The sequence below is a fragment of the Gammaproteobacteria bacterium genome (assembly GCA_016712635.1).
GTDB lineage: Bacteria > Pseudomonadota > Gammaproteobacteria > SZUA-140 > SZUA-140 > JADJWH01.
Genome location: JADJQS010000002.1, coordinates 343,545 through 457,907, shown reverse-complemented (window position 1 = coordinate 457,907; position 114,363 = coordinate 343,545). Strand labels below are relative to the sequence as shown.

The following is a 114,363-nucleotide window of genomic DNA, read 5'->3' as shown; positions in this document are numbered from 1 at the left end:
TACGCACCGTCTGCGCGGGCAGGGCCCGCTGCGCATCGTCGCAGACCTGCGCGAACGCGCGGTTCCGGCGGAAGTGATCGAGACAGTCGTCGATCCGCGGGACGAGGCGTGGTGTGAACTCGCGCAGGCGGCGCGGTGCAAGCGCTTCGGCAGCGATGTTCCGCAGGGTTTTAACGAACGCGCCCAGCAGGCGCGTTTTTTGCGTTATCGGGGGTTTACCGAGGGGCAGGTCAGAAGTGCGCTCAGGGATGGCGATGATCTGTGATCCGGTAAGGGATGGCAACGTATTCGGCAATGGTAGTTCCTCAGCATGACAAGCAGCGCAGAGCTTCGCAGCAGGTTTCTCGACTATTTCCGGCGTAACGGTCACGAGGTGGTGGCGGGCAGCCCGCTGGTGCCGGCCAACGACCCCACGCTGCTGTTCACCAACGCCGGCATGGTCCAGTTCAAGGACGTCTTCCTCGGCAACGAGCAGCGGCCCTACAGGCGAGCTGCCAGCTCGCAGCGCTGCGTGCGCGCGGGCGGCAAGCACAACGATCTCGAGAACGTCGGCTACACAGCGCGCCACCATACCTTCTTCGAGATGCTCGGCAATTTCAGCTTCGGCGATTATTTCAAGCGCGAGGCGATCCGCTACGGATGGGAGTTCCTCACGCGCGAGCTGGGCATCCCGGCGGACAAGCTGTGGGTCACGGTCTACCAGGACGACGACGAGGCCGCCGACATCTGGCTGAAGGAGATCAAGGTCGCGCCGGAGCGTTTAACGCGCATCGCGGGCGATGACAATTTCTGGTCCATGGGGGATACCGGTCCGTGCGGTCCGTGCACCGAGATCTTCTACGATCACGGCCCGGGAATTGCCGGCGGGCCGCCCGGCACGCCCGAGGCGGACGGCGACCGCTACATCGAGATCTGGAACCTCGTGTTCATGCAATACAACCGCGACGCCCACGGCGCCATGACGCCGCTGCCGAAGCCGTCGGTGGATACCGGCATGGGCCTGGAGCGCCTCGCGGCGGTGATGCAGGGCGTGCACAGCAATTATGACATCGACCTGTTCCGCAGCCTGATCCGTGCCGCCGCCGATGTGTGCGGCACGAAGGAGCTCGAGCAGGCCTCGCTGCGCGTGATCGCCGACCATATCCGTTCGACCGCGTTCCTCATCGTTGACGGCGTGCTGCCGTCCAATGAGGGGCGCGGCTATGTCCTGCGCCGCATCATCCGTCGCGCCATCCGCCACGGTTATGAGCTCGGCATGCGCGATGCGTTTTTCCACAAGCTGGTCGGTCCCCTGAGCGACGAGATGGGGGCGGCCTACCCGGAGCTGGCCAGAGGTCGCGCGCAGGTCGAACGCGTGCTGAAGCAGGAGGAGGAGCGATTCGCGGAGACGCTCGACCAGGGCATGAAGATCCTGAAGGAGAGCATCGCCGCGCTGCCCAAGGGCGACAAGCGCCTGTCCGGCGCGGTGGTGTTCAAGCTCTACGATACCTACGGTTTCCCGGTGGACTTGACCGCCGACTACGCGTTGAAGTACGGAATCACCATAGACATGGAAGGCTACGAGCGCGAGATGGCTGCGCAACGCGACCGCGCCCGCGCCGCCGGGCACTTCCAGGTCGATTACAGCGGTCAGGCCGCGGTCGGCTGCGAGAGCGAATTCACCGGTTATGAGCACCTGCGCGAGCAGGGCCGCATCGCCGGCCTGCTGCGCGACAAGCAAAGCGTCGATGCGCTGGCCGCGGGCGACGAGGGCGCGGTGATCCTGGATAAAACGCCGTTCTACGCCGAGTCCGGCGGCCAGGCCGGTGATCGCGGTGAGCTGATTGCCGGTCAGGCGGTGTTTGCCGTGAGCGACACGCAGAAGTTGCCGGGCGGCGCCTATGCGCACATCGGAAAACTGGTCAAGGGCGCGCTACGCACCGGCGAGACGGTCGAGGCCCGCGTGGACGAGGCGGCGCGCCGCGCCACCACACTCAATCATTCGGCAACCCATCTGCTGCACGCCGCCCTGCGCCAGGTGCTCGGCGAACATGTGACACAGAAGGGCTCGCTGGTGGAGCCCGGTCGTTTGCGCTTTGATTTCTCCCATTTCGAGGCGCTGTCGCGCGCGCAGATCGAGCAGATCGAAACGCTGGTCAACGCGCAGATCCGCGCCAATGCGCCGGTCGTGACCACGGTGATGAGCTACGACGAAGCGCGCACGGTCGGCGCAATGGCCCTGTTCGGAGAGAAGTACGGCGACCGTGTGCGTGTGCTGACGATAGGCGGTTTTTCCAAGGAACTCTGCGGCGGCACACACGCAAGCCGTGCCGGGGATATCGGCTTGATGAAGATCGTTTCCGAGGCGGGAGTGGCCGCCGGGGTGCGCCGTATCGAGGCCCTGACGGGAGAAGGTGCACTGGCCTGGGTGGCGGAAAATGAACAGCAGCTCGACCGGCTGGCGGCGCTGGTCAAGGGCGGGCGTGGCGAGGTAGTCGCGCGCGTCGAGCAGATCCTCGACCGTAGCCGTCATCTCGAGCGCGAACTGGACCGCCTCAAGGGTGTGCTGGCAAGTAGCGCCGGCGACGATCTGGCATCCCAGGCGCAGGAGGTGAACGGATGCAGGGTGCTGGCCGCGCTGCTGGACGATGCCGATCCCAAGTCACTGCGCGATACGGTGGACCAATTGAAGAACAAGCTCGGCTCGGCCGTGGTCGTCCTGGCGACGGTCAAGGACAGCAAGGTGAGCCTGGTGGCCGGGGTGACGCAGGATCAGACCGGCAAGGTGAAGGCCTCCGATCTCGCCAACCACGTCGCCCAGCAGATCGATGGCAAGGGCGGCGGGCGTCCGGATATGGCCCAGGCGGGCGGCAATAATCCCGCCATGCTGGCCGCTGCGCTGAAATCCGTGCCGGACTGGGTGAGAGAGCGGCTGGTGTGAGGGCCAGCGGGCCGGGGGTGGTCCCGACCATGTTAAGATAGACTTCATTTTTCTGCATTATTCTCGGTGGAAGTGCATACATGGCTTTGATCGTACAGAAGTACGGCGGCACCTCGGTTGCCGACCCCAGGCGTATTGAGAACGTGGCGAAGAAGGTCATCGCCACGCGTGACCAGGGCCATCAGGTTGTGGTGGTGGTATCCGCCATGAGCGGAGAGACCAACCGCCTGCTGGCGCTGGCCAGGGAGATATCGCCGCGGGCGAATCCCCGCGAGGTGGATGTGATCCTCGCCACCGGAGAGCAGGTCACCATCGGACTGCTCGCCATCGCGCTCGAGGCGCAGGGCTGTCCCGCGCGATCGTATACCGGGGGACAGGTGCGCATCCTGACCGATAGCGCTTACAACAAGGCGCGCATCGTGGAGATCGACGCAGCACGCCTGCATCGCGACCTCGCCGATGGTAGCGTGATCGTGGTTGCAGGATTTCAGGGCGTGGACGAGCACGGCAACATCACCACGCTTGGGCGCGGCGGATCGGATACGACCGGGGTCGCGCTGGCGGCGGCGCTCAAGGCCGACGAGTGCCAGATCTATACCGACGTCGACGGGGTCTACACCACAGACCCGCGCGTGGTGACGCGCGCACGAAGGCTGGATCGTGTGACCTACGAGGAGATGCTGGAATTGGCGAGCCTGGGTGCGAAGGTACTGCAGATCCGTTCGGTAGAGTTCGCCAGCAAGTACAACGTGCCCCTGCGCGTCCTGTCCTCCTTCGAAGACGGACCCGGAACTTTGATTACAGCCGAGGATGAAAACATGGAACAGGCCCTGATCTCAGGCATTGCATTCAACCGCGACGAGGCGAAGCTCACGGTGCTTGGGGTCCCCGATCAGCCGGGGGTCGCGAGCCGCATCCTCGGCCCGGTGGCGGATGCCAATATCGAAGTGGATATGATCGTACAGAACATTGCCGAGGACTCCACGACGGATTTCACCTTCACCGTCCATCGCAATGATTACGACAAGGCGCTCGATATCCTCCAGCGCATCGCCAGAGGCCTGGGCGCCCGTGAGGTGATCGGCGACAACAAGATCGTGAAGGTATCTCTGGTCGGGGTGGGCATGCGGTCTCATGCCGGCATCGCCAGCAAGATGTTCCGCACCCTGGCCGACGAGGGGATCAATATTCGCATGATCTCAACGTCCGAGATCAAGATTTCGGTGGTCATCGACGAGAAATATCTTGAGTTGAGCGTGCGTGCCCTGCATTCAGCATTTGGTTTGGACGCGGCGTGACACTGTTTTCATAGCGTACAGGAATGATTTTGGTGTGGCGGGAGGTTTAAAAAGCTAAAAGAATCATGTGGATGGTGTGTTTTTTAAGATTCTGGAGGGAAGAGCCGATGAATAAGAAGAACAATCAGGTACGGGAAGTCAGGAACGTAACCACAGAGGGTTATTACTGTAAGGAGACAAAAGATGTTGATCTTGACTCGCCGTGTGGGCGAAACGCTGGTGATCGGAGATGATGTGACGGTAACGGTGCTCAGCGTCAGGGGCAATCAGGTTCGTATCGGCGTCAATGCGCCCAAGAACGTGACTGTCCATCGTGAAGAGATCTACCAGCGTATCCAGCAGGAAAAAGACATTCCTCAGGGGAAGGCTCAGGGTTGAATCGCGGCAATCTCCCGATTAAGGTCGCGTCAAAACCTCTCTACGCCATTATTTTCAATCATAATCCTTGCCACGCCTTATCGGCCACCCCGACAGGGATGGCTGGACCTCATAGCTCGAAAGATGATTAATTTTTTTACCCTGTGGGTCGCGAGATCCCGCAGGGTAGTGTATTATCACGCTCTTTGATTGGCGAATCAGCCGCTTGGACAATGACCGGGGCGACCCGGAGGCGTTGTATCAGGAGAGATGGCCGAGTGGCCGAAGGCGCTCCCCTGCTAAGGGAGTATGGGGTCAAAAGCTCCATCGAGGGTTCGAATCCCTCTCTCTCCGCCATTTCGACCAAACAAATGAAACTGCCGTTGAACTCTTAACTCTCGGCGCTGATGTTGATAAAATACGCCGCCTTGCCGTCTTGCGCGCAAGGCTAGTAAACATCGTCTTGATCTGCTTATCTATACGCGCCCGTAGCTCAGTTGGATAGAGTACCTGGCTACGAACCAGGTGGTCGGGAGTTCGAATCTCTCCGGGCGCGCCATAACTTACAGTTTGAGTAACGTCTCCCTTTTAACGTCCTGACTTCTGCCCGAATCAGATCCTTTGCGATCTGTGCATGCGATGTGGCTCGGTATTCTCAAATATGAAAACTAAGGGTCTAATGCTAGACCCTTAGCCAAGGCGTGCGTCGCGAGGAGTGAGTTAGAAAATATTCCTGAATGCAGACTTCAATTTCTGGAAGAAATTGAAATGCCCGCCTTTCTTCTTGTGACCATGATAGCCATGGCCATTGTGATGCCCCCCGTCATGAGGTTTGTGGGGCGAACCGGTGCCGGCGAGGGATGGGGCGGCTTTCAAAGTCAAGATTACAGGTACTACGTACGCAGTTTTCTTAAGAAAGTCACGTCTGGATTTATTTGTTGAATCGTTCACAACTGCTTACCTCCGTTCTTATATCACGGTGTGATATGGGAACAAAAGCTTGTTTCTATTAACAATCTGCTTGCTTTGCAGACTGAACCAACTGGTTCGGATAAGATTCGCTACCGCTATATGAATCTCGTTCGAACGTGCCAATTATATGACGCCTATCACGCTTTTGTCAATTTATTGTCGCGATATGCCTGATGTGTGCGCAACCGCCTTCTCGGATACTTATTGCAGTAACTATATGAATTGATCTGGCTTATGTCTGCAAATTGATGTGGTGTGAGGTGTTTCGGCGAGAGGAGTGGAAGCCGAATGGGGTTCACCCGCACGTAGCTTCATCGCATATAACCGATTCTGGTTATGCGAGGTATGTGAGGAGTACTGGGTGAGGGAAAACCGCCTAATGACGCCCCGGGCTAAGTGCCCCTGCTATCGCCCATCGTGGGGATCGGTGACGAAGCCTATGCGGGACATGCCGGCCTTGCCCGCCATGGCCATCACCTTGGCCACATTTTCATAGTGGGTGAGGCGGTCCGCGTGTATATGCAGTTCCGGCTGCGGCTGAATGACCGCCGCCGCAGTGAAACGCGGGCTGAGTGAATCCATGTCGACCGCTTCACCGTTCCAGAACAGGGCGCCGTCTTCCTTTACCGCGAGTTCGATATGTTCCGCCTGGCTGAGATTCGGGGTGTTGCTTGCCTTGGGCAGATCGATCTTGATCGAGTGTGTGAGCAAGGGGGCGGTGATGATGAAGATTACCAGCAGTACCAGCATTACATCGACCAGCGGGACGACGTTTATCTCCGTTACCGGGGCGGATTTGGATTTATCGTGCAAGCTGCCCAGAGCCATGATCGTCTCCCGCGTCAGGTCGCCGCGCTGCCGACCGCGCGCAGGAGGCGCGGGGCGGTGCCCTGGCTGGGTTCGAGATCGTCTAACTCGACGGTCATCAGGGTGATGAGGTCATGGGCGAAGGCTTCCAGCTTGGCGAGTCTTAGGCGATTACAGCGCGTGAAGTAGTTGTAAGCGAGCACTGCCGGGATTGCGACGGCCAAACCCAGGGCGGTCATGATGAGCGCCTCCCCGACCGGGCCCGCGACCTTGTCGAGGGTTCCCTGGCCGGCCAGCCCGATGGAGACCAGGGCGTGATATATGCCCCATACCGTCCCGAACAGTCCTATGTAGGGTGAAGCCGAACCGGCCGAGGCAAGCAGTGTCAATCCGTGCTCCGCGCGGGCAGTTTCCTGATCGATGGCGTTACGCAGCACGCGCGTGAGGTACTCGTTGATTCCCCCTGCGGCGGCCAGTTTTTGCTTGCCACGGTGATTTTTCTGCGCTGCGTTGCATGCTTCGCGCGCTAGGCGCGCAAACGCGTTATTGGCGCCGACTTTTTCTTCTATAGAAGTGATTTCTTCCAGCGACTCCGCGTTCCAGAACTGGGCGAGAAAGGCGTCAGCGCGACGTCTGGCCACGAAGTTTTGTACATACTTCGTAATCATCAGATACCAGCTTGCGACGGACAGCAGCAACAACAAGATCAGCACTGTTTTACCGACGGCGTCCGCTTGCGAGAGGAAATGTGAGAATCCGAGCGAATGTTCCATAAGACAGCTCTCTTAGTTGATCACGAAGTTGATGGATTGAAGAGCGACCGCAGACACCGGGCGGCCGTCTTTGGTAGCCGGGCGGCAGCGCCAGCGTTGTACCGCCTGCAGCGCCGCTTCATCAAGGCGCGGCGATCCGGAGGTGCGGTTGATCTCTGTCCGCACGACCCGCCCGGTGTTGTCCAGGAAGACCTGTAAAACTACCTCGCCTTGTTCGCGCATGCGTTTTGACCACACCGGGTATACCGGAGGGCTGCGCTCGGGACAGGCGACGGCGAGTTCTGGCAGTGACACCTGTTCAATGACCGGCGCCGCTTCGATTACGGGTGCCGGTTCCGGCTCCACCGGAACCGGATCGGGCGGAGGCGCGGTGAATTCTGCGACATCCTGCACCGGTTCCTCGGATACGATCTGTTGTGGTTTGGGAAGCGGCGGTTCTATGACCGGCTTCGGTTTAACCGGATCCGGTATGGGCGGTTCTGGCGTCGGCTCTTCCTTCGGCGGGGTCTTCGCAATCAGGGAAACAAACAGCGGGGTGCTTTGCTCGATGGCATATCGGATCTCGGTATTCCACAACCCCCAGACCAGGCCCAGGTGCAGACCGATAACGAGAATCAAAGAAACCCACCGGGCCTTTGTATTTCCTTCCGAAGCCGACTCCAGGGTGTAAATCATCTGTTGGTATGGCCTGCTGGGAGACAGAAACCGCCAGGACGTATATATATGGAAAGTAGGCTGTGTAGCTGGTGCCCGCTAGCGATTATGTTGCGAAATATTAACTAAAATTAATACAACATACAAGCCAGCCTGCATTGACGCACGCATGTTCAGCATAGGGATATTTGGTAATTACTTTAATTAATACAAAAGGCTATACATGTTTACTTCAGTTTTTTCACACGGGTTCACTGCGGTACTTTGCATAATGGGGCATATAAGTACCATGCAGATCCTCGTGGGGAGGTGACACGCTATTTACGGACCTCGGCTTCTATGTGAAGGGCCTCGCCGTTGCTGAAATGCAGCTTGATGCCGACCCGGTCGCCTGCTTGTAAATTTCTCTTTCTTTTCATCAGCATCAGGTGATAACCGCCTGGTTCGAGCTTGAGGCTCGCGGCGGGGCTGATCGCCAGGTGAGGCTCCTTGTGCATGTGGACCATGCCGTCATGTATCTCCGAGGAGTGGATCTCGATCGAACCGAAGTCCGCGCTGCTGGCGGATTCCAGCATGATGGCCGCCTTCGAGTGATTGGTGATGCCGAGATAGCCCGCCATGGCCTTGGCTGTGGGCGGCGCCTCCTGGATCCATGGATCATCGACGGTAATGTCGCCAGCCTGGCTATTGACGCATGCCAGGGTAAACAGGCCAAACATGATTATGCAGATGGTGTTTTTCACGATGCTCCCTCGTAGTGATTGCGCAACTGGTGATAGACGTCAAGCGTCCGTTCAAGTTCGAACGGCGGCAACAGGGTCGCGACCAGGCGGCCCCGTGGATCGACGATCAGCAGACCTGAATAGTGATCGACGATGTAGTGATCGATCGAGGGCTCATGCTGGACATCGCGAATCGGCAGGTTGGTGTCGGGGTCGGCGTATTCGAAGTGAATCCCCAGGCTGTCGTTCAGGCGTTGGAGTTTTCCGGCTTCACCCGTCACACCCAGGAAGTCGGGACGGAAATAGCCGACATATGACGCCAGTTGCTCCGGCGTGTCGCGATAGGGATCGACGCTGATGAACACGAACTGCGGCGCTTGTCCTGCTTCGGGCGATTGGGACAATCGATTGAACAGGCGCGCCATCTCTGCCAGCGTGGTCGGACAGAAATCCGGACAGGAGGTATAGCCGAAGACTGCCAGGGTCCAGCGCCCACGCAGGCGGTGGTTATCGAAGGGCCGGTGGTCATGGTCTGTCAGGTCAAAAGGGGGCAGGTCGTTTGGGGGCGTAAATACAGTGACGCCAGAAATGTCGATCTCCGGTACGGAGATGTTTCTGGCGACGTATATCCAGACGCCTACGCTTAACTCGAGAACCAGGATGGCGAATATGATAATGAGCATCCGACGCCATGTCTGGCGCGATACTGGCGTAATCCGGTTTTCCGCTGCTTCGGTGGCCATGCTGGAGTGTGGGTAATCAATGCTTGCGCGATTATAGGCGAGGAACTGTCCGGCAGGGATGCGACATTTTGCCGCATTTACATTTGTCCGCAGGCGCCCGACAATCAGCGCCGTCCCATGCGGACAGGGGATGCGAGTATCCCTTGTGAGGCAGCCGTTGGTGTGTCTCAGCTGTCTGCATGGTCAACGGTCGTGCATTCCCCCTTGCGATCGCCTCACCGGGCAAAGCGCTTTGCCCGGTTTTTTTTATGCCTGTATCGGGGGCGTTCTGTCATGGATGCGGTGATAACGTTTATCCGGGCACTGTCGCGCCCATCAGTACCGTCACTCCGAGCAGTGCGAAGATCATGGCGGCCACGCCATGTATCCAGGGCAGCGGCAGCCTTTTTGTGACGCGCTCGCCAAGCAGGACGGCGGGAACATTGGCGAGCATCATCCCCAGGGTGGTGCCTGCCACCACAGCGTAGAAGGAAGTGTATTGCGCCGCCAGGGCGACGGTCGCCACCTGTGTCTTGTCGCCCATCTCGGCCAGAAAAAATGCGATGACGGTGGTGCCGAAAACCCCCAGTTTGACCGTGCTCGCGGTTGAGCCGTCGAGACGATCCGGTATCAGCATCCAGAACGCCATAATGATGAACGAGGCCCCGATGATCCAGCGCAGGTTGTCATAGCCGAGATATGCCGTGATCCAGGCGCCCAGTGCTGCGGCGGCGGCATGATTGGCGAGGGTGGCGCAGAGGATGCCCAGGATGATGGCGGCAGGCTGGCGATAGCGTGCGGCGAGCAGGAGGGAAAGCAGCTGGGTCTTGTCGCCCATTTCCGCCAGGGCGACGACACCGGTCGATACCAGAAACGCATCCATTGTTCTCTCCGGCCGGCTTGACATCCAATGACCGCGCCGCCTCCCCGGCCATGCCGGAGGCGATGCAGCCAATGGTCTCGCCAGATCCGGAAACCGTTCGCACCATGCCTGCAGGGCAAGTATGTTGATGCGAACCCCTCGTGCCGAGGGCGGCTACTCCCCAATGACCGGCTGATTCTAACTCAATGTCCGAGTCGCGAAAAGACCGGTGTCATGGTGCCGCGCAGGATTCATGGAGATATAATCGCCTCGACGTCAACTCGCGTGGAGGCAATGCCATGTTTGAACCCGTTGATGTTGTCATCGTGTTGTTGCTGATGTGCGTCCCGGTCAGTTACCTGTTGTACACGATCTTTCTGGGCAGCTGACCGACCAGGCTGCGTGGCGGACGGGGCACTTCCGCCCCGCCAGGTTATGCGCCCGCAGGATCCGGCCTGATCCCGCCGCGACGCGGCGCGGCCCCGCCTTGTCCAGGCTTCTTCCATCTCGCCTCGTGTAAAGGTGATTCCACCGGAGTGCGTGCGCCGTGTGGAATCAGACGCGTGTCTCCCTCATCTGCCTGTCGCCCGGATCACGGGCTGCCTTGACCCACTGGCATGGCTTTTGCCTTGTCATGTGTGGGGAAAAGGATTTCCCGCGATTAATTAACTGGATATGAAACATATGGGTGCCGGAACAGCCGGTTTTCCGCCGGTTTGACTGGCGGGACGCCGGAGTTCCGGCAGATCGAGGGCTGCTATGTACTATGCGTATTTCGGGTTGGATCAACCCCCGTACAGGATAACGCCTGATACACAGCTGTTTTATTCCGGCGGCGCACGCGGGGACATCCTCGCGGCGCTCGTGCACGCCATCGTGTCGGGTGAAGGCATCACGAAGGTCGTGGGCGAAGTCGGCAGCGGCAAGACCATGCTGTGCCGCATGCTGGAACTGAAGCTGCCGCAGTCCGTCGAGATCGTATACCTGCCGAACCCCAGCATCGCCCCCGAACATATCCTGCATGCCATTGCGTTCGAGATGGGGCTCACGGTCGAGGCACGGGATAACCGCTATGAAGTGATGAAGCATCTGCAGGAGCACCTGCTCAAGAAGCACATGAACGACCGCCAGGTCGTCGTCTTCGTCGAGGAGGCGCAGGGCATGCCTCTGGAAACCCTGGAAGAGATCCGCCTGCTGAGCAATCTGGAGACCCAGAAGCACAAACTGCTGCAGGTGGTGCTGTTCGGCCAGCCGGAACTCGACGTCAATCTCGGCGCCGCCCACGTCCGCCAGATCAAGGAACGTATCACCAACGGTTTTTATCTGCCGCCGCTGTCATTGCAGGACGTGCGCGACTATCTCATGTTCCGCCTGCGGCAGGCCGGATACCAGGGCCCGGACCTGTTCTCCGCCGATGCCGTGCGCGCCTTCGCGAAGGCCTCGCGCGGCCTGATGCGCCGTCTCAACATCCTCGCCGACAAGGCGCTGCTGGCGGCATTTTCCGCCGATGAACGCGTGATCACGGCGCGGCATGTGCGAGCTGCGCTCATCGACAGCGAGTTCTCCGCACGTGGCCCCGGCGCGATGTGGGCGGGCGGCATCCTGTCGGGTCTCGCGCTGGCGGCTTCCGCGTGGGCCTCGTCGATCCGCTTCACGCCTGCTGCTGCAGAGGCCGGCCGGGGATCCGCCTGCGAAGATCCCGCCCCGGAACCGGCGCCGGCAGTATGCGGCGCCGCCAGCGAGGAGGCGGTGGGCGAATGCGGACGAATCGCGCACACCGGAATAACAGAATCCCGTCTCGAGGCAACGCAGGCCTGGCTGACAAACGCCGATCCCGATCACTACAGCGTGCAGATCCTCCAGGCCGAGGGCGATGCCGCGCCGCAGATCGACCGGCTGCTCTCCGGGGGCGAGGTGCGCGACCGGCTCGACCACGTCTATATCTATCGCAGCGAGGTCAGGGGAAATCCGATGCTGTCCGTACTGTACGGCAGCTATGACAGTTTCGCCGCTGCCAGCGAGGCCGTGCGCGGTCTGCAATCGGCACTGCCGGGATTCCTGCCATACGTACGCACGGTACGCAAGGTGCGGGACGAGGCCGGCGCCGTGCACATGTGACCGGTCAACTGATAATAATCACGATGATCCAGGGCGGTAACAAACCATGATAAACAGAATCCTATCCGTGGCGGCCTGCGCGCTGTTGCTGATCTCCTGCGGGGCGACCAATCCGCCGAAAATATCCGAAGGACATTTGCAGGTGCCGGCGACGGTTGACGGCGGCATACCCGCGCCGGTCACCCGTGCCCCGGTGCTCACCCGGCCCAAACCCACGGAGAAACTCGAGACCTACACCGTTGTCGTGAGCGAGGTCCCGGTCAAGGACCTGCTGTTCAGCCTGGCTCGCGATGCCAGGCTGAACGTCGATATCCACCCCGGCATCGAGGGCGCCGTAACGCTCAATGCGATGGATCAGACCCTGCCGCAGATCCTCAACCGCATCTCAAAGCAGGTCAGCCTGCGCTACGCGCTCGACGGGCCGAATCTGGTGGTATCGCCCGATGTGCCCTTCTGGCGTACCTACAAGGTCGATTATCTCAACATGGCGCGCGACAGTGTCTCCGAGGTCAGTGTCGCCACCAAGATCTCCACTACCGGGGGATCCGTCGGCGGCGACGGCGGCAGCAGCCAGGAAGAGGGCAATGTGTCCCGTACCACCGTCGTCAACACGACGAAAAACGATTTCTGGGGGCGCATCGAAGGCAACATCCGCAGCATCGTCAGCGGCGCCGCTACGTCAGGGGAAGGTGCGGCCGCGGGCCCCGCTTCGGTGGTGGCCGATCCCAACAGCGGGATCATCAACGTGCAGGCCACGCAGCGCCAGCATGAACAGATCCAGTCCTACATTGACGAGGTGGTGGCGAATGCCGTACGCCAGGTGCTGATCGAGATGTCCATTGTAGAAGTCGAACTCAGCGACGGCTACCAGGCCGGCGTCGACTGGCAGCGGTTGTCCGACGCGCAGGGCGCGGGCAGCAACGGGCCGTCGGTGATCGGCTCGTTCATCGGCGCGAATCTCACCTCGGCGCCGTTCTTCAGCCTTGGCTACACCAGCACTGATGCGGACGGAAGCAGCATCTCGGCCACGGTGCGCATGCTGGAGACCTTCGGCGACGTGAAGGTGTTGTCCAGCCCGAAGATCATGGTATTGAACAATCAGACGGCGGTGCTCAAGGTGGTCGACGAACAGGTGTACTTCACCGTCGAACAGGAGACCACCGACGCCACCGACACGTCCCTTGCGCGCACCACTTACACCAGCACCATCCATACCGTGCCGGTGGGTATGGTCATGAGTGTGACGCCGCAGATCAATGGTTCGGACACCGTCAGCATCAGCGTCCGTCCGACCATATCCCGCATCACCGGCTTCGCCACCGATCCGGTCCCGCGCCTGCTGGGGGCGGACTTCGACAACCTGGTCCCGCAGATACAGGTGCGCGAGCTGGAGTCCCTGCTGCAGGTGGCCAACGGCCAGACCATCGTGATGGGCGGGCTGATGCAGAACAAGATGGACAAGAGCAAGAGCGGCGTGCCGCTGTTCTCGGCGCTGCCCCTGATCGGCAACCTGTTCAGTTACCGCGACGACGTGCTCACCAAGACCGAACTCGTGATCTTCCTGCGCCCGACGGTGATCAAGAGCGCCGGCGTGGGGCTGGACTCCGGCGCGGCCCGCAATCATCTGGTTGACCCGGCCGAAGACGTCATCGGCACGTCGCGGCCTTCACTGACGGAGAGGAACGGCGCCTCATGAGCCTCTTGATGGATGCCCTGCGCCGGGCAGAACAGGCCAAGGAGCATGTCCGTACGGAGCCAGGCGCCGAGCACGCGCCGGGACGGCCCGACGGGCCCGGTCATCTGACGGCTGTGGGATCGGCAGCGAGCGGTGATTCGGCTCCAGTCAAGGGTGCGACCGCCGGCGGCGAGTTGTCACTGTCGATCGACGAGGTGACCACCGCGGCAGTGGAGCCATCCCGCCCGGCGGCCGGCGATGGATCGACTCCGGACCCCCGCTCGATACCACAGGCCCAAAGGGTGAATAGTCCTGCGGCACGCCACGATCAGCCGATGGCGCACGAGCAGGCCCGGCGCATGCTTGCGCTCAAGGCGCAGCAGTCGCGGCGGCGGCGCCTCGGGTACGTTGCCGGCGGTGGTGTCGCGATGTTGATTGTCGTCCTGGCCCTGGTCTACTTCGAAGTCGTCGTTTCGACCAATAAATTGGACGATCCGCAGATTGCGATGCCGATCGCGGTGCAGGAGATCACAGAGCCGGTGCCTGTGGATGAAGCCCTGGGGGCGGGCGATGGCATGCCGGCCGCTACCACGCCGGCAGGGACTGAAACGGCGTCCGCGGGCGGTACCGGCGCGCCGGCGGCAACGCCTGCGCGCCTGAGGCGCGATGCGGAGTCGCCAAGCGTACCGAATTCGTCCCGACGGCAGGAGTCGCCCGTCCGGGATGAGCCAGCCGCTGCGCCTGTGGTGATCGTCCGTACTGAAGTGGAAGACCCGCTGCAGCTTCTGCTAACGCGCGCCTTCGAGGATTACCAGTCCGGCAACGATCTGCAGGCGGAGGCCGGCTACCGCCAGGCGCTCGCCCGCGATGCGAACAACCGCGACGCGCTGCTGGGGCTCGCTGCGGTGGCGCAGCGCGGCGGCCGGGTCGAGGAGGCGCGCCAGTACTACCGCCGCCTGCTCGAACTGAATCCGCTGGACAGCGCGCCGGCGGCAGGATTGATCGGTCTTCAGGGCGGCGCCGACCCGGTGCAGGAGGAAAGCCGGATCAAGCTGCTGCTCCGGCAGGAGCCCGTCGCCGCCCATCTGCATTTCGCGCTCGGCACACTCTATGTCGCGCAGGCGCGCTGGCCGGAGGCGCAGCAGGCGTTCTTCGATGCCTATCGCCACGATGCGGAGAACGCGGACTACGCCTTCAACCTGGCGGTTTGCCTCGACCGGCTCGGGCAGCGGACCGCGGCCATGGATTACTACCGCCGCGCCGTCGATCTGGCGCGCACCGGCGCGGGCGGATTCGACGCCGCCACGGTGCTGCGGCGCATCGAGACGCTGTCTGCGGCCGCGCCGGGAGAACCGGGATGAGCGCGGTAAGAAAGCCGCTGCGCCTCGGCGAACTGCTGATCGAGAAGGGCCTGCTGAGCCAGGACCAGCTCCGCATCGCGCTGACCGAACAGAAGAAGCAGAACGCGCCGCTCGGCAAGATCGTGGTACAGCTCGGATTCCTCACCGAATCCGTGATGCGCGACGTGCTGGGCGAATCGATCGGCCAGGAGAGCATCGACCTAGCCAAGATCGTGCCGTATCCGGACGCGCTTGCGCTGATGCCGAAGGACCTCGCGCGGCGCTACAACATGCTGCCGATCTCCTACGACGCCGCACAGAAGATCCTCACGGTGGCGATGGCGGACACCTTCAACGTGGTGGCCCTTGACCAGACCGCCGCGCTCCTCGGCGGCGACCTCGAACTGAGGCCTCTGCTGGCCGGCGAGGCGGAGATCGAGGCCGCGATCGACCAGTTCTACGGCTTCGAGCTGTCCATCGACGGCATCCTGCACGAGCTCGAGACCGGCGAGGTCGATTACAAGACCTTCCACGGCAAGGAGGAGGAATACAGTCATCCGCTCGTGCGCCTGGTGGACGCGCTGCTGGTCGATGCGGTGAAGCGCGGCGCCTCCGACATACATTTCGAGCCGGAGGCAGGATTCCTGCGCATCCGCTACCGCATCGACGGCGTGCTGCGCCAGGTGCAGACGCTGCACAAGAACTTCTGGTCCGGCATCTCGGTGCGCCTGAAGGTGATGGCGGGCATGAACATCGCGGAAACGCGCGCGCCGCAGGACGGGCGCATTTCGCGCGCCATCGCCGGACGGCCGGTCGATTTCCGTGTCGCTGCACAGCCGACGACCCACGGCGAGAACATCGTGTTGCGCATCCTCGACCGCCAGAAGGGCATCGTGCCGCTCGAGAAGCTCAACCTGACGGATGACGCGCTGTCGCTGCTCAAGCTGATGATGGCGCGCCCCGAAGGCATCATCCTGGTGACCGGGCCGACCGGAAGCGGCAAGACAACCACACTGTATTCCATGCTCAGCTTCCGCAATACCGAGGCGGTGAACATCATGACGCTGGAGGATCCGGTCGAATATCCGATGCAGCTGATCCGCCAGAGCTCGGTCAACGAGGCGGTCAAGCTCGATTTCGCCAACGGCATCCGCTCGATCATGCGCCAGGATCCGGACATCGTGCTGATCGGCGAGATCCGCGACGAGGACACCGCCGAGATGGCGTTCCGCGCCGCCATGACCGGGCACCAGGTCTATTCGACGCTGCATACCAATTCCGCGCTGGGCTCCGTGCCGCGCCTGCTCGACATCGGGGTGCTGCCGGACATCATGGCCGGCAACATCATAGGCGTCGTGGCGCAGCGCCTGGTGCGCCGCCTGTGCCGCCATTGCAAGACGCCCTACGAGCCCGCCGGGGTCGAGCGCCGCCTGCTCGGAGTCACCGAACGCAATGCGACGGTATTCCGCGCGCAGGGCTGCCCCCAGTGCGAGCATCAGGGGTATCGAGGACGGTTCGCCCTGCTGGAGATACTGAGGATCGACCCGGACATGGACGAGATGATCGCGCGCCGCGCGACCGTGCGCGACCTGTACAGGCACGCCCTTTCCATGGGCTTTCAGACACTGGCGGACGACGGGATACGCAGCGTGCTTGCCGGTGAGACAAGCCTGGACGAGGTGTCGCGCGTGGTCGATCTCACGGGCCGCATTGTGTAGGGGGGGCGATGGCGATCTACCGGTACAAGGCGATGAACCGCCGCGGCAGGATGATCCAGGGGCGCCTGGTGGCGGTGAACGCCAGCGAGCTGGAGACGCGGCTCGGCAACATGGAGCTCGATCTGATCACCTGCAGGGAGATCACCACGGGCGCCGGCTACATCGGCGGCCGTCGCGTGACGCGCCAGGACCTGATCAATTTCTGCTTCCACATGGAACAGCTGCTGCGCGCCGGCGTGCCCATACTGGCGGCGCTGGGCGACCTGCGCGACAGCATGGACAACCTGCGCCTGCGCGAGATGATCGTGGCGATGATCGCCTCAATCGAGGGCGGCAAGACCCTGTCCGAGGCGATGGAAGAGTTTCCCCGTATATTCAACACGGTCTTCGTCAACCTCATCCGCGCCGGCGAGCACAGCGGACGCCTGAGCGACGTGCTCGCCAACCTGGCCGAGTCGCTCAAGTGGCAGGATGAGCTGATCTCCCACACCCGTAAGCTGGCGATGTATCCGGCCTTCGTCGGCCTGGTCGTGGTCGCCGTGGTGTTTTTCCTGATGATCTATCTGGTGCCCCAGCTGGTCGGTTTCATCCGCAACATGGGCGGCGAACTGCCGCTGCACACGCGCGCATTGCTCGCTCTCTCCAGTCTGTTCATTCACTACTGGCACGTGATCCTGCTCGCGCCGGTCGCCGTTGTGCTGTTTGTCAGGTATCTCGCCCGGATCAGCCCCGCCGTCAGCTACCGGCTTGACGACCTGAAGCTGCGCCTGTTCATCGTCGGACCGATCCTGCGCAAGATCATCCTGAGCCGCTTCGCCAGCTATTTCTCCCTGCTCTATTCCTCCGGCGTGCCGGTGCTCAGTTGCATGAAGATCAGCGAAGACATCGCCGGCAATCGCGTGGTTGCCGCCGCGCTCGCCAAGGTTACGCGGCTGGCCGCCGAGGGCAAGACCCTGAGCGAGAGCATCGAGAGCGTCGCGCTGTTTCCGCCACTGCTGATGCGCATGCTCAAGGTGGGTGAAAGCACCGGCAGGCTGGACGTCGCGCTGAACAACGTCAGCTATTTCTACAACCGCGACGTCCGCGACTCGATCGAACGTCTGCAGACGATCATCGAGCCCGTCATGACCGTGGTGCTGGGACTGATCCTCGGCTGGGTGATGCTGTCCGTGCTGGGACCGGTGTACGACATGATCAGCAAGATACGGGCCTGATATGACGGTAAAACGCATACTTTACGCCAGCCACAACAGCCTCTGCGTCTCGGTCTACGACGGGCGGGCGTTTCTCGGTGAGCTCGTCTTCGCCGTGGATGAGGCGGGGATGGCCGCATTCCGGGACTATCTCTGTCAGGAGCCGGACATCATTACCCATCTGGTGATGGACATGATCGAGGAGGAGTATCGCAACGAGACGATCCCGCACCTCATCGGGCGCGACCGCAGCAGCGTCGTCGCGCGCAGGCTCGAGCAGGCATTCCGCACCACTCCCTATCGCGCTGCGCAGATCCAGGGACGCATGAAGGAGGGTCGTCGCGACGACCGCGTCCTGCTCACGGCATTGACCAACCCGGACGCGATAGCCGCAATCATCGCGCCGCTGACGGAGCACAAGGTTCCGCTGGCCGGCATCTGTTCGGCGCCGATGCTGGCGGCCCTGCTGCTGCGCAGGATCGACATCACGGCCGACAACACCCTCCTGCTGACGCGCAACAGGCACGGGTTCCTGCGCCAGACCTTCATGCACCGGCACGAGCTCAAGAACAGCCGCCTGTCCCCCCTTGCCGCGGGTGAGTACGGTCCGGAGCTGCTCGCCCAGGAGATCGAAAAGAACCGGCGCTATCTCAACCGGCTGCGCCTGCTCGCGCAAGACGCGCCACTGGACGTCGTTATCGTGGACGAAAGGGAATTTATCGGGCAACTGCGCGCCACGTGGCAGGGTACGGACTCGCTGCGCTATCACCTGGTCGATTTCGAGGCGGCGGCACTGGCCGTCGGAATGGCTGACGGCTCGTCCCCGATGGACTGCGAGCGTCTGTTCGTGCATCTGCTCAGTCTCGACACGCCCGCGGTGAACTATGCCCAGACGGCGGATCGCCGCATACACCGGCTGTACCAGACACGCAAGGCTCTGCTCGCTGGGAGCCTCGGCATGCTGCTGGGCGGGGCCGCCTGGGCCGGGGTGAACGTGATGGACGGGGTCGCGCTCGACAGGGAGGCTGAAGCCGCGCTGAAGACTCTGGAATCCCTGCGCGCCGACTATGACAGCGCCGTCGCGGGGAGGCCGAGCATGGATATCGGGGTCGATGAGATGCGCTGGATGGTGGATGCGGGCGAGTCTGTTGCGCGCTCGAACACACGGCCCTGGCCGATGCTGCGCGCGCTGAGCGCCGGCGTGTCCTCCCATCCCGCCATTCGCATCGACGAGATTGTGTGGACCGCTGCGCACCAGGACGGTGACATCAATCCGGAGGACCTTGGCATGTTTGCATCGCAGGATGCGGCGGCCTCCTCGGGTGAAAGCGCGATCATCAAGGGTCGCCTGGAGGCATTCGACGGCGATCTGCGTGCGGCGTTCAACCGGGTGGACGGCTTCGTGGAGACCCTGCGCCGGGACGGGCGATTCAGCACCGTCGATGCCGTCGAGATGCCGTTGAACGTGGATCCGGACGCAACGGTGGCGGGCATTGCGGGCACGCTGCCGGATGACGCGGCCGCGACGTTCGAGATCAGGGTGATGCTGAGGGCCGGTCATGAAGGCGTCTGATATCGATTGGGCTTACCTCCGCGGTGCATCCCGCTGGCTCCTGGCCGCGGCGCTGTGCTGCGCCGTCATGGTGGGTTTGAGCGGCTATTATCTCCGTGAGCAGCGACTGGAATTCGAGCGTCTCAGCGGCGAGCGCGACGCCGTGCGCGAGGATTATCTCGCTGCGGAGACCCAGGGGCGCGTCACCGATGAATACTACGCGCGCTATCTGATGCTGCGCCAGAGCGGCGTGGTCGGCGCGGAGCGCAGGCTGGACTGGGTCGAGGCGGTACGCGAGAGTGCGCGCCACCTGCGCCTGCCCAAGCTCCAGTATCAGATCATGCCGCGCGAACCGTTCACGCTGGCCAGCCTGCCGGCCTATCCCGGCCTGCAGGTCTACGCCAGCCGCATGAAGCTCGATATGGAGCTCATGCACGAGGGCGACCTGGCCGCGGTATTCGACCGCCTCGGGCGTGCGGCCCCCGGCGCGATGCACATCGACACCTGTGTCTTGCGCCGCCTGCTCGATACCCCGGATACCGGAGCGGTGGCCCCGAACCTGGTGGCCGCCTGCGAATTGCTGTTATTCACCGTCCAGCCAGAGGCTGCGGTGTCGTCCGGTGAGGTGTGACATGAATCGATTCCTGATGTACAGCTTGCGTGCGTGCTCTGCTGCTTTGTGCCTGGGGCTGGCGGGTGCCGCGCCGGCGGATCCAGGCGCGCAGGACCTCGGGCGCCTGTTCACTTCCCGTCTCGAACGCGCCGAGATTGACAGGATGCGCGTGGCGCAGCCGCGCAGACCGGACGAAGCCGCCGCCAGCGGCGGGACGGCCGCGGTGCCGTTTGCGGCGACGCGGCTCGACGGCATGGTCCGGCGCAGTGGCGGCAGGGACGCCCTGTGGCTGAACGGATATCGGACGGAACTGGATGACGGCGCGGATGCGCGGAGCCGTGTGCGCGTAACGCTGCCCGGGACGGGGCGCATCGTCTGGATGAAACCAGGCCAGGTATTCGACCCCGCCACCGGCGCGGTGCGCGAGGCCTACCAGTCGGGCCGCGCCGGTCCCTGACCTTGGCGCAGTGAACGCGGGACGCAGGCATCCATGAACCTGGCAGGTGCAGCGGGGCAGCGGGGCGTAGTTCTGCTGGTGATGGTGGCATTCCTGATGCTGGGTTCAACCTTTCTGATGGTGCAACGGCTGAATCGGGTGAGCGAGGCGGTGGAGCTGGATCAGGCAACGACGCGCGCCCTGGCAGAGGCGAGGAGGCCCTGCTGGGGTGGTCCCTCGGACATCCCGGGAGGCCCGGCATGCTGCCCTATCCCGATCGCAACAATGATGGCAACTACGACGGCAACAGCGACTGTCCTGCGGGGGCCGTCGCCAATAACATGCTTCTCGGACGTCTCGCCTGGCTGGGTCAGACCGCCCCGTGCGTGGCGCCGCTGGCCGGCGTGGGGGCCAACGTGACCGACGGAACGGGTGAACGCCTGTGGTATGCGGTAAGCAGGAATCTGCTTTATCAGCCGGGCGCCGGCGGATACCCGGCGATCAGCCCGGCGCTGCTCAGTACCGGCGCCAACTGGCTGACCGTGCGCGACGAGTTCGGCAACACGATCTCGGACCGGGTCGCTGCGGTGATACTCGCGCCCGGTTCGGCGCTGCGTGGCCAGAACCGCGCCGCCGCCGCCCCGGGCGCCGCCAATTATCTCGATTCCGTCACGCTCGGCGCGACCACCTACAGCAATGCCGATTTCGACGGTGTCTTCATTGCAGCGCGGCGCGGCGACGATTTCAACGACCGGCTCATCTATATCACCGCCGACGAGCTGGTGGCGCTGGCGGAGCGGCGGGTCGTGCGCGAGACGCGTCAATGCCTCGCGACCTACGCGGCCGCCTCGGGCGGGAAACATCCCTGGGCCGCCCGCCTCGACCCGGGCGCCATGCCGGAGTACGGCGGCGACTTCGGCGAGACGTTCGGGCGCATCCCTGCGACCTTGAATGTCGACGCCTCGGCGGGTACTCCGGATGCCGTGATGCAGACGGCATGGCCGGCCGGGTGCTTCACGCCGGGATCGTACTGGGACAACTGGAGGGAGACCGTGTTCTACCAGGTGGCGCCCGCGTTCCAGCCGGGCGGTACGGCGGTCTGCCCGGTATGCGCGGACCTGAACGGCAGCGGCGGAAACCGGGTCATCGCGCTGGGAGCAGGGGCGGAACTGGCCGGTCAGGCGCGCGCGAGCGCGGCGGAGAAGGGCGCGCCCTCCAATTATCTCGAGGGCGACAACGCGACACCGGCGGATCTGTCCTTCGAAGGCCGCACCGGTGACGCCACCTTCAACGACCAGGTCATGTGCCTCGGCACGGCTGCGGCATGTCAATAGAGGCGGTAAATGCATAGACGAGACATGATCACGACTGGCGCGGGGCAGCGCGCGCGCGGATTCACCCTGATCGAGATGGCGGTGGTGCTGGTCATCGTCGGAGTGTTGCTCGGCTCCCTGCTCTTGCCACTGTCGGTGCAGATGGAGAATCAGCGGCGTGCGACCACGGCGACGGCCATCGGCGAGGTTGGCGAGGCCGTGCTGGGTTTCGCCGTCGTCTACCGCCGGCTGCCCTGTCCGGACACCGACGGCGACGGACTCGAGAACGGTCCGGCGTGCGGCAATACGGAGGGCGAGGTGCCCTGGGCGACGCTCGGCGTGGGGCGCACGGACGCCTGGGGACACCGGCTGCGTTACCGCGCGGACGATAATCTTGTCGCCACGATTCCCAACCCCCCCGATACCGCCGGTTCGCTCGCCATCGTCGATGCCGACGACGTCGCACTTACGGCGGCGGATCCGGACGGGCCGGCGGCGATTGTGTTTTCCTGCGCCGGCGATGGTCTGCCAAACCTGGGCAACGACGCCGACGGCGCCGTGAATACCGATTTCACCTGCGTGAATCCCGGCGCACCTGACGGAACCTACGTCCAGGATGTTTATGTCGACGGGCAATACGACGATATTTTGATCTGGGTGTCAAAAAACAGTCTTATCAATCGCCTCGTCGCCGCCGGACGCTGGCCGTGAGCGGGCGCGATGACGGAATTTCGTTGGCACGGGAGTTGCAAAAACCAGCCTGACTGTTTCAGGGGCATCGGACGGGATGATGCCGACGAACGGGGACCGAACCGAATCGGTGACAAGAACGACAGCAGACGGATCCCGGCCGGTAACCGCCGGCGGCGATTCACCACAAGAGCGAGGTTAACGGGTATGAATATGAAACAACGTAATGCAGGGTTCACGCTGATCGAGATCGCCATCGTGCTGGTGATCATCGGACTCTTGCTGGGCGGCGTGCTGAAAGGTCAGGAGATGATCGAGAACGCCAAGATCCAGAGCCTGCGCAACGACATGGACGGCGTGGTCACGGCCTATTATGCCTACCAGAACCGTTACCGCGCGCTGCCCGGGGACGATCCCAAGGGCGATAACGCAGGGCGGGGCTGGGCCAACGGGGTGGCCGGCGGCGGAAACGGCGCCCTCGCGAATGCCAACGCCTTTGATGCCGGCAACAATGAAAACCAGCTGCTCTGGCAGCACCTGCGCTATTCCGGGCTGATTTCCGGCAATCCTGCCGGAACGGCGAACAACACGGGCGGCCGCGCCAATCCTCTCCACGGGTACAACGGCAAGCTCGGCATCTCCAACACCACTGCGGCCTGGGGCCTGGGGCTCACCGGCAATATCCTGTGCGCGGGAAGCGTACCGGGCAAGGCGGCCGAGGCCATCGACGCCGCGCTGGATGACGGCCTTGCCAATACGGGCACGGTCCGTGCGATTGCCGGCACGAATAACGCCGAACCGGCGGGTACGACCGCTGCGACCACGTACGTGGACGATGGCAACACGCTGTATACCGTGTGCAGGAAACTGTAATACGCCTGCATCTGCGCGCGGCGGGACATGAAGTACGGGCGCCAGTGTGGCGTCGAATCTGGTAAATCAGGCACCACGGATCTGCGCGTGCGGCCGCCGGCGAACGCCGGTGCCGCACGAAGCCCCGCGGGTGCTTTCGCAAGCAACCTCCGCTGTGTATCCTATGCGCCGTATATCGGCGCGCCGCACGCCGCCGCCTGAGTCTGGCGGTACCTGAGTCCCTGCGGCACACCATCAGGTATCTTGGCAGAATGAGGTGGTGGTAGCGGCTTCGCGCGGGCCATGTGATGGCGCGCGATCCGTCGAAAAAAGACTTGCGAATCGGGTTTTCGTGAGATAGAGTAGGTCAGAAATTAGACTATGTCTAAATATACCGGGGTAAATCTGTTTGGAGGGTCATGACATGCAACTGAAAGGCAGTAAAACGGAAGAGAACCTCAAGTACGCATTTGCGGGGGAATCGCAGGCCAACCGGCGTTACCTGTACTTCGCATCCAAGGCCGACGTGGAAGGATACAACGACGTTTCGGCCGTGTTCCGCTCCACGGCGGAAGGCGAGACCGGCCATGCGCACGGTCACCTCGAATATCTCGAGGCCTGCGGCGACCCGGCTACCGGATTGCCGATCGGCGATACGGCGAAGAACCTGAAGGCGGCGATCGCCGGCGAGACCCACGAGTACACCGATATGTACCCGGGCATGGCGAAGGCGGCGCGCCAGGAAGGTTTCGACGAGATCGCGGACTGGTTCGAGACGCTGGCGAAGGCCGAGCGTTCTCACGCCAATCGTTTCCAGAAGTCACTGGACACCCTGGGCAAGTAATCGGCCGTACGGGGAACGGGGCCGGTATCGCCGGCCCCTGCTTGCCGTTTTTTCAACGCGCGGAATTCTGCAGCATGTCGACTACGCTGACTGAAGGTCAACGCGAAGGCAGCCTCGAGGCGCCCAAGCGCCATCCCCTGCACTGGGACAAGCCGGAGTTTTATGACGAACCGGCATTGATCCAGGAACTGGAGCGCGTGTTCGACATCTGCCATGGCTGTCGCCGCTGTTTCAGCCTGTGTAATTCCTTTCCCACCCTGTTCGACGCCATCGATGCCTCCGAGACCCTGGAGCTCGACGGCGTCGACAGGAAGGTGTTCTGGGACGTGGTCGATCACTGCTATCTGTGCGACATGTGCTACATGACCAAGTGTCCCTATGTCCCGCCGCATCCGTGGAATCTCGACTTTCCGCACCTGATGCTGCGGGCCAAGGCGGTCAAGTTCAAAAAGGGCGAATTCAGGGCGCGCGACAAGCTGCTGACCTCGACCGATGCGGTGGGCAACCTCGCCGGCATCCCGGTGATCGCCCAGGCGGTCAACGCCGCCAACCGGAACACGACGGTGCGCAGGCTGATGGACAAGGTCATCGGCGTCCATCCGGAGGCGCATCTGCCGGAGTATCACAGCGACAGCCTGCGCAAGCGCGACAAGCGACGGGAGCGGCCCGCATTACAGCCGGTCGCAACCGCCGAGACGAAGGGCAGGGTGGTGTTGTTCACCACCTGCTACGGCAACCGCAACGAACCGCAGATCGGCGAGGATCTGATCGCGATCTTCGAGCACAACGGCATCCCCGTGGTCCTGATGGAGGACGAACGCTGCTGTGGAATGCCCAAGCTGGAGCTGGGCGACCTGGAGGCGGTGCAGCGTGCCAAGGAGTTCAACATCCCGCGTCTCGCACGCTGGGTCGAAGAGGGCTGGGACATCGTCGGCCCGGTGCCCTCCTGCGTGCTCATGCTGAAACAGGAATACCCGCTGCTGTTTCCGGACGATGAGCAGGTGCGCATGGTGAGCCGCGCCACCTATGATCCGTTCGAATACCTGATGCTGCGCCACAAGGAAGGCCGCCTCAAGACTGATTTCAAGCAGCCGCTGGGCAAGGTCGCGTATCACACCGCCTGCCACCTGCGCGTGCAGAATATCGGCTACAAGACACGCGACCTGCTGCAGCTGGTGCCGCAGACCAGCGTCGAGGTGATCGAGCGCTGCTCCGGCCACGACGGCACCTACGGTGTGAAGAGCGAGACCTTCGCCATCGCGGCGAAGATCTGCCGCCCCGTGGTCAACAAGGTGAAGGGTGCCGGCGCGGACCACTATACCAGCGACTGCCCGATCGCCGGCCACCACATCGGCAACGGCCTGCGGGACGGCTCCGATGCCACCCATCCGCTCACATTGCTCCGCACTGCCTACGAGATCTGATGAAGCAATGTACCAGGGGCGCACGCCCGGGAAGTCCGCCATGAAGAAACTGACGCGACAGGACCTGTATTCCCTCGAGACCTACGCCAGGATGCGGGTGGAATTCCGCGCCCGCGTGATGGCGCACAAGAAGGACCGCCAGGTGGCGATCGGGCCGCATGCCACGCTGTATTTCGAGGACAGCCTCACTATGCAGTATCAGGTGCAGGAGATGTTGCGGGTGGAGCGAATCTTCGAAGAGGAGGGAATCCGGCAGGAACTGGCGGCGTACAATCCGCTGATCCCCGACGGCAGCAACCTCAAGGCCACGTTCATGCTGGAGTACGCCGACATCGACGAGCGTCAGCAGGCATTGGCGCGGATGGTCAATATCGAGGACCGCGTCTGGCTCCGCGTCGAGGGTTTCGATGCGGTCTGGGCCGTCGCCGACGAGGATATCGAGCGCGAGACGGCGGACAAGACCTCGTCGGTGCACTTCCTGCGTTTCGAACTCACCCCAGTCATGGTGAGGGCGGCGAAACAGGGCGCCCGCATCGGCATCGGCATCGACCACGCTGCCTACTGCCACGCCATTGAGGCCGTGGCTGACAATGTGCGCCGTTCGCTGGCGGCTGACCTGGACTGATCTTCCGCGATATCGCCATTCCTCTTCGCAGCTCCCTGCGCACGGCGTAATTCCCCCGCGCCGGAACTGCGCCGCGACCGGCTCCGTGTGAGCGCCGCGCGGTGGTTTATATCAAAACCCGTTGTATGCTACAGTGCCCCGGCCTGCCGAAGTACGGTCGCGGATGGGGAGCCCATGCTGTTTGCCTTTGTGCTGGATAACGGGCGGCTGGTGCCGCTGGCGGAGGACGAACCGGAGCGCCGTCTCGGGGACGCCCTGTGGATCGACCTCGTCGATCCCACCGACGACGAGCGTGCGCGCGTCGAGGCGCTGTACCGGCAGGAACTGCCCGAGGCGGAGGAGGTGGAGGAGATCGAGGCCAGCGCCCGTTCCTATGAGGACGAGAGCGGGCTGCACGTCCACGGCCTGTTCCTGCACGAGGTCGACGGACATCCGCGCAACACCTCCGTGGTCTTCACCGTCAGCGGTGACCGCCTGTTCAGCCTGCGTGAGCGCGAGATCCCTGCATTCCGCCTGCTGCGCATGCGCGCCCGGCGCGAGCCCGGCGTGGCGGTGAGCGCGCTGACGATCCTGTTGAACCTGCTCGAGATCAAGATCGAGGACCTAGCGGATACCTTGGAGGAGGTTTATACCGGCCTCGAGCGCGTCAGCACCATGGTGCTCGAGGATAACGATGTCGAGCTGGAGGAGTCCATCGACGAACTGGCGCGCCATGAGGACCTCAACGGCAAGGTCCGCCTGTGCCTGATGGACACCCAGCGCGGACTGACCTTCCTGCTGCGGCGCGGACGCCTGGACGCGGTCAGCACGGAGTGGGTGCGCGAACTGCTGCGCGACATCGATTCCCTGCTGCCGCACAACAGCTTTCTGTTCGAGAAGGTGAACTTCCTGATGGACGCCGCGCAGGGTTTCATCAACATCGAGCAGAACCAGATCATCAAGATCTTTTCCATCGCGGCGGTCGTGTTTCTGCCGCCGACACTGGTGGCAAGCATCTATGGCATGAATTTCGATCACATGCCGGAGCTGCACTGGCTGGCAGGCTACCCATGGGCGCTCGTCCTGATGGTGGCATCGGCGATCGCGCCGTACTGGTATTTCAAGCGCAAGGGCTGGCTGTAGCAGAACGCAGCGGGCAGTAAGGGATACCAACGCAGGGAGGTGACGAACCTTGCTCGATCCGGAATTGTGGGGTTTTTTCTGCGCCTGGCTGCGCGCCCCGGGGCGCGTCGCGGCGGCCGTGCCGAGCGGCCGGCGTCTGTCGCGCCTCATGGCCGCCCAGGCGCGGTCCGGCGAGGACGGCCTGGTGGTGGAGCTCGGCGCGGGCACCGGCGCGATCACCACGGCCCTGCTGGAGCAGGGGATCGCGCCGCACCGGCTCGTCGCGGTTGAAAATTCACCCCAGTTCGCCGCGCTGCTGCGGCGCAAGTTTCCTTCCGTACGGGTCATCTGCGCCGACGCGGGCGACCTGCGCGCGAGCCTGCGCCAGGCGCGCATCGGTCAGCCGGTGCGTACCATCGTTTCGGGCCTGCCGCTGCTCGCCATGGATGCGGCCACGCGCAGGCGTGTCGTCGGCGAATGCTGCGCCCTGCTCGGTGCGGAAGGGAGGCTGGTACAGTTTACCTACGGTCCATTGTCGCCCGTTTCCGTACAACTGCGCCGGCTGTTGGGTCTGCAGGCACGGCGTGTCGGCCAGGTATGGGACAACCTGCCTCCGGCCGCGGTGTGGTGTTACACGCGCGCCGTCGCCGTCTAGCGCGCGTTCCCGTTCACTCCAGGAAACGCGCGCGCATCCCTTCATCGGGTGTCATGCAAGCCTGTTGCCGGCCAAACCAGCGGTAACGGTGGCGTGCGAGGAGGTCATACAGCGCGTCGCGCCAGGTCCGCGGCACGAGCTGCAGCGCGCGCAGCCACGTCCATCCGGCGCCGAGATCGCGCGCGATCTCGATCACCGCGTCCGAGCGCAGGTAGGCCTTTCCGGCCTTGACGAGCAGGAAGGTGCGCACGTCGCTCGGGTCGATGCCGTGACGCTGCAGCAGCGCGGCGCCGGCGGGGGTCTGCAGCGGGGCGAAACGGAAGCGGGCGCGCGCATCGCGCCGGATCACGAAGCGCACCCAGCGCGAACAGAGCGTGCAGACGCCGTCGAACACGATCACGCTTTCAACCGCGGGTGCCTGTCGTTGACCGTCTGTCATGCCGGTTCGCGCACGCGGAGCGTGCCGTGGCGCGGCGCCTCAGTCCTTGCTGCGGAAGGATTCAGGATCGAGCTCGTAGCGGTGCAGCAGCTTGTAGAGCTCGGTGCGGTTGCGCTGCGCCAGGCGTGCGGCCTGGGTGATGTTGCCCTCGGTCATCTTCAGCAGCCGGGTGAGGTATTCGCGTTCGAATTTGCGCCGCGCGGCGGACAGCGAAGGCAGCGCGCCCGTCTTCTGGCGCAGCGCGCGCTGCACCAGGCTGACCGGGATCACCGGAGTCGAACACAGCGTCGCCGTGTGCTCGACCACATTGAGCAGCTGGCGCACGTTGCCCGGCCAGGGGGCGGTCAGCAGGCATTCCATCGCCTCGGCGGAGAATGAGCGGGCGGGCGTGGTGCTGGTGCGCGCGATCCCGCGCAGGAAGTGGTTGACGAGCGGCTGGATGTCCTCCGGGCGTTCACGCAGCGGTGGAATCTCCAGGCGTACCACGTTGAGGCGATAGTACAGATCCTCGCGGAAGCGGCGGTTTTTTACCAGCTCCTCCAGATCCTGATGGCTGGCGGAGATGATGCGCACGTCGACCGCTATGCTGACCGTGGAGCCGACGGGGCGAATCTCCTTTTCCTGCAGCACGCGCAGCAGCTTCGCCTGCAGCGCGAGCGGCATGTCTCCGATCTCGTCCAGGAACAGGGTGCCGCCGTCGGCGGCCTGGAAAAGCCCCTTGTGTTCCTGCGTCGCGCCGGTGAACGCCCCCTTGTTGTGGCCGAACAGTTCCGTTTCCAGCAGCAGCTCCGGTATGGCGCTGCAGTTCACCGCGAGGAACGGCTTGTCACGGCGTGCGCAGGCGCGGTGGATGGCCTGTGCAAGCAGTTCCTTGCCGGTCCCGCTCTCACCCTGGATCAGGATGCCGATGTTGCTGCCCGCGACGCGGTAGGCCTGGCTCAACACCTCTTCCATCGACGCACTGTGACTGATGATCTCCTCGCGCCATGCCTGCACACCACCGGCACCCTCCTCGGCAGTGACGGCGTTGATGCGGTAGGCCTTGTCCACGCAACTGAGCAGTTCCTTGCTGTCGAAGGGCTTGGTCAGGAAGGTGAACACGCCGCGGTTGGTCGCCTCGACGGCCTCCGGGATGGTGCCGTGCGCGGTGAGGATGATCACCGGCAGGGTCGGATGGCTCTCATGAATCGCATCGAACAGCGCCATACCGTCCATGCCATCCATGCGCAGGTCGGTGATGACCACGTGCGGCTGGTGCTTGTCGAGCTGCAGCAGGCCGCGCTCGGCGCTGTCCGCCGTCGCCACATCCCAGCCCGCGGCGTTGAGGCGGATGGAAAGCAGCTTCAGCAGATCGACGTCGTCGTCGACAAGCAGGATTCTGGGCCGGGCGCTCATGGCGCGGGTGTGGGCATGTCGGCCCCGTCGCGATCGCCCAGCTGCTGCTCGATCGCCTTCAGCTGGTTGAGCTTGTGTTTCAATTCGGCGTTCTGCGCCGCCATGCGTCCCCGGTCGTCCAAAAGGCGCGCAAGCACCTGCGCCAGGGGCGCGAGCCCGGCGGAGTCCGTGTCGGCGGGCGGCTGCGCGAGCAGTTCACGCAGCCTGGCGGAGGTATCCGCGTCCGACTGGCGGTTCGGCTCGCTGAGCGACAGCAGCAGCGCGAAGCGCACCAGCGCGAGCGGCGTCTGTTCGATATTGAGCCGGGTTTCGGCGCCCTCGAAGACGTCGTGCTGGATATCCGGAGGCAGGCCGCTGTATTGCGCGGCGTCGCGCAGCAGCTCCAGCGTCCCGGCCTGCGCCGGTGCCGGCGCCTCGGGCGCAATTGCCGGCCGCTCGGGCGATTCCTGCACAGCCTGCACGCCTGCCGTCGCGGGAGCGGCGGGTGACTCGGCCGGGGCGGGCGGCGGGTGTATGGATGCTGCGGGCCGCGCGTCGTCACGCGGCGGCATGGCGGTGCAAGCGGACAGCGCCGCGGCGAGCAGCAGGCACATCCCCAGCAGGCGCTCAGCGCGGCGCATCCTGCGGGTCGTCCCCGGACGCGTCGGGCAGGTTGACGCGGAAGTGCGCCCCGCCGTCACCGTCGATGATCTCGATCGTTCCATGGTGCTGGTGGATGAGTTCCTTGGCGATGGAAAGTCCCAGGCCGCTTCCTTTGACCGGCCCCGAAGCGCGGGCCCGGCCTTGATAAAAGGCCGCGAAGATTTTATCACGTTCATCGGGGGCGATACCGGGTCCGGTATCCGAAACGTCGATGGTGACGCCACCATCGCTGCGCGCCAGGGAGATCTGCACCTGTCCCTTGTCGGGAGTGTACTTTACGGCATTCGAAAGCAGGTTGTCCACGATGGTGCGGAGCTTCTCCCGGTCGCCCGTGACCGAGACAGGTTCGAGTCTGAGGCGCAGCTCGATCGAGCGGGACCGCGTGGCCAGCTTGTGGTTTGAGGCCAGTTCGCGGATCAGCTGATCGAGCGCGACCGGTTCAGAGCGCAGGCGCAGGCTGTCGATCTCCAGCGTGCTGAAACTGAGCAGGTCCTCGATAAGCTTCTGCAGTTTCAGGCTCTGCTGCTTGAGCATGTTGACGATTTCGCTCTGTTCCTCGTTGAGGGAGCCGACCACCTGCTCCTTGAGCAGCTCACTGCCCTCGCGGATGGTGGTGAGCGGGGTTTTTAGTTCATGCGAGACATGGCGCAGGAACGACACCTTCTGGTTCTCCAGCGCGAGGAGGCGCTGCCGCATCCACTCGAGCCTGCTGCCCAGCTCCTTCAGATCGTTGGGGCCGCCGACGGTGATTTCACGGTCGAAATGCCCGTCGCCCAGGCGCCGGATCGACTGGTCGAGCTGCCGCAGCGGCTTGATGATCAGCACGATGAACAGGATGGTGAGCAGCAGGGCGACCGGAATCAGGGTGAGCGCCTGCCACAGCAGCAGGCGGCGGGCGCGCTCCGCGAGGTCCTGGATCTCGCCGACGCTTGCGCCGATAAGCTGGCTGCTTTCGGACAGGATCTCGCGCGCGGAGCCATTGATGGCGGGGAAGGCCTCGATGGCCGCGGTGATCTCCGCCGGTCGTGCCGCCGGATCGGCCAGCCGCCGATAGGCCGCTTCCTCCTGCGCGATGAGGGTATCGACGGTTTCCCGCTGTACCGGCTTGAGGTCGAGCATCCTCAGTTCGCGGACGGTATCCTGCAGCTGCCTGCGCCGCGCCTCGTAGGCCTCGAGCAAGGCGCGGTCGTTCAGCACCTGGAACTGCCGCGCGCTGCGCTCCATGGCGGTCAGATGTTCCGCCAGCATGCGGCTCGACTGGGTTGCGGCGACGGCTTCGAAAACGCTGCGCTTGCTGTGGGTGGTCAGACGGTCGACGTAGACCGCCGCCGTGATCAGGGCGATCACCAGGGGTAGCGCCACGACGACGAAGCCGAGCAGTATCAGCTGGAGTATGGATCGTGTCGGGAGGAGTGCCACGGGCCCTTTAATACGCATCCTTCACCGCGGGGGGGTGAGTACCTGGATCATTGTGCGGAAACCCCCGGGCGGCGTGCGCCGCCCGGGGTGGACCGAAGGATAACACACACTGCGTGCGGGGGAGAGGACGCTTCCGCACGCGCACTGCACGGGCTTGACGGGCTCGCCCGAAACTCTGGAGGGATTGCGAACGTTGGCTGCCGGCCGGTTACTGTCTGTTGCGTGGATCGATTACTCCGTCTCACCCGCGATGGTGTGTGCGGCGTCGCCGGTGGCATCGGCAGCGTCGGATACCGCCTGTTCCGCGGCATCCATGGCCTGCTCGCCGGATTCCTGGATCTGGCCCGCGATCTCTTCCGTCTTCTCGGTCACGGCGGTGGCTGCATCATTGACCTGGGACGCGATCTCCGCCTGGGTCTCCTCGAGAGAGGCGGACTGCTCGGACTTGCTGCAGCCGCCCACCAGCGCGAATGAGCCCGCGGCCAGGACCAGGGCAAGCGTGGAAAGAGTGGTCGATTGTTTCATTATGCTGTCTCCTTGAATGATATATCGTTGGGTGTTTACCCCTTCCCCGTAATAAAACCTGACCGGGAAGGCGCAGATATCGCGCCCGCCCGGCCAGCATGCTCTCAAATGGGGGAAGGAGAGTTTATGAGAGCAAAAATTATCCGCCCTGCCGGTCGTGTGGCTTGACCGCGGCCGCGTACTCGGCCTTGCTCAGCTTGCCGTCTCCATTCTGGTCGGCAGACTCGAAGCGCGTGTTCTCGAGCGCCTTTGCCGCGCTCGCCTCTTCCAAGCTGATTGAGCCGTCCTTGTTGGCATCGACCTGATCGAAGGACGGGGAGGGCGTCATGGCGGTGTGGACCGCTTCGCCCTGTTGCGTGCCTGCCAGTCCGACGCCGGCGGACGCCGCCAGTGTCAATGCCATCAGTGAAGCCGGGATCATCATCGATTTCATGAGACACCTCCTGTGTGATCTGCAGTGACTGTCAACAGATGCTCGCGAGCGTTCATCAGAGGAGGAGCAATCTCCGTACCATGAATTATTAGTCTATATGAATCAATGTCTTGATTCGTTCTGGCGAGATTGCGGCTTGCCTCGGGGAGGGGTTTTCGTCGGGGGATGGCGACAACTAACCAAGGCGGAGATTTAATTACAAGTTAAATCGTGGACTTACGCTGTCGCCGTACGGCGACGCCGCGTTGAGGGCGGTGTCGCGGGCCTTAGCGGCGCCGTCCACCCGGACGGCGATCGGTGTCTTCAAAGCGCACGCGCAGGGATTTGCCCCCGTAGGACTTTCCGTCCAGGCCGGCGATGGCGGCGCGCGCCTCGTGGCCTTCCATTTCGATAAAGCCGAAACCGCGGCATTTCCGCGTGAACACGTCGGTCGCGATCTGGATGGAGCGCACCTTGCCGTATTCGGAGAACAATTCCCCGACCGCCTGTTCGGAGGCATCGGCGGGCAGGTTTCCAACGAACATTTTCTTCATACCATGTGTCTCCTTCCGGGGCGCCCCGACAGGGCGGGCGCGGTGGTGTGTTTTGAACGGGGCGCAATACGCGCTGCGCGTATTGCGCGCTCGAGCCAGGAAACGCCTGTACCAGCCGATGGCTGCTTCGTAACCTGGAGCACCGCACGCCTCTGGACGTGCTGCAGTGCGGCGGGCGGGTGCAGGGACAAGACTATCGATCGACGCGTGGCGACACTGGTTTTCTTGCCGGGTACCACGCAGCAGGTATCGCGACTATAAAGGGCATGGAGGCGTATTGCAAGGCGTTCGTGCACCGTCGCCCGGTCAGCCCGACGTTTCGTCGTTCGCGACGGAGAAGGCATGCGGGTAGATCACCAGATGGCGCTGCGGTTCGCTGCCCACACTTTCCGCCACCATGTGATGGCGGCTCGCCACGCGATGCTGCAGGCGGCGCAGCGACGCCGGCCGCGGCATGAGCGCGACGACCACGCCGTCGCGCAGGGCGCGCCGGATGCCGTCCTCGGTCTCGCGCACGGCGGTCTCGGTCTCCACTTCATCCAGGCCCGGCACGACATTGAAGAGATTACGCAGCAGGTGGCGGATCTGCGCGGTGGAATTCTTCTTCACCGCATGCACGGGCAGGCCGGTGAGCTGGACCAGGCGCTGCAGACGGGAATCCCCGGCGCGCGCGCGCAGGGTTACGATCAGATTGGCGCGTTCCGCCCGGTTGACGACCTGGGCGTCGAGACGCAGGTCGCGGATGACGCGCTCGAGGAGGTCGCGGCTGAATGCGTAAGGATAGATGCGCACAGTCTGTTTCAGGTCGCCGGCCGAGAACGGGGTACGCGGCGAGGCGGAAACCGCGGGCGCGGCTAGCGCCGGCGCGGTTTCCAGCGGCTGTTCCTGTCCCGGCGTGCGGCGCAGCCCGCCGGGCGGCTGGGCGCGCAACAGGCGGTCCACCGCCTGCGCCGTGTCGGGGTGCACGATGACTTCGTCATGGTCGACGATCTCCACCACGGCGGTGAAGGTCGGCGGGGCCTTGCGTTCGCTGACGGTTTTCTGCGAGCCGCGCATGCGCGCCTCCTCATCGCCCAGCGTCACCGTCTGTACGCCGCCGACGAGGTCGGACAGCGTCGGATTCCGGATCAGGTTGTCGAGGGTGTTGCCGTGCGCCGTGCCGATCAGCTGCACGCCGCGCTCGGCGATGGTGCGCGCGGCCAGCGTCTCGGGCACGGTGCCGATCTCGTCGATGATGATGACCTCGGGCATGTGGTTCTCGACCGCCTCGATCATCACGTCGTGCTGGGCCGCGGGCGCGGCGACCTGCATGCGGCGCGCGGCGCCGATGGCGCGGTGCGGTATGTCGCCGTCGCCGGCGATCTCGTTCGAGGTATCGATGACGATCACGCGCTTGTCAAAGTCGTCGGCCAGCACGCGCGCGATCTCGCGCAGCTTTGTCGTCTTGCCGACGCCGGGACGGCCGAGCAGCAGTACGCTGCGTCCGCCCTCGATCAGGTCCCGGATGAGATCGATGGTGCCGAATACCGCGCGGCCGGCGCGCAGCGTCAGCCCGACGATGTCTCCGCGGCGGTTGCGGATGGCGGAGATGCGGTGCAGTGTGCCTTCGATGCCGGCGCGGTTGTCGCCGCCGAAGGCGCCCACGGCGCGGATGACATGCTCGAGATCGGAGCGCGTGACCGCGGTTTCCGTCAGCGCGACCGCGCGTCCGGGCAGGCGCGCCTGCGGCGGCCGGCCGAGGTCGAGCACGATTTCAAGGAGTTCGGCGCCCGGTAATTCGTCGACGGCGCGCTGCAGGGACGGCGGCAGGGTCTGGATGAGCAGCCGGAGATCGTCGGTGTGAGGATGTGCGATCATGTGGTGCCGGAGCCCCGGTATGCGGAAAGCCCCGTCGCCTGATTATATCGGCACAAGGCGCGGGGCGGTCAACCATGTTCGCGCAGAACGGAAGCGCGCGACCCGTTGTACCGGGCTTCAGGGGAACTGGATCTTGCCCCCGCCGCCGCCCGGGAAGCCGCCCTGCCCGGGGTCGGACCCGGGGAGCACCAGCGACGAAGCGGATTCGCGGCGCATCTGGCGCAGCTCGTCGATGGCGCGTTCGGCGGCATCCTGCGCCGCATCGCCGAACTTGCGCACTGCATCCTCCAGCGTGGCGGCCTCGATCTCGAAGCTCAGCGGCAGGGCGCCGACCGGCGTCAGGATCTGGGTCTGTCCGAGGTAGCTCACCGCGCGCCGCTCGTCGGGCGAGCCGTCGGTCTTGACAGGTGTGAGACGCCGGATTGTGCCAACCTGGCGATCGGTGAACGCCTCTTCGCGGTAGAGATCGGCCGCGTCCATGCCCAGGCCGGCGGCCTGGTCGTCGCTGTAGCTCACGTCGGATTCCTCATCATCGTCGGGTGTCTGTACTCTCTGCAGCTTGATAGCCTAGCAGATATCGTCGCCGCCTGGCAGCGCGCCTCGCTGCAGCCGGGCCGACGCAACGGAGTATCCGGCGCCTGTCGATCCGGCCGGGTCGTCCGCACATTCGTCATGCGCGGTACACGCGGCTGTCACATTCGGGAGATATCGTCCGCCATGGCCCCGGCAGCTCCACGATCCTCCGGTCGCGGGCCGGGCCCGTCTGCCGCGGGTAGCCGGTCAATGGGGCCGGGCGGCGAAGGGATGCAGGGGAAAATATCGTGTTCCAGCAGGGATAGACGTCGCATGTCCGGTCGGCAAGACCATGTAATCCTTTTCGAGAAAGAGGACGGCGGGTTCGAATTCTGTCCCATGGCCTCATGGCTCGGCGCCAGCCATCGCCCCGCGCCCGCGGCACCGAATAACGGAGCGGACATGCTCGACGATCTCCGGCGCGCGCTGCGCAATGTGGGCTGGGAGCTCAGACTCGTACTGGGCCGTATCCTGCTTTTCAAGCCCGACGGACGCACAGTGGGCGGCCGCGGCGACGCTGTGATTGAAAGCATCTCCGTGAACGCCGGGTGTCCGGACCCGCGGAAGACTCCGGAGGCGGTGAGGACGGAGGTGGGCATCGAGCGCTACGTCCGCACGGAGCTTCGCCCACGAATCTTCCGCCCCGGGCCTGGGTTGAATACCGTGAGCTGCGGCGGGGAGGCGGCAGGGGAGGATCGCGCCGGCGGGATGCGCAGTTTCGACGTCAGCGCCGAGGACTCGGGCGGCCCGATCGCGGTCATCGAGTTCAAGGTCGGTATTGCGACGTCGCGTGAAATCGCCTGCGTGTTGTCTTACATGGATGCAATCGCCGCGGCGACAGGCAAGCCGGTGCTCGGCGTCCTCATCGCGGGAGGGTTTCATAAAAGGATCGTCCTGGCGACGCGCGCCATGCCGGCGCCGCAGCTGCGCAGGCGGTCCTTTCAGTTTTCCTTTGCAGCGGTCAATTGACGCCGCAGCGCCGGTGCGATCGCTATTGCGTCCTGACGTAGTCGATGTAATCGAACACGTACCTGATCGCGATGCGCAGTTCCTCGCAGCGCCGCAGCATGCTCCTGCAGTTATCGTCGCAGTTGATCTCACCGCGTTCGGCGCGCTTCGCGAAAGCCAGGATCTGCTCCGAGAGCGCGTCGTGATCCGGCCACAGCTCGGCGTAGTGGCCGGTGAACTTCGCGCACATATCCTTGCGCAGCGCCTCCCTGCCGAAGTTGTTCATGTCCACCTCGCAATGCTTGGCGAGTGCATCAAGATTGGCGAGCTCGGCGATCAGGGTAATCAGTTCGGGATAGTAATCCGCCTCCTGCGCCGGCGCGGCCGCGGAGGCGAGGGTCAGGATCGAGGCGAGAACAGCGGCCGGGAGCGGTTTCATCTGGCATCTCTCATGGTATCAGGACGGGGTGGATGGCCTGGGGCCGCGGTCGCCCGGCGTCTGATCCCGGGCCGGCCGGCGTGCTATCATCCGCGGTCGTGGGCCGCCGTCCGCCCTTCGGCAAACAGTTAGGGCGGCATGCCGGCCTGTAGTAAGATGAGCCACGGCGGTGACCGGCGTATCTTGAGGCGCTTATGATAGAGAAAATCCTTTCGGGCGGCCAGACCGGAGTCGACCGGGCGGCGCTCGACGCAGCGATGGAGCTGGGTATCGCCTGTGGCGGCTGGTGTCCGGCCGGCCGGCATGCCGACGACGGGCCGATCCCTGTGCGTTATCCGCTCGTGGAAACGGCGGACATGGACCATACCGTGCGCACCGAACACAATGTGCGCGACTCCGACGGCACCCTGATGTTCTACCGCGGCGAGCTGCAGGGCGGTACCGCCTACGCCGTGCTGATGGCGGAGCAGCTCGGGCGCCCGGTGCTGGCGGTCAATCTGGAGCGCCCGCCGGCGCCCGCCGAGGTGGCGGCCTGGCTGGAGCGGAATGGCGTGCGCCGCGTGCACATCGGCGGCCAGCGCGAGAAGACGAGTCCGGGCATCTACGCCGCATCGGGCCGCCTGATCCGGGACATCCTGCGGCTGTCGCTGCGGCAGGGGGCGTGACATCCATGCGTGAGGAAGCAAACTTGGCGGGGACGGTGCTGAGAATGGTGGTGGCCGTGCTGTTCGGTTTATGCGCAGGGCCGCTTGCGGCGGAGCAGGGCGAGGTGACGGGCGCGTTCGGTTTCGAATTCGGTCAGGTGATCGATCCGGCCGGGCTGAAGGCGCTGGACGGCGACGAGGACGCCGGCCTGAGCTACGCGGTCACCCCCGATAATGCCTACGGCCCGCTCGACGAATATGCCATCACGCTCACGCCCGCCGGCCACCGGGTCTACCGCATCACGGCGCGCGGCAGCTTCAGTTCGATGCAGCGCTGCCGCGATGAGCTGGTCAAGCTGGAACGGGCGCTGGAACGCAAGTATGTCAAGACCAGCGGCAGCAAGTCCTTCGGGTTCGACGACATTCCTGTGATCACCTTCGGGCAGTCGCCGCGCAAGATCCGCGGCAAGTGCACCGGCAGGATCCTGCACAAGACCCTTACGCTGAGCTACATCGACGAAGACCTGGAGCAGGCGGCGCGCGACGAGGCGAATCCGGCAGGCATCCCCGCGCAGGACGCCGGCGCCCCGCGCGACGAATCGGGCCTGTAGTCAGTCCTCGCGCGCGGTCGGCCTGCGCTCGGGGCCGCGCTTGCCCGGGCGCGGCGTCAGCGTGAACCAGTCGGCGCTGGTGATCTCATGGAAGTAATCCGCCTCTTCCTTCAGCATGGCCGACGTGGCCGCCGGCACCGCCGCGATCTCCACCCGCACCCCCTCCGTCTTCAGGTGGCGCACTAGCTCGACGAAGTCGGAATCGCCCGACAGGATTATGATCGTATCCACCTTGCTCGCCAGCTGCATCGCCTTGATGGTCAGCGGGATGTCCGCGCTTTTGTGGCAGGGCTGCACCGAGCCGTGGTAGTGGTAGTGCAGGCGCTCCTGCAGCTTGGACGAGATCTGGCGCCCCTCGCGGAAGTAGAACAGGCGGTTGAGCCCGCGGTTGTCGAGCAGCTTCGGGATCAGGGTATCGAAGTTCAGCATGGTGTGCGGGTCGCCCGTCGCGTCGTGGATCGAGCGTTCCATGTTGTTGCCGTCGACGAGGATCGCGACGGACTGGTTGATCGTGACATTGTCTGGCCTGGGTTCTGGCATGGCGCCGGGTTTCCTCTCTAGGGGTGATATGCAAGAATGATTTTAGCCGCGAAACCGCCGGCACCGAAATCCTCGGCGCGGCGGTTACCGGCACTGTTGCCGGACCGCGCGCGCGGCCCCGGCGGTGATCAATCCATCGGGCGGGCCCGCGTAACACGTCATGACTCTGCTCCAGCAGGCGGCCATCTATCTCGGGGCGGCGATCATCGCCGTGCCGCTGTTCAACCGCCTCGGTTTCGGTTCCATCCTCGGTTACCTGGTCGCGGGCATCGCGATCGGTCCCTGGGTCCTCGGGCTGGTGACCGATGTCGACAACATCTTTCATTTCGCGGAGCTGGGCGTGGTCCTGCTGCTGTTTCTCATCGGCCTCGAGCTGCAACCGAGCCGCCTGTGGGTGCTGCGCCGCTCGATCTTCGGCCTGGGTACCGCGCAGGTGGCGGTCACCGGTGCGGTGCTGGCCGCGGCGGGCTGGTGGTTCCTCGATCTAGCGCCGGCGGCGGCGCTGGTCGCCGGACTGGGCCTGTCGCTGTCGTCGACCGCTTTTGTCGTGCAGTTGCTGGCGGAAAAGAAACAGCTGACCACCATTTCCGGCCGGGCCGCCTTTTCCGTGCTGCTGTTCCAGGACCTGGCCGTGGTGCCGATGCTGGCGCTGATCCCGCTGCTCGGACCGCCGGTCGGCGGCCACGGCACGATCACGCCGAGCGGCGTGCTGGTCGCGCTGGCGGCGTTCGTGATCCTGGTCGCCGTCGGGCGCTACCTGCTGCGCCCGGTGTTCCGCGTGGTGGCGTCTGCGGGTGGCCCCGAGATCTTCGCCGCCGCCGCGCTGCTGGTGGTGATCGGCGCGGCGGTGCTGATGGAGGCGGCGGGATTTTCCATGGCCCTCGGCGCCTTTCTGGCCGGCGTGCTGCTCGCCGATTCCGAATACCGCCACGAGCTGGAGGCGAACATCCAGCCGTTCAAGGGTCTGCTGCTCGGCCTGTTCTTCATCGCGGTCGGGATGTCGGTCAATATCGACGTGATCAGCGAGCGTCCGCTCGTCATCGCTGCGCTGGTGTGCGGGCTGCTGCTGGTCAAGGCGCTGGTGCTGTACGGCGTGGCGCGCCTGTTCCGTATCGACGGCCCTCATGCGCGCAACCTTGCCATCGTCCTGCCGCAGGGCGGCGAATTCGCCTTCGTACTGTTCAGCGTGGCGGTCGAACACCAGGTGCTCGACCGCGGCCTGGTCGACCTGCTCATCGTCGCGGTGACTCTGTCCATGGCGGCCACGCCGCTGCTCTACCTGTTCAACGAGCGCGTGCTGCGGCGCTGGCTGGAGGGCGAGGCGCCACCGGAGTTCGATACGATCAACGAGGACGAGGCCCCGCCCGTGATCATCGCCGGCTTCGGCCGCGTCGGCCAGGTGGTCGGACGCATCCTGCGCATGAGCCAGATTCCCTTCACCGCGCTCGAGATCAGCCAGACACAGGTGGATTTCGTGCGCAAGTTCGGCGGCAAGCTCTACTATGGCGACGCCTCGCGCCTCGACCTGTTGCGCGCGGCCCACGCCGACAAGGCCAGGCTGCTGGTGCTCGCCATCGACGACATCGAGGCCTCGGTGAAGACTGCGCGCACCGTGCGCCAGCATTTCCCCAACCTGGAAATCCTCGCGCGTGTGCGCAACCGCCACCACGCGCACCTGCTGATGGACCTCGGCATCCAGGTGCTGGTCCGCGAGGCCTATTTCTCCAGCCTGGAGCTCACGCGCCGCACGCTGTGCCGGCTCGGATTCTCCGAGGCGCAGTCGCGGCTGACCATCAACACCTTCCGCGAATATGACGAGGAGGCCCTGATCAAGCAGCACGCAATCCATCAGGACGAGAAGATGATGATCCAGAGCGTGAAGGCGGCGGCGCGTGAGCTGGAGGCGCTGTTCGAATCCGACATCAAGTCGCAGGGGCGGCCCGAGGCGAAAAAGGCCGGCGCGTGATCCGGAGCGCGGTAGTGGAGCAGGAGTGATGAATCGTGCGAATGCAATGACGCGGCGCGCGCTGCGCGCGGCCGCCACCCTGTGCGCCGTATGGGCGCTGCAGTCCCCTGCGGCAGCAGGCGGCGCACCCGCCTATCCGCCGCCGGGCTCGCCGGTGCCCGCCGTGCCATGCGCGCGCGCGAACCCGTCCGCAGAAATGGATTTTTTCTGCCGTTTCCTCACGCAGGAACTCTGGCAGCGGGCCGGGAGGCCGGAGTTCATCGAGTCCGGGGGCAAGCGCTGGCAGGCGTGGTTCTACGGCAGGGACGGACTCACCAACCAGATGCTCGTCGAGGGGCGGGACTACCTGCCGGAGCGCGAGGGCTGGTTCGAGGCACTGTTTGATGTCGGCAGCTTCGAGGCGCAGACCTACGAGTATTTCTGGGACCTGTTCCGCTACGCGCCCTGGAGCGTGCAGTTCATGACCGCGGGTGAATGCCGGGGCGGGCAGGCGCTCAATCCCGCGGCACTCGCCTCGGCGCGCTTCCGCCGCATGCACATCCTCGGCCTCGGCTGGCCGGTGCTTGCCGCCGATCCGGCCGATCCGGGCCGCACATTCACGCCGGCGGCGCTGCCGCAGCTGTACGCCCTCGCACAGTTGCGGCATGCGCTGGAACCGCCCCTGCGCGCGCAGATGACCGGGCCGGGCGACCTGCGCGGAGAGGTCAATGCGCTCGCCGCGGGACGCGGAATCCTGTGGCCCGACTACGCGCGCGACGGCGGTGTGTGGGAGGTCGAACGCGACGGAACGACGACCGCGCTGGACGATCTCGACGCCGCCGCAGCCCGCCTCGCCGTGCTTGGGTTGCTGGTGACCAATGACGCCATGCGCTCGTGGGAGGGCGGACGGGGGGTCGCGGCGGGCATCGCGCGCGAGCGGGGCCCGCTGTTGTACGTCTATTTCGCCCAGGACCCCTTCCTGCCGGTCGATCCCGCGGGCGCATATGCGCGACGCCTGGATCATCTGCTCGCGCGGGCCATGCCGGATACCGCCGGCGGGGCGCCGCCCCTGCGCGTTGTCAGCCACGGCCGCAGCGCGGGTGTGGTCGCGCGCGCGTTAGCACAATGGCCCGGCGTTGAGCACGAGTCCTATGCTCCTGCGGCATCCCCGCTTGATGGGGATGCGTACGCCGGTGCGCTGCGGCGGGCGGTGGCCGACGGTCGCATCGATATTGTGGCGCCCGCCTTGTCCATGACGGCGGAGCAGGGTGCTGCGTCCCCGGTGTGTCTCGAGATTAGGTGAGGCGTGAGGCGTTAGGAGTGAGGAGAAAAACGGACCAGGAATTTACTCCACAAAATGCTGGACAGGAAAAGTTAGACCGGCACGCTTTTCTGCCTCACGCCTCACGCCTCACGCCTCACGCCTCACGCCTCACGCCTCACGCCTCACGCCTCACGCCTCACGCCTCACGAGCTCTTGTATCATCCCCTTGATCTCTTTTTCGAACAGCTCGATCTCGGCCGACAGGCGCAGCTGCGTCGTCGCACGCACCAGATTCTGTTCCGGATATTCGATGCGGAAGTATTTGCTGCCTTCCAGATAGTCGGTGAGGAAGCGCACGCCGAGCTCGAACGGGATGAGGCGTATCGCAGCGTAGAGCAGGTCGACGTCGCCCAGGGCGGAGCGGTCATCGAGGGCGGTGAAATATTGCCGCAGCAGGGCGCGGCAGATGTCGAGATCGAAGCGCACGGTTTCGTGCGCCTGCGGCGACTCGCCCGCCCGGTTGCAGCAGGAGCGCACGCAGTCCGCGATGTCGTGATGCAGCAGCCCCGGTTTGACCGTGTCGAGGTCGATCAGACTCACCGCCTTGCCACTGGTTTCGTCGAACAGGAAATTGTTGAGCTTGGGGTCGCCGTGGATCACGCGGGCCGGCACCGCGCCCCTGAGCCTGGCCGCCTCGAGTTCGCCGGCATGGCGGCGGCGCGCGCCGATGAAGGACAGACAGAAACCCATATCCTCAGATTCCGGACGCGGCCCGCCGGCGGCGAAGGCCCGGTCGAAGCGTTCGAGATGGCGTGGTGTGTTGTGGAAATCCGGCCGCGTGTCGTGCAGGCGGGCGGTGTCCAGGTCGCCCACCAGATCGTGAAACCTTCCCAGTGCGAAACCGGTTTCCTCCGCACGTGGCAGACCGTCAGGCCTGTCGAGGCTGCAGGTGTGTTCCAGGTAGCTGAGCGCGCGCCACGGTGCTCCCTCCGCATCGAGCACGAGGTCGCGCCCGTCGCGCGACGCATACAGTTCGGGAAAGCGCAGGTCGCGCGCGCGCGCCTCGCGCCGCTGCCGCGCCTCGATATGTGCGAGCAGAATGCGCAGGTTCTCAAGGATCAGCGCCGGCTCCGGAAATGCGCGCCGGTTGAGGCGTTGCAGGATGAGCCGCGGGCGCGCCGGGTCGTCCGTGGTGACGAGATAGGTGTCGTTGATGAGGCCCGATCCGTGCGGAAGGACCTCGCGGACGGTCCCGCGCGGCACGAAGGCCTGTGCGATATCCCTTGTCGTTGCCGTCACCGGTTGCATGCGGTCACCCTGTTGAACTTGCGCTGCGGGACTGCGGCAGTCCGCCGCCTCAATCCTCTTCCACGGCGAAACGCAGGCTCTGCGGCGCGTCTTCGTCGCCCCAGGCAAGCCGGTCCTTGCCGACGATGCGCGGCCAGCGCCGCGGGCCGCCCATTTCAGCCTTCCAGTACACCGGCTGGATCCAGCCGTACTCGTCACGCCCGAATCCCACCGGTACCTTGCGTTCGAGCACGGCCTTCACCATCGCCTGTTCGGCGGATTCCGCCTTCACCACGGCATTGCGTTCCAGTTCCGGGCGTTCGTAGAACGCGGTGACGCGATAGCTCTGTGTCTGTTTCAGATCGACATCCCCCGTGCGGGCTGGTCGGAGCGCGGCGGCCGCGCCGCACAGCATAGGCGATTTGCCGCCGCATACCAACAGATTCTACGAGCCGGGCCGGCGATTGCGAAGACTCGCCGCGACGGCGCCGCGGGGGAGTGTGTTATCATGCCCGTCCAGCGAGCGGGACGCGGGCGGCAGCGGGAATGCTGATTAGCGATCTTCACCATGTGAGCATAGTCGTAGCCGACACGGCGCGTGCGCTTGCATTCTATCGCGATCTGCTCGGACTCGAGGTGGTGGCGCGGCCGGACCTCGGCTATCCCGGCGCCTGGCTCGCGGTGGGGGCACGCCAGATCCATCTGCTCGAAGTGCCGAATCCGGATCCGGCCGAGGGCCGGCCACGCCACGTCGGACGTGACCGCCATGTGGCCCTGATCGTGGACGATCTGGACACCTGCGCCGAACGATTGCGCCACACCGGCTGCGCCTTTACCCGCAGCCGATCCGGACGCGCCGCGCTGTTCTGTCGCGACCCTGACGGAAACGGCGTCGAGATTATCGAAGGCGGTGCCGGCGCAGGTGCGTCCGCCGCGGACAACTGAACTGCAGCGATATACCAGGGAGAAACGCAGCTTGACCAAGCGATCGAAACACCTGTCCGAGGCCTATCTGAACCCATCGTTTCTCGGCAGCCGCAGCGCGCGTTCGCTGCGCATCCTGTCGGAATACCTGGAGCCGGAGAGCCGCTTTGCCCACTATGCGGTGGACGACACCATCGTCTTTCTCGGCTCTGCCCGCCTGAAGTCGCGCGAGGACGCCGAGCAGCAGCTCGCCCGCGCCCAGGCGGAGGGCGGTGACACCGCCGCCGCACGTCGCGACCTCGATATGTCGGCCTACTACGAGGCTGCCCGCGAGCTCGCGCGCCGTTTCACCGAATGGTCCAAGGGGCTGGAGGACGAGGAGCGCCGCTTCGTGGTGTGCACCGGCGGCGGACCGGGCATCATGGAGGCGGCCAACCGCGGCGCCTCCGAGGCCAAGGGCATGAACATCGGACTTACCATCTCGATTCCGGTGGAGGAGTTCGACAACCAGTACGTCACGCGCGAGCTCTCGTTCCATTTTCACTATTTCTTCATGCGCAAGTTCTGGTTCGCCTACCTCGCCAAGGCGGTGCTGGTCTTCCCGGGCGGTTTCGGCACGCTGGACGAGCTGTTCGAGCTGCTCACGCTGCTGCAGACGCGCAAGATGCGCAAGCACCTGCCGGTGGTGCTGTTCGGGACGAAATTCTGGCGCGAAGTGATCGACTTCGACGCGCTCATCCGCCACGGTACCATCAGCCCGGAGGACGTGGACCTGATGTTCCGCACCGACTCGATTGACGAGGCCTACGACTACATCATCTCCCATCTCAGCAAATACTCACTGGAGGAGCGCGGCGCGATCCTGTAGTGCCCGGGTGGATCCGTGTGAATCGGGGACAGATTTATTTTTTCCACAACCCCTTTCTTGTCGGTGAGGATATGTTGTCCAAAAAATAAATCTGTCCCCGATTTCCGGTTTCATCGCCAACTGACGGGGGTACATGAATAATATATGTCTCCAGCTCCCGGCGGGCCACAGTCAGGGACAGGGCTGCGCGATGCTGTTATAGTGAAACGCGTATTTCCGGGCGCGTGACAGGATGATGGGCGGTGAAAACCTTTCCGTGTGAATGTGGCAACGTCCTGCATTTCGAGAACACCCTGTGTTTCAACTGCGGGCGCGACGTCGGGTTCCTACCGGACGCGTTGCGGCTGAGCGTGCTGGAGCCGGCGACGAACGGCACACGGCGCGCGCTTTCCAACGGCCGCTTCTACCGTCCCTGCCGGAACCAGTATGAATACAACGCCTGCAACTGGCTGGTGCCGGCGGAGGATCCGCATGATTACTGCGCCTCCTGCCGCCTGAACCGCGTCATCCCCGACCTCGGCGATCCCCAGAATCTCCCGCTGTGGTACCGCATCGAGGGCGCCAAGCGCCGCCTGCTGTATACCCTGTACGAACTGGGCCTGCCTGTCACCGGGCGCCACGAGGATCCCGCGGGCGGACTGGCGTTTGAGTTCCTGGCCGACCCGCAGGGGGCAACGGACGAGTTCGTCAACGAGGCCGCGCCGCGCCACCGCGTGATGACCGGGCATCGCACCGGGGTCATCACCATCAACATCATGGAGGCGGAGGACAGCGTGCGCGAGCGCATCCGCGTGCAGATGAACGAACGCTACCGCACGCTGCTCGGCCACTTCCGCCACGAGAGCGGGCATTATTACTGGGACCGCCTGGTGGCCGGTGCGGCGCGCCTGGACGGTTTTCGTGCGCTGTTCGGCGACGAACGCACGGATTACGAGCAGGCCATGCACCGGTATTACGCCGGCGGGGCGCCGCCGGACTGGCAGCAATCCTGGATCAGCGCCTATGCCAGCATGCATCCGTGGGAGGACTGGGCCGAGACCTGGGCCCACTACCTGCACATGGTCGACACCCTGGAGACCGCGCACGACTTCGATTCAAGCATCGGCGGGCGTTCCCTTGCCACCGTGGAGGCCGCGTGCGCACAGGCGGCCTCGGGTTATGGCGCGGCGGATTCTTTCGACGCGCTGATGGAGGACTGGGCGCGCCTCAGCGTGGCGCTCAACGCGCTCAACCGCAGCATGGGCCTGCCCGACGCCTATCCCTTCGCCGTCACGGGCCATGCTCTCGACAAGCTGCGCTTCGTCCACGCGGTGATACGCGCCGAAAGTCGGGGACGGATTTCCAATCCGTCCCCTTCATCTCAACCTGGGGGTCAGGCGGACGCGGGGACAGATTTATAAATCTGCCCCCGAATCTGGCTTGCTGCGTTCACTCCCACTCGAAGCGCGGCAGGTTGCGGAAGGCGTTGTGCAGGCCCTCGTTCCAGCGCGCCTGCAGTTCCTGGTATAACGGCGAGGCGAGGGTGAGCTTCAGCCGGCGCGGCAGCTCCAGCGAGTCACCGTCGTAGATCGCCACCTCGAGCGGCGGCCCGACCGACAGGTTACTGCGCATGGTCGAGTCGAGCGACACCAGCGCGCAGCGCGCGGCGTCCTCCAGCGTCGTGCCCGCCTCGATCACGCGATCGAGGATCGGCTTGCCGTACTTGTTCTCCCCGATCTGCAGGAACGGCGTCTCCGGGGAGGCGCTGATGTAGTTTCCCTGCGGATAGATGAGGAACAGCTCCGGCGGCCGTCCGGCGATCTGTCCGCCGACGATGAAGCTCGCCTCGATGCTGATGTTCGCGTGCTTCATTACGTCCGCGTGCTGGCGCTGCTCGGTCTGGTTCAGCGTGCCGACGTAGTGCGCGATCTCGAACATGTGGCGGGCGCGGCGCAGGTCGAATCCCGCTGCAGGATCCTCCAGGTGGCGCTGGATGTTGTTGATCACCGCCTGCGTGGTGGCGAGGTTGCCGGCCGTGAGCATGATGATCATGCGGTCGCCGGGCCAGATGAAGGAATGCATTTTGCCGTAGGTTGTTACGTAGTCGACGCCGGCGCTGGTGCGCGAGTCCGAGGCCAGCACCAGGCCGCGGTCGACCTTGATCGCGAGGCAGTAGGTCATGAAGGTTTTCCTGTATCGATTTGGAACATTGCGCTTCGTTTTCGCACCTGCATAGTGCGGCGGCGCGGGCAGAGCGGGATCCCGTTTGCAGGGTCCGTTTCCCGTGCTGTATGGTAGAGACATTAGCACGAAAAACGACGGGGAAATACCGCGCTACGCACTATGGCGATCCGCTGGGGCAGTTATAAAGTCAAGGGCATCCATGACGAACTGATACGCGCGACCGGCCGGTCACGGCCCGCCGCCCGCGAGCTGTGCCAGTACCTGAGCGCGCTCAGGGACGAGGAGATCGCGGAGTACAAGGCCGCTGCGGAACTCGCCATCCGCGTCATGGGCATAACCTTCCGGGTGTACACCGAGGCGGAAGGCTCCATCGACCGCGCGTGGCCGTTCGACATCATTCCGCGCATCATCGCCCACGACGAGTGGCGCCGCATCGAGGCCGGCCTGCGCCAGCGCGTGCGCGCGCTCAACCTGTTCATCGACGATGTCTATCACGGACAGCGCGCGCTGAAGGACAGGATCGTCCCGGCCGAACTGATCGCGGACTCGAAGAACTTCCGCCCGCAGTGCGTCGGCATCGACCCGCCGCGCGGCGTGTGGGCGCACATCTGCGGCTCCGACCTCGTGCGCGACAGCGATGGCACGGTGTATGTGCTGGAGGACAACCTGCGCGTGCCCTCCGGCGTGTCCTACATGCTGGAAAACCGCGCGGTGATGAAACGCGTGTTTCCGGAGCTGTTTCAGAGCCACAGCATCCAGCCGGTCGATGACTATCCCTCGCAGCTGTACGACATGCTCGCCTCGCTGTCGCCGCGGCCGGGTCCGCGCCCGGAGGTGGTGGTGCTGACGCCGGGAGTATTCAACTCGGCCTACTTCGAGCATTCCTATCTTGCGCAGCAGATGGGCGCGGAGCTGGTGGAGGGCGGCGACCTGGTGGTCGGTGACGACGATTGCGTGTACATGCGCACCGTCGCCGGGCCCGCGCGCGTCGACGTGATCTACCGCCGCATCGACGACCTGTTCCTCGACCCCGAGGTGTTCCAGTCCGATTCGCTGCTCGGCGTGCCGGGCCTGATGCGCGCGTGGAAGGGCGGTAAGGTCGCGCTCGCCAACGCGCCCGGCGCCGGCGTCGCCGACGACAAGGTGATCTACAGCTACGTGCCCGACCTCATCCGCTATTACCTGGCGGAGGAGCCGCTGCTGCCGAACGTGCCGACCTACCGCTGCGTGAACCGCGCCGAGCGCGACCACGTCATCGCCAACCTGGAGCATCTCGTCGTCAAGCCTGCCAACGAGTCCGGCGGCTACGGCATGCTGATCGGGCCGCAGTCGACCGCGGAGGAGCGTGAACGCTTCGCGCGCCTGATCCGGCGCGACCCGCGCAATTACATCGCCCAGCCGCACCTGACCCTGTCGACGACGCCGACCTTGGTCGGCAACCGCGTCGAGCCGCGCCACGTCGACCTGCGCCCGTTCATCCTGTCCGGGGAGCAGACCTACGTGACGACCGGCGGGCTGACGCGCGTTGCGCTGCGCAAGGGCTCGAGCGTGGTGAATTCCTCCCAGGGCGGCGGCAGCAAGGACACCTGGATCGTGGACGCGGAGGCCTGAGCATGCTGTCGCGGGTGGCGAACAATCTCTACTGGATGGCGCGCTACATCGAGCGCGCCGAGAACACCGCGCGCCTGGTCAACGTCAATACCCATCTGCTGCTCGACCTGCCGCGGCATATCCGCCCGGGCTGGGAGCCGATCATCGACATCACCGGCAGCCGGCCGCTGTTCTTCGCCCAGCACCAGGAGGCGGACGAGCGCAGCGTGGTGCGCTTCCTCGTTGCCAGCCCCAACAATCCGGGCTCGCTGCTCAGCGCGCTCTACGCGGCGCGCGAGAACGCGCGCACCACGCGTGACTTCATCCCGCGCGAGGTGTGGGAGCAGGTCAACCAGCTTTACCTGGCCGCCAAGGAGCAGTCCGGGTTCGCGCTGGTGCAACGCTCGCGCTACGATTTCCTGAACAGCATCATTCGCGGCGTGCAGACCATCACCGGCATACTGTCCGGTGCGATGATGCACGACGAGGGCTACGATTTCCTGCGCCTGGGGCGCAATCTGGAGCGCGCCGACATGACCACGCGCATCATCGACGTGCGCTCGATGACGCTGCTGCCGGAGCTGCACGAGGACCTGACGCCGTTCGAGAACATCCAGTGGATGAGCGTGCTGAAGTCGCTCACCGCCTACCAGATGTACCGCCGTACCATGCAGGTGCGCGTGCGCCGCCCCGACGTACTGCGCTTCCTGCTGCAGGAACGCTGCTTCCCGCGCTCGTTCTATCACGCCGTTTCCGAGGCCGAGTCCTGCCTGCGCCAGCTGCCGCGCCCCGCCGCGCCGCTTGCCGCGCTGCATGAACTGCAGGACAGGGTACGCGCCGCCAAGCCTGACCTGCTGCGCCAGGACGAGCTGCACCGCTTCATCGACGAACTCCAGCTCGGCCTGATCGACGTCAACGACGCCGTGGCCAGGGCGTATTTCTGAACAGGTATACAGGGGGCGGACTCAAGTCCGTCCCCTGTGGCGCTTATAGTCTGTCGAGCAACCAGGTGGGGCGCAGGTGCGCGGGGTGATCCTCCGGGATCGCGGCCGAGACTCCCCCCGCGACCAGCGCCGCGTCGAGACCGAACTCGCGCGCGCCGCGGATGTCGGTGGCGAGCTGGTCGCCGATCATGACCATGTCGCGCGTGCAGACGCGCCGCGCCGCCTCGGCGAAGATGGCCGCGTTCGGTTTGCCGAGCCGCACGAAGCGAAGGCCCGCGCGTCCCGGGTAGCGCAGATCAAGCGCCGCCTCGAACATCCGGGCCATGGTGCCGGCGGCGATGCCGTAATCGCCGGGTGATTTGAGAAAGACCAGGTCGGGATTGGGCAGGATCAGGTGGACGTCCGCGCCGCGGTCGAGGCGGGTGTAGAGCGCGGACAGGGTACGGTCGATGCCTTCGAGGAACGGGAAGCCGTTCTCGTCGCACACCACCAGGGTATCGAAATCCTCCCCAATGGACACGGTCAATCCCCCGGCGCGTTCGACGAAGCGGATGCTGTCCTGCGTCCCGAGGACCGCGCAGCGGGAGCCGATGAGGCCGCGCCCGGCGAAGCAGGCCGGCAGCAGCGTGCCGGCGGAGATGATGCGCCCGGGTTCGATCTCAAGCCCGAAGCCGCGGTAGCGCCGGCTGGCACTCTCAGGCAGCTTGGAGGCGTCGTTGGTCAGGATGTAATAGGGTTTGCGGGCGGCGTTGAGGCGCGCGATCAGTTCGCGCGCGCCAGGCAGCGCGCCCTCGGTTCCCACCAGTACGCCATAGGCGTCGAGCAGCAGTGCCGGGTAGCGCCCGATCAGTTCATCGGTTGTCGTGCGTATCATCGCGGATCCTTCCGGCCGTTGCGGGGCCGCTGCGGGCCGGGCCAGGGCACGCGGGGGAGGAATGCCGGCACACGCCGGCGATAACCGGCGTATTCCGGATGCTGCGCCAGCATGCGCCGCTCCTCCAGGCGCGAACCGAGCACGAAATAGAGTGCGATGCAGGCGAACAGGTTGAGCGAGTTTACGCCCTGCTCCGGATGGGCGAACATGACGAGCATTGCCGCGGCGTACATCGGGTGGCGCAGGTGCCGATAAATCCCGTCCTCGCGGAAGGGCTCGATGCCGTCCCTGAAGGCCCTGATGCCGAGGAACGCCGCGACATCGATGGGCCGCAGCGCGAGCCAGAACAACATCGCTCCGATCGCCTGCACGGCGTGCAGGGCCAGACGCGGCGCTCCTTCCATGCGGTACAGAGGGGTATCCGGCAGGCCACGCACGAAGCCCAGCCACAGCGCGGTCGTGGCGAGCGCCAGCGCGACGTACATCAGGCGGTAAGCGCGGGGTGGGACGCCGAGGGCGCGCAGGCCTGCCTTCGCCGGGGAGGTGGCCAGGGTGCTGTGCAGCGCCGCGAACAATGCGCCCGAGGCCCATATGGACATGACGGGATGTGACTGGATGAATGTTAGCATGTCGATGGCGCCGGCCGCGTCGCGGGCGCGCGCGTACGATTCACTATATTTGACCGGCTGTGGCGCGCCGTCCTCCGGCCTGACGCCGGATGCGTCGACACGATGGTATTGGCAGCAGAGATGAAAGGCAATCGTCCCCGCGGTTTCCCGGGCCGGACAGGTCCGATAGATAATCCATTGCCCGGCATACCCGTCACGCGAATCCTGCTGCGAACGGCCCGCCACCCGCGCAGACTCGATGGGCGCGCGATTCCATGATGCACTGGTTTCCCCTTGCCATGATCAGCGCCGTGACCCTGGGCGCGGCGGACGCCCTGACCAAGCGCTATTTCCAGGATTACCAGGGCTGGGAGATGGTGCTGGTCCGGATCGCCGTGCCGGGCCTGATCCTGCTGCCGCTCGCGCTGGCCCGGCCGATCCCGGCGGTGCCGCCGGAGTTCTGGAGCGGCATGCTCGTCCTGGTACCGCTCGAACTGTTCGCGATGTGGCTCTACATGCTCGCCATCCGCGACAGCCCGCTTTACCTCACCCTGCCATATCTCGCCTTCACACCGGTGTTCAACGTGCTTACCGGTTACCTGATGCTGGGTGAGACCATCAGCGCGCGCGGCTTCGCCGGCATCCTGTCAGTGGTGCTGGGCGCCTGGCTGCTCAACCTCAATCATCCCGCGACGCCGCTGCGCGGCTGGTTCGTACCGTTGCGCGCGATCGCCCACGAGCGCGGGTCGCGCCTGATGCTGACCGTGGCCCTGGTCTACAGCGTGACCTCGGCGCTCAGCAAGCAGATGATGCTGTACACCACGCCCGAGAGCTTCGGCGCGTTCTACTTCGTCCTGCTCTGCGGCGCGGTGCTGGCGGCGACCGCGCTGTTCCGGCCGCACAGCCTGCGTGTCCTGGTTGAGCGGCCGCTGCCCCTTGTCCTGGTCGGCGTCCTGATGGCCGCCATGGTGGTGACTCACTTCATCGCCATCGCGGGAATCGAGGTGGCCTATTTTCTTTCGGTCAAGCGCAGCAGCCTCGTTTTCGCTATCCTGTTCGCCATGATCCTGTTCGGTGAACGACCCGGCCTGCGCCACCTGCTCGCGAGTCTGCTGATGATAGCCGGCGTCGCCCTGATACTGTCATGAGGAATGCGGCGGCGAATCCGCGGCCGTGGCGTGATCCGGCCCGGGCCCGGGGGTGGTGGAGCCTGCTTCTCGCGGCGATGCTCGCGGTCGGCGCGGCGGAGGCGCGCGGGCAGGACCCGGCGGAGACCCCGGCGCCGGACTCCCCGGAGAACACGCCGCAGCGGGTGTACCAGTCGCCGCTCGACAAGCGCATCGAACTCGAGCAGATGTCGCAGGACAACCCTTTCGTGCTGACCGCGCACAAGCCGACCTACTTGCTGCCGATCGCCTACAACAGCCGCCCCAACGGTGAGGCGGTAGGTGAGGATGGCGGTGATCTCGACCACATCGAGATGAAGTTTCAGGTCAGCCTGAAGTTTACCGTGTGGCGCCACCTCTTCGGCGACAATGGCCATCTCTCGCTCGCCTACACGCAACAGGCCTGGTGGCAGTCCTACAATGATGCGATCTCCTCGCCGTTTCGCGAGAGCAACCACGAGCCCGAGGCCATACTCACCTACTATACCGACTTCGACGTGCTCGGCATGCGCAACCGAATGTTGGTCTTCGGTTTCGTGCATCAGTCGAACGGAAGTACTGAGGGGACCTCGCGCAGCTGGAACCGCCTATACGCGAATTTCATCCTCGAGCGGCGCAACCTCGCGATCAGCTTCCGGCCATGGTACCGCATCCCGGAGTCGGATAAGGACGACGACAACCCTGATATCGACGACTACCTCGGTTACGGCGACCTGGGACTATCCTACGAGAACGAGCGCAGTGTCTACAGCCTGCTGCTCCGCAACAATCTGCGGTTCGGCGACAACCACGGCGCGGTGCAGCTCGACTGGAGCTTTCCGCTCAAGGACAGGATCAAGGGTTATGTGCAGGTATTCAGCGGCTACGGCGAGAGCCTGATCGACTACGACCGCTCGGTCACGCGCCTCGGCCTTGGCATCATGCTGAACGACTGGCTGTAAGAAAAGACGGAGGACTCAGGGGTGAGTGCTGAGTAAAATATCAGAACAACTGAGATACATCGCAGGGGATCCGGGAATGCCTGATTTCGCAGCATTACAGCCTGAACCATGCCTGGGTTTCTTGCTCTCCCGTGTTTAGTCGCGCCGGATCCTCGTAACGCCACTCGCCGGGCGCGAGGCCGTCCAAAGTGATGCCGCCGATCGAGCAGCGGATCAGGCGCAGGGTCGGATGGCCGACCGCGGCCGTCATGCGCCGTACCTGGCGGTTGCGCCCTTCGCGGATGGACAGCCGGATCCAGGCGGTCGGTATGGCGGCGCGGTGGCGGATGGGCGGGTCGCGCGGCCACAGGCCGGCAGGTTCTGTCATGCGTTCCGCCCGGGCCGGCTGCGTCAGTCCGTCGTTCAACTCGACGCCTGCCGCGAGCCGGCGCAGGGCGGCGTCGTCCGGGACGCCTTCCACCTGTACCCAGTAGGTCTTCCACAGCTTGAAGCGCGGATGCGCGATGCGCTGCTGCAGCTTTCCATCATCCGTCAGCAGGACCAGGCCCTCGCTGTCGCGGTCAAGGCGTCCCGCGGGACGGAACCCCGGGGCGCGCAGGCAGTCGGCCAGTGTCCGCCGCGCGCCGCCGGTATCGCTGAACTGGCATAGCACATCATAGGGTTTGTTGCAGGCGATCAGCCGGGTGGTCATGCGGTGATTATTGCAGTTTCGTGTCGGGCCGCGTACAGGCATGCGGCCCGTCCCGCGCGTCGGCGAGCTGTTGCGAGGCCGCAGATGGCCTTTCCCTGCGGCCGCCCGGATATGATCTGGGGATATTGTCGACAACTGCTAGGAGCATCGGCGGGGTATGGATTAAGATGGGCCAGTTCATCGATGTACAGCCTGGGAGAGGGAGACCATGACGGGATCCGCGTATGTGCTTCGATTGAGTGTGCTGCTGGGAGTGTTGTTGCTGTCGCTGCCGGCCGTGGGGGTGCGGGCGGACGTTACAGATCCCGGGATCGTGGCGGCGCGCGCGCTCTTTTACCAGGGTGTCGACGGCGATAAACGCGCGGTGCGGGAGGCGCTGCGGCAATTCAGGGGGCTGAAGGCGGGGCAGCCGGACAATCCGCTCGTCCAGGCCTACATCGGCGCCTGCGCGGCGCTGCTCGGCAGGGACGGCAGCAACGTGACGGCCAAGCGCACCAACACCGGCCAGGGGGTGCGCGACCTCGACGCGGCGCTGGCCATGCTGGCCCGCCTGACGGCGGACGACGGCGCGGGCGTCACAGCTTCCGCCATCCTGGAGACCAAGCTCGTCGTCGCCAATGCCTTCCTCCACATCCCGAGCTTCTACAACCGGCTGCAGGAAGGCGAGCGCCTGCTCACGGAACTGCGGCAGGATCCCCGCCTCGACTTCATGTCGCCCGGCTTCCGCGCCTCGGTCCTGGTGTCGGCGGCCGCGATCGCGCAGATGAACGAGCGGCCCGACGATTCCGCTTCGCTGCTGAAACGCGCGCAGCAGCTCGACCCGGCGGGGCGCGAGGGTCGGCGCGCGCAGCAGATGCTGGCGGCAGAAACCGAGTGATCGCCATCATCCACCCGCAAGACCGGGAAGACTTCGTGGTACCATAGGCGGCCGCATAGGTCGTATGCGGCGGATGGCGGCGCACGCGCAGGTGGCGAAACGGCAGACGCGCTGGTTTTAGGTACCAGTGGGGCAACCCGTGAGAGTTCGAGTCTCTCCCTGCGCACCAGTCACCGCCATCCTCATGACCTGATGCGCGCGTTCCCGCAGCATTCAGCCGCGGAATGCCTCTTCAGTCGCCAGATAGGCGGATTCCTCCCCGGTGTTTTCCCGCCCCAGCGCCTGGTTTCGATGCGGAAACCGCCCGAAGTGCCGGATGATCTCGCGGTGGTGCAGGGCGTAGCGCGCGTTGTCGAGGCCTGCCGCGGTGAACAGGCGCAAGGACTCGTCCTGGTCCTGCAAGGCTTCGCTGTGCATGAAGGGCATGTACAGGAACGCGCGCATCCAGTCGTCCAGCGCCTGGTCGAATCCGCGCGCGATCGCGGCACGCATGCGCATCGTTCGCGTAGGCATCCCTGTATCCGCGATTGAAGTTGCGCGAGCACTGGTCGAGCAGGATGACCAGGGCGAGCACCCCTGCGGGGGTGTCACTCCAGGCGTCGAGATCGCCGTTCGTGGCGCGGCGGTGCAGGGAGCCGAAGCGCTGTGCAAGGTCGCGGTCGAAATCCTCCGAGGCGCGGAACCAGTGGACTCGGGCGGGTTCGGAGAACCAGTAGTCGAGGAGCGATTGGGCGGCGGGATCCGGGTTCATCGGTTTATTCGGGGACGGAGTTAGACGTCCGTCTCCGGCGGCGCGTTCCCCGGTGATGACGATCCGGCCCCGTCATGCGCGCTCCCGCCACCAGGCGGGCAGGGCGGCGACGGACGGGAGTACGGCGTCGGGTGTGATGCCGAGTTCCATGTCCTGCGGGCGGAATTTTCCGCTCCGGACCAGCAGCGTGCGCAGGCCTGCGCGCTGCGCGGCCTCGATGTCGGTGCGGATGTCGTCGCCGACCATCCAGGTGTCCGCGGCGGTGGTGCCGAGCAGGGTGAGCGCGGTGTTGAAGAAAGGCGCCGCCGGTTTTCCCGCCACCACGGCCTCGACGCCGGCGGCGTATTCCAGCGCCTTCGCGATGGGTCCGGTATCCAGGCGCAGCCCGTCCGGCGCCCGCCAGTAGCGCGTGAGCCCGAGGGTGACGAGACGCGGCCGCGGCTCCGTCATCAGCAGGCGGAAGGCCTGGTTTATGCGATCGAAGGACCAGTGGTGGCCGAGGTCGCCAATCACGACCGCGGCCGGGTGATCGGCGTACTCGGGATCGACCAGGGGCAGGCCGTCGAACTCCTCGCGCGTGGCGTCCGGGACGAACAGCGCGCTGGGTCCAGATGCATGCTCCTTCAGCCAGAGGGCGGCGGCGAACGGCGGGGCGAGTATGTCCTCGGGTTTTGCCGCGATGCCCATGCGCGCGAGCTTCGGCACCAGGGCGCGGCGTGGCCGCGATGTGGTGTTGGTGAGGAAGAGGTGCGGAATGCCCTGCGCCCGGCACCAGGCGACGGCGTCGGCCGCACCAGCGATGGCGCTGTCGTCTTCGTAAAGTACGCCGTCCATGTCGAACAGGATGCCGGGCATGGGTTTATCTAACCCCGGATCGCGAGTGGAGTCAAAGCCGGTACGTGTCCGGCGCGGGCGGGCACCGGTACTCGAGGCGCAACAGCTCCACCGCTATCCCGCACGATTGCCGGGGACACGCCGTTACGGGTTTGGGGCTCGTCAGCGCAGGATGCGGCGGCGGATTCATTAATCCGCCGCCGCATCCTGCGCGACAGTGAATTCGAAACGGAGCCCCCATCCTCTGCTAGAATAGCCGGTGTTGCTGGAATCAGGAGGTGCCCAAGCGTGGCAGACGAGCAAGAAGAAGCGACTTTCGACGAAGCGGCCTGGCGGGCCGTCGATCTCGGCAACCAGTTGGCCCAGGAGGACGAAGAGACTGATGTCTGGGACATTGCCGACGGCTTGCTGGCGGGCGCCATCCAGTACTGGCTGTATTCGCGCGAACCCTGCGACAATCCCCGCTGCGAGGATTGCGCCCCGGTCAGCACGGCCGAGCAGCGCCTCTCAGAGCTGGTCAAGCTGGTGCGCCAGTATGCCGAGGAAAGCGAGTACTACCACTCCCAGAACGACGCCAACGTCGGGCGCGCCTGACCAGCAGCGGCACGGCCGCGAAACGTAAACTGGGTGATGCCGGTCGCTGTTCCGGCACCCTCCCGGAGATTCCAGGTCCGCACAGCCGTCATCGCCGACCCTCCGGCCGTGACGCGGCTGCGCGGGGGTGGCACCTGACTATTCGTCTTCCTCGTCAGCCCATTCTTCTTCACCCAGACTGTCAACATCCGCGTCCACGGGGGTGTGGGATTCCTCGTCGCCGAGCGGTTTCCTGTCATTCGGGCTGCGCGCCTGTTTCCGCACCGGGGCGGCAAGCACGCGGTCGGGGTTGAATTTGAAGATGCGGCGCGCCTTGGCGTAGGCGTTTTTCAGTTCTTCGGCGAGACCGGACTCGTTGGCGCGCAGTTCACGCAGCTTCGGTTCCACCAGTTCGCGGCTGTATTGCAGGATCTCGTCGCGGGCCAGATTGTAGAGATAGATGGTCTTCGGATTGCCGGTCTCAAGGCGGTCGTCACGCAGTACCGCGCTGCTTCTGTCGCCGGCTTCCAGGTACCCACACCAGAGTGGAGTTTTGGCCATGGTTATACGCTTATGCTGTCAATGTGATGAGTCGATTGTCATTCCTGGCGCCTCCGTCACGATGCCTTCGAACAGCAGGGCCGTCGACGGAAGGCGCTGGAGCGGCAAATAGTATTTCCGGAATCGATATAAAAGCAAGCGCTTGTCCCGACGCGCGGGTCGTGCGGGATCCGGAAGGGCACCTCTGGGCGTACGTTCCTGGCGGTCCCGCGGTTAGGTTTCCCCGCAGGGCGGTCGTATAATCCGGACAAGCGGCGGCCCTGCGTCGGAACCGGCCGCCGGGGTGCGGCCGCGGTGTCTCGGCGGTGCGGCCGGAGGCGATATGATCCACGACCCTGGGAGATATGCCCATGGCGAACATGATCACGTCCTTGCGCTTCATGCTGTTGTTCCTGCTGGTGGCCATGATTTACCTCGCGCCGGCGCCATGGCTTCTGCTTGATCCGGTCCTGCTGATCCTGATCATCGCCCTCGATGGACTGGACGGATATGTCGCCCGGCGGCGCGGCGAGAGTACGCTTTTCGGTTCGGTATACGACATCGCGGTCGACCGCATCGTCGAGAGCACCCTGTGGATCGTGCTGGCGGATGTCGGGCTCGTTCCCCTGTGGGTGGCGCTGTTCTTCATCACGCGCGGGGTGCTGGTGGATTCGATCCGCGGGCAGGCCGCCGCGCGCGGCGTCGGCGCCTTCGAGATGATGCGCTCACCCCTCGGGCGATTCCTGGTGGCGGGCCGGCTGATGCGGGGCCTGTACGGGGCGGTGAAGGCGGTCGCCTTCGCCTGGATCCTGTTATTCCATCCCGTCCCGGAACTGTGGCCGGGCTGGTGGGAGGCGTGGCAGGATGCCGTGGAGGCGGTCACCACGGTGCTGGTGTACGTCGCGGTGGCGATGTGCCTGGTGCGCGGCGTGCCGGTGGTGGTCGAATTCTACCGCGCCGAGGGACAGCCGCGCAGGGCGCGCGTGACGAGGTAGCGCGTGCGCCTGGTCCTGGTCGACCTCGACGGCACCCTGCTCGAACTTCCGAGCAGCGAGCGGCGTTTCATCCGCTATCTGGCACGCCGGAGGAGACTCGGCGCGCGGCAGTGGCTGGCCGCCGGACTCTTTTTCCTGCGCTGGGGCTGGAGATTCGGCCGCGCCGCCGGTCGCAAGAACAAGGCCTACCTGAGCGGTCTCGACGTCGCTGAGGTCGCGCTGGCGGCACGCGCCTTCGTCGTCGGGGAGATCCTGCCACGCCTGCGTCCCGCCGTGGTCGAGCGCCTGCGCAGGCATGCGGCTGACGGCGATATCCTCGTCCTGCTGACGGGCGCACCGGACTTCATCGCCATCCCGGTGGCGCGTCACATCGGGGCGGAATGCTGTGCGACCGAACCCGACCGCCGTGACGGGCGCTACACGGCGCGGCCGCCGCGGCGCCATCCGCTCGGCGTGGAAAAGCTGGCCCTGGCACTGGTGCTTGCGTTGGGCGCCCGCACCGAGCTGCGCCACTGCGTCGCCTATGCCGACAGCGGGGACGACATCCCCTTGCTGAAGTCGGTGGGGCGGGTCGTCGCGGTGGATCCCGATACCCGGCTGGCGCGCGCGGCCGAAGCGCGCGGCTGGGAAGTCATGCGGCCCGCGCAGCCGGGGCAGGAAGTTGTCGGGAACGGATGTGTGGATACTACCGCTTCGAGGAAGGGGGCGGATTTAACAGCCCGAGATCCGGACATAATGATGGGCGAATAGAATCTGGGGCCGTAACGCCGTGTTGACTATCAAGGAATCCTCATGCCCGCACCGGTAACGCCGCTGCTCGCCGCCGACGTGATCATCGAACTCGAGGACACGGGCCGCGGCATTGTGCTGATCGAGCGCAGAAACCCGCCGCATGGCTGGGCCCTGCCCGGCGGCTTCGTCGACATCGGTGAAACGGTTGAGCAGGCGGCGGTGCGCGAGGCGCTGGAGGAGACAAGCCTGGCCGTGACGCTGCGCTGTCTGCTCGGCTGCTATTCGGACCCGGCTCGCGACCCGCGTGGCCATACCGTGAGCCTGGTCTTCGTCGCCCGCGCGCGGGGTGAGCCGCGCGCGCGGGACGATGCCATGAGCGTCCGGGTGGTCGATCCCGGCGCCATCGCGGAGACGCTGGCCTTTGACCACGCGCGCATCGTGGAGGATTACCTCTGCTACCGCGAGTCTGGCTTCTCGCCCGCCTGGTTCCCGCGTGGTGTCTAGCCGGGAAATCCTGCGGGATCACCCGGCGATCTCCGCTGCCCGGATTCATATGGCTTGACCGGTGTGCATGCGCGCGCTTTTAATGACGGGGCGACTGGATGAATTCCCCGGGAGGACGAATGAAGATGCGCCGGATATCGGTTGGCCATGGTTTCGTTATCGCGTTGTGTCTGGCGGTGTCCCTGCCGGCGGCCGGGGCGGATCGCTCAGCAGCGCATGGCGAGTATGTGTTTTCCGCGAACCAGGCCGACCATAACCTGTCCGCCTATCGTGTCGAGGACGAGACCGGTGCGCTCGTACCCCTGGCGGGATCGCCGTATCCGACGGGCGATTATCCGGTGTCGGTCAGCGTATCACCCGGCGGCCGCTTCATCTATGTGACCAACCAGGGATCCGGTTCACTGTCCGGTTTCACCGTTGCAGGCGATGGCCGCTCGCTTGCGCCCCTGCCCGGATCGCCGTACGCCGTCGGTCCGTATCCGGACGCGGTGGCGATCACCCCGGACGGCCGTTATCTCCTCGTGAATTATGAGGACGACGGCGTCGTCGAGACCTTCGGGATCGATCCGGGCTCCGGCGCCCTGCGCCCGATGGGGCAGCGTGCCGGGACGGGACGCCACCCGATCGCCATTGCGGTCGCGCCAAACGGACGCTTCGCGTACGTCTCGAACTATGACGATGACAGCGTCGGCGCTTATCGCATCGACGGCGCCAGCGGGGCCCTCGTCCCCGCCGGCGTTGCCGCGAAGGCGGATTCCCATCCGATCTATATCGCGATCAGCACCGACAGCAGGCATCTCTACACGGCAAACTACGGTTCGACCACGGTGTCGGCCTACCGCATCGATCAGGTGGACGGCACGCTCAGTCCGGTGCCGGGCTCACCCTTCGTGGCGGGGGCCAAGCCGTATTCGGTCACGGTCGATCCGGCACGGAACTTCCTGTACGTCGCCAACTGGGCCGGACACGACCTCGGCGTGTTCGCCCTGGATCGGGAGAGCGGCGCGCTCACCGAGGTCGCCGGTTCGCCGTTCAAGGCCGGCTCGTATCCGTATTCCGTGGTCGTCGATCCGCGCGATCATTATGTTTACGTCGCGAACAACGGCGCGGCTACCATCACGGCGTATTACATCGAGGATCGATCCGGTATGCTCAGGCCGCTGAAGAACTCGCCGTTCACCACCGGTCTGGGGCCGTATTCCCTGGCAATCGTCATGGAGTCCGGCGATTGAATTTGCCCGCCGGAACCGGTGCGACGATGCGTCACGCCGCCGTTCTGGCGGCGCTGCTCGGGGCTGTCTGTCCGCTGGCCGCGGCCGAGCCCTGGCTGCTCGTCGACAGCGAGAAGAACACGCTCGCTGTGATGGAGGACGGACAGGCGGTGCGCGTATTCAGTCACGTCGCGGTGGGGCGCGGCGGTGTCTCGGCCTACCGCCGCGCAGGTGACGGCAAGACTCCGCGCGGCGAGTTCCGCATCGCCTGGGTCAACCCTCAAAGTGAATATCATCTGTTCTTCGGGCTCGACTATCCCGACGCCGCCCACACGGAGGAGGCCTATCGCAACCGGCTGATCGATGCGGCGACGTACGAGCGCATCCGCCGTGCACGCGACCTGGGCGAATTGCCGCCGCAGGACACTGAACTGGGCGGCTACATCGGCATCCACGGAGTCGGCGCGCTGAATGCGGGGGTCAATCCGCGCTACAACTGGACGCGCGGCTGCGTCGCCTTGTCCAACGAGGAAATCGATCACCTGGCGCGGTGGGCCGGCATCGGGACACGGGTGGTGATCCGCTGACAAACCCGGAGATGGCGCGCATTCATGATCGCCCGGGATTTGCGTTCTTTACTCAGGGCTTTTCCTTAACCATCTGAATATGCGGATGTAAATGCCAGACAGGTTTGCGATGGCGGCCGCGGGATGCGGTCTTGCCATTGAAACGGTGCCGGTTCCTTGTATAGCATTGAAATCGTCGCTGGTATCAATCAAAGGATGGTTGCCGCCATGAAAGACCGCGATGAGGAGTTGTTGAGCGTGCCCTCCGCTCCGCGGACGGAGAGGATGGGTGGACCGGATTATTCCGGCCGCGCGCGGGGCCGGGTGAGCGGCCTCGAAAGGCGGCTGCTGGCGTATATGTTCGACGCCATCGGCAACCCGCCGGTGCAGCTCGTGATGTGGAACGGCGAGCGGTTCAGCTTCTCCCGCGCGCGCGCAATCGCCCGCGTGCACATCCATGACCGCAGCGCGCTGCTGCGCCTGATCCTCGATCCCGAGCTCTCTTTCGGCGACGCCTACACCAGCGGCAACATCGAGGTGGAGGGGGACCTGGTCAAGTTCCTCGAGAGCATTTACCGCAGCATGGCACGCGCCCGGATGCGCAAACCCGTGCGGAAATTCCTGCTGCGCTGGTTTCACCGGCCTCGCGCCACCGGCATTGCCGCGGCGCGCGACAATATCTACAGCCACTATGACATCAGCAACTCGTTCTACCGCCTGTGGCTGGACGAGAACATGGTGTACACCTGTGCCTATTTCCCTGCACCCGGGGCGACGCTGGAGGACGCGCAGGTGGCGAAGATGCACCATGTCTGCCGCAAACTGCAACTGCGGCCGGGCGAGAGCGTCGTGGAAGCGGGTTGCGGCTGGGGTTCGCTCGCGCTGTTCATGGCGCGCCACTACGGGGTGCGGGTGCGCGCCTACAATATCTCGCGCGAGCAGATCGCCTATGCGCGCCGCCAGGCGGAGCTCCAGGGTCTGGACGCCCAGGTGGAGTTCGTCGAGGACGACTACCGCAACATCAGCGGCGACTACGATGCCTTCGTCTCGGTCGGGATGCTGGAGCACGTCGGCCAGCGGTTCTACCGCACGCTTGGCGCGGTGATCGACCGCGTACTCAAGGACGACGGCCGCGGGCTGATCCACTCGATAGGACGCATCCGGCCGGGACAGATGAACGCGTGGATCGAGAAACGCATCTTTCCCGGCGCCTGTCCGCCAAGCCTCGCCGAGATGATGGAGATCTTCGAGCCCGCCGGCCTTGCCGTGCTCGACATCGAGAACCTGCGCCTGCATTACGCCCGCACCCTGGAGCACTGGCTGGACCGTTTCGACCGTGCGCAGGACAGGATCGAGGAGATGTTCGATGAACGTTTTGTCCGCGCCTGGCGCCTCTATCTCGCCGGGTCGATCGCGGCCTTTTTGAGCAGCGAGATGCAGCTGTTCCAAGTGGTGTTCAATCGCGGCTCCAGCAACGAGGTGGCGTGGACGCGCGATCACCTGTACCGGGACGGCCCGTGGGAGAAGCGGGTGTCCGGAGAGGTCGCCGCAGAGGCGCAAGCGCGTGAGTCAGCGCCTGCATGAGTCCTGCGATGCGCTGATCGTCGGCGGCGGGCCGGCGGGATCGACCTGCGCCCGCGTGCTGCGCCGCGCCGGCCTCGATGTCCTGGTGATGGACAAGCATGAATTCCCGCGCGACAAGGTATGCGCCGGCTGGATCACTCCGGCAGTGGTCGATCTGCTTGAGCTCGACGTGGATGATTACCGGCGCGCGCGCGTCTTCCAGCCGATCACGTCCTTTCTGACCGGTCCCGAGGATGGGCCCCAGGTCGCCACCACCTACCGCCGCGAGGTCAGCTTCGGAATCAGGCGCTGTGAGTTCGACCACTATCTGCTACAGCGTTCCGGTGTGCGGCTTGCCCTCGGCGAGGCGCTTGATTCGATGCGGCGCGGTGAGCACGGCTGGATCGTCAACGAACGCATAGAAACCGGCCTGGTGATCGGCGCCGGCGGACACTTCTGCCCGGTCGCCCGCCAACTGGGGGCCCGGCCGGGACGCGGCGAGGTCGCCGTGGTCGCACAGGAGATCGAATTCGAACTGGATGCCGACCAGCAGCGCGAGTGCCGCATCGAACCGCATAGGCCCGAGCTGTTCTTCTGCGGGGACATGAAAGGCTACGGCTGGTGTTTCCGCAAGGGTAATTTTCTCAACGTCGGGCTCGGTCGTGAAGGCGGCCATAAGCTGTCACACCACGTACAGGCGTTCCGCGCCTCGCTCATCGCCCAGGGCAAGATCCCGCGCGGCACGCCGGCCGATTTCCACGGCCACGCCTACCTGCTGTATTCCAGCGCGCGGCGTGTGGTGGTCCACGACGGTGTGCTGCTGATCGGCGATGCTGCCGGTCTGGCCTATCCCCAGAGCGGAGAGGGAATCCGGCCGGCGATCGAGTCTGCGCTGATGGCGGCGCAGACCGTGTGCGCCGCGCGGGGCGATTATCGCCGCGACAGTCTGGCCCCGTATCAGCGACGGCTGGACGCGCGTTACGGCCTGCGCGCGGCGCCGCCGAAGCGGGGACTGCTGCCGGAGCGGCTGAAGCAGGCGCTGGCGGGCCGGCTGCTGGCGTCACATTGGTTCTCGCGCCATGTCGTATTGAACCGCTGGTTCCTGCACGAGCACGAAGCGCCGCTGTCGACCATCTCCTTTTGATCCATTCATGCGGCCGCGCGAGATCCGGCCGGACAGTCGTCCTGACGCAGGAGGCAGGAAAACAGGAACGCCGCGCCGGTCACGCGGCGCGGCGTATTTTTCGCAAGGAGGGATCAGGCACTCTTCTTCGCCGGAGCGAACAGATCGAAGTCGGCCGTGCTGGTGTGCCACTTTCCGTTGCTCACCGTGACCTCGATGATGTCTGAATCCTCCGGCTCGGCTTGTGCCGGCGGCGGAGTGGCGGAGGACTTCATCTGCGACTGGCGGTGACGACGAAGTATTTTGTCGCGGGCGCCGGCATACACCTCTTCCGTCAGGATGCCCTGGTCCCGCAACCGCCGATGCTCACGCAGCTCCGCGCCCAGTTTCTGGTCCAGTTTGCGCCGATCGCAGCGCTGTGCCGCCTGAATGTGCTGGACCAGCTCGCGGGCGAAGACCTCGAATTCCCTGCGGTTTGGCGCGTTATTGTACATTTCCAGCAGTACGGCGTCGCCGTTCTGGCTGTGGAAGCGGACCAGATTCTGCGAGCGATGCACAAACACGAGCAGGGCGATCACGGCGGCGCACAGCGACAGCAGGGTGAGCGGGCTCCAGGCATGCGCGTACCACGGCATGCGCGAAAACACGCTTACGAGTGTGAGGATCGCGCAAAGTCCGAGCATGCCGCCGGAGGTGTACAGCGAGTGGCGGTCATTCTTGACGAAGAAATGCGGGGTGGAATCGATCAGCGCGAGATCAATCCAGTATTGACGCGCCTTCCCGCCGAAGTGCTTGCGATAGACCGACAGGAAGCGGCGGTCGAAGATAGTGTAATGCGAGGTCTGCGCCCGCAGATAACTGACCTGCGACAACTGGATCAGGATGGACGGACGTGCCGCGCCGCGTTCAGCCTCGGCGGCTATCTGGATCGTTTCCTCGGCGGGCTGCCTGTTTTCCGTTTCATGCATGACTGTCGTGCTGTGCTCCATGGTATTCACCGGCCTCCATTGACGCTGTGGTTATCAGATGCAGCCTGGCACCGTTGCCGGCTCCTGCCGGAAGGACGGAGCGCATCAGCCGCGCTTGGGAAGGTGGCTCGACTTGGGGATGGCTTTATTATCAACAGCGCGCGGAGGGATTCTGTGACCGGTGCGGCATTTCGTGCCGCCTGACCCGGGATAATTCGTGCCGTCGTCTATGCGCGCATCGCGCGCCGCAGCGTGGCGGCCAGCAGCGCGGCCAGGTGTTGCCGGGCGGCGGCGTCGCGACGCAGGAGGCGCTGGTTTATCTCCAGCTCGATGCCTGCGTAGCGCGCGGCAGGGAAGCGGGCGCGCAGATGGCGGGTGAGCCCGTCGCTCACGCCGCGGTAGGGATAATTGCGCCGCACAGCAAGCCCGCCGCCGCTGCTTTCCCGCAGGTCGGTGCACCAGCGCCGGCACAGGGCGGCTTCCATCCGGCGGGCAGGATCGTACAGCAACCCGATGTCGGCACGGCGCGGGACGCCGTCCAGCACCGGGGTGAAGCTGTGTACGGCGACATGCACGACGCGCCGTCCCGCTTCGATGCGCGCGTCCACCCAGTGTTCGATGCGCGCGCGGTGCGGGTGATAGTAACGCGCGAGCAGGCGCTCCTTCTCGGCCTGGGGCAAGGCGCAGGTACTTTCGGAAAACAACGCGGGATGGCCGGGGGAACGGTTGAGGTCCACCAGCAGGCGGCTGTAGCCGGCGGCGATCAGCGGTGCGCGCAGGCTGCGGCCGAGGGTGCGCGCGCAGGCGTGCGCGCCGAAGTCGTACGCGCGATGACCTGCGAGCAGCGAACGGCGGTCCCGGAACAGGCGCCGGTACTCGTGCGGAATACGGTTGGCGGCGTGTTCGCAGCTCAGCAGCAGGACCGGTGTGTCAGCCATCGAACAGGACGCCCTGGGTCAGGCAGTCGCACAGGCGGCGATAGGTCTCGGCCAGCTGGTCCGGCGCCGGCGCCTTCCCAAGCGCGTCGGAGATGCGCCGTGCCAGGCAGCCGCGCCGCAGGTAGAGCCGATGCCAGTCCCGCCATTCCGCTGGCGCATCGGCGCCCTGTGCGAACAGGGTTTCGATCAGGTGCTGCCACAAATCGCGTGCGCGGCAGGGCCCGCGTTCCGGAAAACCGAAGACGGCCCTGTAGCGGTCGTCTTCGATCACCGCGTGGTCCGCCTGCTGCACGGACTGCATGAAGAGCCGCTGCAACGGTCCGCTGTCCCATTTCTGCAGGTGGCGCATGCTGCACCAGTGCTCCTCCGTCAGGGCGCGCACCGCCTCGACGATGAGCCCGGCCACCGCGATGTCGGCGGCCGGGCATTCCTGCGTGTCGAGCACGCGGATTTCTATGGTATTGCGCTCGAAGCGTGCGATGGCCCCGCGCGCGTTGACCCATTCATGCTGCAGCACACCTTCCGGGTCGAGCGGGGCGAGATCGCGGTAGATGCGCTGCAGGATCTCCGCCTCGTAGGCCCGGCGCGACCAGGCGGGTTCGGGGATGATGCGGCCGCTTACCGAGGGGATGCGGGCGCAGTTGTCGCGATATACCTCCAGGCGGTTGTCCAGCACGCCGGTGAGACGGCCTTCCATGACGGGTGAGCTGGCGGCGAGCGCGGGCATCAGCGGCATCATCATGCGCACGGCCGCGTGCAGGCGCGCGAATTCATCGTCATCGGAAAACGGCAGGTTGATGTGCATGCTCTGCAGGTTCGACCAGCCATGGCCCTGGCAGCTGAAGATGCGGTCGAAAGCCTGGTAGATCGCGCTCTGGCCGTGCGGCCACAGATGCGTCTCGCGCGCCGGATCCATCCAGGGGTGCATCGCGGTCGGCATCAGGCGCCCGCCGAGCGGCGCGAGCAGCACATTAAGACGGGCGACGTCACGCTGGATGGTGTGGTGCAGTCCGGCGAGAGAACGGACCGGGCCGTTGGTCTTCAGCTCGATGACGTGCAGCGCCAGCTCGTTGGACCAGGCGAGCGCGCCGGTCTCCACCTCGTTGACGAACTCGCCGGCAACCGCGTGGAGGACGCGGTCGGCCGCGGGCAGCACGCACAGACGCTCGCCGTCCACGATCATGTACTCCAGCTCGATGCCGTAGGCGTCGAACAGGCCGAGCTCAAGGCGTTCGTCAGCGCGGTTTGCGTTCACCCTTTCTTTCCTCGATGCGGGCCAGCATGCCGCGCATGATGCGGCTGTAGAGATCGAGCTGGATGATGCCGTCCTCGAGGCCGGAGTCGATATTGGGATTGTCGTTGATTTCGATGACGTAGACCTTGGAGTCGATTTCCTTGACATCGACGCCGTAAAGGCCGTCGCCGATCAGGTTGGCCGCCTTGAGTGCGGTGGAGACGATGTTGCGCGGGACCTGCTCGATCGGGATGGCCTCGGTGCGGCCCTCACGCGGCTTGCCGGCATTGTTGTGGTCGATGATCTGCCAGTGGCCGTGCGCCATGTAGTACTTGCAGGCATAGAGCGGTTCGCGGTTGAACACGCCGATGCGCCAGTCGAACGCCGTCGGCATGAATTCCTGGGCGATGATCAGGTCGGACTTTTCCAGCATCCGCGTGGCCTCGGTGATGAACTCGGCCTTGCTGCCGACCTTGATCACGCCCTGCGAGAAGGCGCTGTCCGGCTGCTTGAGGATGCACGGCATGGCGATCGTCGCGGCCACCGCCTGCATGTTGCCGCGATTGACGATGCTGGTATTCGGCGTCGGGATCTTGTGGCGCGACATCAGTTCGGCCAGGTAGACCTTGTTGGTGCATTTCAGGATCGAGAACGGGTCGTCGATCACCACCAGGCCTTCCGCGACCGCACGCCGCGCGAAGCGGTAGGTGTGGTGGTTTACCCCGGTGGTCTCACGGATGAACAGGGCGTCGAACTCGGCGATCCGGCCATAATCGTTCTTGGTGATCATCTCCACGTCGAAGTCGAGCTGCTGTGCCGCCTTGATGAACTTCTTCAGCGCCTTGGCGTCGGACGGCGGCTGTGGCTCCGCCGGGTTGTGCAGGATGGCGAGGTCGTAGCGCATGACCTGCTGCGTGCGCCGGCGCAGGCCCTTGCCGGCGAAGTGTTCGCTCGCGGTCTGCAGCAGGAACGGCTTGTGGTCGTCCGGGATGTCGTTGCCGGCGATCGGGCCGATGCTCTGCAGCTGCCAGGTGCGGTTGTGGATGAAGCGCGCGCGCAGCAGCGGCGCCGGGAACAGGTTGAACAGCGTCAGGCTGAGTCGCTCGTAGCGCTTGGCGAAGTTGCGCCCGAAGTAGATGCTGAGTTCGTATTCCTCCGACTTGATCGGCGCGAGCGTACGCTGGATCAGCTCGAACAGGTCGTCGGAGACGAAGCGCGTCATGGTCTGCGATTTCATGTCCTGGATCGTGTTCACGTTCGGCAGCGGCTTGTGTCCGCGCGCCTCTGCGAGGAGCGAGACATAGTAGCCGACGCTCTGGTAACGGTAGGACCGGCACAGGTTGAAGATCTTCAGTCCGCGCAGGTCGCTGAAGCGCGGGTCGGAGAGATAGGTCTTGGCGGCGATCACCTCCGCCCCATGGATGTTCAGCGGCCAGTCTTCCGGGTTGTTAACGACTATGAATATCGACATGATGGGGCTGCGCGGGTTTCCCCTTTGGCTCGATGATCAGGAGGTTGGCGTCGTGGGTCAGGACTCCGAGCAGGATCGCGCCGAGCACGCGGTCGATGCTGATCTCGTAGACCTGGCCCGGGGCCAGCGGGTTGGGGTGCAGCGGATCCATGATCAGCACCGAACGCGTCTCCGCTGCGTAGCCGGCCAGGATCACGAAGTGCCCGCTCGGTTTGCCGCGCACATCGTCGTAGACCGGGCCGTGCTCGCGCGTCGAATGATACAGGTAGGTGGCGCTGAGTCCGGTCAGGATCGGGATGCCGCGCTTGAGATAGCGGCGGATCAGGCTGCTGGTCAGGTCCTCGAAGCGCAGCACGCCGCCCTGTTCGATGAAGTCCAGGTAGGCATCGGTTGCGACCTTGAAGCTCGACGAGTTCTTGAATACCAGCTGCCGGCTCAGGCGGTCGCCCAGATCCGCGTCCTGTCCGCTGAACCAGGAGGGGTCGAACATCTCCAGGTTGTAGGTGAAGATTTTCGCCCGGTAGCCGCGCCGCAGCGCGTGGCAGGCGAGGAACACCGCGAGTGTACCGCCGTCGCGCAGGCTGGGGATCTCGCCGATCATGCGGTCGAGCGGCATCTCGTCGCTGAAGTATCGGTAGAGCGCATGCAGGCAGGTGGGGCCGCACGTCGTCTCGTCGGGCTGCGGCAGGATGTCGAGGTTGAGACGATGCTCCATCGCGCGATGATACTATCTTGCCGGCGCGTGTCCAGTGACCGGCCGGGGCACGTCCCGCGCGGCGGGGCGGAATGAATCCGGAACCGGGGTCATGGGGCTAGTCGGAGGGCGGGTTTGCGGCGGCGTCCGTGCCGTCCTGGATACCGGCATCGTGCGGCGCGTTATCCGCGCCATCGTTTCGTGTCCGCTCCGCGTAGAATTCGTCGATGCACCGGTCGATGAAGGCGTCGACGCGGTCCTCGCTGATTCTTTCCTCTGCCGCACGCTGCAGGCATTGCTCGATGAACGCGATGTCGCGGTCTTCCGCCACGTCGTTCATGTCCTGCGCAGCGGCGGTTGAGGCCGCGCACAGCGGGAGGAGGCCTGCAAACAGGAGATGGACGCGCCGTGACGTCATTCGATGTCCGTGATGTTCGGGCGACCGCAACACGCGCGCCTCATGGAACCGTTCCGCATGGCGCGATTATAGCGTAATCGCCGCGCGTGGAAAGGTCGTTACAGCCGGCGCCGGTGGCGGCGCAGCGTGCGCCGCAGCAGGGTGCGCTGCCGCGCCCACGGATCGCTCCAGTCCAGGTCCCTGCGCATCAGACCGCGGCACAGGCGCAACAGCCCCGCGACGTCGCGCGTGCTGACGAATTCCGGCGCCGGACCCTCCGGGGCCGGGCAGTCCGGGCCGCCCTCGAAGCCCTGGTTGTGGTAATTGCCGAGCGGCACCGAGATGCCGATGGCGGGCAGTCCCCAGGCTGTCGCGGCCGTCGCCTCGCAGGCGCCGCCGTCCATGACGCGGCGTTGATGACAGCCGGGCAGGACGCGGGCTGCCGTGTCGCTCAGCACCTTGAGGCCGTCGGGCTGGAACACGGTGCGGCGGTCCCCGAGGCGGACCACCGGTCCCTTGCCGACGACCGCGCCCGGCAGCGTGCGCGATGCCTCCAGGCTGACAATGACCAGCGGGCGGGTATGGGGCCGCAGCCAGCCGAGTTCGAAGTGCGCGACCGCGCCGACGAAACCGACCTCCTCGGCGCGCGTCAGCAGTCCGAGGAAGGGCGGGCGCGCGCGCGGCGCGCGCCACAGGCGGCGCGCCGTCTCCATGATGGCGAATACGCCGACGAGGTCGTCTGCCGCGGGGCAGTACACCCGGTCGCCCTGTCGCCAGACCGGGGCGCGGAATTCAAAACCCCCGCTGAGGGAGCGCGCCGCACGGCCGCGCAGCGCGCTTGCCTGTGCCGGGGTCAGGCGGATCTCGGCGCTGTCGATGCCCCAGCCGGACGGGTTGGCGCGCACGCGTGCGAAGGTGCCGCTGCCGGCGACGCCGTCCGGACCCACCAGGCGCGCGCGGGCGCCGGCGACATGCCTGACCGGCGAGCCGCCGTACCAGCGCACGGCCAGGCGATTGTGAGCCAGCCAGCGCACGCCATGGAAACCGGGATGATCCATGTGCGCGACGAAGACGCGCACCGGCTGGTCGCCGCGGCCGCGCAGCAGGTCCGCATAATCGCGCCGCGACTCGGCGCCGACCACCAGGTTGCCGTGCGGGTCGGCGAAGAACGGCACATGGTGGCGGTGGAAATAGCGGCTCACGTGTTCGATGACGTGGCTTTCCCGGAACGGAGCCGTCGGTTGCGCCAGCAGCGTGAAAAGGCGCTGGGTCAGGGCCGGCGACAGTTCTGGGGCTGGTGTGCGCATGGGTGTCCTTTGCCTGCTAGAATCCGGTCTGTAGCGGTCTTCATGCCGCCGCCTAATGATACTGCAGTTCCGGCCGCGGCGATGCTCCGGCCGCAGGGCCTGCGAGGGGATGGCCATGAGTGCAGACGACAGAGAAGACGCGGGCGATATCGTGGCGGAGGCGGAGCGCTTTCGTGCCGGCTTCCGGTACGTGATGCTCGCGACCGTCGACGCGGACGGTGAGCCGGAGGCGAGCTACTCCCCGTATGTCACCGGCGCGAACGACTGTTTCTACCTCTGCGTGAGCGGTCTCGCACGCCACACCCGCAATCTGGCGCGGAGCGGGAGGGCGGCGCTGCTGTTCCTCCAGGAGGAGGGCAAGGCCGCCAACCCGTTTGCCCGCGTGCGGCTGAGCTATGCCTGCAAGGCAGAAGCCGTCGCGCGCGATGCGCCGGAGTGGGCGGAGGTGATGGACCGCTTCGAGACGGAGTTCGGCGCCATCGTCCCGGTCCTGCGCGCGCTGCCCGATTTCCGCGTATTCCGCCTTACCCCGCGCTCCGGCCGCTATGTGCGCGGTTTTGGCCAGGCCTACGACCTGGAAGGAGCCGGCCTGTCCGCGCTCCGGCCGATTGTGCCGGACCGGCCGGGGTGAAACGCCCCGTCCCGCCCCCCGGTGTCATAAATATTTCATGCGGGTGACACCCGGGAGACACACGTCCCGGTTAGTTTGGCGGCGTGCCTGTGCGGACGCGACGTCCCCCGGCGAAAACGAGGCGAACCCATGCAGATCTATGTCAAGGAATGGCCGAACCGCGCCGCCACCCTGTATACCGAGGCGGGTGAGGAATTGTGGACCTTTCCCAGCATCGAGAGTGCGACAGCGCTGTGCCTTGACAGGTCCGCAGCCCTGGGCGAGATCCTCGGCCGCGGCGACATCGGTTCGCTGCGCGCCCTGATCGGCGGTCTGACCGCCGCCTGAATCCGGCACTTACCCGTCCGTCCTGCGCCACGGTGGGCCGGATACTGGGCAGGTATATTTCCGCCCGGGCGGATTGTTTGCTATCCTGCCGGGCTATGACACCGAGCATCCGTCCGTAAGCCCCCAACGCATCCCGTGTCCGCCGCGCAAATCATGAGCCGGGTGAGTCTGCATGACTGACCGTTACGACGTGATCGTGATCGGGAGCGGACCCGGCGGCGAGGGCGCCGCGATGAAGGCCGCCAAGGAGGGGAAGCGGGTGGTGATCGTCGACGGCCTCCCCGAGGTCGGCGGCAACTGTACCCACCGGGCGACCATTCCGAGCAAGGCGCTGCGCCAGGGCGTCCAGCAGCTTATGGACAGCGGACGCCACAACGGCACCCGTTACCCGGACCTGATGCAGGCGGCGCGCGGCGTCATCGAGAAGCAGGTGAGCATGCGGCGCGGCTTCTATAGCCGCAATCACGTCGACGTTATACACGGATTCGCATCCTTCATCGACGCGCATACCATTGAGGTGGCGAAGTCGAACGAGGGCAGGAAGCGTCTGCAGGCGGACGCCTTCATCATCGCATCCGGGTCGCGGCCCTATCGTCCGGCCGACATTGATTTCACCCACCCGCGTGTCCGCGACAGCGACACCATCCTCGATCTCGACGATAGCCCGCGCTCCATCACCATTTACGGCGCCGGCGTGATCGGCTGCGAGTACGCCTCGATTTTCCGCTGTCTCGGCATCAAGGTGAACCTCATCAACACGCGCGGGCAGCTGCTGTCCTTTCTCGATGACGAGATCATCGACGCGCTGGGCTACCACCTGCGGGAGCAGGGGGTGCTGATCCGGCACAACGAGGAGTACGAAAAGGTCGAGGCCGACGCGGAGGGCGTCACGCTGCACCTGAAGTCCCAGAAGCAGATCCGCACCGATTACCTGCTGTGGGCGCAGGGGCGCGCCGGCAACTCGGACGGTCTCGGGCTGGAGGCGATCGGCGTCGAGCTCAACCGCCGCGGCTCCATCGTCGTGAACCCCTGCTATCAGTCGACGCGCGAGCACATCTACGCCGTGGGCGACGTCATCGGCTATCCCAATCTGGCGAGCGCCGCCTACGACCAGGGCCGTTTCGCCGCCACGCATCTGGTGGAGGGCAGCTGTTCGGCCTACCTCGCCGAGAACATTCCGACCGGGATCTACACCCTCCCCGAGATCAGCTCCATCGGCAAGACCGAGCGCGAGCTCACGGCGGAGAAGATCCCGTACGAGGTGGGCCATTCCCTGTTCCGCCACCTTGCGCGCGCGCAGATCTCGGGCAAGACCACCGGCATGCTCAAGATCCTGTTTCACCGCGACACGCTCAAAATCCTCGGCATCCACTGCTTCGGCGCCCAGGCCTCGGAGATCATCCACATCGGCCAGGCGATCATGGCGCAGCCGGGCGAGGCCAACTCCCTCATGTATTTCATCAACACCACGTTCAATTACCCGACCATGGCTGAGGCCTATCGCGTGGCCGCGCTGAATGGCCTGAACCGCGTGCACTGAAGCCGGGTGTACCGGCGCCGCGGCCGGGCGTACAATGTGCCCGCTGTCTTGACGATCGCGTGGCGAAGAAGGATGGAATGAAGGACCTGCTCAGATTCCTCATCTATGGCGGTGGTGCGGCGCTGGTGATCGGCCTGCTCTCCCTGCTGGCGACTGGCGACCTCGTCTCGCCGGACGCGCTAGTCGCCATCTCGGTGCTGCTGGTGATCGTGCTGCCGGTGATCTTCGGCGTCATGCTGGGACGGCGGGAACGGTTGCAGCGCGACAAATCTCCCGAATAAACGCCCGGACGGCACACCGCCGTGGCCGCCCGGGTTCCGGCGACGTCCCCGTGCTGGCGCTTCAGCGGCCTGCGGCGGGGCCGATATCAGCCGTATGGGCCACGGATACACGCAGGCGGTAATCCTATGAAGCGAAGCTCCTTCGCAGGCTGGCGCGGTCATACCGGCGGCGCCGTGCTGTGCCTCGTCCTGCTGGCACTGTGGGCGATCCCCGCGCCGGTGTACGCCCTGATATATAAATGTGTCGACCAGGAAGGGCGGGTCTCCTTCCAGGAGACGACCTGTGACGGGATGGCGCCCGGCAATGAGACCGCGGCGAAGCTCGACAATGCCTGGCCCGTGGTCGGCAAGCATATCTTCTGGGAGGCCAAGTCCTCGTCCGGGGGCAAGATCTACCTGCTCGGCTCCCTCCATTTCGGCGCCCCCTGGATCTATCCACTGCCGGCAGTCATCAATGACGCCCTCGCCGCGGCCGACGCGCTCGCGGTGGAGGCGAACCTCCTGGAGATCCCGCCCGATGAACTCGCCGCCCGCGTATCCCGGGCGGGGACCTACGGCGACGGTCCCGGGCTCAGGGCCGCGCTTGATCCGACCGAGTGGCAGGCGCTCGAAAACGTGAGCCGCACCTTCGGCCTGCCTACCGCGCTGGTCGAACGCCAGCACCCCTGGCTCGCCTCGCTGACGCTGACTGCCGCGGTACTGAAGCAGCTCGGCTACAGCGCCACGTACGGCGTCGACCTCCATCTCATGCGCGAGGCGGGGCGCAGGATACCGATCGTCGAGCTGGAGTCGGTCGATTATCAGTTCGACCTGCTGAGCGGCCTTGAGCAGAAGGACCAGGTGGCGATGCTGATGCAGACCCTCCACGAGATCGACGACGCCGGCCGCCATTTTGGCGACCTGCTCGATGCCTGGTTGAACGGCAGCGCCGAGAAGATGGACCGTGTGCTGTTCGAGGGGTTCGACCGCATGGTGCGCGGCGACCACCTCTACCGGCGTCTCATCCTGGATCGCAATGTCGAGATGGCGGCTGCCATCGTCAAACTCTCACGCCAGTACGACGTCACCTTCGTGGTGGTCGGTGCCGGCCATCTGGTGGGAAGCAACGGCATCATCGAACGCCTGAAGTCCAGCGGTTACTACGTCGAACAACTCTGAAGCACCCCCCCCTGTCAGCGGATGGTCGCGCGGCACGCGCCGCCGCCGTGCCGTGCCTCGCCAGCGCCCCGTCCTCTCGGGTATAATAGCCGCTCGCCCGGAATCCCATTTGTTTTCATAAGCCTAGGGAAAATATCATGAGCCAGTCCTCGCCCAGCGCGCGCAGCTTCGTCCTCGGCTACTATGCCGGCAACCGCAAGACCGGATCCGTCAGCGTCGTCAGCCGGAGCAACGGCGCGACCCGCGTCGATCCGCTCTCCGTCGAATCCGAGACCGGCCTCGCGGCGGACCTCAAACCGATCTTCGTCGGACTCGCCGAGGACCGGCGCGTCATCCTGCTCGAGCCGCAGAGCAAGCAGATCCAGCTCCGCCCGGGGTTCCCGGCCGACGCATTCCCCGCCCACATCTATTCCGATCCGAAATCGGATCGTGACTGGTTCATGAACGACGGCGACAAGGAGACCGGTAACGACCGCCTCAACTGCGGCGACCAGGGTTCCTCGGTGACGGTGGTGGAAAAGACCGCGAGCGCGCAGGCGAAATTCCTCAAGACCATCTGCGTCGGCCGAGGCCATCACCAGGCGGCGTTCACGCATCCGTCGGCGCAGGCGCCGGGCGTGCCGCTCCGCGCCTACATCAGCAGCCTGAAGGACGGCACCCTGTCCGCCATCGGCAACGATCCCGATGATGCGGCGACGTATCTCAAGGTCGTCGCCACCATCAACCTGTGCGAGACCGACAAGGAACAGGGCATGACTGAGCCCGCGGTGCCGAACAACGCCTTTCCGCACGGACTTGCCTATTCTCCGCTCACCGGCAAGCTGTACAACCTGAACAATGGTTACGGCAACGTCGCCGTGATCGATCCGGTGACGAACAGGATCGAGTCCCGCTTTCCCTTCAAGGGCCACAGTAACCTGTTCATGACGCCGGGCGGGCGCTATATCATCGGCCGCGGGGCCGATCGCAAGTCCGATCCCGATCACGTGATCGCGAAACTCACCGTGCTCGACGTCACCGACAACCGCATCGTTGACAAGCTTGATCTGCCCGATATCTACATCAGCAAGTACTATTTCAACCCCGAGGGCACCAAGCTGTATCTGACCACCTCCGGCTCGGGCAGCCCGGAGCAGGCGGCCAACATCAAGGCCGATGCGCTGCTGGTGCTCGACCTGACCGCGCTGCCGTCGCTGAAGCTGACGCGCGAGCTGCGCCTCGGCTCTTCCTCCGGTTCGCTCGCCTTTCACCAGGCCAATGGCAATACCGCACTGGTATTCTCCTCCCACGGCGAGAGCGGCGCAGTGGCGGTCATTGACGCCGCGCGCGACGAGATGGTCGAAAACGTTACCGTTCCCGGCGGCATGAGCCATTCAAGGGTGTGGGTTATCTGACAAGGAACCGGGGACAGATTAGAAATCTGTCCCCGATGCGTTATCTAAAGGGGGCGGTCTCTAATCCGTCCCCGCACGGCTATCCCCTTCGCATACCGATCAGCAGCCGCCGATCCCGTTTGTTCGGCCGCCGCTGCGGGGCCGGTGCGTTGCCGGCGGTGAGGCGGCGCTGGCTGGCCGCCAGCGCGCGCCGCGTGATGCTGTCGTCCGTCTCCCGATACAGCTTCTGCGCCTCCGGCGCCGGCCCGCGCCGGCCGGTGATGACGAGTACCGTAATCGTGTATTCGACCTCGTTGCGGGTGATGTGCAGGGTGTCGCCCACACGCAGCGTGCGCGACGGCTTGGCGCGCTGTTCGTTGACGCGCACCTTGCCGCCGCTGACGGCCTCGCTGGCGAGTGCGCGCGTCTTGTAGAAACGCGCGGCCCACAGCCACTTGTCGATGCGCAGGGTATCGTCACGGTCTTCCACGGCGGCGCCCGGTTCAGGATTCATGCCGCAACAATGTAGCACGCGGAGGCAATCGCGTTACAATAGCCGTCAATCGCGCGCATGGAGCGGTACCTTGGCGGACATCCTTCCATTCAAGAAGCCGGACCTGAAGCTGAAGGCGAAGGGCAGGACCCTGTGCGGCAACGGCCTGCACAAGTGGCGCATCGTGCAGGAGAAGCAATTCGACGTCCGCCAGGGCCGACTCGTGACCGTGTACCGCTGCAGCCGCTGCAGCGCCGAGAAGAACGAGGCGCGTTAGCCCGCGCCGAAATCCCGGCGTCGGGGACAGATTTATTTAACGCCTGCATTTGGGGCTGATTTTTAAATCGGTCCCCGATAAATAAATCTGTCCCCAACGTTAAAAAACCGTCGTCCAACTGATGCAAGGAACAGAGCCATGACCACTGTCGACACCCTGACCCGGCGTTTCTCCTCCGGTCACCAGCTCAGCTTCCGCGACGTGAATGGACTGATCGTCGCCGACATCGACACCCCGCAGGCCGCGGCCGCGCTGTGCCTGCAGGGGGCGCACCTGATGACGTGGCGGCCGAAGGCGCAGGCCGAGCCGGTGGTATGGCTGTCGAAGCTGGCGAAGCTCGCACCCGGCAAGTCGATCCGCGGCGGTGCGCCGGTATGCTGGCCGTGGTTCGGTCCGCATACGACGGATGCCAGGCTGCCGGCCCACGGCTTCGCCCGCACCGTGCCGTGGGAATTGGCTGAAGCGCGCGTCACCGGCGACGGCACGGTCGAGCTCGTGCTGACGCTTCCCGGCAGCGAGCAGATCCGGGCGCTGTGGCCGCACCGCGCGCGGGCCGAGCTGCGGCTGACGATCGGCGCGACGCTGAAGGCGGCGCTCACCACTGTCAACGAGGACGACCACCCGATCGTGATTGGCGAGGCGCTGCATACCTATTTCCACATCGGCGACATCGGCGCGGTGCGTGTAACAGGGCTCGAGGGGTGCGCCTATCTGGACAAGGTGGACGGCGGCGCGCGCACGCGGCAGGATGGCGCCATCGCCTTCGCCGGCGAGACCGACCGCATCTACCTGGACACTGCGGACGAGTGCGTCATCGAGGATCCGCAACTGCGCCGGCGCATCCGCATCGCGAAGACCGGCAGCCGCTCGACCGTGGTGTGGACCCCGTGGACCGAGAAGGCCGACAAGATGGGCGACTTCGGCCCGGACGGCTGGCGCAACATGGTGTGCGTGGAGAGCGCGAATGCGGCGGACGATGTCGTCACCGTCGCGCCAGGTACGCACCACACGCTGGCGGTGGAGTACCGGGTGGAGAATCAGTGATGTGCGCCATGGCGCATCTGTACTACATGAATCCGCGGGAGGCGGCAATAAAAAAACCCCGCCTGATACATCGGCGGGGTCAAGGGATATTTCGCCGCGATACTGCGGTTGAACTCGTTTTTTAGCCTTTCTTCCGGGTCGCGCCGTGGCGCGATCCGGCAAGGCTGTGGTCGTATTCATTTCTCGGTATCGGGTGATTTCCGATGGCCGCATCGAGCTGGTACGGCAATGTACCGCACTGGTTGCGTTCCGAGAGGTCGCATGTCTTGTAGTCGACCAGCGTATATACCGGGTCCCAGCCGAGAAACGCGGTCAGGCCCGGATAGGTCGACAGGAGCATTGCGATCCCGTGCCACCAGGTGAAGGAGCCGCCGGAGACGACCAGATCAAACGCCGGAGCGGCGAGCAGCGTCGCACTCGCGACCCAGCGTATGCCACGATCCGAGAGCGAGATATTGTGCACGACACGAAGCCTGCTTTTCTGTGCGTTCATGGTGGAGCGGAGGAGGATCGAACTCCCGACCTTCGCATTGCGAACGCGACGCTCTCCCAGCTGAGCTACCGCCCCACGTTGTACTGGCCCCCGTTTATGAGGAGGGCAGATTCTAGCATTGCCCGGACTGCTTTGGCCAGCCGGGCCGGCGATTTACCGGGGCCGGCCGCCGGGATAATCGTCCGTGATGACAGCGACTTGGGTCGAGGGTCTGCGGAGGCTTCAGGCCCTGGCGAGGGGATGCGAGCTGGGCGCCGAGTGGCGCGTCCCCTCGGGTCCATATTCACCGCCGGCGACGACCGGCTGGCCGCGCAGGATCGCCAGCGCCTGCCGGGTGTGTTGCTGCCCGGCCTGGATGATGATGCCGTTGATCAGGTTCTGGCGCTGGCACTCGGCGCCGACCTCGAGCAGGCGGATCCAGTCGCGCTGGATGCCGGTCCGGCGCTGCGGATCATGCGCGTCCAACAGACGGTCCATCGCCTCGCGGTCGCTGCCGAAGCCACCCTCACGCAGCAGGACGTTGCGTTCACCGCCGCAGGCCTGCATCGCGGCGATCAGCCCGTTTTTCAGCTCCACGGCCTCGTTCAGCAGGGCGAGATCGTTGGCGGTGAGCGCCTTGTGTTCGCCGCGCAGCGCCTCGAGCAGTCGTCCTCCCAGCTGGATCTCCCGTTCGAGACAGGTGGCGAGGTTCTGCAGCAGTGCGTTTCCGAGCATGCTGGATCTCCGCTACAGGCCGCGTCCGTACAGCGCGGTCTCGAAGGCCAGCATCTTTTCCGCGACCCGCGCCGGGTCGATCTCGTAGGTGCCGTTCTCGATCGCCTGCTGGATGCGGTTGACCCGTTCCATGTCGACCACCGGGGCGGCGGCGATGGCGGCGTCGAGCTTCTGCATCAGGGTGCCGGCGCCGGTGAGGCTGAGCGTATCCGTGGAACCGGCCTCCTGGCCCGTGCCAGTCTTCGCGCCGGCAGTCGTGCCGATGGGGATGGCCCGAACCGAGGCGCCTTCGCCGGCGGTCCCGGTATGGGCGGTGTTCTGGCCCGTGATTTCGATTGGCATTGCCTGTACTCCTCTGTGCTTGAATTCGTTAAGGGCGTGATCGACGGAATTTTGACACCCAATCCCCTGGCGTCAGGATTACATCGAGACCATCACCACGCCCGGGGCCTCGACCCGGCCCTCTATGATCCGTTTGGAATTTGCATTTCTGACCTTGATGCGGTCGCCCTCGGTCCCGTCCATCAGCGCGCTGCCGTTCATGCGCACCTCGATCTGACCGTTCCGCGACAGGATCACGACCGATTCGCCGCGCCGGATCAGCTTCGCCTTCGCCACCGCCCGCGGCGGGATGATGCGGCCGTCCTGCAGGGGCTGCTTCACGATCATGCCGCCCAGCTGGCCGATCTCCGTCAGGTAGCCGTACGCGCCCGTGGTGACGTCGCGCTCTTCCATGCGCACGTTGTCCGCATCCAGCACGGTGCCGGCGGCGAGGTAACCGGAGGCGACTGCCACTGTCTTGTACACGGCCACGTACGCCTGTACGTAGAGTTTCCAGGGGTGGTTTCCGCGACACTCCACGCCCACGCTGGTGTTGCCGCTGAGTCGCCCGCCGGGGGGAAGGAATCCCTGCAGCGGGAGTTCGCACGCGGTGAGGCGCAGCCGCGCGTCGAGGGCGCCGAGGCGGATCTCCGTCCTGGCATCCTGCGGGTCGATCTGCTCCTCGAGGAACGCCCGCGCCGCGGCGATGATGTTTCCGTGCGCCTCGGCATCGTCGGCAACCCCGATCGGGGCCGTCGCCGCGATTCCGATCGACAGTGCGGCAAGCATGGCGATGGCCGGTCTGTTCAAGGTGATCGCTCCTCCAGTTCAGTTGTGGCCCGTATCCGGACGCATCTTTACGTCTATACGAATACAAGAAGCGTGCCAGTGCCGGGATATGCGGTGACGCGGCCGGCCTCCGGTTTGCAGTATGCAAGCGCGGGGCCGGAATCCGGTGATGGCGCGCCGTGAGGCACACGATGCAGGTCTATATATAGGAACGGCCGGGGCGCCGGACTTGCCGCCCGGCGGAGATCCCTTGCCGGCGCCGGAGCGGTGTGCAGGCATACGCAGGGCCTGTAACCCCTTTCAGCCGCGTGATTCGCTCTTGGCATGTTGATTGCTATCAACTTGCCAGAAGGAATATGGCGGGGACATCAACATGGCTTCGAGGATCGATGATGCATTTGGGATTCATGCCAAGGCGCTGGAGACATTCGGGCGGCGCGCGGAAGTGCTCGCCGGCAATATGGCCAACGCGGACACGCCGGGGTACAAGGCACGCGACGTCGACTTCAAGTCGATCCTCGGCGGCGTGATGAAGAACGAATTGCCGCTGGCAAAGACCGCGGGCGGGCATCTGGCGACATCGGACCGCGGGCTGTCGAACGGGGAACTGCTCTACCGCGTCCCGCTGCAGCCCTCCGCCGACGGCAATACGGTGGATACGCAGACGGAACAGACGCAGTTCGCGCAGAACGCCATCCGTTACCAGGCCAGCTTTACCTTCCTTGACGGCAGCATCAAGAGTCTGCTCAGCGCGATTCGAGGAGAATGACCATGTCCCTGTTTGGAATATTCGACATCGCCGGCTCGGCCATGAGCGCCCAGACCGTGCGCCTGAACACCACCGCGAGCAACCTCGCCAACGCGGACAACCTGAGCGGCAGCGAGGCGGAGGCCTACCGCGCGCGCCATCCCGTGTTCTCGACCTTTCGCGACGCGCTCGACAACAGCACGGCCGGCGTCAAGGTCGACGGCATCGTCGAGAGCCAGGCGCCGGTGCAGCGGGAATACCAGCCCGACAACCCGCTGGCGGATGCGGAAGGTTATGTCTACCGCCCCAACGTCGATGTGGTTTCCGAAATGGCGGACATGATCTCGGCCTCGCGCAGCTACCAGAACAACGTCGAGGTGGTGAACACCTCCAAGCAGCTGCTGCTCAATGTGCTGCGGCTGGGTCAATGACAGGTAATTACTGAAAGGGTAGGCGCGCAATGACGACGATCAATACGCAACTGCTGGACAGCCTCGGACTGAGTGCGTCCACGCAATCGACGCAGGCCAGCGACGTCCTCGGACAGTCGGATTTTCTCAAGCTGATGACGACGCAGCTGATGAACCAGGATCCGACCAAGCCGATGGAGAGCGGCGAATTCTTCAACCAGATCGCCCAGTTCAGCATGGTGGCCGGGGTGGAGGAGCTGCAGACCTCGTTCCAGCAGGTCGCCGATGCGATGCAGTCCACCCAGACGCTGCAGGCCTCCGCGATGGTGGGCCGCTCCGTGCTGGTGTCCGGTGACACGGTCAGCCTGGCCGACGGCGGCTCGGCCGCCGCGGGGGTGACGCTGCCAGCCTCGACCAGCAATCTGGTCGTCGGCGTCGTCGACGCCTCCGGCCAGATAGTGCGCCGCCTCGACCTCGGCACTCAGCCCGAGGGCGACGTCTCCTTTACCTGGGACGGGCGCGACGGCAGCGGCGCAGCCGTGCCTGCGGGCGACTACACCCTGGTCGCGGAGATGGATTATGACGGAGAAACAGTCGCGCTCGACACCCTGGTCACCGCCCGGGTCAACAGCGTGCTGATGGGCAAGAACGGCCAGGGCATCACGCTCAATCTGTCGAACAACGAGCAGGTGTCGCTGGCCGACATCATGCAGATCATGTAAACGCATCACACAGGAGAACCCACATGGCATTTCAAACGGCATTAAGCGGAATCAACTCGTCGGCGGCGGAGCTCAACGTCATCTCGAACAACGTGGCCAACGCGAGCACGACGGGGTTCAAGCAATCGACGATACAGTTCGCCGACGTCTTCGCCACCTCCAACCTGGGTTCTTCCTCGAACGCCATCGGCAGCGGTGTCAGGATCTCGGGTGTCGACCAGCAGTTCTCGCAGGGCAATGTCGAGTTCACCGACAACAACCTGGATCTCGCAATCAGCGGCCAGGGGTTCTTCGTACTGAACGACAACGGCAACAACGTATACACGCGCAGCGGCGCCTTCGGTGTCGACCGCGACGGCTTCGTTATCAATCCGCAGCTCCAGCGCCTGACCGGATACCTGGCCGATTCCTCGGGCAATATCACCGGAGCGCTGGGTGACATCCAGCTCGACACCTCGGACATCGCCCCGCAGGCGACGACCGAGCTGACCTTCGGCGTGAACCTGAACGCCTCCGCCGCCGTGCCGAGCGCGCCGGTGACGTCGGCCACCATCACGCTGGGCAGCGCCGGCGCGACCCAGGTGCTGGACACCGGAGACTCGCCGATCACCACCGCGGCCTTCGACCTCGTCGATACCTACGGACAGCAGGTTACGACCGCTCAGCTGCAGTTCACCAGCACCGGCGGCAACAACTGGAATGTGACCCTGGCCGGCGCGGGCGGGACCTCGACCACGGCCGCGTTGACAGTCGGCACCACGGGCAGCGTCACGCTGACCTGGGATCCGGACGGTGCGGCCGGCAGCCAGGATTCCGTCGATCTGACCTTTGACACCTCCGATCTCACCCAGGTCGCCGGCGGCGGCAACACCGACCTCACGGCGGTTGCCACCGGCGCCGTACAGGGTAGCTTCGACGTCACCGACGCCACCACCTTCAACAACTCCACCACCATGACCATCTACGACTCGCTCGGCGCGTCGCACCTGACCACGGTGTATTACCGCAAGACCGGCATCCCCAATCAATGGGAGAGCTTCGTATTCGTTGACGGCAACCAGATCACCGGCGCCCAGCCCAACGGTTCCGACCTGCTGCAGTTCAGCAGCAGCGGCGCGCTGTCCGAGATCAATGGCGTGACGACGCCGCCGTCCAACTACGCCCTGGCGCCCTACACCCCGAGCAGCGGCGCGACGAGCCTGTCGCTGACGCTGGACTATTCCTCGCTCAGCCAGTACGGCGGCGGCTTCAACGTGAACTCGCTGTCGCAGGACGGCTTTGCGACCGGGCGGTTGAGCGGCATCGACATCAGCGACACCGGCGTGATACTGGCGCGCTTCACCAACGGCCAGTCGAGCACGCTCGCGCAGGTCGCACTGGCCAACTTCGGCAATCCGCAGGGGCTGACCCAGCTGGGTGACACCTCGTGGGCCGAGTCCTTCGAGTCCGGCCAGCCGGTGGTCTCCACGCCGGGATCATCCAGCCTGGGCACGGTGCAATCGGGCGCTCTCGAGAGTTCCAACGTCGACCTCACCGAGCAGCTGGTCAAGATGATCACCGCGCAGCGCAATTTCCAGGCGAACGCGCAGGTGATCTCCACCGAGGACACCGTCACGCAGTCGATCATCAATATCCGTTAACTGATCGGCGCGCGCACGGTAAGGCATTGAGGATGCACTGATGGACCGCATGCTGTACATCGCGATGGCCGGGGCGAGCCAGACCATGCTCGCCCAGGGCGTGAACGCGCACAACCTGGCCAATGCGAGCACCACGGGGTTTCGCGAAGACCTGCTCGCCTTCACCAGCGAAGACCTGGACGGCGACGGTTTCCCGAGCCGGGTGTACGCGACCGCGGACCGGCCCGGCGTCAATCTGCAGCCGGGTTCGATCAACGCCACCGGCAACGAACTGGACGTGGCGGTCAACGGGCCGGGCTGGATCGCGGTGCGCGCCGCCGACGGCTCCGAGGGTTACACGCGTGCGGGCGACCTGCGCGTGCTCCCGACCGGAGAGCTGGTCAACGGCGCCGGCCATGCGGTGATCGGAAATTCGGGCTCACCGATCGCGGTACCTCCGTCGGAGAAGATCGAGATCGGCGTGGACGGGACCATCACGGTGCGGCCGAACGGGCAATCTCCTGCGGCGCTCGCCATTGTCGACCGCATCAAGCTCGTGAATCCCGATCCGGCCCAGCTCGAAAAGGGCCTCGACGGACTGATGCGCCTGGGCGACAGCTCTGCGGCGCCGCCCGACGCTGCCGTGACGCTGGTGTCCGGTGCGCTCGAGGGCAGCAACGTCAATACGATCGACGCGATGGTCAACATGATCGAACTGGCGCGCCAGTTCGAGATGGAAGTCAAACTGATGAAGGCGGCAGAGGAAAACGACCAGGCCTCCACCCAAATGATGCGGATTGCCTGAACGGCAGCGTGAAGAGGAGCAGACGACATGGCTGATGCACTGAGAATTGCCAAGACCGGGCTCGACGCCCAGCAGACCCGCATGGCGGTCATCTCCAACAACCTGGCGAACGCCAACACCACCGGCTTCAAGGCCGGCCGCCCGGTGTTCGAGGACCTGCTCTACCAGAACGTGCGCCAGGTCGGCGCGCAGTCGGCGCAGGACTCCCAGCTGCCGACCGGACTGAGCCTGGGCACCGGCGTGCGCACGGTGGCGACCGAGAAGCTGTTCACGCAGGGCAGCACGGTCGAGACCGGAAATTCCCTGCACATGGCGATCCAGGGCCGCGGCTTCTTCCAGATCCTGATGCCCGACGGCACCCAGGCCTATACCCGCGACGGCTCCTTCCACTCCGACGCCCAGGGCCAGATGGTGACCTCCAGCGGCTACGTGCTGCAGCCGGCGATCACGATCCCCGACAACGCGCAGAGCGTCACTATCGGACAGGACGGCGTGGTCAGCGTGACCACGCCCGGCAACAGTGCGCCGACCCAGGTCGGCTCGGTGCAGCTCGCCGATTTCATCAATCCGTCCGGCCTGCAGCCGATCGGACAGAACCTGTATCTGGAGTCGGGGGCCAGCGGCGCCGCCCAGACCGGGACACCGGGACTGAACGGCGTGGGCACGGTGGCGCAGGGCTCACTCGAGAGCTCCAACATCAACGTGGTGGAGGAACTGGTCAACATGATCGAGGCGCAACGCACCTACGAGATGAACTCCAAGGCGATCTCGACCATGGACAACATGCTGCAGTACGTCACCAACAACCTGTAACGGAGCATCCATGAGAGGAATCCTTCCGATATTGTCCGCTGCGCTGGTGGCCGCGCTGGCGGCGGGCTGTGCCTCGGCGCCGAAACATTCTTCCGGAATTTCGGAGGATATCATCCGGCACGCGGAGCCCGCGCAGCCGGCAACGGCAGGCGCGATTTATCGTGTCGGACTGAGCTCGCCTCTGTTCGAGGATATCCGCCCGCGCCGCGTGGGCGACATCGTCACCGTGGTGGTGGTCGAGCGCACCAACGCCAGCAAGAGCGCCAGCACCAGCACCAGCAAGGACAACAGCGTCGATATCGCCAATCCCACGCTGTTCGGCGATCCGCTCTCCTTCGGCGTCGGCCCCCTGGGTAACAGCCCGCGCACTCTGGAGAACAACCTGGAATCTACCAAGACCTTCGACGGGGAGGGCGAGAGCGCGCAGAGCAACCAGTTGACCGGCAATATAACCGCTGTGGTGACCGAGGTGCTGCCGAACGGTTACCTGCGCATATACGGCGAAAAGATTATCTCGATCAATCAGGGCGACGAGCATATCACCCTGTCCGGGATCATCCGGCCGACGGATATCCTGGCGGACAACACGATCTCCTCCACCCTGATCGCCGGCGCCGAGATCTCCTACGGCGGCACCGGGGTGATCGCCGACACGGGCGACATGGGCTGGCTGGGGAAATTCTTCAATGGCAAGTGGTGGCCGTTCTGAGCGGCAGCCGGCGTGACAACTGACGGGATGATTCTCATGCAAGAACGCAGAAATGCATATCAACGCTGGACGGTCCTGGCGCATCTCGCCGCCGCCCTGCTGCTGGCCGCGGTGCCGGTATCCGCCGAGCGCATCAAGGACATCGCCTCGGTGGCGGGAGTACGCACCAACCAGCTGGTCGGCTACGGCCTGGTGGTCGGTCTCGACGGCACCGGTGACCAGACCAGCCAGACGCCGTTCACCGTGCAGAGCCTGAAGAACATGCTCAACCAGTACGGCATCACGCTCCCGCCGGACGTGAACCCGCAGCTCAAGAATGTCGCCGCGGTCACCATCCATGCGGACCTGCCGCCGTTCGCCAAGCCGGGCCAGACCATCGATATCACCGTCTCCTCGCTCGGCAACGCCAAGAGCCTGCGCGGCGGCAGCCTGCTGATGTCCCCGCTGAAGGGCGCGGACGGCCAGATCTACGCCGTCGCGCAGGGCAACCTGGTGGTGGGCGGATTCGGCGCCGAGGGCGGGGACGGATCGCGTATCAGCGTCAACGTGCCGAGCGTGGGGCGCATACCCAACGGGGCGACGGTGGAGCGCCCGGCGCCGACCAGCTTCGGCGGCGAGGATTATTTCGTGTTCAATCTCAACCGGTCCGACTTTACCACCTCCAAGCGGGTCGCGGACGCGATCAACACCGCCATCGGCGAGGGCACCGCGCTGCCGGTCGACGGCTCCTCGGTGCAGGTCAACGCACCGCGCGCCCAGGGCCAGCGCGTCGCCTTCCTGTCCGTGCTGGAGAACCTCACGCTCGAACCCGGCACCGCCTCGGCGCGCGTCATCGTCAACTCGCGCACCGGCACCGTGGTGATCGGCAGCAACGTACGGGTGACGGCGGCCGCCGTCTCGCACGGCAGTCTGACCGTGACCATCACGGAACGCGCCGAGGTCAGCCAGCCCGGCGCGTTCTCCGGCGGCTCCACCGTGGTGGTGCCGACCAGCGAGATCGCCGTGGAGGAGACGGCCAGCCACATGTTCAAGTTTGATCCGGGCACTTCGCTCGACGACATCGTGACCGCGGTCAACGAGGTGGGCGCCGCGCCGGGCGACTTGGTCGCCATCCTGGAGGCGCTGCGCGAGGCCGGTGCCCTGCGCGCCGAGCTGATCGTGATCTGACGGGGCGGACGTGCGCGTAAACGTCCGGATGCGGATGCCATGATCGAAGCGAAGTCCGGGGCCGCCTCCGCGGCGGCTGTCTACCACGATTTCAACGGCCTGGCGCAACTGCGCCGCGGCGCGCAGGACCAGTCGCCGGAGACGGTGCGCAAGGTCGCGCAGCAGTTCGAGGCGCTGTTCATCCAGATGATGCTGAAGAATATGCGCAACACCGGCGTCGAGGACGAGCTGTTCGGCAGCGACCAGGAAAAGCTTTACCGCGACATGTTCGACCAGCAGCTCTCGGTGGACCTGTCCGAAAAGGGCGCGCTCGGGCTCGCCGACCTCCTGGTCAGGCAATTGACCCGGGAGCCGGGCAGCCGGGATTCCGCTGCGCCCGCGCAGACTGTCGTCGCGCCGAACGCCGCTGCCGCGGCGCCTTCGATGGAGCAGCGCGCGGTCGCCGCGGAGCAGGCGATCGATACGCCGGAGGACTTCATCCGCGTGCTGGCGCCGCATGCCGAGGATGCCGCGCGTGAGCTCGGGGTGTCCCCGCGCGTGCTGCTGGCGCAGGCGGCGCTCGAGACCGGCTGGGGCAGGAACGTCATGCGCACCGCCGACGGCGGCAGCAGCCACAATCTGTTCGGCATCAAGGCCGATGCGCGCTGGTCCGGCGACCGGGTGGTTGCCGAGACCCTCGAGTACGAAAACGGCGTCGCCGTGAAGCGGCGCGAGGCATTCCGCGCCTACGGGTCCTACGCGGACAGCTTCGCCGATTACGCCGCGTTCCTGCGTGGAAGCCCGCGCTACGGCGCGGCGCTGGCGGAGGGCGCGGACGGGGCGGCATTCGTGCAGGGTCTGCAGCAGGCCGGATACGCGACGGACCCGGAATACGCAAGCAAGATCAGTCGCATAGCGTTCGGTCCGGGGTCGCTCCTGGCAGCCGGTTCATTCAAGGAAGCGAGTGTGATGCCGTTAACACATTCTGACAAGGATGCCCTCTGATGACCGCAATTTCCTCCGCTGTCCTGATCACGATTTCATGATACCTGGAGTATAGACATGGCCAGCGGTGTATTGGGTACGGGTCTTACCGGGTTGCTGGCGGCGCAGCGCGCGCTGTCCGTGGCGTCGAACAATATCGCCAATGTAAACACCGAGGGCTACAGCCGCCAGCGCGTGAACCTCACGACGCAGGTGCCGGACCGGATCGGCGACTTCTTCATCGGCACCGGGGTGACCATCAGCAGCATCGAGCGGATCTACGACGAGTTCAACACGCTGCAGATCCGCACCGCCACCTCCGGGTCCGGACAGGCGGACAAGTTTTACGCCCTGGCGAGCCAGATCGACACCATGCTGTCCGATCCCGACGCGGGCGTGATGGCGGCACTGCAGGGATTCTTCGATTCCATCCAGACCGTGGCCAACGATCCCTCGTCGCTCGAATCGAGGCAGGTGATGCTGAGCGAGGCGGAGAGCCTGGCGAGCCGCTTCCAGAGCCACTATCTGCAGATCTCCAGCCTCGACAGCAACGTGAACGACGCCCTGACCGCGGCGGTCGACGAGATCAACAGCCTGGCCACCTCGATCGCGAATATCAACCAGCAGATCGTGAACCTCGGCATCTCCGACAGCGGCGGCGCCAACGACCTTCTGGACCGCCGCGACGAGCTCATCCGCCATCTCTCCGAGCAGGTTGCGGTGACCACCGTGAGCCAGGGCGATGGCACCGTCAACGTCTACATCGGCAGCGGGCAGGCACTGGTGGCCGGCGCGACGGCCAGCCGGATGACAATCGCCTCCAACGCCTACGACCCCGAGCGCAAGGAGGTCGCCTTCGTGACCACCTCCGGTCCCGTGGTCGTCTCGAACCAGCTGAGCGGCGGCGAGGTCGGCGGGATCCTGCAGTTCCGTTCCCAGGTCCTCGACCCGACCCTGAACAGCCTCGGGCAGCTCGCCATCTCCGTGGCGGCGACCTTCAATGCCCGCCATGCCATGGGCGTCGATCTCAACGGCGCGGCCGGCGGCGACTTCTTTGCCCCGATCGACTCCGATGTCACGATCTCGACCGCGCAGGTGCTGGCCAACTCGAACAACTCGGGCCAGCCCGAGGCCCAGATCGGCGTCGTCATCAGCGACGCGGGCGCGTTGACCACGAGCGATTACCGCCTGGAGCGGACCGGCGCCAGCTATTCTCTGGTCCGGCAGAGCGACGGCCGGGTGACCCCACTCAGTGGATTTCCGGGAACCCCCGCCACGGTGGACGGACTCACGCTGACGCTGGACTCCGGGACCATCGCGAGCGGCGACAGCTTCCTCATCCAGCCGACTGTGAACGGGGCGCGCTACTTCGACGTCGCGATCTCGAATCCGAACCAGATCGCCGCGGCGAGCCCGGTGCGCACATCGGCGTCCCTGGCCAACACGGGCGGCGGCGACATCGATGCCGGGGCGATCGTCGATCTGGCGGCCTTCGTCAGCGACAATTACCGCATCGTGGCGGCGAATGCCACCGCAGCCGCGGCCGACGGCGGCGCGACGCGCGGCCAGGTCACGGAAAACGGCGGCAACAATACCGTGCAGTACGAGCTGCGCATCAACGGGGTTCTGGTATACAACCAGGGGAGCGCCGACGCGGCGCTGGCCGACCTCTCCGCGCTGGCGGCCGTGATCAACGACGATGTCGCCGCCACCGGCGTCATGGCCCACGTGAATCCCGGCGGCACCGCGCTGTATTTCGTCAACGTGCCTCCGTCAGCGATGCCGGTCACGGTGACGGAGGCGATCACTACCCTGAGCGGGACGGCGGAGGACGCGGACACTGCGGTCGGCTACTTCGGTGGCGCGACGCTGCAGGGGGCCTCGAATCCGTCCGGAACCTACACCTTCAACAGCGCGGCGGACAGCTATGTCGTACTGAACGGCGTCGGCGCCGCCGTGACGGCGGGGGCCTATGACGACGGCGCCGCAATCCAGTTCAACGGCATCGAGACCGTCCTGAGCGGCGATCCGAACAGCGGCGACGTCTTCACCGTCGGGCCCAACACGAACGGCGTGAGCGACAACCGCAACGCGCTCGCCCTTGCTGCGCTGCAGGATGCGCGCATACTGAATGACGGCACCGCCTCGTATCAGGACCTCTACAGCGGCCTGGTGGCGGACGTCGGCATCAAGACCCACCAGGCAGAGGTCAGCGGGCAGGCGCAGGGCAGCATGCTGGCCCAGGCGGTGGAGGCGCGCGAGTCCCTCTCCGGGGTGAACCTGGACGAGGAGGCGGCCAACGTACTGCGCTTCCAGCAGGCGTATTCGGCGGCGGCACAGGTCATCGCGGCTGCGAACGCCATGTTCGACACACTGATCGACTCGATCCGGAGGTAAACATGCGCGTATCAACCAATCAGATCAACCTGATCGCGTTGAATTCGATCCTCGATCAGCAGACCAGGGTGGCGCGCACACAGGAACAGCTGTCAACGGGAAAGCGCATCCTGTCGCCGTCCGACGATCCGTCCGGCACCTCCGCGCTGATCGGTTACCGCCAGTCGCTGGATACCATCACCCAGTATCAGGAGAACATCACCGCCGCGCGTCAGCGCCTGCAGCGCGAAGAGTCTGCGCTGGGTTCCGTCGGCAATGTCCTCGATCGCATCCGGGAGCTTGCACTGCAGGCGAACAACTCGGCCCTGTCGGCGGAGGACCGCCGTTACATCGCGGTGGAGGTGCGCCAGAACCTCGACGAGATCATGACCGTGGCGAACACAACGGACGCCAACGGCGAATACATCTTCGCCGGGCATCAGGGCCGCATCGAGCCATTCTCGCGCAGCTCCACCAGCGAGTATGTCTACAGCGGAGACAGCGGTCAGCGTTTTCTCCAGATCGGCGCGACGCAGCAGGTCGCGATCGGCGACCCGGGCGAGGACGTGTTCATGCGGATCCGCACCGGCAACGGGTCGTTCAGTGTCAGAAACGACCTTGCCAACCTGGGCAACGGGGTGATCGCGGCGGGCAGCGTGACCGATCGGGCCGACTACGACGGCGATGTCTATACCGTCTCATTTCCGCACGCGACACCGGCGACGGGTACGCTGACCTTCTCCGACAGCGTGGGTACGAACGACGCCCTGGGCTACACACTGAACATCAACGGTACCGACGTGTACTCTGTCGCCGAGGGCGGGACGCCGGCAGCCACGCTCGACGAGCTGGCGCAGCAGATCAACGACGACAGCGCAGCCACCGGTGTGCGCGCCGTGGTCAACGGTGGCGCGCTCTATCTGGTCAGCACCGCGCCGTCGGCCGCACCCATCGTGGTTACCGAGTCGATGAGCGGCGCCAGTGACGGCGACGCAGATTCGATCACCGGCTACTTCGGGTCGGTGTTGACGGGCGCCAGCGCCGCGAGCGCGGTGCTGAACTATGATCCCGCGGACGCCGGCTATTTCATCGTGGAGGACAGCCTCGGCAACATCGAGACGGGCGGCGCCTACACGAGCGGCGTGCAGGTCGCGTTCAACGGCATCCAGACCTCGCTGTCGGGAACGCCGCGAACGGGAGACGCGTTCACGATCGTGCCCAGCGGCCACGAGGACCTCTTCACGACGATCGAGAACCTGGCGCTGACCCTCGAGGGGGGCATCTCCGGAGCCAACGCCGGTGGCGTGCTGAACAACGCCGTCAACCAGTTCCTGTCCGACATCGACCAGGGCATGGAGAACATCCGCTCGGTGCGCGCGCAGATCGGCGCCCGGCTGAACCGCATCGACACCCAGGAAAATATGAACGAGGCATCCTCTCTGCAGATCGAGGAAGCCCGCTCGAGCATCGAGGATCTCGATTACACCACCGCGATCACCCAGCTGACGCAGCAGATGGTGGGCCTGGAGGCGGCGCAGAAGGTGTTTATCCAGGTCCAGGGTCTGTCGCTGTTCAACTACCTCTGAGTCGCATCCCTTGCGGGACCGCCTGAATCGGGCGGCGCTGTTGCATCCGGCCGCCCGATTGGCTCGTCAATTGCATCCGTTGACCGGTTGTACCGCATCGAAAAACGAGGGGTGAATCCGTGGGGCTGGCGCAAGCGATCGAACAGGCGAGGATGTTTATCGACCGTGGCGAGATCCATGCCGCGGAGGAGATCACGGAACGGCTGCGGAAAAAGGCGCGCGGCAATGCCGAGATCCAGTTCCTGGAGGGCTGCATCCACTATAAGAAGGGCGACTTCGCCGGGGCGGTCGATCTCTTCCGGAAGGTGGTGGAGCGATCGCCCGACGATGTCAATGCGCGCGTCAATCTCGGAGTCGCTCTCGTCGGCGCCGGCGCCCCGGCAGAGGCGGTCGAACATCTGTCCAAGGCGCTGGCACGCAGGCCGGATCACTTCATCGGCTGGTATAATCTCGGAAACGCCTTCCGTGTACTGGAGCGTTACGGCGAGGCGCGCGATGCCTATCAGAGGGTGATTGCCTGCCGGCCGGATTATCATCCCGCCCACAATAACCTGGGTTACGTATCCGGCAGGCTCGGCCTGACGGAGGAGTCCGAGACCGCCTATCGTGCGGCGCTGGAACTGCACCCGGCGCCGGATGCCTGTATCAATCTGCTGCAGGTGCTCAAACGCCGCGATCCCGATCGTGTCCATGCGTTCATACACGAAGCCGCGGTCCGTTTCGATGACCCGGAGCTGTATTCCTGCATCTTTCCCAGCGCGGTGAATCTGTGCGCATGGCCGCTCGTCGAGCGCATCCGCGCTAGCGTGCTCGCGTATGCGCAGGCGGATGACTGCAAGGCGGAAATTCTGCAGGATCTCCTGCTGCCGTTCAACTCCAGCCCGGGCATCGCGCCCGCCGTCATGCTGGCGGTACATTGCAACTGGGCGCGACGCAGCGGCTATACGCCGATGACAGCCGTGATCAGTCCTGCCACGCCAGCCCCGGGCGACCGGCTGCGCGTCGCCTATCTGTCGGGGGATTTCACTGGCCACGCCGTCGGCCTGTTTATGCGGAACCTTCTGGCCAGCCACGACCGCACGCGGTTCGAGATCCTGTGTTATTCGACGTCCGGGCAGAAGGACGACATGACACGCGAGATGACCAGGCATGTCGACAGCTTCCTCGATGTTTCGGCACTGGACGACGAGCTGCTGGCGCGCCGCATGCGGGAGGACGGCATACATCTTCTGGTGGATCTGGGCGGGCACACCATGAATACACGCGTCGCGGTGCTGCGCCACCGCCCGGCGCCGGTACAGGTGACGTACCTGGGATATCCGAACACGACGGGCCTGGCGGAGGTGGACTACCGGATCACGGACGGATACGCGGAGGCGGAGGGCGGGACGCGGTATACGGAACGGCTGATGATGATGCCGGAGAGTTTCCTGTGCTTCGGGTCGTTCGCGGAGCGGCCGCGGATGGAAGAGCCGCCGGCGCTGGGCAGGGGTTACGTAACCTTCGGATCGTTCAACCACACGCGCAAGCTGACGCCGGAGGCGGTGCGGCTGTGGAGCGGGATCCTGCAGCAGGTGCCCGGGTCGCGGCTGCTGATCAAGGCGAGCCTGGCAGGGGAGGCCTGCGTGCAGGCGAACCCTGTACGAGGCCTTCGCATCGGCCGGGATCGGGCGGGAGCGGGTGGAACTGCGCGGTTTCACGGCGACGCGGGAGTCGCACCTGGACTGCTACAACGAGGTGGACATCGCGCTGGACACGTACCCGTACCACGGGACGACGACGACCTGCGAGGCGCTGTGGATGGGGGTGCCGGTGGTGACACTGGCGGGGAAGGTGCATGCACAGCGGGTGACGTACTCGATCCTGAAGAACATCGGGGTGGAGGAGACGATCGCGTGGACGGAGGAGGAGTACGCAGGGATCGCGGTGGGCCTGGCGCGGGATCTCGGAAAGCTGGCGGCGCTGCGGGCGCGCCTGCCGGGCGCGGTGCGCGGGTCGATCCTGTGCGACCCGGTGCGCTTCACGCGCCAGCTGGAACAGCTTTATCTGGATATGTGGCAGGAGAAGGCCGCGGCGCCGTCCGATGCGGTCGAACCCCGCGCGGATGTTCCCGCCGCCATCCCGGACGAACCGCAGTCAAGCAACCTTCTTGTGCAGGCCAGGACACTGCTGATCGACGGACGGGCGGCCGAGGCGCTGATCCTGGCCGGGCGCGTGCTGCAGGGGGAACCGCGCGACATCAACGCCCTCTTCATAGCCGGCACCGCCTGCCACAGGCTCGGAGAACATGACCGCGCGATCGAGACCTTGTCCGGCATCATCGAACGTGCCCCGGATTTCCTTGATGCCCGCCTGAATCTCGGCGTGGCGTTTAACGAGGCCGGGCGGCACGCCGAGGCCGAGGCGCAGTATCTTGCCCTGCTCGCCGCCGATCCCCGCCACCCGATCGCACTCAACAACCTGGGCAAGCTCTATCACGGCCAGCTGCGCCTCGATGAGTCACGGCGCGCGCTCGAGTCCTCGATCCTCATCCGGCCGGACTACTGGATCGCGCATCTCAATCTCGGCAACGTGTATTCGGCACAGGGTAATTACGAGATGGCGGCGCGTTGCCACCGGCGCTCGCTGGAAATCGAACCGCACCCGGAGACGTACGCGGCGCTGATCAGTGTGCTGAAGAAGGCCGGTGCCTTTGAGGAGGCATACCGCCTGGCCTGCGAGTTCGTGGAACAGATGGGCACACCGGTCGATGCCCTGCTTCCGGTGTCGACGATCCTTTACCAGGCCTGTGCCTGGCGGATGCTCGAACGCCTGCAGCCGGCCGTGCTGGCGCTCGCGACCGACGTCAAGGCGCGCAATGCCTATCGGGAAAATATCCTGCTCGATCTGAATGCACGTCCCGATATCGATCCGGAGCGCCAGTTCGATCTGCACCGCCTGTGGGGCGAGCGGGTGCCGCGGCCGGCGAATCCCCGCCGGGAATACCCGGCGGCCGGACGCGGCGACGGTCGGCTGCGCATCGGCTATCTGTCGCCCGATTTCCGTTCTCATTCGGTAGGGCTGTTCATCGGCGCCGTCATCGCCGCGCACGACACGGAGCGATTCGAGATCAGCTGCTATTCCAGGTCCGCCGCGCTGGACGGCCTGTCGGAACAGATTGCCGCACGGGCGCGCAGCTTCATCAACGTGAGCGCCATGAGCGATGAGGCGATCGCGCGCCGTGTCCACGAAGATGGTATCCACATCCTCGTCGATCTGGCTGGACATACCGCCGAAACCGGGCTGCCGGCTATGGTCTATCGCCCGGCACCGGTACAGGTGACGTACCTGGGATATCCGAACACGACGGGCCTGACTGAGGTGGATTACCGGATCACGGACGGGTACGCGGAGGCGGAGGGCGGGACGCGGTATACGGAACGGCTGATGATGATGCCGGAGAGTTTCCTGTGCTTCGGGTCGTTCGCGGAGCGGCCGCGGATGGAAGAGCCGCCGGCGCTGGGCAGGGGTTACGTAACCTTCGGATCGTTCAACCACACGCGCAAGCTGACGCCGGAGGCGGTGCGGCTGTGGAGCGGGATCCTGCAGCAGGTGCCGGGGTCGCGGCTGCTGATCAAGGCGAGCCTGGCAGGGGAGGCCTGTGTGCAGGCGAACCTGTACAAAGCCTTCGAATCGGCAGGGATCGGGCGGGAGCGGGTGGAACTGCGCGGTTTCACGGCGACGCGGGAGTCGCACCTGGACTGCTACAACGAGGTGGACATCGCGCTGGACACGTACCCGTACCACGGGACGACGACGACCTGCGAGGCGCTGTGGATGGGGGTTCCGGTGGTGACACTGGCGGGGAAGGTGCATGCGCAGCGGGTGACGTACTCGATCCTGAAGAACATCGGGGTGGAGGAGACGATCGCATGGACGGAGGAGGAGTACACGGGGATCGCGGTGGGCCTGGCGCGGGATCTCGGAAAGCTGGCGGCGCTGCGGGCGCGCCTGCCGGGCGCGGTGCGCGGGTCGATCCTGTGCGACCCGGTGCGCTTCACGCGCCAGCTGGAACAGCTTTATCTGGATATGTGGCAGGAGAAGGCGCAGGCAACCCAGGAAATAATCCGGCCTGCCCGGCCGGGATGCTGGGTCGATCACGTGCTGGACAAGCCGTACGTCGTACCACTCCTTGCATCCTGGCAAGGCTATCTGGAAAAACACGCAGGCTCATGGCACTGGCTGCAATACCAGCAGGCGCTGGACTTGTATCTGGAGGCGCTGACGATGGATGACATCAAGGATCGCCGCGCCAGACTGGACTGCGCGTACCGCCTGCTGTCGCAGTCCCTGCAGGAACAGCCCGGTCTGTCTGTCGCGCAGAGTTTCGTGCGCGTCGCCGTCGAGCTGGGCGAGACGGAGCGGGCGATGGCCGTGACACAGGAGATGATCGGCGCGGTGCTGGCACACTCGGAGGTTGTTGAGCTGCCAGAGCCTTTTCTGCCGGTATTAGCCGGATACGAACAGGTCGCAGCCCGAGGCGAACTGAAATGGTGGCTGCTGACCGCGCTGCTGGAGCTGCGTGATCGTCTCCTTGCCGACGGCGCGGAGTATACCGGCGGTGACGCGGCGGAGTCATTGAATCTGATCGACCGTCTCGGTTATGGCAACGACTATGTGGCAGGGCGCTGCCGGGCGCTTCTGAAGGCCGCCCGCAGCTGAACCAGCATCGGCCGTTGTACTGCATCCGGAGCGACGAGTTGACACCGGTATAGCGAAACGCGCGCTTTTCGCAGGGCAGGCATGTTCTCCATGCCTGTTCTCAAGGATGAATTTCGATTTGACGGCCATCTCCTTAATATATAGTCCCTATCCCATTTCCTGTTGATCACGCCGTCCCGGTTGTCGGCGTGCCTGCGCCTGGTCAGGTAACTATCCGAAGCAGATTCATCCCGGATTCATCGCGCGGTCCGCAGCGTGGGTCCTGTCCGGGGCGGCCATCCATTCTCCTCAGCGCGTTGAGGTGATCGAATATTATTAATTTATTTATTTGTTTTGAATGAATAATTTTATTTGCATGGCAGCCGGTCACGTTTTTGAAACCACCCAATGTGGCCTGGGTTCGATTTCTTAAAGAAAGATGCGGTAGGGCCGATAGCTTCGTCGGGAGCGGTAAATACTGCCAAACGCATGGGGAGTATATCCGCTGTAGACAACTTCTTCCGGGTAGCATGGGTCTGCCAGGAATCTAGGAGAATAGAAAATGCCGCAAATTATTAATACCAACGTTGCTTCACTGAATGCACAGCGCAACCTGAACAAGACCCAGGGCGACTTGGCTACGTCGCTGCAGCGTCTGTCTTCCGGTCTGCGCATCAACAGCGCCAAGGACGACGCCGCCGGTCTCGCGATCTCCGAGCGGTTCACCACTCAGATCCGCGGTCTCAACCAGGCGATGAGAAATGCGAACGACGGTATCTCGCTCGCCCAGACGGCCGAAGGCGCACTCGGGGAAGCGGGTAATTCAATGCAGCGTATCCGCGAGCTGGCGATTCAGTCCGCCAACTCGACCAACTCGGTATCGGACCGCGCCGCTCTCAACGCAGAAGCCCAGCAGTTGCTGAGCGAGATTCAGCGCAACGCCCAGACGACCTCATTCAACGGGCAGAAGATCCTTGACGGCTCCTTCTCGGCGGCTCAGTTCCAGGTCGGCGCGGAAGCGAACCAGACCATTTCCCTGAGCATCTCCGGTGCGACCACCAACCTGCTGGGCGCCTATCAGGCGACCGGGGTCCAGGCGGTCAGCACAGTAGCTTTCGATGGCGCCGACCTGAGCATCAATGGTGTGGCGGTGGCCGCTTCGGCCCAGACCACCTCAGCGGGCGTCACCGCGGGCAGCGCCGCCGCCAAGGCGACGGCCATCAACGCCGTGACCACCCAGACCGGTGTCACCGCAACGGCCTCCACCACCCTGACGGGCGTCGCGCCGGTTGCCGGCGTCAGCCTGGGTAACGGCGAGCTGCTGATCAACGGCGTTGCCGTCGGATCCATCGCCTCGGCCGCGACCTCGGTTCAGCAGGCGAACAACGCCGTGACGGCGATCAATGCGGTCTCCAACCAGACCGGTGTGAGCGCCGAGGCCAACCAGTCGACCGGCGTGCTGACCCTGAATGCCGCGGATGGCCGCAACATCACCATCTCCGCCGGCGGTGCCGGCACGGCCCAGGTCGTGACCGATATCTTCAACGCCGTCGGTCTCGATGCAGCCAGTGAGACAGATCCGACCGGTAACAACACCCAGACCCTGACCATCGACACCGGCGCCACCTTCGTAACGACCGGTACCGCCAACACCGCCGAGGTTATAGCGGGTGACACGGTGACGGTCGACGGCCTGATCTACGAGTTCTACAACTCGGCTGGCAGCTACAGCGGTTCCAACATCGGCGTCGGTGTAGCGGTTGCCGGTGACGAGAGCGCCATCGCCACGGCCCTGACCTCGGCAATCAATGCGCAGCGTGCCCTGGGCACGACCACCGCCTCCGCCAGTTCGGCTGCCGGCGTGGTCACCCTGACCAACGACAAAGTCGGTTCCGAGACCCTGGGTTATGCGGAGACCGTGGCCGACGGTGCCGGTGTCATCGTGCAGAGCACGGAGTCGACGGGTACCGACGCTGCCGGCGCCACTGCGGTGGTGACGGGCGGTACGCTGACCCTGAGTTCCGACAAGAACTTCACGTTCACCGGTACGACGGCGCAGTTGACCGCGGCCGGCCTGCAGTCCGCCTCCACGGCGCTGACCCAGCTGGCCTCTGTTGACATCTCCGATGTCGACGGCGCGAACTCGGCAATCTCGATCATCGACGGCGCACTGGCACAGATCTCGACCATCCGCGGCAGCCTGGGTGCAATCCAGAACCGCTTCCAGTCGACGATCTCGAACCTGTCCGCCACGGTGGAAAACCTGAGCGCCGCCCGTTCGCGTACCCTCGACACTGACTTCGCGGCGGAAACCGCCACGCTGACCAAGGCGCAGATCCTGCAGCAGGCCGGCGTGTCGATCCTGTCCCAAGCCAACTCCCTGCCGCAGCTGGTCCTCCAGTTGCTGCAGTAAGTCGGTAACAAACTGGCTAATCCGGGGTGGCATCTGCCACCCCGGATACGCCTTCCACGGACATCGCTACAGGCGAGGGGCCGTGACCTGCGGTTCGCGGCACGTTATGCCGAAACGGCGGGGCTTTAGAAGCAGATTATATACACGAGGTCCTGTTTCATATTACCGCCGGAAGCGGCCATCATTATTTCCGCGAGGACTTCGTATGCATCAGACCCGATCATCCCGAGCAGATATCCCTATGCGGCAAGATCTTCCGGCCGGCGGCAATCCGCAGCCGACCGCATCCGAATCCCGTTCATTGTCAGCGGGCGACGCCAAGCTTACCGAGGCTGTCAGCCGGCTGAACGACTATATCCAGAATATCAATCGCAACATCGAATTCACCGTCGATGCGGAGGTAAACCGCGTCGTGGTCAAGGTATACAACCTCGAAACAACGGAGATCATCCGCGAAATCCCGGCGGAAGAGGTATTAAACATGTCGCAGTATGTCTCGAGGCAGAAGGCGTGGCTGTCAAGTATGGGGTTGTGACGCCGGATTGGTCCTTATTTTGCATTCAGGAACTGCAAGGTACCGGAAGGATTAAGCGAGACGGGAATGGCGACCATCACATCACCAGGCATTGGCAGCGGTCTTGACATCAATTCGCTGGTTACCCAGCTGGTCGAGGCCGAGAAGGCCCCCCAGACGGCCCGGCTTGACACCAGGGAAGCCGTGCTGCAGGCAAGACTGTCCGCTTTTGGCACCCTGAAGGGCGCCCTGTCCTCGCTCCAGACCTCCCTCTCGGGTTTGACCTCGCTCTCGACGTACCGCGGTCGTACGGCGACTTCGAGCAACCCGGATGTGCTGACGGCGAGCGCCGGGACCACCGCAGCCGCCGGGAGATATCAGGTCGGTTTCACCGGGCCAGCCACAGAACACAAGCTGGCAACCGATCCGGTCAACCAGGAAGGCGCGCGCTTCACCGCCGTGACCGACACCATGGGCACGGGCACGATCACCTTCACCTTCGGTACCTCGGTGTACGACGGCGATACCGACACCTACACCTCGTTCGAGCAGAATCCGGCGCAGCCAAGCTATACGGTGGAGATCACGGACGGAAGCCTCCAGGGTATACGTGACGCCATCAACGGGGCCGAGATGGGGATTACGGCGTCGATCATATTCGACGGTACACACCAGCGCCTGGCGCTGTCGACCGAGGACACCGGAGCCGCGAACAGCCTGGAAATCACCGTCGCGGACGATGACGGCAACGACGCAGATGCCGCCGGGCTGTCTCTGCTCGCGTTCAACAGTGGCGCCACGCACATGATCCAGACCCAGGCGGCACAGAATGTGTCCGGCCTGACCATAGACGGCATCGCCGTCACCAGCGCAAGCAATACCCTGACGGACGTGATCAACGGTCTCGCGATCGACCTGCTGGAGCCTGGAACTTCCACCTTGACCGTTTCCTATAACAAGGACAGCGTGTCGAGCGCGGTCAGCAGCTTCGTGGAAAAATATAACGGCCTGATCAGCACGGTCAGGGATCTGTCGAGCTACAACCCCGATACCGGCGAGGCAGGCCTGCTCAACGGCGACGGCGTGCTGCGCAATATCGATGCGCAGGTGCGGCGCGTGTTCAGCCAGACGGTGAGCGGACTGAGCGGACCGTATCGCCAGCTGGCCGATATCGGTATCACGCGCAGCGCCAGCGACGGCAGCCTGGTGCTGGACAATGTCAAACTGGAAGCCGCGATCGAAGACAATTTCGATGCCATCGCCGGAATGTTCACCGCCTACGGCTCAACCAGCGATTCGTTGATCCAGTACCAGTCGTCGACCGCAGTAACCCGGGCCGGTGAGTACGACATCAACATCAGCCGGCTGGCGACCCAGGCCAACTTCGCCGGATCGGCTGCGGCGAACCTCACCATCACGGCGGGCGTCAACGATGGCCTGACGGTATTGATCGACGGCGTCTCGACGAACATCACGCTGTCGGCGAAGACATATGCCTCAACGGCGGCGCTGGCGGCTGAGCTGCAGTCCAGGTTTACCGCCAGCGATGACCTGAAGAAAGCGGGCGTCACGGTGCAGGTCGCCGAGTCGGGCGGGGTGCTGACCGTGACCTCCGATTCATACGGATCCGGATCGAAGGTTTCCGTCACCGGCGGCAACGCCAGAAACGGACTCTTCGGGCTGGCGCCTGTGTCGACCGACGGTGTTGACGTCGCGGGCACCATAGGCGGGGTCGAGGCGACGGGCGACGGACAGAAACTGATCGGGCAGGGCGTGGCGCTGGGACTGGAGCTGATGGTGGTCGGCGGTGTGACGGGGAACCGCGGCAGCGTCGCTTTCTCGCGCGGATACGCCGAACAGTTGGACAACGTACTTGATCAACTGCTGGCTGGCGACGGATTGTTCGATGCCGTGACCGACGGCATCAACCGTAATCTCGGCACCATTGAAACCCAGCGTGAGCAGGTGGAACTCAGGTCGCTGGCCTACGAGGAGAGGATCCGGGCGCAGTTCACGGCGATGGACATTCTCGTCGCCCAGTTGAACACCACCAGCGATTTTCTCACCCAGCAGCTGGAAAGCCTGTCGCAGCTGGTATCAAGACGTTCGGAATGATGTGCAACGAAAACGCTGTAATGTACGCCCGGCGTGGTCCGGGCCGATATATGGAAACACAATCATGACGGGGAGGTCATGTAGATGAACCAATTTGGCTCGAAAAATAATCAGGCGATGCAGCAGTACCGGAGTCTTGGCATGCGTACTGCGATCGAGGACGCCACGCCGCACCGCCTGATCCAGATGCTGATGGACGGCGCGCTGGACAAGATCGCGGCGGCGCGGGGTTTCATGGAGCGGGGCGAAATCGCTCAGAAGGGCGCTCACATCAGCTGGGCGATATCGATCATCGACGGCCTGCGCGTCAGTCTGGACAAGTCCGTCGGGGGCGAGATCGCGCAGAATCTCGAGGATCTCTATAACTACATGATGGTCAGGCTTGCCGAGGCGAACCTGAAGAATGATGCCGCATACCTGAACGAGGTGTCGGGCCTGCTGCGCCAGATCAAGGAAGGCTGGGACGCGATACCGCAGGAGATCATCCGCGACCATGCCGCGGGCAAGGGTTCACCCCAGTCCGGACAGGCCTACGGCCAGTGATGGCCTTCGGACGGAATGTTTCCCGTCTCGACCCGCAGGCGGCGCGATGGCCTTCGCTGATCTGAACGCGATTCTGGCCCTGAGCCGGGAGATGCTGGAAAAGGCGGAAACAGGCGCCTGGGAAGATCTCGCCGGCCTCGAGAACAGGCGCGCTGTCATGCTCGCGGAATACTTCGAGGCCATCCGCGCTGCCGGCCCTGACGCGGGCGACGGCGACGGGATCCGTGCTGTACGCGAGCTCAACGAACGTATCCTCGAGCTTGGAAAAATCCAGCGCCATCGACTGGTCAGTGAGATGTCGGACAGCAGCCGCCAGCGCCAGGCAGTCTCCCGATACAGGCAGAACAGGATCGGCTGAGCGCCATCCGGCCGATTCCATATCGCTTCTTTGTCCAGCCCGCGCTGTACTTCGTGACGCCTCGGCTTGTTGTCTGATGCGGCGGGATCGAGTATCTTTGCCTGCATGGATAATGACGGTGCTTCTCAATTCGGCGAGGGCCTGGTCTACGAAGATACCGTACCGCTCTGCTGGCGCGAGCTGGGGAACGATATCTCGACACCGGAGCTGTTGAGAACGCATCAGTCAAATGAGCGTGTTCTGCGGTATTTCGCCGCGCTCGATGAGTATCGCGGCGAGGCCGCCGACGAGGAGCACGGCCACGTCGCACATGAATTGACCCGCCTCGAATTCAAGACAAATCTGTTGCTCGACATGGTTGCCCGCCTGCTGGTCGAGCATGTCTCCATGCCGGCCGCGGTGCCGGTCAAGATGAGCGGCGCCGGTATCCAGTGGTACTCGCAGGTGGCTCCCGCCGTCGGAGGCCTCCTCAGCGTCGATATCTACCTGAACCAGAGATATCCGAGTCCGATCACCCTGTACGGAGAAGTGAGCCGTGTCCTGCCGGTGGAGGGGGGGTTCCAGGTGGATCTGAGTTATCGGGATATGAGCGATACACTCCGAAGCTGGCTCGAAAAGCTGATCTTCCGGCATCACCGGCGACTCGTCGCCCATTCCCGTCAGCAGGGTCGTGTATGATATTCTCCACTAATATCACGGTGTTGGAGGGCAGCATGGAAGGGCGCCGAGTTTTTGACATCATAGTTAAAACGGGTTAGGCTGTAGGTCGATTTCTGGACCCTGTACCTAATATATATAAAGTAAAAACAATCCTGCATAACGCAGCTTAGGAGAAGGGGAAGGCCGAATGGAATCCGTTCTGGTCATCGATGAGGATCAACAACGATCCGAATGTCTGAAAGCTATTCTGAATTTCGTCGATTTCGATAGCGTCCAGGTGGCAAATCCGGCGCAGTGGAAGGCAACCGGGCTTACGCCTGAAGCTGTCGGTGCTGCGGTGGTGGCGGCGGACGCGGCGGACGAACGCTGGGTCGATACGGTCAGGGCGCTCCACGAATGGGACGCCGGTATGCCTATCATACTCATCGGTAACGGCGCCAAGAGAAAATTACCGGCTGACATAGAGCCCATTGTCATCGGCCAGCTGAAATTCCCTCCGAAATACAAAGAACTCACCGGTATTCTCCAGCAGTCGGCGGTGTACCGCGCCAGCCGGCGGGAGAAACAGGACGATCATTCGCCCGAGCTTTTCCGCAGCCTGGTCGGCAACAGCCGGCCGATACGCATCGTGCGTACCCTCATCGAGCAGGTGGCGGATTCGGACGCCACCGTGCTGATCCTGGGCGAGTCCGGCACCGGCAAGGAGGTGGTTGCGCGCAATATTCATTATAATTCCGTGCGCCGCAACAAGCCGTTCGTGCCCATCAATTGCGGCGCCATCCCGGCCGAGCTGCTGGAAAGCGAATTGTTCGGGCACGAGAAGGGTGCCTTCACCGGGGCGATCAGCGCGCGCCAGGGGCGCTTCGAGATGGCCGAGGGCGGCACGCTGTTCCTCGACGAGATCGGCGACATGAGCATGCACATGCAGGTGAAACTGCTGCGCGTGCTACAGGAGCGGACCTTCGAGCGCGTCGGCAGCAACAAGACCATCACCGCCGACGTGCGCATCATCGCGGCAACCCATCGCAACCTCGAGAAAGCGATCGCGGAAGGCAAATTCCGCGAGGATCTGTATTACCGCCTCAACGTATTCCCGATCGAGATGCCGCCGCTGCGCGATCGTTCCGAAGATATCCCGCTGCTGATCAAGGAACTTATTACGCGCATGGAACATGACAAGCGCGGATCGGTGCGCCTGACGCAGTCGGCCATCATGGCGCTTTCGCAATATCACTGGCCGGGTAATGTGCGTGAGCTCGCCAACGTCATCGAGAGGCTGGTCATCATGCATCCCTACGGCGTTGTCGACATGCACGATCTGTCCGAGAAGTACCAGCCGGAGCCCGGCGGTCTGAAGGACGCTGTAATCGCCGAGGAGAATCTGATCACCGTCGGCGTGCTCGACATCCCGCGGCTGCCGCGTGACGGGATCGACCTGAAACAGCACCTGACCAACCTCGAGTGCAACCTCATCAAACAGGCCCTGGACGACGCCGACGGTATCGTCGCGCATGCCGCGAACCGCCTGGGCCTGCGCCGGACGACGCTCGTTGAGAAGCTGAGAAAGTACGGTTTGCATCGCACGGACGAAGTGACGTGAATTTGACGTTACGGTCAGTAGCAATATTCAACTATTTGTAATCCATAAAAAATAAAATCCGGCACGGTTATTGCTCCCTGTCTTGCCGGCGGGGTCGATCGGCGATCCCGCCGCTAATTCGACACTGCGACTGGGACGGGAGTGCATGGATCAAACCGCGACACGCCAAGCGCAACGCTTGACGGATGCCTTCGATCATTTCAATCGCGTTTCGGAACAGCTGACCTCTTCCTACCAGCTGCTGGAACGCCATCTGGCTGAGATTACCCGCCGCTTCGCCGCCGGGACGGCCGCCGCACCGTCTGCCGCCGCGGCGCAGGTCCATTCCATCCACCACGTGCAGCCGATCCTGGACGCCCTGCCGGCCGGGGTCGTCGTGCTCGACGGCGACGGCCGCATTGCCCATTGCAACAGGGTCGCAGCCGATCTGCTCGGCGAGCCACTTAACGGCCTCAGCTGGTTCGAGGTCATCCGCCGTGCATTTGCCGCCCAGAGCCGGCTCGGCGACCTGCGTCTGGTTGACGGGCGCATGGTCGCTCTCGCCACCAATCCCCTCGAGGGCGAACCGGGACAGGTAATCCTGATCAACGAAGTGACCGACGCGCGTGCCGTGCAGGCCCTGGTGCAGCGCCAGCAGCGTCTCGCATCGATGGGCGAGATGGCCGCCTCGCTCGCTCATCAGATCCGCACCCCGCTGGCCACCAGCCTGCTGTATGTCTCGCAGCTCGAGAACTGCGGCCCGACTTCGGCGGCGCAGCGGCGCGGCATCGGCAAGATCCGCGCCAGTCTCGACCATCTCGACAAACTGGTGCGGGACATGCTGATGTTCGCCCGCGGCGGTTCGCTGGCGACGGAGAACTTCAGCGCCGCCTCCCTGGTCGACGCCTTTCGCAACATGTCGGCTCCCCTGGTACATGCCGCCGGCTGCCGTCTCGAGATCATCGACGACAGCGGTGACGCGATGCTGCGCGGCAACCAGGAAGCCCTGACCGCGATTCTGCAGAACCTGCTTGAGAATGCGATCCAGGCCTGCACCGGCGGAGAGCGCGCGACGGATGGAGGCGATACGGGCGCAACGGAGCATCGGCGCGGCCATCTCTGCTTCATGGCGCGCCGGCTCGCCGGGCTTGAATCCATCGAATTTCTGCTCAAGGACGATGGCCCCGGCATCGATGCGGCGGTGCGGGGACGCATACTCGAGCCGTTCTTCACCACCAAGCCGCACGGGACCGGGCTCGGCCTCGCCGTGGCGCAGGCGGTCGCGCATGCGCATGACGGTGTGCTGTGGATCGAGTCCGAGCCCGGGAGCGGGACCGTCGTGGGCATACGCCTGCCGCTGGCGGCTGCGGGGAATTCCTGACGGTCGGCGCGATATCCGGTCCGTGAGCCATGCAATGGAAGATGGGGTATGACCATGAACAATGCCACTGTGCTGGTTGTTGAAGACGAGCCGGGTCTGCGCGAGGCGCTGTGCGATTCGCTGGACCTCGCCGGCTATCCGGTGACCGCGGCGGACAACGGCCTCGAGGCCGTGCGCGTGCTGACGGAGCACCCCGGCGGCATCGGCATGGTGATCAGCGATGTACAGATGAAACCGATGGACGGCTACGCGCTCCTCAGCCATATCCGCAGCAGCCGGCCCGACATCCCGGTGCTGATGATGACCGCCTATGGCACTATCCAGCAGGCCGTGCGGGCGATGCAGGCCGGCGCGGTTGATTACCTGGTCAAGCCGTTCGATGCCGTGAAGCTGGTGGAGATGGTGGAGCGCCACATGGCGCACCTCGTCTCCGATCCCGGTGACATGGTGGCGATAGATGCGGGCAGCCGCTATGTCGAGAATCTTGCGCGCCGCGTCTCCGCCACCGACGCGAGCGTCATGATCACCGGGGAGAGCGGCGTCGGCAAGGAGGTGCTGGCGCGATACATCCATCGTCACTCGCCGCGCGCGCAGCAACCCTTCGTCGCGATCAATTGTGCCGCGATTCCGGACAATATGCTGGAGGCGACGCTGTTCGGTTACGAGAAGGGAGCGTTTACCGGCGCCTGCACCGCCTGCCCGGGCAAGTTCGAGCAGGCGCAGCACGGCACCCTGCTGCTGGACGAGATTTCAGAGATGGACCTCGGCCTGCAGGCGAAGCTGCTGCGCGTCCTGCAGGAGCGCGAGGTGGAGCGCCTGGGCGGGCGCAAAATGATAGCGCTTGATGTCCGCATCCTCGCCACATCCAACCGGAACCTGCGCGATGAGGCGGGCGCCGGCCGTTTCCGCGAGGACCTGTTCTACCGTCTCAACGTCTTTCCGCTCCATCTGCCGCCACTGCGCGAACGCCGTGCGGACATCCTGCCGCTGGCGCGCAGGATGCTGGCGCACGGCGCCCGCGCGCAGGGCCGCACGGTGCCGGAACTGACCGTGGACGCCGAGAACCGCCTGCTCGGGCATTCATGGCCGGGCAACGCGCGCGAACTCGACAACGTCATGCAGCGCGCACTGATACTGCAGACCGGCACCGTGATCGATGCGGGTGACCTGCAGATCGAGGAGGCGCGTCCGGCGCCATCCGGTATGACGCCGGCGGGCGCCGGACCCGCCGCCCTTGGCGAGGATCTGCGCGGACGCGAGCAGCAGCTGATCCTGGAGACGCTCGGCGACGTGCACGGGAGCCGCCGGGCAGCCGCGCAGAGGCTCGGCATCAGCGAACGGACACTGCGCTACAAACTCGCCCGCCTGCGCGAGGCCGGCGTCGAGCTTCCGGACTGACTGGCTCGGAACATGCATAAGTCGGCACATGTACAGGAACGAATCGATCACGGTGATCCAAGACGGTCGGCGTACGCGCCGCGAGGAGGTTGAATCATGACGGATATCAACGCCACCCAGCTCATATCCCAGATGCGGTCGATGGCCGCTGCGGCCGGCGGTTCGCCGGCGGATGGCCAGGTCTCTGCGGGGGGCAACTTCTCGGACCTGCTCTCCCAGGCGGTCAACAACGTCAACGATGCGCAGCAGCAGTCAGCCGAACTCAAGGAGGCGTTTCAGCGCGGCGAGGAGGGCATTGACATTTCGCGTGTCATGATCGCGTCGCAGAAGGCGAGCATCGAGTTCCAGCTCATGATGCAGGTGCGCAACCGCCTGATCAGCGCGTACCAGGACGTCATGAACATGCAGATCTGACGCGGGGGACGGGCCGGGCGTACCGGGCAGATCTATGGGAGATGATTCAGGCGAGGATGGGATTCTGGAGGCAAGATGGCGGTAGTGACAAAGGACAATATGGTGATGCCGGCGCGGGGATTTTACGGACTGTCGATGTTGCGGCAGTTCGGCCTGATGGCGGGCCTTGCGGCCAGTGTGGCGATCGGTGTGGCGGTCGTGCTGTGGTCGCAGAAACCGAGCTACCGCATGCTGTACAGCGGGCTTGCCGAGCAGGATTCGGCCGCCGTCGTGCAGTCGCTGCAGAAATCGGGAATTCCCTACGAGATCGCTGACGGTGCCGGTACGGTCATGGTGCCGGCCGACGACGTGCACGAGGCGCGCCTGAAGCTCGCGGGCGAGGGACTCCCCAAGGGTGTCGGTGCGGGGTTTGAGCTGCTCGACAACCAGAAGGGCTTCGGCGTCAGCCAGTTCATGGAGAACGCCCGTTATCAGCGTGCGCTCGAGGGCGAGCTGGCGCAGACCATCGCCTCTATCAGCTCGGTACGCGCGGCGCGCGTCCATCTCGCGATACCCAAACAGACGGCCTTCGTACGCAGCCAGAAGAAGCCGACCGCCTCGGTCACGGTGGACCTGTATGCCGGGCGCGGCCTGGACGAGGGCCAGGTCGCGGCGATCGGCCACATGGTCGCCGCCAGCATCCCCAACCTCGACGTCGACCAGGTGACCATCATCGACCAGCAGGGCCGTCTGCTGACGCAGCCGGAGGCGGGCGACGACATGCGCCTGACCGCCACGCAGTTCGATTACCGCAAGCGCGTCGAGGCGTATTACACCAAGCGCATCGAGGACCTCGTGACACCGATAACCGGCCTCGGCGCGGTCAAGGCGCAGGTCAACGCCGACATGGACTTCACCGTGACCGAGGAGACGCAGGAGAGCTTCACTCCGAATCCGCCCGCGGTGCGCAGCGAACAGACGGTGGACGAAAAGACCCTGCTGTCGCAGCAGGCGGGCGGTGTGCCCGGCAGCCTGTCCAACCAGGCGCCTTCGACCGGCGCCGCAGCGGCCGCGGGTGATGCCGCAGCCCCCACCGGCAGCTCGGTGCAGCGCGCCACGCGCAACTACGAGATCGACAAGACGATCAGCCACACCAAGCGCAACGGCGCGGCGATCAGGCGCCTGTCGGCTGCGGTGGTCCTCGACGACCGCACGTCAGTCGACGAGGACGGCGAGACGGTGCGCGAGGCGCTGAGCGAGGAGGATATCACGCGCATCACAAACCTGGTCAAGGAGGCGATCGGATTCGACGCCGAGCGCGGCGACAGCGTCAATGTGATCAACCAGTCGTTCACCCAGCCGCCGGTGCCGGAGGAAGTGCCCGAGCCGTCCATGTTCTCGGCCGTGAACATCTGGGACATCGCCAAACAGGCGCTCGCCATCGGCGCCGTGGCATTCCTGATCTTCGGCGTCCTGCGCCCGGTGCTGCGCGAGCTCGCCGCGAAGGGCAAGGCGGCGCCGCAGCCGCTGCTTCAGGGAGACGGGCAGATGACGGAGGACCAGCTGACCCTGAGCGGCGGCATGCGCCCGGCCGGCTTGCCCGCCGGGGGCGGCGGCTACGATACCAACCTGAACGCGGCGCGCACGCTGGCCTCGCAGGACCCCAAGCGCACCGCGCAGGTGGTCAGAAACTGGGTGGCGGCGGAGTAATGCGGAGCACGGATCATGGCGGATAAGAAGCAGGCTGCAGAAATCAGCGGGGTCGAGAAGGCGGCGGTGCTGCTGATGAGCCTCGGTGAACAGAACGCGGCCGAGGTATTCAAATACATCGGCCCGAAGGAGGTTCACCGCCTCAGCGCCGCGATGGCGGGCCTGAAGAAGGTCTCGACCGAGCAGGCCAATACGGTGCTGAAGGAGTTCGTGCAATCGGTCGGCAAGGAAACCTCGTTCGGCATGGCCTCGCAGGACTACCTGCAGACCGTGCTGGTGAAGGCGCTCGGGCAGGACAAGGCGGGTAACATCCTGAACCGCGTCATGCTCGGCGATTCCGCCTCGGGTCTCGAACAACTCAAATGGATGGATTCCCACGAGATCTTCGAGGTGATCAAGATGGAGCACCCGCAGATCATCGCGGTGGTGCTTTCCTATCTCGACAATGACCAGGCGGCCGATGTGCTGTCGCTGCTGTCGGAGAAGATCCGCGCGGACGTTCTGCTCCGGATCGCCGTACTCGACCGCCTGCAGCCCACCGCGCTGCAGGAACTGAATCACGTCATCGAGGAACAGTTCCGCGGCAATTCCAACGTCAAGTCGTCGACCGTCGGCGGGGTCAAGGTCGCCGCCAACATCCTGAACAGCATGGATTCCGCGCTCGAATCCGTGATCATGGACCAGATCAACGAATTCGACAAGGAGCTCGGCGAGAAGATCCAGGATCTCATGCTGGTGTTCGACGACCTCGCAATGGTGGACGATCGCGGCATCCAGGCGCTGCTGCGCGAAGTTTCATCCGAGACCCTGGTGGTGGCGCTGAAGGGATCGGAAGAGGCCCTCAAGGAGAAGGTGTTCAAGAACATGTCGAAGCGCGCCGGCGAGATGCTGCGCGACGACCTGGAGGCGAAAGGTCCCGTGCGTCTCAGCGAAGTGGAGGCCGCGCAGAAGGAGATTCTCGCCATCGCCCGGCGCCTGTCCGAATCCGGCGACATATCATTAGGCGGCAAGGGTGGAGAAGAGTACGTTTAAGGTCATCAGCGGCGCGGCGGCGGATGCCTGCGAACGCTGGGAGCTGCCCAGGGTAGGCGGCGCAGCGCCGGGCGATGCCGCGGCGCACAGCGGCTATCTGACCGCGACCCGCATGGAGGAAATCCAGCGCCAGGCCTATGAAGAGGGATTCGAACTCGGGCGGCGTGAAGGTATCGAGAAGGGGGCGGCGCTGGCCAGGGAAAAGGCGGAGCGGATCGAGGCGATACTGAACCTGCTCGCGCGCCCGCTGCACCAGCTCGACGACGAGGTGGTGAAGGAAGTTTCCAGTCTCGCGCTCACCGTCGCGCGCCATGTCATCCGACGCGAGCTGAGGACCGATCCCGGCCAGGTCATCGCCGTGGTGCAGCGCGCGTCCGCGATCCTTCCGGTCGCATCGCGCAATGTCCGCCTGTTCGTCAACCCGGCCGACGCGGAGACGCTGCGCGAGGGGCTTCCCGCGCCGCAGGGCGGGGAGTCCGGCTGGCAGATCCTGGAGGACCCGGCACTCGCGCGCGGCGGATGCCGCATCGAAACGGAGAACTCGCGCATTGACGCCAGCGTAGAGCGGCAGTTCGCGGCGATCGCCGCCGAATTGCTCGGCGGAGAACGGGAAGGGGATGCCGATGCTGTCTGAAACCAATCGCGCCCCGGCATGGCGCCGGCGCATCGCCGAGTGTGCCGCGGGCCTGAAGGCCGCGCCGCCGCTGGTGGTGGAGGGCAAGATCACGCGCCTGGTCGGACTGACGCTGGAGGCGATCGGCTGCCAGGCGGCGATCGGTGACCGCTGCCTGATCGACAACCCTGCCGGCCATCCGCTCGAGGCCGAGGTGGTCGGCTTCGCCGGCGACAAGACCTTCCTGATGCCGAGCGGCGAGATCCGCGGTCTGATGCCGAATGCGCGCGTCACCCCCACCGGACGCGTCTACGAGGCGGCGGTCGGCGACGGCCTGCTCGGACGCGTGCTGGACGGTACCGGCAATCCTCTCGACGGGCGCGGCCCGGTGCGCAGCGAGACCACCTATCCGCTGCTCGGCCGGCCGATCAATCCGCTGCAGCGGCGCGTCATCAGCGAGCCGCTCGACGTCGGCGTGCGCGCCATCAACAGCCTGCTGACCATCGGCCGCGGCCAGCGCCTCGGACTGTTCGCCGGCAGCGGCGTCGGCAAGAGCGTGCTGCTCGGCATGATGACGCGCTACACCGACGCGGACGTCACCGTGGTCGGGATGATCGGCGAGCGCGGCCGGGAGGTGAAGGAGTTCACCAACCGCATACTCGGCGCGCACGGCATGGCGCGCGCGGTGGTGGTGGCGACGCCGGCCGACACGCCGCCGATGCTGCGCCTGCATGGCGCCATGCTGGCCACGAGCATCGCGGAGTATTTCCGCGACAAGGGGCTCAAGGTCCTGCTGCTGATGGACTCGCTCACGCGCTATGCGCAGGCGCAACGCGAGATCGCGCTCGCCATCGGCGAGCCGCCGGCCACGCGCGGCTATCCGCCCTCGGTGTTCGCCAAGCTGCCGCAACTGGTCGAACGCGCCGGAAACGGGGACGGCAACGGATCCATCACCGCGCTGTACACGGTGCTGGCCGAGGGCGACGACCAGCAGGACCCGATCGCCGACGCCGCGCGCGCCATCCTCGACGGCCACATCGTGCTCAATCGTGAACTGGCGGACGCCGGGCATTATCCGGCGATCGACATCGAGTCCTCGGTGAGCCGCGTCATGACCGAGGTCGTCAGCCCCGAACATCAGCGCCAGGCCATCCGCTTCAAACAGCTCTATTCCACCTACCGCCGCAACCGTGATCTGATCAGCGTTGGCGCCTACGCCAAAGGCAGCGATCCGCGCATTGACGAGGCCGTCGATTACCATCCGCGCCTGACGCAGTTCCTGCAGCAGGGGATCAACGAGCGCGTGACGTTCAAGGACGGTCTGCGCGGCCTCGGTGAGCTGCTCGGCGGCGGCGTGCCGCAGAAGACGAAGAAATAACGGACTGACGAAGCCTGTGTACAGGAGGAGGCGCTATGACTAGATCGGACCGGCTGGAGCCCATCGCCAGTCTGCAGCGTGACAAGGAGATCAAGGCGACGCAGGTGCTGGGCGAATCGCAGCGCCGCTATCTCGCCCAGGAACGCCGGCTGGCCGACCTCGAGCAGTTCCAGCGCGAGTATCAGCAGCGCTTCCAGTCACTCGGCCGCAGCGGCGCCACGATCGACCGCTTCAAGGAATACCGGCATTTCAACGAACGCCTGAACGACGCGATCCAGCAGCAGAAAAAGCTTGTGGAGGAATGCCGGCACGAGCTTGAGCAGAAGAACCGCTACTGGAGCGAGGTGAGGTCGAAGCGGAGCGCTCTGGACAAGGTCATCGACCGATTCCGCTGCGAGGAAACGTCACTTGCGCGGCGGCGCGAACAGCGCGAGAGCGACGACCGCGCGCAGCGCATGCG

Annotated in this window: 114 protein-coding genes, 4 tRNA genes and 2 pseudogenes (2 of these 120 running past the window's edge); 81 read left to right on the top strand and 39 right to left on the bottom strand. The window is 64.8% G+C overall.

Annotated features, from left to right (window positions below):
* From IPK65_05410 to IPK65_05385, 6 genes are all read left to right on the top strand, one after another.
* Positions 1–265 carry the 3' portion of a regulatory protein RecX gene (locus IPK65_05410; GenBank protein MBK8162588.1) on the top strand. Its footprint begins 158 nt before the window's first position, so 265 of the gene's 423 nt are visible here — the last part of the coding sequence; the start codon falls outside the window, past its left edge; it ends in the stop codon at positions 263–265.
* A gap of 45 nt (positions 266–310) precedes the next feature.
* Positions 311–2,920, top strand: a complete 2,610-nt coding sequence (alaS, locus tag IPK65_05405) for an alanine--tRNA ligase (protein MBK8162587.1) — start codon at positions 311–313, stop codon at positions 2,918–2,920.
* A gap of 80 nt (positions 2,921–3,000) precedes the next feature.
* Positions 3,001–4,218 carry an aspartate kinase gene (locus IPK65_05400; GenBank protein ID MBK8162586.1) on the top strand — a complete coding sequence of 406 codons (1,218 nt, stop codon included), beginning with the start codon at positions 3,001–3,003 and terminating at the stop codon, positions 4,216–4,218.
* A gap of 183 nt (positions 4,219–4,401) precedes the next feature.
* Positions 4,402–4,596 (top strand): carbon storage regulator CsrA, encoded by a 195-nt coding sequence (gene csrA / locus IPK65_05395; protein ID MBK8162585.1) that lies wholly within the window; start codon positions 4,402–4,404, stop codon positions 4,594–4,596.
* A gap of 243 nt (positions 4,597–4,839) precedes the next feature.
* Positions 4,840–4,932 (top strand) — tRNA-Ser (locus IPK65_05390).
* Positions 4,933–5,057: 125 nt separating this feature from the next.
* Positions 5,058–5,134, top strand: a tRNA-Arg gene (locus IPK65_05385).
* 818 nt (positions 5,135–5,952) lie between these two features.
* Here the strand turns inward: IPK65_05385 and IPK65_05380 are convergent.
* The 6 genes from IPK65_05380 to IPK65_05355 form a co-directional block, all read right to left on the bottom strand.
* The gene (locus IPK65_05380) at positions 5,953–6,375 is read right to left on the bottom strand and encodes a biopolymer transporter ExbD (GenBank protein ID MBK8162584.1); all 423 of its coding nucleotides are present in this window, start codon (positions 6,373–6,375) and stop codon (positions 5,953–5,955) included.
* Between the two features lie 14 nt (positions 6,376–6,389).
* A complete protein-coding gene (locus IPK65_05375; GenBank protein MBK8162583.1) occupies positions 6,390–7,127 on the bottom strand; it encodes a MotA/TolQ/ExbB proton channel family protein in 738 nt (245 codons plus the stop codon).
* Positions 7,128–7,139: 12 nt separating this feature from the next.
* Entirely contained in the window at positions 7,140–7,802 is a 663-nt protein-coding gene (locus tag IPK65_05370) for an energy transducer TonB (protein MBK8162582.1), read from the bottom strand.
* Positions 7,803–8,098: 296 nt separating this feature from the next.
* A complete protein-coding gene (locus IPK65_05365) occupies positions 8,099–8,524 on the bottom strand; it encodes a copper chaperone PCu(A)C (GenBank protein MBK8162581.1) in 426 nt (141 codons plus the stop codon).
* Complete coding sequence (locus IPK65_05360; protein MBK8162580.1) at positions 8,521–9,246, bottom strand: SCO family protein; 726 nt, start codon at positions 9,244–9,246, stop codon at positions 8,521–8,523. Before IPK65_05360 ends, IPK65_05365 begins: the two co-directional genes overlap by 4 nt.
* A gap of 292 nt (positions 9,247–9,538) precedes the next feature.
* Complete coding sequence (locus IPK65_05355; GenBank protein MBK8162579.1) at positions 9,539–10,108, bottom strand: TMEM165/GDT1 family protein; 570 nt, start codon at positions 10,106–10,108, stop codon at positions 9,539–9,541.
* Between the two features lie 738 nt (positions 10,109–10,846).
* Here IPK65_05355 and IPK65_05350 point away from each other — a divergent pair.
* The 16 genes from IPK65_05350 (at position 10,847) to IPK65_05275 (ending at position 28,236) form a co-directional block, all read left to right on the top strand.
* The gene (locus tag IPK65_05350; protein ID MBK8162578.1) at positions 10,847–12,205 is read left to right on the top strand and encodes an AAA family ATPase; all 1,359 of its coding nucleotides are present in this window, start codon (positions 10,847–10,849) and stop codon (positions 12,203–12,205) included.
* Positions 12,206–12,251: 46 nt separating this feature from the next.
* On the top strand, positions 12,252–13,901 hold the full coding sequence (mshL, locus tag IPK65_05345; GenBank protein ID MBK8162577.1) for a pilus (MSHA type) biogenesis protein MshL: 1,650 nt from the start codon (positions 12,252–12,254) through the stop codon (positions 13,899–13,901).
* On the top strand, positions 13,898–15,241 hold the full coding sequence (locus IPK65_05340; GenBank protein ID MBK8162576.1) for a tetratricopeptide repeat protein: 1,344 nt from the start codon (positions 13,898–13,900) through the stop codon (positions 15,239–15,241). The genes mshL and IPK65_05340 overlap by 4 nt, the downstream gene beginning before the upstream one ends.
* A complete protein-coding gene (locus tag IPK65_05335) occupies positions 15,238–16,938 on the top strand; it encodes a type II/IV secretion system protein (GenBank protein MBK8162575.1) in 1,701 nt (566 codons plus the stop codon). The genes IPK65_05340 and IPK65_05335 overlap by 4 nt, the downstream gene beginning before the upstream one ends.
* Positions 16,939–16,946: 8 nt before the next feature.
* Positions 16,947–18,152, top strand: coding sequence for a type II secretion system F family protein (locus IPK65_05330; protein MBK8162574.1), 1,206 nt, complete (start codon positions 16,947–16,949; stop codon positions 18,150–18,152).
* Position 18,153: 1 nt separating this feature from the next.
* Positions 18,154–19,704, top strand: coding sequence for a hypothetical protein (locus IPK65_05325; protein ID MBK8162573.1), 1,551 nt, complete (start codon positions 18,154–18,156; stop codon positions 19,702–19,704).
* Positions 19,691–20,314 (top strand): hypothetical protein, encoded by a 624-nt coding sequence (locus IPK65_05320; GenBank protein MBK8162572.1) that lies wholly within the window; start codon positions 19,691–19,693, stop codon positions 20,312–20,314. The genes IPK65_05325 and IPK65_05320 overlap by 14 nt, the downstream gene beginning before the upstream one ends.
* Position 20,315: 1 nt before the next feature.
* Positions 20,316–20,753: a hypothetical protein gene (locus tag IPK65_05315; GenBank protein ID MBK8162571.1), complete on the top strand. Its 438-nt coding sequence runs from the start codon at positions 20,316–20,318 to the stop codon at positions 20,751–20,753.
* Between the two features lie 239 nt (positions 20,754–20,992).
* Entirely contained in the window at positions 20,993–22,066 is a 1,074-nt protein-coding gene (locus tag IPK65_05310; GenBank protein ID MBK8162570.1) for a hypothetical protein, read from the top strand.
* Between the two features lie 24 nt (positions 22,067–22,090).
* Positions 22,091–22,756 carry a prepilin-type N-terminal cleavage/methylation domain-containing protein gene (locus IPK65_05305; GenBank protein ID MBK8162569.1) on the top strand — a complete coding sequence of 222 codons (666 nt, stop codon included), beginning with the start codon at positions 22,091–22,093 and terminating at the stop codon, positions 22,754–22,756.
* 186 nt (positions 22,757–22,942) lie between these two features.
* Positions 22,943–23,608: a prepilin-type N-terminal cleavage/methylation domain-containing protein gene (locus IPK65_05300; protein MBK8162568.1), complete on the top strand. Its 666-nt coding sequence runs from the start codon at positions 22,943–22,945 to the stop codon at positions 23,606–23,608.
* A gap of 403 nt (positions 23,609–24,011) precedes the next feature.
* Entirely contained in the window at positions 24,012–24,431 is a 420-nt protein-coding gene (locus IPK65_05295; protein ID MBK8162567.1) for a rubrerythrin, read from the top strand.
* Between the two features lie 74 nt (positions 24,432–24,505).
* Positions 24,506–25,855: a Fe-S oxidoreductase gene (locus tag IPK65_05290; protein MBK8162566.1), complete on the top strand. Its 1,350-nt coding sequence runs from the start codon at positions 24,506–24,508 to the stop codon at positions 25,853–25,855.
* 40 nt (positions 25,856–25,895) lie between these two features.
* Positions 25,896–26,480 (top strand): DUF3501 family protein, encoded by a 585-nt coding sequence (locus IPK65_05285; protein ID MBK8162565.1) that lies wholly within the window; start codon positions 25,896–25,898, stop codon positions 26,478–26,480.
* 174 nt (positions 26,481–26,654) lie between these two features.
* Positions 26,655–27,602, top strand: a complete 948-nt coding sequence (gene corA / locus IPK65_05280) for a magnesium/cobalt transporter CorA (GenBank protein MBK8162564.1) — start codon at positions 26,655–26,657, stop codon at positions 27,600–27,602.
* A gap of 49 nt (positions 27,603–27,651) precedes the next feature.
* The gene (locus IPK65_05275) at positions 27,652–28,236 is read left to right on the top strand and encodes a methyltransferase domain-containing protein (GenBank protein MBK8162563.1); all 585 of its coding nucleotides are present in this window, start codon (positions 27,652–27,654) and stop codon (positions 28,234–28,236) included.
* Positions 28,237–28,249: 13 nt separating this feature from the next.
* Here IPK65_05275 and IPK65_05270 read toward each other — a convergent pair whose 3' ends face one another.
* The 9 genes from IPK65_05270 to IPK65_05230 all read right to left on the bottom strand — a co-directional run bounded on the left by IPK65_05270 (position 28,250) and on the right by IPK65_05230 (position 35,959).
* Positions 28,250–28,675, bottom strand: a complete 426-nt coding sequence (locus IPK65_05270) for a DUF393 domain-containing protein (protein MBK8162562.1) — start codon at positions 28,673–28,675, stop codon at positions 28,250–28,252.
* Between the two features lie 39 nt (positions 28,676–28,714).
* Positions 28,715–30,070 carry a sigma 54-interacting transcriptional regulator gene (locus IPK65_05265; GenBank protein MBK8162561.1) on the bottom strand — a complete coding sequence of 452 codons (1,356 nt, stop codon included), beginning with the start codon at positions 30,068–30,070 and terminating at the stop codon, positions 28,715–28,717.
* On the bottom strand, positions 30,067–30,690 hold the full coding sequence (locus tag IPK65_05260; GenBank protein ID MBK8162560.1) for a hypothetical protein: 624 nt from the start codon (positions 30,688–30,690) through the stop codon (positions 30,067–30,069). The genes IPK65_05265 and IPK65_05260 overlap by 4 nt, the downstream gene beginning before the upstream one ends.
* Entirely contained in the window at positions 30,677–32,131 is a 1,455-nt protein-coding gene (locus IPK65_05255) for a HAMP domain-containing protein (GenBank protein ID MBK8162559.1), read from the bottom strand. Before IPK65_05255 ends, IPK65_05260 begins: the two co-directional genes overlap by 14 nt.
* Before the next feature lie 231 nt (positions 32,132–32,362).
* Positions 32,363–32,656, bottom strand: coding sequence for a hypothetical protein (locus tag IPK65_05250; GenBank protein ID MBK8162558.1), 294 nt, complete (start codon positions 32,654–32,656; stop codon positions 32,363–32,365).
* A 139-nt stretch (positions 32,657–32,795) separates the two neighbouring features.
* Positions 32,796–33,089, bottom strand: a complete 294-nt coding sequence (locus tag IPK65_05245; protein MBK8162557.1) for a hypothetical protein — start codon at positions 33,087–33,089, stop codon at positions 32,796–32,798.
* A 266-nt stretch (positions 33,090–33,355) separates the two neighbouring features.
* The gene (locus IPK65_05240; protein MBK8162556.1) at positions 33,356–33,622 is read right to left on the bottom strand and encodes an RNA-binding protein; all 267 of its coding nucleotides are present in this window, start codon (positions 33,620–33,622) and stop codon (positions 33,356–33,358) included.
* Between the two features lie 306 nt (positions 33,623–33,928).
* Positions 33,929–35,479, bottom strand: a complete 1,551-nt coding sequence (locus tag IPK65_05235; GenBank protein MBK8162555.1) for an AAA family ATPase — start codon at positions 35,477–35,479, stop codon at positions 33,929–33,931.
* 117 nt (positions 35,480–35,596) lie between these two features.
* On the bottom strand, positions 35,597–35,959 hold the full coding sequence (locus IPK65_05230) for a hypothetical protein (GenBank protein MBK8162554.1): 363 nt from the start codon (positions 35,957–35,959) through the stop codon (positions 35,597–35,599).
* Between the two features lie 366 nt (positions 35,960–36,325).
* Between IPK65_05230 and IPK65_05225 the strand changes: the two genes are divergently transcribed.
* Complete coding sequence (locus IPK65_05225) at positions 36,326–37,021, top strand: hypothetical protein (protein MBK8162553.1); 696 nt, start codon at positions 36,326–36,328, stop codon at positions 37,019–37,021.
* A gap of 22 nt (positions 37,022–37,043) precedes the next feature.
* On the opposite strand, the gene IPK65_05220 is transcribed toward IPK65_05225, so the two are convergent.
* Positions 37,044–37,439 (bottom strand): hypothetical protein, encoded by a 396-nt coding sequence (locus IPK65_05220; GenBank protein ID MBK8162552.1) that lies wholly within the window; start codon positions 37,437–37,439, stop codon positions 37,044–37,046.
* Between the two features lie 194 nt (positions 37,440–37,633).
* Between IPK65_05220 and IPK65_05215 the strand changes: the two genes are divergently transcribed.
* Positions 37,634–38,104, top strand: coding sequence for a putative molybdenum carrier protein (locus tag IPK65_05215; protein MBK8162551.1), 471 nt, complete (start codon positions 37,634–37,636; stop codon positions 38,102–38,104).
* A gap of 5 nt (positions 38,105–38,109) precedes the next feature.
* Positions 38,110–38,694 carry a hypothetical protein gene (locus tag IPK65_05210; GenBank protein ID MBK8162550.1) on the top strand — a complete coding sequence of 195 codons (585 nt, stop codon included), beginning with the start codon at positions 38,110–38,112 and terminating at the stop codon, positions 38,692–38,694.
* Here the strand turns inward: IPK65_05210 and IPK65_05205 are convergent, their stop codons facing one another.
* Positions 38,695–39,234: an NYN domain-containing protein gene (locus tag IPK65_05205; GenBank protein ID MBK8162549.1), complete on the bottom strand. Its 540-nt coding sequence runs from the start codon at positions 39,232–39,234 to the stop codon at positions 38,695–38,697. It abuts the gene before it with no gap.
* Between the two features lie 160 nt (positions 39,235–39,394).
* Between IPK65_05205 and IPK65_05200 the strand changes: the two genes are divergently transcribed.
* Both IPK65_05200 and IPK65_05195 read left to right on the top strand, forming a co-directional pair.
* Entirely contained in the window at positions 39,395–41,200 is a 1,806-nt protein-coding gene (locus IPK65_05200) for a cation:proton antiporter (protein MBK8162548.1), read from the top strand.
* Between the two features lie 28 nt (positions 41,201–41,228).
* Positions 41,229–42,482 carry a hypothetical protein gene (locus IPK65_05195; GenBank protein MBK8162547.1) on the top strand — a complete coding sequence of 418 codons (1,254 nt, stop codon included), beginning with the start codon at positions 41,229–41,231 and terminating at the stop codon, positions 42,480–42,482.
* 150 nt (positions 42,483–42,632) lie between these two features.
* Here the strand turns inward: IPK65_05195 and IPK65_05190 are convergent, their stop codons facing one another.
* Entirely contained in the window at positions 42,633–43,751 is a 1,119-nt protein-coding gene (locus IPK65_05190) for an aminoglycoside phosphotransferase family protein (GenBank protein ID MBK8162546.1), read from the bottom strand.
* 49 nt (positions 43,752–43,800) lie between these two features.
* On the bottom strand, positions 43,801–44,145 hold the full coding sequence (locus IPK65_05185; GenBank protein ID MBK8162545.1) for a hypothetical protein: 345 nt from the start codon (positions 44,143–44,145) through the stop codon (positions 43,801–43,803).
* 131 nt (positions 44,146–44,276) lie between these two features.
* Between IPK65_05185 and IPK65_05180 the strand changes: the two genes are divergently transcribed.
* From IPK65_05180 to IPK65_05170, 3 genes are all read left to right on the top strand, one after another.
* Positions 44,277–44,675 carry a VOC family protein gene (locus IPK65_05180; GenBank protein ID MBK8162544.1) on the top strand — a complete coding sequence of 133 codons (399 nt, stop codon included), beginning with the start codon at positions 44,277–44,279 and terminating at the stop codon, positions 44,673–44,675.
* Between the two features lie 31 nt (positions 44,676–44,706).
* Complete coding sequence (locus IPK65_05175; protein ID MBK8162543.1) at positions 44,707–45,522, top strand: LOG family protein; 816 nt, start codon at positions 44,707–44,709, stop codon at positions 45,520–45,522.
* A 242-nt stretch (positions 45,523–45,764) separates the two neighbouring features.
* Entirely contained in the window at positions 45,765–46,922 is a 1,158-nt protein-coding gene (locus IPK65_05170) for a putative zinc-binding peptidase (protein MBK8162542.1), read from the top strand.
* 28 nt (positions 46,923–46,950) lie between these two features.
* Here the strand turns inward: IPK65_05170 and IPK65_05165 are convergent, their stop codons facing one another.
* Entirely contained in the window at positions 46,951–47,682 is a 732-nt protein-coding gene (locus tag IPK65_05165) for a peptidase (GenBank protein ID MBK8162541.1), read from the bottom strand.
* Positions 47,683–47,844: 162 nt separating this feature from the next.
* On the opposite strand from IPK65_05165, the gene IPK65_05160 reads away from it, so the two are divergent.
* Positions 47,845–49,296, top strand: a complete 1,452-nt coding sequence (locus IPK65_05160; protein ID MBK8162540.1) for a circularly permuted type 2 ATP-grasp protein — start codon at positions 47,845–47,847, stop codon at positions 49,294–49,296.
* A 2-nt stretch (positions 49,297–49,298) separates the two neighbouring features.
* Entirely contained in the window at positions 49,299–50,219 is a 921-nt protein-coding gene (locus tag IPK65_05155) for an alpha-E domain-containing protein (GenBank protein MBK8162539.1), read from the top strand.
* A 43-nt stretch (positions 50,220–50,262) separates the two neighbouring features.
* Here the strand turns inward: IPK65_05155 and IPK65_05150 are convergent, their stop codons facing one another.
* Entirely contained in the window at positions 50,263–51,093 is an 831-nt protein-coding gene (locus IPK65_05150; GenBank protein ID MBK8162538.1) for an HAD-IA family hydrolase, read from the bottom strand.
* Complete coding sequence (locus tag IPK65_05145; GenBank protein MBK8162537.1) at positions 51,090–51,722, bottom strand: isoprenylcysteine carboxylmethyltransferase family protein; 633 nt, start codon at positions 51,720–51,722, stop codon at positions 51,090–51,092. The genes IPK65_05150 and IPK65_05145 overlap by 4 nt, the downstream gene beginning before the upstream one ends.
* A gap of 257 nt (positions 51,723–51,979) precedes the next feature.
* On the opposite strand from IPK65_05145, the gene IPK65_05140 reads away from it, so the two are divergent.
* Both IPK65_05140 and IPK65_05135 read left to right on the top strand, forming a co-directional pair.
* Entirely contained in the window at positions 51,980–52,849 is an 870-nt protein-coding gene (locus tag IPK65_05140) for a DMT family transporter (GenBank protein MBK8162536.1), read from the top strand.
* The gene (locus tag IPK65_05135; protein MBK8162535.1) at positions 52,846–53,808 is read left to right on the top strand and encodes a phospholipase A; all 963 of its coding nucleotides are present in this window, start codon (positions 52,846–52,848) and stop codon (positions 53,806–53,808) included. The genes IPK65_05140 and IPK65_05135 overlap by 4 nt, the downstream gene beginning before the upstream one ends.
* A gap of 94 nt (positions 53,809–53,902) precedes the next feature.
* Here IPK65_05135 and IPK65_05130 read toward each other — a convergent pair whose 3' ends face one another.
* Positions 53,903–54,541 (bottom strand): pseudouridine synthase, encoded by a 639-nt coding sequence (locus IPK65_05130; protein ID MBK8162534.1) that lies wholly within the window; start codon positions 54,539–54,541, stop codon positions 53,903–53,905.
* Between the two features lie 166 nt (positions 54,542–54,707).
* Between IPK65_05130 and IPK65_05125 the strand changes: the two genes are divergently transcribed.
* Together IPK65_05125 and IPK65_05120 are read left to right on the top strand one after the other, a co-directional pair.
* Positions 54,708–55,376: a hypothetical protein gene (locus IPK65_05125; GenBank protein ID MBK8162533.1), complete on the top strand. Its 669-nt coding sequence runs from the start codon at positions 54,708–54,710 to the stop codon at positions 55,374–55,376.
* Between the two features lie 85 nt (positions 55,377–55,461).
* Positions 55,462–55,545: transfer RNA gene (locus IPK65_05120), tRNA-Leu, on the top strand.
* Positions 55,546–55,589: 44 nt separating this feature from the next.
* Here the strand turns inward: IPK65_05120 and IPK65_05115 are convergent.
* A pseudogene (locus IPK65_05115) lies at positions 55,590–56,127 on the bottom strand (DUF924 domain-containing protein).
* 72 nt (positions 56,128–56,199) lie between these two features.
* A complete protein-coding gene (locus IPK65_05110; GenBank protein ID MBK8162532.1) occupies positions 56,200–56,982 on the bottom strand; it encodes a TIGR01458 family HAD-type hydrolase in 783 nt (260 codons plus the stop codon).
* A 267-nt stretch (positions 56,983–57,249) separates the two neighbouring features.
* Here IPK65_05110 and IPK65_05105 point away from each other — a divergent pair, with 267 nt between their 5' ends.
* Complete coding sequence (locus tag IPK65_05105) at positions 57,250–57,555, top strand: hypothetical protein (GenBank protein MBK8162531.1); 306 nt, start codon at positions 57,250–57,252, stop codon at positions 57,553–57,555.
* 138 nt (positions 57,556–57,693) lie between these two features.
* On the opposite strand, the gene IPK65_05100 is transcribed toward IPK65_05105, so the two are convergent.
* Positions 57,694–58,095, bottom strand: coding sequence for a hypothetical protein (locus IPK65_05100; GenBank protein MBK8162530.1), 402 nt, complete (start codon positions 58,093–58,095; stop codon positions 57,694–57,696).
* Positions 58,096–58,445: 350 nt separating this feature from the next.
* Between IPK65_05100 and IPK65_05095 the strand changes: the two genes are divergently transcribed.
* From IPK65_05095 to IPK65_05065, 7 genes are all read left to right on the top strand, one after another.
* Positions 58,446–59,069 (top strand): CDP-alcohol phosphatidyltransferase family protein, encoded by a 624-nt coding sequence (locus IPK65_05095; protein ID MBK8162529.1) that lies wholly within the window; start codon positions 58,446–58,448, stop codon positions 59,067–59,069.
* 3 nt (positions 59,070–59,072) lie between these two features.
* Positions 59,073–59,819: an HAD-IB family phosphatase gene (locus tag IPK65_05090; protein MBK8162528.1), complete on the top strand. Its 747-nt coding sequence runs from the start codon at positions 59,073–59,075 to the stop codon at positions 59,817–59,819.
* Between the two features lie 42 nt (positions 59,820–59,861).
* On the top strand, positions 59,862–60,305 hold the full coding sequence (locus IPK65_05085; protein ID MBK8162527.1) for an NUDIX hydrolase: 444 nt from the start codon (positions 59,862–59,864) through the stop codon (positions 60,303–60,305).
* 125 nt (positions 60,306–60,430) lie between these two features.
* Entirely contained in the window at positions 60,431–61,537 is a 1,107-nt protein-coding gene (locus tag IPK65_05080; protein MBK8162526.1) for a beta-propeller fold lactonase family protein, read from the top strand.
* Positions 61,538–61,563: 26 nt separating this feature from the next.
* Complete coding sequence (locus tag IPK65_05075; protein MBK8162525.1) at positions 61,564–62,103, top strand: L,D-transpeptidase; 540 nt, start codon at positions 61,564–61,566, stop codon at positions 62,101–62,103.
* Positions 62,104–62,367: 264 nt separating this feature from the next.
* On the top strand, positions 62,368–63,666 hold the full coding sequence (locus tag IPK65_05070) for a class I SAM-dependent methyltransferase (GenBank protein MBK8162524.1): 1,299 nt from the start codon (positions 62,368–62,370) through the stop codon (positions 63,664–63,666).
* Entirely contained in the window at positions 63,659–64,789 is a 1,131-nt protein-coding gene (locus IPK65_05065; protein ID MBK8162523.1) for an NAD(P)/FAD-dependent oxidoreductase, read from the top strand. Before IPK65_05070 ends, IPK65_05065 begins: the two co-directional genes overlap by 8 nt.
* Before the next feature lie 113 nt (positions 64,790–64,902).
* Here the strand turns inward: IPK65_05065 and IPK65_05060 are convergent, their stop codons facing one another.
* The 7 genes from IPK65_05060 to IPK65_05030 form a co-directional block, all read right to left on the bottom strand.
* Positions 64,903–65,736 (bottom strand): hypothetical protein, encoded by an 834-nt coding sequence (locus IPK65_05060; protein ID MBK8162522.1) that lies wholly within the window; start codon positions 65,734–65,736, stop codon positions 64,903–64,905.
* Positions 65,737–65,963: 227 nt separating this feature from the next.
* Entirely contained in the window at positions 65,964–66,674 is a 711-nt protein-coding gene (locus IPK65_05055; GenBank protein MBK8162521.1) for an N-formylglutamate amidohydrolase, read from the bottom strand.
* A complete protein-coding gene (locus IPK65_05050; GenBank protein MBK8162520.1) occupies positions 66,667–67,857 on the bottom strand; it encodes a glutamate--cysteine ligase in 1,191 nt (396 codons plus the stop codon). The genes IPK65_05055 and IPK65_05050 overlap by 8 nt, the downstream gene beginning before the upstream one ends.
* A gap of 52 nt (positions 67,858–67,909) precedes the next feature.
* Positions 67,910–69,379, bottom strand: a complete 1,470-nt coding sequence (locus IPK65_05045; protein ID MBK8162519.1) for a RimK family protein — start codon at positions 69,377–69,379, stop codon at positions 67,910–67,912.
* Positions 69,357–70,094: a C39 family peptidase gene (locus IPK65_05040; GenBank protein ID MBK8162518.1), complete on the bottom strand. Its 738-nt coding sequence runs from the start codon at positions 70,092–70,094 to the stop codon at positions 69,357–69,359. The genes IPK65_05045 and IPK65_05040 overlap by 23 nt, the downstream gene beginning before the upstream one ends.
* A 97-nt stretch (positions 70,095–70,191) precedes the next feature.
* A complete protein-coding gene (locus tag IPK65_05035) occupies positions 70,192–70,491 on the bottom strand; it encodes a hypothetical protein (GenBank protein ID MBK8162517.1) in 300 nt (99 codons plus the stop codon).
* 98 nt (positions 70,492–70,589) lie between these two features.
* On the bottom strand, positions 70,590–71,777 hold the full coding sequence (locus IPK65_05030; GenBank protein MBK8162516.1) for a hypothetical protein: 1,188 nt from the start codon (positions 71,775–71,777) through the stop codon (positions 70,590–70,592).
* Positions 71,778–71,892: 115 nt separating this feature from the next.
* Between IPK65_05030 and IPK65_05025 the strand changes: the two genes are divergently transcribed.
* From IPK65_05025 to IPK65_05000, 6 genes are all read left to right on the top strand, one after another.
* Positions 71,893–72,408 carry a pyridoxamine 5'-phosphate oxidase family protein gene (locus IPK65_05025; GenBank protein MBK8162515.1) on the top strand — a complete coding sequence of 172 codons (516 nt, stop codon included), beginning with the start codon at positions 71,893–71,895 and terminating at the stop codon, positions 72,406–72,408.
* A 129-nt stretch (positions 72,409–72,537) separates the two neighbouring features.
* On the top strand, positions 72,538–72,735 hold the full coding sequence (locus IPK65_05020) for a hypothetical protein (protein MBK8162514.1): 198 nt from the start codon (positions 72,538–72,540) through the stop codon (positions 72,733–72,735).
* 172 nt (positions 72,736–72,907) lie between these two features.
* On the top strand, positions 72,908–74,275 hold the full coding sequence (gene sthA, locus IPK65_05015) for a Si-specific NAD(P)(+) transhydrogenase (GenBank protein ID MBK8162513.1): 1,368 nt from the start codon (positions 72,908–72,910) through the stop codon (positions 74,273–74,275).
* 59 nt (positions 74,276–74,334) lie between these two features.
* Positions 74,335–74,556 carry a hypothetical protein gene (locus tag IPK65_05010; protein MBK8162512.1) on the top strand — a complete coding sequence of 74 codons (222 nt, stop codon included), beginning with the start codon at positions 74,335–74,337 and terminating at the stop codon, positions 74,554–74,556.
* Positions 74,557–74,682: 126 nt separating this feature from the next.
* Positions 74,683–75,714, top strand: coding sequence for a TraB/GumN family protein (locus IPK65_05005; protein ID MBK8162511.1), 1,032 nt, complete (start codon positions 74,683–74,685; stop codon positions 75,712–75,714).
* A gap of 137 nt (positions 75,715–75,851) precedes the next feature.
* A complete protein-coding gene (locus IPK65_05000) occupies positions 75,852–77,108 on the top strand; it encodes a hypothetical protein (GenBank protein ID MBK8162510.1) in 1,257 nt (418 codons plus the stop codon).
* A 79-nt stretch (positions 77,109–77,187) separates the two neighbouring features.
* On the opposite strand, the gene IPK65_04995 is transcribed toward IPK65_05000, so the two are convergent.
* Positions 77,188–77,601 carry a hypothetical protein gene (locus tag IPK65_04995; GenBank protein ID MBK8162509.1) on the bottom strand — a complete coding sequence of 138 codons (414 nt, stop codon included), beginning with the start codon at positions 77,599–77,601 and terminating at the stop codon, positions 77,188–77,190.
* Between the two features lie 70 nt (positions 77,602–77,671).
* Between IPK65_04995 and IPK65_04990 the strand changes: the two genes are divergently transcribed.
* On the top strand, positions 77,672–77,857 hold the full coding sequence (locus IPK65_04990) for a hypothetical protein (GenBank protein MBK8162508.1): 186 nt from the start codon (positions 77,672–77,674) through the stop codon (positions 77,855–77,857).
* A gap of 138 nt (positions 77,858–77,995) precedes the next feature.
* Positions 77,996–78,901 carry a D-hexose-6-phosphate mutarotase gene (locus IPK65_04985; GenBank protein ID MBK8162507.1) on the top strand — a complete coding sequence of 302 codons (906 nt, stop codon included), beginning with the start codon at positions 77,996–77,998 and terminating at the stop codon, positions 78,899–78,901.
* A 121-nt stretch (positions 78,902–79,022) separates the two neighbouring features.
* Here the strand turns inward: IPK65_04985 and IPK65_04980 are convergent, their stop codons facing one another.
* The 5 genes from IPK65_04980 to flgA form a co-directional block, all read right to left on the bottom strand.
* The gene (locus IPK65_04980) at positions 79,023–79,394 is read right to left on the bottom strand and encodes a DUF2892 domain-containing protein (protein ID MBK8162506.1); all 372 of its coding nucleotides are present in this window, start codon (positions 79,392–79,394) and stop codon (positions 79,023–79,025) included.
* Positions 79,394–79,469: transfer RNA gene (locus IPK65_04975), tRNA-Ala, on the bottom strand. The genes IPK65_04980 and IPK65_04975 overlap by 1 nt, the downstream gene beginning before the upstream one ends.
* A 147-nt stretch (positions 79,470–79,616) precedes the next feature.
* Positions 79,617–80,108: a flagellar protein FlgN gene (locus tag IPK65_04970; protein ID MBK8162505.1), complete on the bottom strand. Its 492-nt coding sequence runs from the start codon at positions 80,106–80,108 to the stop codon at positions 79,617–79,619.
* A 12-nt stretch (positions 80,109–80,120) separates the two neighbouring features.
* Entirely contained in the window at positions 80,121–80,450 is a 330-nt protein-coding gene (flgM, locus tag IPK65_04965) for a flagellar biosynthesis anti-sigma factor FlgM (protein ID MBK8162504.1), read from the bottom strand.
* Between the two features lie 78 nt (positions 80,451–80,528).
* Entirely contained in the window at positions 80,529–81,239 is a 711-nt protein-coding gene (gene flgA / locus IPK65_04960; protein ID MBK8162503.1) for a flagellar basal body P-ring formation protein FlgA, read from the bottom strand.
* A 352-nt stretch (positions 81,240–81,591) separates the two neighbouring features.
* Between flgA and flgB the strand changes: the two genes are divergently transcribed.
* The 29 genes and pseudogenes from flgB to fliJ all read left to right on the top strand — a co-directional run.
* Positions 81,592–81,987 (top strand): flagellar basal body rod protein FlgB, encoded by a 396-nt coding sequence (flgB, locus tag IPK65_04955; protein ID MBK8162502.1) that lies wholly within the window; start codon positions 81,592–81,594, stop codon positions 81,985–81,987.
* A 2-nt stretch (positions 81,988–81,989) separates the two neighbouring features.
* Positions 81,990–82,397: a flagellar basal body rod protein FlgC gene (flgC, locus tag IPK65_04950; protein ID MBK8162501.1), complete on the top strand. Its 408-nt coding sequence runs from the start codon at positions 81,990–81,992 to the stop codon at positions 82,395–82,397.
* 29 nt (positions 82,398–82,426) lie between these two features.
* Positions 82,427–83,098, top strand: coding sequence for a flagellar hook assembly protein FlgD (locus IPK65_04945; GenBank protein MBK8162500.1), 672 nt, complete (start codon positions 82,427–82,429; stop codon positions 83,096–83,098).
* Between the two features lie 23 nt (positions 83,099–83,121).
* A complete protein-coding gene (locus tag IPK65_04940; GenBank protein MBK8162499.1) occupies positions 83,122–84,738 on the top strand; it encodes a flagellar hook protein FlgE in 1,617 nt (538 codons plus the stop codon).
* Positions 84,739–84,778: 40 nt separating this feature from the next.
* A complete protein-coding gene (locus tag IPK65_04935; GenBank protein MBK8162498.1) occupies positions 84,779–85,522 on the top strand; it encodes a flagellar basal body rod protein FlgF in 744 nt (247 codons plus the stop codon).
* A 27-nt stretch (positions 85,523–85,549) separates the two neighbouring features.
* Positions 85,550–86,335, top strand: coding sequence for a flagellar basal-body rod protein FlgG (gene flgG / locus IPK65_04930; protein MBK8162497.1), 786 nt, complete (start codon positions 85,550–85,552; stop codon positions 86,333–86,335).
* 10 nt (positions 86,336–86,345) lie between these two features.
* Entirely contained in the window at positions 86,346–87,044 is a 699-nt protein-coding gene (locus tag IPK65_04925) for a flagellar basal body L-ring protein FlgH (GenBank protein MBK8162496.1), read from the top strand.
* Between the two features lie 36 nt (positions 87,045–87,080).
* Positions 87,081–88,211 (top strand): flagellar basal body P-ring protein FlgI, encoded by a 1,131-nt coding sequence (locus IPK65_04920; GenBank protein ID MBK8162495.1) that lies wholly within the window; start codon positions 87,081–87,083, stop codon positions 88,209–88,211.
* Positions 88,212–88,250: 39 nt separating this feature from the next.
* Entirely contained in the window at positions 88,251–89,195 is a 945-nt protein-coding gene (gene flgJ, locus IPK65_04915) for a flagellar assembly peptidoglycan hydrolase FlgJ (GenBank protein MBK8162494.1), read from the top strand.
* Positions 89,196–89,252: 57 nt separating this feature from the next.
* Positions 89,253–91,571 (top strand): flagellar hook-associated protein FlgK, encoded by a 2,319-nt coding sequence (gene flgK / locus IPK65_04910; protein ID MBK8162493.1) that lies wholly within the window; start codon positions 89,253–89,255, stop codon positions 91,569–91,571.
* A 2-nt stretch (positions 91,572–91,573) separates the two neighbouring features.
* A complete protein-coding gene (gene flgL, locus IPK65_04905) occupies positions 91,574–93,136 on the top strand; it encodes a flagellar hook-associated protein FlgL (protein MBK8162492.1) in 1,563 nt (520 codons plus the stop codon).
* Between the two features lie 119 nt (positions 93,137–93,255).
* Entirely contained in the window at positions 93,256–95,427 is a 2,172-nt protein-coding gene (locus IPK65_04900) for a tetratricopeptide repeat protein (protein ID MBK8162491.1), read from the top strand.
* A gap of 307 nt (positions 95,428–95,734) precedes the next feature.
* Positions 95,735–96,586: pseudogene (locus IPK65_04895) on the top strand (hypothetical protein).
* On the top strand, positions 96,563–97,837 hold the full coding sequence (locus tag IPK65_04890) for a hypothetical protein (protein MBK8162490.1): 1,275 nt from the start codon (positions 96,563–96,565) through the stop codon (positions 97,835–97,837). The pseudogene IPK65_04895 and the gene IPK65_04890 overlap by 24 nt, the downstream one beginning before the upstream one ends.
* 541 nt (positions 97,838–98,378) lie before the next feature.
* Complete coding sequence (locus IPK65_04885) at positions 98,379–100,229, top strand: flagellin FliC (protein MBK8162489.1); 1,851 nt, start codon at positions 98,379–98,381, stop codon at positions 100,227–100,229.
* 241 nt (positions 100,230–100,470) lie between these two features.
* Positions 100,471–100,764, top strand: coding sequence for a flagellar protein FlaG (locus IPK65_04880; protein ID MBK8162488.1), 294 nt, complete (start codon positions 100,471–100,473; stop codon positions 100,762–100,764).
* A gap of 66 nt (positions 100,765–100,830) precedes the next feature.
* On the top strand, positions 100,831–102,858 hold the full coding sequence (fliD, locus tag IPK65_04875; protein MBK8162487.1) for a flagellar filament capping protein FliD: 2,028 nt from the start codon (positions 100,831–100,833) through the stop codon (positions 102,856–102,858).
* Positions 102,859–102,942: 84 nt separating this feature from the next.
* Positions 102,943–103,401, top strand: coding sequence for a flagellar export chaperone FliS (gene fliS, locus IPK65_04870; protein MBK8162486.1), 459 nt, complete (start codon positions 102,943–102,945; stop codon positions 103,399–103,401).
* A 46-nt stretch (positions 103,402–103,447) separates the two neighbouring features.
* Positions 103,448–103,759, top strand: a complete 312-nt coding sequence (locus IPK65_04865; GenBank protein ID MBK8162485.1) for a flagellar protein FliT — start codon at positions 103,448–103,450, stop codon at positions 103,757–103,759.
* 105 nt (positions 103,760–103,864) lie between these two features.
* Positions 103,865–104,437, top strand: coding sequence for a PilZ domain-containing protein (locus IPK65_04860; GenBank protein MBK8162484.1), 573 nt, complete (start codon positions 103,865–103,867; stop codon positions 104,435–104,437).
* A gap of 169 nt (positions 104,438–104,606) precedes the next feature.
* Positions 104,607–106,019, top strand: coding sequence for a sigma-54-dependent Fis family transcriptional regulator (locus tag IPK65_04855; protein ID MBK8162483.1), 1,413 nt, complete (start codon positions 104,607–104,609; stop codon positions 106,017–106,019).
* Between the two features lie 145 nt (positions 106,020–106,164).
* Positions 106,165–107,379 carry a PAS domain-containing protein gene (locus IPK65_04850; protein MBK8162482.1) on the top strand — a complete coding sequence of 405 codons (1,215 nt, stop codon included), beginning with the start codon at positions 106,165–106,167 and terminating at the stop codon, positions 107,377–107,379.
* Between the two features lie 54 nt (positions 107,380–107,433).
* Positions 107,434–108,777, top strand: coding sequence for a sigma-54-dependent Fis family transcriptional regulator (locus IPK65_04845; protein MBK8162481.1), 1,344 nt, complete (start codon positions 107,434–107,436; stop codon positions 108,775–108,777).
* Between the two features lie 96 nt (positions 108,778–108,873).
* A complete protein-coding gene (fliE, locus tag IPK65_04840) occupies positions 108,874–109,191 on the top strand; it encodes a flagellar hook-basal body complex protein FliE (GenBank protein MBK8162480.1) in 318 nt (105 codons plus the stop codon).
* A 75-nt stretch (positions 109,192–109,266) separates the two neighbouring features.
* The gene (gene fliF / locus IPK65_04835) at positions 109,267–110,880 is read left to right on the top strand and encodes a flagellar M-ring protein FliF (GenBank protein ID MBK8162479.1); all 1,614 of its coding nucleotides are present in this window, start codon (positions 109,267–109,269) and stop codon (positions 110,878–110,880) included.
* A gap of 15 nt (positions 110,881–110,895) precedes the next feature.
* On the top strand, positions 110,896–111,912 hold the full coding sequence (gene fliG, locus IPK65_04830; GenBank protein MBK8162478.1) for a flagellar motor switch protein FliG: 1,017 nt from the start codon (positions 110,896–110,898) through the stop codon (positions 111,910–111,912).
* The gene (locus IPK65_04825) at positions 111,893–112,546 is read left to right on the top strand and encodes a flagellar assembly protein FliH (protein ID MBK8162477.1); all 654 of its coding nucleotides are present in this window, start codon (positions 111,893–111,895) and stop codon (positions 112,544–112,546) included. The genes fliG and IPK65_04825 overlap by 20 nt, the downstream gene beginning before the upstream one ends.
* Positions 112,536–113,903, top strand: coding sequence for a flagellar protein export ATPase FliI (gene fliI, locus IPK65_04820; protein ID MBK8162476.1), 1,368 nt, complete (start codon positions 112,536–112,538; stop codon positions 113,901–113,903). Before IPK65_04825 ends, fliI begins: the two co-directional genes overlap by 11 nt.
* Positions 113,904–113,938: 35 nt before the next feature.
* On the top strand, positions 113,939–114,363 hold the 5' portion of the coding sequence (gene fliJ, locus IPK65_04815; protein MBK8162475.1) for a flagellar export protein FliJ. The gene runs 25 nt beyond the window's last position; the window shows 425 of its 450 coding nt (coding positions 1–425); the start codon lies at positions 113,939–113,941; its stop codon lies off the right edge, out of view.

Coding starts and splice junctions, on each gene's coding strand:
- IPK65_04865 (MBK8162485.1), top strand. CDS start 103,448: ATGGCCTTCGCTGATCTGAACGCGATTCTGGCCCTGAGCCGGGAGATG.
- fliG (MBK8162478.1), top strand. CDS start 110,896: ATGGCGGATAAGAAGCAGGCTGCAGAAATCAGCGGGGTCGAGAAGGCG.
- IPK65_05085 (MBK8162527.1), top strand. CDS start 59,862: ATGCCCGCACCGGTAACGCCGCTGCTCGCCGCCGACGTGATCATCGAA.
- flgJ (MBK8162494.1), top strand. CDS start 88,251: ATGATCGAAGCGAAGTCCGGGGCCGCCTCCGCGGCGGCTGTCTACCAC.
- IPK65_05260 (MBK8162560.1), bottom strand. CDS start 30,690: ATGCGCCGCGCTGAGCGCCTGCTGGGGATGTGCCTGCTGCTCGCCGCG.
- IPK65_05110 (MBK8162532.1), bottom strand. CDS start 56,982: ATGCCCGGCATCCTGTTCGACATGGACGGCGTACTTTACGAAGACGAC.
- IPK65_05145 (MBK8162537.1), bottom strand. CDS start 51,722: ATGCTAACATTCATCCAGTCACATCCCGTCATGTCCATATGGGCCTCG.
- IPK65_05325 (MBK8162573.1), top strand. CDS start 18,154: ATGACGGTAAAACGCATACTTTACGCCAGCCACAACAGCCTCTGCGTC.
- IPK65_05075 (MBK8162525.1), top strand. CDS start 61,564: ATGCGTCACGCCGCCGTTCTGGCGGCGCTGCTCGGGGCTGTCTGTCCG.
- IPK65_05200 (MBK8162548.1), top strand. CDS start 39,395: ATGACTCTGCTCCAGCAGGCGGCCATCTATCTCGGGGCGGCGATCATC.
- IPK65_05220 (MBK8162552.1), bottom strand. CDS start 37,439: ATGAAACCGCTCCCGGCCGCTGTTCTCGCCTCGATCCTGACCCTCGCC.
- IPK65_05150 (MBK8162538.1), bottom strand. CDS start 51,093: ATGATACGCACGACAACCGATGAACTGATCGGGCGCTACCCGGCACTG.
- IPK65_05225 (MBK8162553.1), top strand. CDS start 36,326: ATGTCCGGTCGGCAAGACCATGTAATCCTTTTCGAGAAAGAGGACGGC.
- IPK65_04925 (MBK8162496.1), top strand. CDS start 86,346: ATGAGAGGAATCCTTCCGATATTGTCCGCTGCGCTGGTGGCCGCGCTG.
- IPK65_05190 (MBK8162546.1), bottom strand. CDS start 43,751: ATGCAACCGGTGACGGCAACGACAAGGGATATCGCACAGGCCTTCGTG.
- IPK65_04860 (MBK8162484.1), top strand. CDS start 103,865: ATGGATAATGACGGTGCTTCTCAATTCGGCGAGGGCCTGGTCTACGAA.
- IPK65_05165 (MBK8162541.1), bottom strand. CDS start 47,682: ATGACCTACTGCCTCGCGATCAAGGTCGACCGCGGCCTGGTGCTGGCC.
- IPK65_05000 (MBK8162510.1), top strand. CDS start 75,852: ATGAGCCAGTCCTCGCCCAGCGCGCGCAGCTTCGTCCTCGGCTACTAT.
- mshL (MBK8162577.1), top strand. CDS start 12,252: ATGATAAACAGAATCCTATCCGTGGCGGCCTGCGCGCTGTTGCTGATC.
- IPK65_05240 (MBK8162556.1), bottom strand. CDS start 33,622: ATGAAGAAAATGTTCGTTGGAAACCTGCCCGCCGATGCCTCCGAACAG.
- IPK65_05195 (MBK8162547.1), top strand. CDS start 41,229: ATGAATCGTGCGAATGCAATGACGCGGCGCGCGCTGCGCGCGGCCGCC.
- IPK65_05230 (MBK8162554.1), bottom strand. CDS start 35,959: ATGGACGCGGCCGATCTCTACCGCGAAGAGGCGTTCACCGATCGCCAG.
- flgG (MBK8162497.1), top strand. CDS start 85,550: ATGGCTGATGCACTGAGAATTGCCAAGACCGGGCTCGACGCCCAGCAG.
- IPK65_05210 (MBK8162550.1), top strand. CDS start 38,110: ATGCGTGAGGAAGCAAACTTGGCGGGGACGGTGCTGAGAATGGTGGTG.
- IPK65_05215 (MBK8162551.1), top strand. CDS start 37,634: ATGATAGAGAAAATCCTTTCGGGCGGCCAGACCGGAGTCGACCGGGCG.
- IPK65_05005 (MBK8162511.1), top strand. CDS start 74,683: ATGAAGCGAAGCTCCTTCGCAGGCTGGCGCGGTCATACCGGCGGCGCC.
- flgL (MBK8162492.1), top strand. CDS start 91,574: ATGCGCGTATCAACCAATCAGATCAACCTGATCGCGTTGAATTCGATC.
- IPK65_05070 (MBK8162524.1), top strand. CDS start 62,368: ATGGGTGGACCGGATTATTCCGGCCGCGCGCGGGGCCGGGTGAGCGGC.
- IPK65_05330 (MBK8162574.1), top strand. CDS start 16,947: ATGGCGATCTACCGGTACAAGGCGATGAACCGCCGCGGCAGGATGATC.
- csrA (MBK8162585.1), top strand. CDS start 4,402: ATGTTGATCTTGACTCGCCGTGTGGGCGAAACGCTGGTGATCGGAGAT.
- corA (MBK8162564.1), top strand. CDS start 26,655: ATGCTGTTTGCCTTTGTGCTGGATAACGGGCGGCTGGTGCCGCTGGCG.
- IPK65_05310 (MBK8162570.1), top strand. CDS start 20,993: ATGCTGCCCTATCCCGATCGCAACAATGATGGCAACTACGACGGCAAC.
- IPK65_05185 (MBK8162545.1), bottom strand. CDS start 44,145: ATGCTGTGCGGCGCGGCCGCCGCGCTCCGACCAGCCCGCACGGGGGAT.
- IPK65_05265 (MBK8162561.1), bottom strand. CDS start 30,070: ATGAGCGCCCGGCCCAGAATCCTGCTTGTCGACGACGACGTCGATCTG.
- IPK65_05400 (MBK8162586.1), top strand. CDS start 3,001: ATGGCTTTGATCGTACAGAAGTACGGCGGCACCTCGGTTGCCGACCCC.
- IPK65_05030 (MBK8162516.1), bottom strand. CDS start 71,777: ATGCGCACACCAGCCCCAGAACTGTCGCCGGCCCTGACCCAGCGCCTT.
- IPK65_05375 (MBK8162583.1), bottom strand. CDS start 7,127: ATGGAACATTCGCTCGGATTCTCACATTTCCTCTCGCAAGCGGACGCC.
- IPK65_05335 (MBK8162575.1), top strand. CDS start 15,238: ATGAGCGCGGTAAGAAAGCCGCTGCGCCTCGGCGAACTGCTGATCGAG.
- fliE (MBK8162480.1), top strand. CDS start 108,874: ATGACGGATATCAACGCCACCCAGCTCATATCCCAGATGCGGTCGATG.
- IPK65_05355 (MBK8162579.1), bottom strand. CDS start 10,108: ATGGATGCGTTTCTGGTATCGACCGGTGTCGTCGCCCTGGCGGAAATG.
- IPK65_05155 (MBK8162539.1), top strand. CDS start 49,299: ATGCTGTCGCGGGTGGCGAACAATCTCTACTGGATGGCGCGCTACATC.
- IPK65_04945 (MBK8162500.1), top strand. CDS start 82,427: ATGACGACGATCAATACGCAACTGCTGGACAGCCTCGGACTGAGTGCG.
- flgM (MBK8162504.1), bottom strand. CDS start 80,450: ATGCCAATCGAAATCACGGGCCAGAACACCGCCCATACCGGGACCGCC.
- IPK65_04935 (MBK8162498.1), top strand. CDS start 84,779: ATGGACCGCATGCTGTACATCGCGATGGCCGGGGCGAGCCAGACCATG.
- IPK65_05290 (MBK8162566.1), top strand. CDS start 24,506: ATGTCGACTACGCTGACTGAAGGTCAACGCGAAGGCAGCCTCGAGGCG.
- IPK65_05125 (MBK8162533.1), top strand. CDS start 54,708: ATGACGGGATCCGCGTATGTGCTTCGATTGAGTGTGCTGCTGGGAGTG.
- IPK65_05055 (MBK8162521.1), bottom strand. CDS start 66,674: ATGGCTGACACACCGGTCCTGCTGCTGAGCTGCGAACACGCCGCCAAC.
- IPK65_05060 (MBK8162522.1), bottom strand. CDS start 65,736: ATGCATGAAACGGAAAACAGGCAGCCCGCCGAGGAAACGATCCAGATA.
- flgK (MBK8162493.1), top strand. CDS start 89,253: ATGGCCAGCGGTGTATTGGGTACGGGTCTTACCGGGTTGCTGGCGGCG.
- alaS (MBK8162587.1), top strand. CDS start 311: ATGACAAGCAGCGCAGAGCTTCGCAGCAGGTTTCTCGACTATTTCCGG.
- IPK65_05295 (MBK8162567.1), top strand. CDS start 24,012: ATGCAACTGAAAGGCAGTAAAACGGAAGAGAACCTCAAGTACGCATTT.
- IPK65_05020 (MBK8162514.1), top strand. CDS start 72,538: ATGCAGATCTATGTCAAGGAATGGCCGAACCGCGCCGCCACCCTGTAT.
- IPK65_04845 (MBK8162481.1), top strand. CDS start 107,434: ATGAACAATGCCACTGTGCTGGTTGTTGAAGACGAGCCGGGTCTGCGC.
- fliS (MBK8162486.1), top strand. CDS start 102,943: ATGAACCAATTTGGCTCGAAAAATAATCAGGCGATGCAGCAGTACCGG.
- IPK65_05080 (MBK8162526.1), top strand. CDS start 60,431: ATGCGCCGGATATCGGTTGGCCATGGTTTCGTTATCGCGTTGTGTCTG.
- IPK65_05140 (MBK8162536.1), top strand. CDS start 51,980: ATGCACTGGTTTCCCCTTGCCATGATCAGCGCCGTGACCCTGGGCGCG.
- IPK65_05035 (MBK8162517.1), bottom strand. CDS start 70,491: ATGACGTCACGGCGCGTCCATCTCCTGTTTGCAGGCCTCCTCCCGCTG.
- IPK65_04970 (MBK8162505.1), bottom strand. CDS start 80,108: ATGCTCGGAAACGCACTGCTGCAGAACCTCGCCACCTGTCTCGAACGG.
- flgC (MBK8162501.1), top strand. CDS start 81,990: ATGTCCCTGTTTGGAATATTCGACATCGCCGGCTCGGCCATGAGCGCC.
- IPK65_05380 (MBK8162584.1), bottom strand. CDS start 6,375: ATGGCTCTGGGCAGCTTGCACGATAAATCCAAATCCGCCCCGGTAACG.
- IPK65_05040 (MBK8162518.1), bottom strand. CDS start 70,094: ATGGAGCATCGTCTCAACCTCGACATCCTGCCGCAGCCCGACGAGACG.
- IPK65_05205 (MBK8162549.1), bottom strand. CDS start 39,234: ATGCCAGAACCCAGGCCAGACAATGTCACGATCAACCAGTCCGTCGCG.
- IPK65_05250 (MBK8162558.1), bottom strand. CDS start 32,656: ATGAAACAATCGACCACTCTTTCCACGCTTGCCCTGGTCCTGGCCGCG.
- IPK65_04855 (MBK8162483.1), top strand. CDS start 104,607: ATGGAATCCGTTCTGGTCATCGATGAGGATCAACAACGATCCGAATGT.
- IPK65_05350 (MBK8162578.1), top strand. CDS start 10,847: ATGTACTATGCGTATTTCGGGTTGGATCAACCCCCGTACAGGATAACG.
- IPK65_05130 (MBK8162534.1), bottom strand. CDS start 54,541: ATGCCTGTACGCGGCCCGACACGAAACTGCAATAATCACCGCATGACC.
- IPK65_04890 (MBK8162490.1), top strand. CDS start 96,563: ATGATGATGCCGGAGAGTTTCCTGTGCTTCGGGTCGTTCGCGGAGCGG.
- IPK65_05285 (MBK8162565.1), top strand. CDS start 25,896: ATGAAGAAACTGACGCGACAGGACCTGTATTCCCTCGAGACCTACGCC.
- IPK65_04920 (MBK8162495.1), top strand. CDS start 87,081: ATGCAAGAACGCAGAAATGCATATCAACGCTGGACGGTCCTGGCGCAT.
- IPK65_05305 (MBK8162569.1), top strand. CDS start 22,091: ATGATCACGACTGGCGCGGGGCAGCGCGCGCGCGGATTCACCCTGATC.
- IPK65_05315 (MBK8162571.1), top strand. CDS start 20,316: ATGAATCGATTCCTGATGTACAGCTTGCGTGCGTGCTCTGCTGCTTTG.
- IPK65_04850 (MBK8162482.1), top strand. CDS start 106,165: ATGGATCAAACCGCGACACGCCAAGCGCAACGCTTGACGGATGCCTTC.
- IPK65_04995 (MBK8162509.1), bottom strand. CDS start 77,601: ATGAATCCTGAACCGGGCGCCGCCGTGGAAGACCGTGACGATACCCTG.
- IPK65_05300 (MBK8162568.1), top strand. CDS start 22,943: ATGAATATGAAACAACGTAATGCAGGGTTCACGCTGATCGAGATCGCC.
- IPK65_05045 (MBK8162519.1), bottom strand. CDS start 69,379: ATGTCGATATTCATAGTCGTTAACAACCCGGAAGACTGGCCGCTGAAC.
- IPK65_05135 (MBK8162535.1), top strand. CDS start 52,846: ATGAGGAATGCGGCGGCGAATCCGCGGCCGTGGCGTGATCCGGCCCGG.
- IPK65_05245 (MBK8162557.1), bottom strand. CDS start 33,089: ATGAAATCGATGATGATCCCGGCTTCACTGATGGCATTGACACTGGCG.
- IPK65_05050 (MBK8162520.1), bottom strand. CDS start 67,857: ATGATCGTGGACGGCGAGCGTCTGTGCGTGCTGCCCGCGGCCGACCGC.
- IPK65_05370 (MBK8162582.1), bottom strand. CDS start 7,802: ATGATTTACACCCTGGAGTCGGCTTCGGAAGGAAATACAAAGGCCCGG.
- sthA (MBK8162513.1), top strand. CDS start 72,908: ATGACTGACCGTTACGACGTGATCGTGATCGGGAGCGGACCCGGCGGC.
- IPK65_05360 (MBK8162580.1), bottom strand. CDS start 9,246: ATGGCCACCGAAGCAGCGGAAAACCGGATTACGCCAGTATCGCGCCAG.
- IPK65_05340 (MBK8162576.1), top strand. CDS start 13,898: ATGAGCCTCTTGATGGATGCCCTGCGCCGGGCAGAACAGGCCAAGGAG.
- IPK65_04980 (MBK8162506.1), bottom strand. CDS start 79,394: ATGAACGCACAGAAAAGCAGGCTTCGTGTCGTGCACAATATCTCGCTC.
- IPK65_04885 (MBK8162489.1), top strand. CDS start 98,379: ATGCCGCAAATTATTAATACCAACGTTGCTTCACTGAATGCACAGCGC.
- IPK65_05095 (MBK8162529.1), top strand. CDS start 58,446: ATGGCGAACATGATCACGTCCTTGCGCTTCATGCTGTTGTTCCTGCTG.
- IPK65_04880 (MBK8162488.1), top strand. CDS start 100,471: ATGCGGCAAGATCTTCCGGCCGGCGGCAATCCGCAGCCGACCGCATCC.
- IPK65_05025 (MBK8162515.1), top strand. CDS start 71,893: ATGAGTGCAGACGACAGAGAAGACGCGGGCGATATCGTGGCGGAGGCG.
- IPK65_04985 (MBK8162507.1), top strand. CDS start 77,996: ATGACCACTGTCGACACCCTGACCCGGCGTTTCTCCTCCGGTCACCAG.
- fliD (MBK8162487.1), top strand. CDS start 100,831: ATGGCGACCATCACATCACCAGGCATTGGCAGCGGTCTTGACATCAAT.
- IPK65_05100 (MBK8162530.1), bottom strand. CDS start 58,095: ATGGCCAAAACTCCACTCTGGTGTGGGTACCTGGAAGCCGGCGACAGA.
- IPK65_05235 (MBK8162555.1), bottom strand. CDS start 35,479: ATGATCGCACATCCTCACACCGACGATCTCCGGCTGCTCATCCAGACC.
- IPK65_05320 (MBK8162572.1), top strand. CDS start 19,691: ATGAAGGCGTCTGATATCGATTGGGCTTACCTCCGCGGTGCATCCCGC.
- flgB (MBK8162502.1), top strand. CDS start 81,592: ATGGCTTCGAGGATCGATGATGCATTTGGGATTCATGCCAAGGCGCTG.
- fliI (MBK8162476.1), top strand. CDS start 112,536: ATGCTGTCTGAAACCAATCGCGCCCCGGCATGGCGCCGGCGCATCGCC.
- IPK65_04940 (MBK8162499.1), top strand. CDS start 83,122: ATGGCATTTCAAACGGCATTAAGCGGAATCAACTCGTCGGCGGCGGAG.
- IPK65_05270 (MBK8162562.1), bottom strand. CDS start 28,675: ATGACAGACGGTCAACGACAGGCACCCGCGGTTGAAAGCGTGATCGTG.
- IPK65_05160 (MBK8162540.1), top strand. CDS start 47,845: ATGGCGATCCGCTGGGGCAGTTATAAAGTCAAGGGCATCCATGACGAA.
- IPK65_05180 (MBK8162544.1), top strand. CDS start 44,277: ATGCTGATTAGCGATCTTCACCATGTGAGCATAGTCGTAGCCGACACG.
- fliF (MBK8162479.1), top strand. CDS start 109,267: ATGGCGGTAGTGACAAAGGACAATATGGTGATGCCGGCGCGGGGATTT.